This window comes from Pantoea dispersa, from assembly GCF_035783935.1.
GTDB lineage: Bacteria > Pseudomonadota > Gammaproteobacteria > Enterobacterales > Enterobacteriaceae > Pantoea > Pantoea dispersa_C.
On sequence record NZ_JALKOV010000013.1, the window covers coordinates 1 to 115,343 of the forward strand.

At 56.8% G+C, this 115,343-nt stretch carries 103 protein-coding genes, 1 other RNA gene and 1 pseudogene (1 of these 105 running past the window's edge); 42 read left to right on the plus strand and 63 right to left on the minus strand.

Annotation, left to right across the window (positions count from 1 at the left end):
* Positions 1-331 precede the first annotated feature (331 nt).
* On the plus strand, positions 332-679 hold the full coding sequence (gene arsC / locus MXF20_RS20535) for an arsenate reductase (glutaredoxin) (protein WP_325971171.1): 348 nt from the start codon (positions 332-334) through the stop codon (positions 677-679).
* Here the strand turns inward: arsC and hda are convergent.
* From hda to upp, 3 genes are all read right to left on the minus strand, one after another.
* A complete protein-coding gene (gene hda, locus MXF20_RS20540) occupies positions 676-1,377 on the minus strand; it encodes a DnaA inactivator Hda (protein WP_031279417.1) in 702 nt (233 codons plus the stop codon). The two genes, arsC and hda, sit on opposite strands and share 4 nt — an antisense overlap.
* A 92-nt stretch (positions 1,378-1,469) precedes the next feature.
* The gene (gene uraA / locus MXF20_RS20545) at positions 1,470-2,753 is read right to left on the minus strand and encodes a uracil permease (protein WP_058758320.1); all 1,284 of its coding nucleotides are present in this window, start codon (positions 2,751-2,753) and stop codon (positions 1,470-1,472) included.
* Positions 2,754-2,971: 218 nt separating this feature from the next.
* On the minus strand, positions 2,972-3,598 hold the full coding sequence (gene upp / locus MXF20_RS20550; RefSeq protein WP_010617600.1) for a uracil phosphoribosyltransferase: 627 nt from the start codon (positions 3,596-3,598) through the stop codon (positions 2,972-2,974).
* A gap of 240 nt (positions 3,599-3,838) precedes the next feature.
* On the opposite strand from upp, the gene purM reads away from it, so the two are divergent.
* Together purM and purN are read left to right on the plus strand one after the other, a co-directional pair.
* Positions 3,839-4,879, plus strand: coding sequence for a phosphoribosylformylglycinamidine cyclo-ligase (gene purM / locus MXF20_RS20555; RefSeq protein WP_021506588.1), 1,041 nt, complete (start codon positions 3,839-3,841; stop codon positions 4,877-4,879).
* A complete protein-coding gene (purN, locus tag MXF20_RS20560) occupies positions 4,876-5,514 on the plus strand; it encodes a phosphoribosylglycinamide formyltransferase (RefSeq protein ID WP_325971172.1) in 639 nt (212 codons plus the stop codon). The genes purM and purN overlap by 4 nt, the downstream gene beginning before the upstream one ends.
* Positions 5,515-5,649: 135 nt before the next feature.
* Here purN and pstB read toward each other — a convergent pair whose 3' ends face one another.
* From pstB to MXF20_RS20575, 3 genes are read right to left on the minus strand one after another with little or no spacing between them, the layout of a single operon-like run.
* The gene (pstB, locus tag MXF20_RS20565; protein ID WP_021506586.1) at positions 5,650-6,417 is read right to left on the minus strand and encodes a phosphate ABC transporter ATP-binding protein PstB; all 768 of its coding nucleotides are present in this window, start codon (positions 6,415-6,417) and stop codon (positions 5,650-5,652) included.
* 12 nt (positions 6,418-6,429) lie between these two features.
* Positions 6,430-8,028, minus strand: a complete 1,599-nt coding sequence (pstA, locus tag MXF20_RS20570) for a phosphate ABC transporter permease PstA (RefSeq protein ID WP_325971173.1) — start codon at positions 8,026-8,028, stop codon at positions 6,430-6,432.
* Positions 8,025-10,118 carry an ABC transporter permease subunit gene (locus MXF20_RS20575; protein WP_325971174.1) on the minus strand — a complete coding sequence of 698 codons (2,094 nt, stop codon included), beginning with the start codon at positions 10,116-10,118 and terminating at the stop codon, positions 8,025-8,027. Before MXF20_RS20575 ends, pstA begins: the two co-directional genes overlap by 4 nt.
* A 183-nt stretch (positions 10,119-10,301) precedes the next feature.
* On the opposite strand from MXF20_RS20575, the gene ppk1 reads away from it, so the two are divergent.
* The 6 genes from ppk1 (at position 10,302) to MXF20_RS20605 (ending at position 16,913) form a co-directional block, all read left to right on the plus strand.
* Positions 10,302-12,362, plus strand: a complete 2,061-nt coding sequence (gene ppk1, locus MXF20_RS20580; protein WP_275028240.1) for a polyphosphate kinase 1 — start codon at positions 10,302-10,304, stop codon at positions 12,360-12,362.
* A gap of 5 nt (positions 12,363-12,367) precedes the next feature.
* On the plus strand, positions 12,368-13,891 hold the full coding sequence (gene ppx / locus MXF20_RS20585) for an exopolyphosphatase (protein WP_325971176.1): 1,524 nt from the start codon (positions 12,368-12,370) through the stop codon (positions 13,889-13,891).
* A 27-nt stretch (positions 13,892-13,918) separates the two neighbouring features.
* Complete coding sequence (gene tehB / locus MXF20_RS20590; protein ID WP_132464747.1) at positions 13,919-14,518, plus strand: tellurite resistance methyltransferase TehB; 600 nt, start codon at positions 13,919-13,921, stop codon at positions 14,516-14,518.
* Positions 14,519-14,939: 421 nt separating this feature from the next.
* Positions 14,940-15,125, plus strand: coding sequence for a YfgG family protein (locus MXF20_RS20595; RefSeq protein ID WP_022548292.1), 186 nt, complete (start codon positions 14,940-14,942; stop codon positions 15,123-15,125).
* 124 nt (positions 15,126-15,249) lie between these two features.
* On the plus strand, positions 15,250-16,686 hold the full coding sequence (gene mgtE / locus MXF20_RS20600; protein WP_325971178.1) for a magnesium transporter: 1,437 nt from the start codon (positions 15,250-15,252) through the stop codon (positions 16,684-16,686).
* Positions 16,687-16,733: 47 nt separating this feature from the next.
* Complete coding sequence (locus tag MXF20_RS20605) at positions 16,734-16,913, plus strand: DUF2158 domain-containing protein (RefSeq protein WP_325971179.1); 180 nt, start codon at positions 16,734-16,736, stop codon at positions 16,911-16,913.
* Positions 16,914-16,965: 52 nt separating this feature from the next.
* On the opposite strand, the gene MXF20_RS20610 is transcribed toward MXF20_RS20605, so the two are convergent.
* The 4 genes from MXF20_RS20610 to MXF20_RS20625 all read right to left on the minus strand — a co-directional run bounded on the left by MXF20_RS20610 (position 16,966) and on the right by MXF20_RS20625 (position 21,198).
* Entirely contained in the window at positions 16,966-17,742 is a 777-nt protein-coding gene (locus MXF20_RS20610; protein ID WP_021506578.1) for a DUF3750 domain-containing protein, read from the minus strand.
* A 123-nt stretch (positions 17,743-17,865) separates the two neighbouring features.
* Complete coding sequence (locus tag MXF20_RS20615) at positions 17,866-18,630, minus strand: SDR family oxidoreductase (RefSeq protein ID WP_325971180.1); 765 nt, start codon at positions 18,628-18,630, stop codon at positions 17,866-17,868.
* A gap of 10 nt (positions 18,631-18,640) precedes the next feature.
* A complete protein-coding gene (locus MXF20_RS20620) occupies positions 18,641-19,828 on the minus strand; it encodes an arabinose transporter (protein WP_072208956.1) in 1,188 nt (395 codons plus the stop codon).
* A 53-nt stretch (positions 19,829-19,881) separates the two neighbouring features.
* Entirely contained in the window at positions 19,882-21,198 is a 1,317-nt protein-coding gene (locus MXF20_RS20625; RefSeq protein WP_325971181.1) for an amidohydrolase family protein, read from the minus strand.
* A gap of 140 nt (positions 21,199-21,338) precedes the next feature.
* Between MXF20_RS20625 and MXF20_RS20630 the strand changes: the two genes are divergently transcribed.
* Positions 21,339-22,247, plus strand: coding sequence for a LysR family transcriptional regulator (locus MXF20_RS20630; protein ID WP_325971182.1), 909 nt, complete (start codon positions 21,339-21,341; stop codon positions 22,245-22,247).
* A 6-nt stretch (positions 22,248-22,253) separates the two neighbouring features.
* On the opposite strand, the gene MXF20_RS20635 is transcribed toward MXF20_RS20630, so the two are convergent.
* The 3 genes from MXF20_RS20635 to MXF20_RS20645 all read right to left on the minus strand — a co-directional run bounded on the left by MXF20_RS20635 (position 22,254) and on the right by MXF20_RS20645 (position 24,132).
* Positions 22,254-22,622 (minus strand): hypothetical protein, encoded by a 369-nt coding sequence (locus MXF20_RS20635; protein ID WP_325971183.1) that lies wholly within the window; start codon positions 22,620-22,622, stop codon positions 22,254-22,256.
* 125 nt (positions 22,623-22,747) lie between these two features.
* A complete protein-coding gene (locus MXF20_RS20640) occupies positions 22,748-23,668 on the minus strand; it encodes an NADP-dependent oxidoreductase (protein ID WP_325971185.1) in 921 nt (306 codons plus the stop codon).
* A gap of 20 nt (positions 23,669-23,688) precedes the next feature.
* Complete coding sequence (locus MXF20_RS20645; RefSeq protein WP_325971187.1) at positions 23,689-24,132, minus strand: ester cyclase; 444 nt, start codon at positions 24,130-24,132, stop codon at positions 23,689-23,691.
* 95 nt (positions 24,133-24,227) lie between these two features.
* Between MXF20_RS20645 and MXF20_RS20650 the strand changes: the two genes are divergently transcribed.
* Positions 24,228-25,139 carry a LysR family transcriptional regulator gene (locus MXF20_RS20650; RefSeq protein ID WP_325971189.1) on the plus strand — a complete coding sequence of 304 codons (912 nt, stop codon included), beginning with the start codon at positions 24,228-24,230 and terminating at the stop codon, positions 25,137-25,139.
* 113 nt (positions 25,140-25,252) lie between these two features.
* Here MXF20_RS20650 and guaA read toward each other — a convergent pair whose 3' ends face one another.
* Positions 25,253-26,833 (minus strand): glutamine-hydrolyzing GMP synthase, encoded by a 1,581-nt coding sequence (guaA, locus tag MXF20_RS20655; protein ID WP_021506569.1) that lies wholly within the window; start codon positions 26,831-26,833, stop codon positions 25,253-25,255.
* A gap of 73 nt (positions 26,834-26,906) precedes the next feature.
* Entirely contained in the window at positions 26,907-28,373 is a 1,467-nt protein-coding gene (gene guaB / locus MXF20_RS20660; protein WP_021506568.1) for an IMP dehydrogenase, read from the minus strand.
* Positions 28,374-28,541: 168 nt separating this feature from the next.
* Here guaB and xseA point away from each other — a divergent pair, with 168 nt between their 5' ends.
* From xseA to MXF20_RS20680, 4 genes are all read left to right on the plus strand, one after another.
* On the plus strand, positions 28,542-29,909 hold the full coding sequence (xseA, locus tag MXF20_RS20665) for an exodeoxyribonuclease VII large subunit (RefSeq protein WP_325971191.1): 1,368 nt from the start codon (positions 28,542-28,544) through the stop codon (positions 29,907-29,909).
* Positions 29,910-30,034: 125 nt separating this feature from the next.
* Positions 30,035-31,048 (plus strand): M4 family metallopeptidase, encoded by a 1,014-nt coding sequence (locus MXF20_RS20670; protein ID WP_325971192.1) that lies wholly within the window; start codon positions 30,035-30,037, stop codon positions 31,046-31,048.
* Complete coding sequence (locus tag MXF20_RS20675; protein WP_325971194.1) at positions 31,045-31,374, plus strand: protealysin inhibitor emfourin; 330 nt, start codon at positions 31,045-31,047, stop codon at positions 31,372-31,374. Before MXF20_RS20670 ends, MXF20_RS20675 begins: the two co-directional genes overlap by 4 nt.
* Positions 31,375-31,476: 102 nt before the next feature.
* Positions 31,477-31,659 (plus strand): general stress protein, encoded by a 183-nt coding sequence (locus MXF20_RS20680; RefSeq protein WP_071813581.1) that lies wholly within the window; start codon positions 31,477-31,479, stop codon positions 31,657-31,659.
* Positions 31,660-31,745: 86 nt separating this feature from the next.
* Here the strand turns inward: MXF20_RS20680 and MXF20_RS20685 are convergent, their stop codons facing one another.
* The 13 genes from MXF20_RS20685 to MXF20_RS20745 form a co-directional block, all read right to left on the minus strand.
* Positions 31,746-34,184, minus strand: coding sequence for a glucose/quinate/shikimate family membrane-bound PQQ-dependent dehydrogenase (locus tag MXF20_RS20685; RefSeq protein ID WP_325971196.1), 2,439 nt, complete (start codon positions 34,182-34,184; stop codon positions 31,746-31,748).
* 329 nt (positions 34,185-34,513) lie between these two features.
* Positions 34,514-34,741: a zinc ribbon domain-containing protein gene (locus MXF20_RS20690; RefSeq protein WP_325971198.1), complete on the minus strand. Its 228-nt coding sequence runs from the start codon at positions 34,739-34,741 to the stop codon at positions 34,514-34,516.
* Between the two features lie 85 nt (positions 34,742-34,826).
* Positions 34,827-36,317: a ribosome biogenesis GTPase Der gene (gene der / locus MXF20_RS20695; protein ID WP_325971199.1), complete on the minus strand. Its 1,491-nt coding sequence runs from the start codon at positions 36,315-36,317 to the stop codon at positions 34,827-34,829.
* A gap of 176 nt (positions 36,318-36,493) precedes the next feature.
* Positions 36,494-37,675 (minus strand): outer membrane protein assembly factor BamB, encoded by a 1,182-nt coding sequence (bamB, locus tag MXF20_RS20700; RefSeq protein WP_325971201.1) that lies wholly within the window; start codon positions 37,673-37,675, stop codon positions 36,494-36,496.
* Between the two features lie 19 nt (positions 37,676-37,694).
* A complete protein-coding gene (locus MXF20_RS20705; RefSeq protein WP_325971203.1) occupies positions 37,695-38,312 on the minus strand; it encodes a YfgM family protein in 618 nt (205 codons plus the stop codon).
* 39 nt (positions 38,313-38,351) lie between these two features.
* Positions 38,352-39,626 (minus strand): histidine--tRNA ligase, encoded by a 1,275-nt coding sequence (gene hisS / locus MXF20_RS20710; protein ID WP_058770848.1) that lies wholly within the window; start codon positions 39,624-39,626, stop codon positions 38,352-38,354.
* A gap of 106 nt (positions 39,627-39,732) precedes the next feature.
* On the minus strand, positions 39,733-40,854 hold the full coding sequence (gene ispG, locus MXF20_RS20715; RefSeq protein ID WP_021506559.1) for a flavodoxin-dependent (E)-4-hydroxy-3-methylbut-2-enyl-diphosphate synthase: 1,122 nt from the start codon (positions 40,852-40,854) through the stop codon (positions 39,733-39,735).
* 38 nt (positions 40,855-40,892) lie between these two features.
* Entirely contained in the window at positions 40,893-41,912 is a 1,020-nt protein-coding gene (gene rodZ, locus MXF20_RS20720) for a cytoskeleton protein RodZ (RefSeq protein WP_325971204.1), read from the minus strand.
* On the minus strand, positions 41,902-42,636 hold the full coding sequence (pilW, locus tag MXF20_RS20725) for a type IV pilus biogenesis/stability protein PilW (RefSeq protein WP_325971205.1): 735 nt from the start codon (positions 42,634-42,636) through the stop codon (positions 41,902-41,904). Before pilW ends, rodZ begins: the two co-directional genes overlap by 11 nt.
* A 75-nt stretch (positions 42,637-42,711) precedes the next feature.
* Entirely contained in the window at positions 42,712-43,881 is a 1,170-nt protein-coding gene (locus tag MXF20_RS20730; RefSeq protein ID WP_325971206.1) for a bifunctional tRNA (adenosine(37)-C2)-methyltransferase TrmG/ribosomal RNA large subunit methyltransferase RlmN, read from the minus strand.
* Between the two features lie 187 nt (positions 43,882-44,068).
* Entirely contained in the window at positions 44,069-44,500 is a 432-nt protein-coding gene (gene ndk / locus MXF20_RS20735; RefSeq protein ID WP_021506555.1) for a nucleoside-diphosphate kinase, read from the minus strand.
* 169 nt (positions 44,501-44,669) lie between these two features.
* Positions 44,670-46,988 carry a peptidoglycan glycosyltransferase PbpC gene (gene pbpC / locus MXF20_RS20740; protein ID WP_325971207.1) on the minus strand — a complete coding sequence of 773 codons (2,319 nt, stop codon included), beginning with the start codon at positions 46,986-46,988 and terminating at the stop codon, positions 44,670-44,672.
* Positions 46,989-46,994: 6 nt separating this feature from the next.
* The gene (locus MXF20_RS20745; RefSeq protein ID WP_325971208.1) at positions 46,995-51,875 is read right to left on the minus strand and encodes an alpha-2-macroglobulin; all 4,881 of its coding nucleotides are present in this window, start codon (positions 51,873-51,875) and stop codon (positions 46,995-46,997) included.
* Between the two features lie 146 nt (positions 51,876-52,021).
* On the opposite strand from MXF20_RS20745, the gene sseA reads away from it, so the two are divergent.
* A complete protein-coding gene (gene sseA, locus MXF20_RS20750) occupies positions 52,022-52,861 on the plus strand; it encodes a 3-mercaptopyruvate sulfurtransferase (RefSeq protein WP_325971210.1) in 840 nt (279 codons plus the stop codon).
* A 192-nt stretch (positions 52,862-53,053) separates the two neighbouring features.
* On the opposite strand, the gene sseB is transcribed toward sseA, so the two are convergent.
* The 5 genes from sseB to trmJ all read right to left on the minus strand — a co-directional run bounded on the left by sseB (position 53,054) and on the right by trmJ (position 57,854).
* Positions 53,054-53,821 (minus strand): enhanced serine sensitivity protein SseB, encoded by a 768-nt coding sequence (gene sseB / locus MXF20_RS20755; RefSeq protein ID WP_132464720.1) that lies wholly within the window; start codon positions 53,819-53,821, stop codon positions 53,054-53,056.
* A gap of 53 nt (positions 53,822-53,874) precedes the next feature.
* A complete protein-coding gene (gene pepB, locus MXF20_RS20760) occupies positions 53,875-55,161 on the minus strand; it encodes an aminopeptidase PepB (protein WP_325971212.1) in 1,287 nt (428 codons plus the stop codon).
* A gap of 57 nt (positions 55,162-55,218) precedes the next feature.
* A complete protein-coding gene (locus MXF20_RS20765) occupies positions 55,219-56,388 on the minus strand; it encodes an IscS subfamily cysteine desulfurase (protein ID WP_325971214.1) in 1,170 nt (389 codons plus the stop codon).
* A gap of 89 nt (positions 56,389-56,477) precedes the next feature.
* Positions 56,478-56,975, minus strand: coding sequence for a Fe-S cluster assembly transcriptional regulator IscR (iscR, locus tag MXF20_RS20770; protein ID WP_031279392.1), 498 nt, complete (start codon positions 56,973-56,975; stop codon positions 56,478-56,480).
* Between the two features lie 135 nt (positions 56,976-57,110).
* Positions 57,111-57,854: a tRNA (cytosine(32)/uridine(32)-2'-O)-methyltransferase TrmJ gene (gene trmJ / locus MXF20_RS20775; protein WP_325971215.1), complete on the minus strand. Its 744-nt coding sequence runs from the start codon at positions 57,852-57,854 to the stop codon at positions 57,111-57,113.
* A gap of 122 nt (positions 57,855-57,976) precedes the next feature.
* On the opposite strand from trmJ, the gene suhB reads away from it, so the two are divergent.
* A complete protein-coding gene (gene suhB, locus MXF20_RS20780) occupies positions 57,977-58,780 on the plus strand; it encodes an inositol-1-monophosphatase (protein ID WP_325971217.1) in 804 nt (267 codons plus the stop codon).
* Between the two features lie 36 nt (positions 58,781-58,816).
* Here the strand turns inward: suhB and MXF20_RS20785 are convergent, their stop codons facing one another.
* The 3 genes from MXF20_RS20785 to MXF20_RS20795 all read right to left on the minus strand — a co-directional run bounded on the left by MXF20_RS20785 (position 58,817) and on the right by MXF20_RS20795 (position 61,625).
* Positions 58,817-59,830 carry a hypothetical protein gene (locus MXF20_RS20785; protein WP_325971219.1) on the minus strand — a complete coding sequence of 338 codons (1,014 nt, stop codon included), beginning with the start codon at positions 59,828-59,830 and terminating at the stop codon, positions 58,817-58,819.
* Between the two features lie 200 nt (positions 59,831-60,030).
* Positions 60,031-61,008, minus strand: coding sequence for a nickel/cobalt transporter (locus MXF20_RS20790; RefSeq protein WP_325971220.1), 978 nt, complete (start codon positions 61,006-61,008; stop codon positions 60,031-60,033).
* Positions 60,999-61,625, minus strand: a complete 627-nt coding sequence (locus MXF20_RS20795) for a DUF1007 family protein (RefSeq protein ID WP_325971221.1) — start codon at positions 61,623-61,625, stop codon at positions 60,999-61,001. Before MXF20_RS20795 ends, MXF20_RS20790 begins: the two co-directional genes overlap by 10 nt.
* A 158-nt stretch (positions 61,626-61,783) precedes the next feature.
* Here MXF20_RS20795 and csiE point away from each other — a divergent pair, with 158 nt between their 5' ends.
* Positions 61,784-63,052 (plus strand): stationary phase inducible protein CsiE, encoded by a 1,269-nt coding sequence (gene csiE / locus MXF20_RS20800; RefSeq protein WP_325971222.1) that lies wholly within the window; start codon positions 61,784-61,786, stop codon positions 63,050-63,052.
* Here the strand turns inward: csiE and MXF20_RS20805 are convergent.
* A complete protein-coding gene (locus tag MXF20_RS20805) occupies positions 63,049-64,185 on the minus strand; it encodes a 3-phenylpropionate MFS transporter (protein ID WP_325971223.1) in 1,137 nt (378 codons plus the stop codon). The two genes, csiE and MXF20_RS20805, sit on opposite strands and share 4 nt — an antisense overlap.
* Before the next feature lie 124 nt (positions 64,186-64,309).
* Complete coding sequence (gene glyA / locus MXF20_RS20810; RefSeq protein ID WP_021506540.1) at positions 64,310-65,563, minus strand: serine hydroxymethyltransferase; 1,254 nt, start codon at positions 65,561-65,563, stop codon at positions 64,310-64,312.
* 338 nt (positions 65,564-65,901) lie between these two features.
* On the opposite strand from glyA, the gene hmpA reads away from it, so the two are divergent.
* Positions 65,902-67,086: an NO-inducible flavohemoprotein gene (gene hmpA / locus MXF20_RS20815; RefSeq protein WP_325971225.1), complete on the plus strand. Its 1,185-nt coding sequence runs from the start codon at positions 65,902-65,904 to the stop codon at positions 67,084-67,086.
* Between the two features lie 51 nt (positions 67,087-67,137).
* Here the strand turns inward: hmpA and glnB are convergent, their stop codons facing one another.
* The 5 genes from glnB to purL all read right to left on the minus strand — a co-directional run bounded on the left by glnB (position 67,138) and on the right by purL (position 75,518).
* Positions 67,138-67,476 (minus strand): nitrogen regulatory protein P-II, encoded by a 339-nt coding sequence (gene glnB / locus MXF20_RS20820; protein ID WP_007886217.1) that lies wholly within the window; start codon positions 67,474-67,476, stop codon positions 67,138-67,140.
* 77 nt (positions 67,477-67,553) lie between these two features.
* On the minus strand, positions 67,554-68,885 hold the full coding sequence (gene glrR, locus MXF20_RS20825; protein WP_325971226.1) for a two-component system response regulator GlrR: 1,332 nt from the start codon (positions 68,883-68,885) through the stop codon (positions 67,554-67,556).
* Between the two features lie 2 nt (positions 68,886-68,887).
* Positions 68,888-69,559, minus strand: coding sequence for a two-component system QseEF-associated lipoprotein QseG (qseG, locus tag MXF20_RS20830; RefSeq protein WP_325971227.1), 672 nt, complete (start codon positions 69,557-69,559; stop codon positions 68,888-68,890).
* A 3-nt stretch (positions 69,560-69,562) separates the two neighbouring features.
* A complete protein-coding gene (locus tag MXF20_RS20835) occupies positions 69,563-70,990 on the minus strand; it encodes a HAMP domain-containing sensor histidine kinase (protein ID WP_325971228.1) in 1,428 nt (475 codons plus the stop codon).
* A 637-nt stretch (positions 70,991-71,627) separates the two neighbouring features.
* Positions 71,628-75,518, minus strand: coding sequence for a phosphoribosylformylglycinamidine synthase (purL, locus tag MXF20_RS20840; protein WP_325971229.1), 3,891 nt, complete (start codon positions 75,516-75,518; stop codon positions 71,628-71,630).
* 270 nt (positions 75,519-75,788) lie between these two features.
* On the opposite strand from purL, the gene mltF reads away from it, so the two are divergent.
* Positions 75,789-77,246 carry a membrane-bound lytic murein transglycosylase MltF gene (gene mltF / locus MXF20_RS20845; protein WP_325971230.1) on the plus strand — a complete coding sequence of 486 codons (1,458 nt, stop codon included), beginning with the start codon at positions 75,789-75,791 and terminating at the stop codon, positions 77,244-77,246.
* Here the strand turns inward: mltF and tadA are convergent.
* Together tadA and yfhb are read right to left on the minus strand one after the other, a co-directional pair.
* Complete coding sequence (tadA, locus tag MXF20_RS20850) at positions 77,243-77,737, minus strand: tRNA adenosine(34) deaminase TadA (RefSeq protein ID WP_071813580.1); 495 nt, start codon at positions 77,735-77,737, stop codon at positions 77,243-77,245. The two genes, mltF and tadA, sit on opposite strands and share 4 nt — an antisense overlap.
* Positions 77,738-77,794: 57 nt before the next feature.
* Positions 77,795-78,433 (minus strand): phosphatidylglycerophosphatase C, encoded by a 639-nt coding sequence (yfhb, locus tag MXF20_RS20855; protein WP_325971231.1) that lies wholly within the window; start codon positions 78,431-78,433, stop codon positions 77,795-77,797.
* Between the two features lie 216 nt (positions 78,434-78,649).
* On the opposite strand from yfhb, the gene MXF20_RS20860 reads away from it, so the two are divergent.
* From MXF20_RS20860 to MXF20_RS20880, 5 genes are all read left to right on the plus strand, one after another.
* Positions 78,650-79,489, plus strand: a complete 840-nt coding sequence (locus tag MXF20_RS20860) for a MurR/RpiR family transcriptional regulator (RefSeq protein ID WP_021506531.1) — start codon at positions 78,650-78,652, stop codon at positions 79,487-79,489.
* Positions 79,490-79,671: 182 nt separating this feature from the next.
* Positions 79,672-80,034 (plus strand): GtrA family protein, encoded by a 363-nt coding sequence (locus tag MXF20_RS20865; protein WP_325971284.1) that lies wholly within the window; start codon positions 79,672-79,674, stop codon positions 80,032-80,034.
* On the plus strand, positions 80,031-80,942 hold the full coding sequence (locus MXF20_RS20870; protein ID WP_325971232.1) for a glycosyltransferase family 2 protein: 912 nt from the start codon (positions 80,031-80,033) through the stop codon (positions 80,940-80,942). Before MXF20_RS20865 ends, MXF20_RS20870 begins: the two co-directional genes overlap by 4 nt.
* Complete coding sequence (locus MXF20_RS20875; protein ID WP_325971233.1) at positions 80,939-82,360, plus strand: glucosyltransferase domain-containing protein; 1,422 nt, start codon at positions 80,939-80,941, stop codon at positions 82,358-82,360. The genes MXF20_RS20870 and MXF20_RS20875 overlap by 4 nt, the downstream gene beginning before the upstream one ends.
* A gap of 312 nt (positions 82,361-82,672) precedes the next feature.
* A complete protein-coding gene (locus tag MXF20_RS20880; protein WP_325971234.1) occupies positions 82,673-82,921 on the plus strand; it encodes a YfhL family 4Fe-4S dicluster ferredoxin in 249 nt (82 codons plus the stop codon).
* Here MXF20_RS20880 and acpS read toward each other — a convergent pair.
* The 11 genes from acpS to rpoE form a co-directional block, all read right to left on the minus strand.
* Positions 82,918-83,298 carry a holo-ACP synthase gene (acpS, locus tag MXF20_RS20885; RefSeq protein WP_007886180.1) on the minus strand — a complete coding sequence of 127 codons (381 nt, stop codon included), beginning with the start codon at positions 83,296-83,298 and terminating at the stop codon, positions 82,918-82,920. The two genes, MXF20_RS20880 and acpS, sit on opposite strands and share 4 nt — an antisense overlap.
* Complete coding sequence (pdxJ, locus tag MXF20_RS20890) at positions 83,298-84,029, minus strand: pyridoxine 5'-phosphate synthase (RefSeq protein WP_325971237.1); 732 nt, start codon at positions 84,027-84,029, stop codon at positions 83,298-83,300. Before pdxJ ends, acpS begins: the two co-directional genes overlap by 1 nt.
* Before the next feature lie 60 nt (positions 84,030-84,089).
* Positions 84,090-84,827: a DNA repair protein RecO gene (recO, locus tag MXF20_RS20895; RefSeq protein WP_325971238.1), complete on the minus strand. Its 738-nt coding sequence runs from the start codon at positions 84,825-84,827 to the stop codon at positions 84,090-84,092.
* A gap of 3 nt (positions 84,828-84,830) precedes the next feature.
* Positions 84,831-85,733, minus strand: coding sequence for a GTPase Era (gene era, locus MXF20_RS20900; protein WP_058758278.1), 903 nt, complete (start codon positions 85,731-85,733; stop codon positions 84,831-84,833).
* A gap of 48 nt (positions 85,734-85,781) precedes the next feature.
* Complete coding sequence (gene rnc, locus MXF20_RS20905; RefSeq protein ID WP_021506523.1) at positions 85,782-86,462, minus strand: ribonuclease III; 681 nt, start codon at positions 86,460-86,462, stop codon at positions 85,782-85,784.
* 118 nt (positions 86,463-86,580) lie between these two features.
* Complete coding sequence (gene lepB / locus MXF20_RS20910; RefSeq protein ID WP_325971240.1) at positions 86,581-87,552, minus strand: signal peptidase I; 972 nt, start codon at positions 87,550-87,552, stop codon at positions 86,581-86,583.
* A gap of 9 nt (positions 87,553-87,561) precedes the next feature.
* The gene (lepA, locus tag MXF20_RS20915; protein WP_325971241.1) at positions 87,562-89,361 is read right to left on the minus strand and encodes a translation elongation factor 4; all 1,800 of its coding nucleotides are present in this window, start codon (positions 89,359-89,361) and stop codon (positions 87,562-87,564) included.
* A gap of 218 nt (positions 89,362-89,579) precedes the next feature.
* Positions 89,580-90,044, minus strand: coding sequence for a SoxR-reducing system protein RseC (gene rseC / locus MXF20_RS20920; protein WP_264240171.1), 465 nt, complete (start codon positions 90,042-90,044; stop codon positions 89,580-89,582).
* Positions 90,041-90,997, minus strand: coding sequence for a sigma-E factor regulatory protein RseB (rseB, locus tag MXF20_RS20925; protein ID WP_325971242.1), 957 nt, complete (start codon positions 90,995-90,997; stop codon positions 90,041-90,043). Before rseB ends, rseC begins: the two co-directional genes overlap by 4 nt.
* Positions 90,997-91,653: an anti-sigma-E factor RseA gene (rseA, locus tag MXF20_RS20930; RefSeq protein ID WP_325971244.1), complete on the minus strand. Its 657-nt coding sequence runs from the start codon at positions 91,651-91,653 to the stop codon at positions 90,997-90,999. The genes rseB and rseA overlap by 1 nt, the downstream gene beginning before the upstream one ends.
* A 27-nt stretch (positions 91,654-91,680) precedes the next feature.
* Complete coding sequence (gene rpoE / locus MXF20_RS20935) at positions 91,681-92,259, minus strand: RNA polymerase sigma factor RpoE (RefSeq protein ID WP_010617748.1); 579 nt, start codon at positions 92,257-92,259, stop codon at positions 91,681-91,683.
* Between the two features lie 442 nt (positions 92,260-92,701).
* On the opposite strand from rpoE, the gene nadB reads away from it, so the two are divergent.
* The gene (gene nadB, locus MXF20_RS20940) at positions 92,702-94,321 is read left to right on the plus strand and encodes an L-aspartate oxidase (protein WP_325971286.1); all 1,620 of its coding nucleotides are present in this window, start codon (positions 92,702-92,704) and stop codon (positions 94,319-94,321) included.
* Here nadB and trmN read toward each other — a convergent pair.
* Positions 94,306-95,055 carry a tRNA(1)(Val) (adenine(37)-N(6))-methyltransferase TrmN gene (gene trmN, locus MXF20_RS20945; protein ID WP_325971246.1) on the minus strand — a complete coding sequence of 250 codons (750 nt, stop codon included), beginning with the start codon at positions 95,053-95,055 and terminating at the stop codon, positions 94,306-94,308. The genes nadB and trmN overlap by 16 nt on opposite strands.
* Before the next feature lie 137 nt (positions 95,056-95,192).
* On the opposite strand from trmN, the gene srmB reads away from it, so the two are divergent.
* Positions 95,193-96,521 (plus strand): ATP-dependent RNA helicase SrmB, encoded by a 1,329-nt coding sequence (gene srmB / locus MXF20_RS20950; protein ID WP_325971248.1) that lies wholly within the window; start codon positions 95,193-95,195, stop codon positions 96,519-96,521.
* Between the two features lie 185 nt (positions 96,522-96,706).
* On the opposite strand, the gene grcA is transcribed toward srmB, so the two are convergent.
* Positions 96,707-97,090: an autonomous glycyl radical cofactor GrcA gene (grcA, locus tag MXF20_RS20955; RefSeq protein ID WP_238561634.1), complete on the minus strand. Its 384-nt coding sequence runs from the start codon at positions 97,088-97,090 to the stop codon at positions 96,707-96,709.
* A gap of 263 nt (positions 97,091-97,353) precedes the next feature.
* Between grcA and ung the strand changes: the two genes are divergently transcribed.
* Positions 97,354-98,031: a uracil-DNA glycosylase gene (ung, locus tag MXF20_RS20960; RefSeq protein ID WP_238562004.1), complete on the plus strand. Its 678-nt coding sequence runs from the start codon at positions 97,354-97,356 to the stop codon at positions 98,029-98,031.
* Between the two features lie 45 nt (positions 98,032-98,076).
* Here the strand turns inward: ung and grpE are convergent, their stop codons facing one another.
* Entirely contained in the window at positions 98,077-98,655 is a 579-nt protein-coding gene (gene grpE / locus MXF20_RS20965) for a nucleotide exchange factor GrpE (RefSeq protein WP_031279366.1), read from the minus strand.
* 122 nt (positions 98,656-98,777) lie between these two features.
* Here grpE and nadK point away from each other — a divergent pair, with 122 nt between their 5' ends.
* The 3 genes from nadK to bamE all read left to right on the plus strand — a co-directional run bounded on the left by nadK (position 98,778) and on the right by bamE (position 101,935).
* Complete coding sequence (gene nadK, locus MXF20_RS20970) at positions 98,778-99,656, plus strand: NAD(+) kinase (RefSeq protein ID WP_325971251.1); 879 nt, start codon at positions 98,778-98,780, stop codon at positions 99,654-99,656.
* Positions 99,657-99,741: 85 nt separating this feature from the next.
* A complete protein-coding gene (recN, locus tag MXF20_RS20975; RefSeq protein WP_325971253.1) occupies positions 99,742-101,403 on the plus strand; it encodes a DNA repair protein RecN in 1,662 nt (553 codons plus the stop codon).
* A gap of 184 nt (positions 101,404-101,587) precedes the next feature.
* Positions 101,588-101,935 (plus strand): outer membrane protein assembly factor BamE, encoded by a 348-nt coding sequence (bamE, locus tag MXF20_RS20980; protein WP_021506509.1) that lies wholly within the window; start codon positions 101,588-101,590, stop codon positions 101,933-101,935.
* Between the two features lie 52 nt (positions 101,936-101,987).
* On the opposite strand, the gene MXF20_RS20985 is transcribed toward bamE, so the two are convergent.
* Positions 101,988-102,278, minus strand: a complete 291-nt coding sequence (locus MXF20_RS20985) for an RnfH family protein (RefSeq protein WP_021506508.1) — start codon at positions 102,276-102,278, stop codon at positions 101,988-101,990.
* Positions 102,271-102,705, minus strand: a complete 435-nt coding sequence (locus tag MXF20_RS20990) for a type II toxin-antitoxin system RatA family toxin (protein WP_325971254.1) — start codon at positions 102,703-102,705, stop codon at positions 102,271-102,273. Before MXF20_RS20990 ends, MXF20_RS20985 begins: the two co-directional genes overlap by 8 nt.
* A gap of 159 nt (positions 102,706-102,864) precedes the next feature.
* Between MXF20_RS20990 and smpB the strand changes: the two genes are divergently transcribed.
* The 7 genes from smpB to MXF20_RS21025 all read left to right on the plus strand — a co-directional run bounded on the left by smpB (position 102,865) and on the right by MXF20_RS21025 (position 110,955).
* Positions 102,865-103,347 (plus strand): SsrA-binding protein SmpB, encoded by a 483-nt coding sequence (smpB, locus tag MXF20_RS20995; RefSeq protein WP_021506506.1) that lies wholly within the window; start codon positions 102,865-102,867, stop codon positions 103,345-103,347.
* Between the two features lie 44 nt (positions 103,348-103,391).
* Positions 103,392-103,756: a transfer-messenger RNA gene (ssrA, locus tag MXF20_RS21000) on the plus strand.
* Between the two features lie 203 nt (positions 103,757-103,959).
* Positions 103,960-105,201 (plus strand): integrase domain-containing protein, encoded by a 1,242-nt coding sequence (locus tag MXF20_RS21005; protein WP_325971255.1) that lies wholly within the window; start codon positions 103,960-103,962, stop codon positions 105,199-105,201.
* Positions 105,202-105,547: 346 nt separating this feature from the next.
* Positions 105,548-106,723 (plus strand): dsDNA nuclease domain-containing protein, encoded by a 1,176-nt coding sequence (locus tag MXF20_RS21010; RefSeq protein ID WP_220089227.1) that lies wholly within the window; start codon positions 105,548-105,550, stop codon positions 106,721-106,723.
* On the plus strand, positions 106,720-107,196 hold the full coding sequence (locus MXF20_RS21015; protein WP_112900096.1) for a hypothetical protein: 477 nt from the start codon (positions 106,720-106,722) through the stop codon (positions 107,194-107,196). The genes MXF20_RS21010 and MXF20_RS21015 overlap by 4 nt, the downstream gene beginning before the upstream one ends.
* Entirely contained in the window at positions 107,193-108,950 is a 1,758-nt protein-coding gene (locus MXF20_RS21020; protein ID WP_325971256.1) for an AAA family ATPase, read from the plus strand. Before MXF20_RS21015 ends, MXF20_RS21020 begins: the two co-directional genes overlap by 4 nt.
* Positions 108,951-109,020: 70 nt before the next feature.
* Positions 109,021-110,955 carry a hypothetical protein gene (locus MXF20_RS21025; RefSeq protein WP_325971257.1) on the plus strand — a complete coding sequence of 645 codons (1,935 nt, stop codon included), beginning with the start codon at positions 109,021-109,023 and terminating at the stop codon, positions 110,953-110,955.
* A 283-nt stretch (positions 110,956-111,238) separates the two neighbouring features.
* On the opposite strand, the gene MXF20_RS21030 is transcribed toward MXF20_RS21025, so the two are convergent.
* Entirely contained in the window at positions 111,239-111,862 is a 624-nt protein-coding gene (locus MXF20_RS21030) for a hypothetical protein (protein WP_325971258.1), read from the minus strand.
* A pseudogene (locus MXF20_RS21035) lies at positions 111,849-112,960 on the minus strand (IS3 family transposase). The gene MXF20_RS21030 and the pseudogene MXF20_RS21035 overlap by 14 nt, the downstream one beginning before the upstream one ends.
* 358 nt (positions 112,961-113,318) lie before the next feature.
* On the opposite strand from MXF20_RS21035, the gene MXF20_RS21040 reads away from it, so the two are divergent.
* The 4 genes from MXF20_RS21040 to MXF20_RS21055 form a co-directional block, all read left to right on the plus strand.
* Entirely contained in the window at positions 113,319-113,672 is a 354-nt protein-coding gene (locus MXF20_RS21040) for a hypothetical protein (protein ID WP_021506488.1), read from the plus strand.
* 144 nt (positions 113,673-113,816) lie between these two features.
* Entirely contained in the window at positions 113,817-114,296 is a 480-nt protein-coding gene (locus MXF20_RS21045; RefSeq protein ID WP_227746452.1) for a hypothetical protein, read from the plus strand.
* A gap of 191 nt (positions 114,297-114,487) precedes the next feature.
* A complete protein-coding gene (locus MXF20_RS21050; RefSeq protein ID WP_125310779.1) occupies positions 114,488-114,673 on the plus strand; it encodes a YegP family protein in 186 nt (61 codons plus the stop codon).
* A 233-nt stretch (positions 114,674-114,906) separates the two neighbouring features.
* Positions 114,907-115,343, plus strand: partial view of an epoxyqueuosine reductase QueH gene (locus MXF20_RS21055; RefSeq protein WP_325971260.1) — the 5' portion only. 220 nt of this gene lie beyond the right edge of the window; the window shows 437 of its 657 coding nt (coding positions 1-437); it begins with the start codon at positions 114,907-114,909; its stop codon lies off the right edge, out of view.

The window sequence follows — 115,343 nt, forward strand, 5'->3', positions numbered from 1 at the left end:
ATGAATTCAAGGCGTTGCATGGTAACAGTCTCAGTCCAGGGCATAGTGAGTCTCCTCTGCTATGCCGTTTATAACTGTTACCCATGTGCCCGGTCTAAAGTGTTACCCATGTGGCCGGTTTGTACCTCAATGCGCACCCTACGGTCGACAGATAAACCATTTCATCGATTAGCAGGGTGCATATTGATGCGCATTAGCCGTTTTTTGTAGGGTGCGCATTCATGCGCACCAGCAGTTATTCGTAGGGTGCGCATTGATGCGCACCAACAGTTATTCGTAGGGTGCGCATTGATGCGCACCTGGCAATAATGGATTACGCAGGATAAAAAACATGGTCCGTATTTATCACAATCCGCGCTGTAGCAAGAGCCGCGAAACTCTCGCGCTGCTGCAGCAAAAGGGCATTGAACCGCAGGTGGTGCTGTATCTCGATACGCCGCCGGACATCGACACGCTGAAAACGCTGCTGCAACAGCTGGGCATGCACAGCGCGCGCGAGCTAATGCGCCGTGGCGAGGAAATTTATAAAACGCTGGGGTTGGCCGACGGCAATCTCAGCGAGGATCAGCTATTGCAGGCGATGGTGGATCATCCAAAACTGATCGAGCGGCCGATTGTGATTCAGGGCAACCACGCGCGCATCGGACGTCCGCCGGAAGCGGTACTGGAGATTCTCTAAAGCCCCAGCGCCTCTTTCACAAAGGGAATAGTCAGCTTGCGCTGTGCGCTGATCGAGGCGCGATCGAGACGATCAAGTGTGTCAAACAGTGTGCGCATTTCGCGGTCGAGGCGTTTCAGCAGGAAGCGCCCGACGTCTTCCGGCAGCTCAAAGCCGCGCAGGCCAGCACGCAGCTGCATTGCCTGCAGTTTGTCCTCGTCGGACAGCGGCTGTAAGCGGTAAATTTGTCCCCAGTCGAGGCGTGACGCCAGATCCGGCAAGCCCAGATTAAGCTGACGCGGGGGACGATCGCCGGTGATCAGCAGGCGGGTTTTGCCGGTTTCCAGAATGCGGTTGTAGAGATCGAAGATCGCCATCTCCCACTCGGCTTCGCCAGCGATGCACTCGATATTATCGATGCACACCAGCGCCAGATTCTCCATGCCTTCCAGCACTTCCGGCACGAACCAGGTGCGCTTATCGAGCGGCACATAACCTACCGCTTCGCCGCGCGCGGACATTTCGGCGCAGGCGGCGTGCAGCAGATGACTGCGGCCACCGCCTTCACGCGACCAGAAGTAGAGATAGCTGCCGTGCTGTTGTGCCAGCGCGCCCTGCAGCGCCGCCAGCAGTGACGGATTTTCCCCCGGCCAGAAACTGGCAAAGGTTTCATCATCGGGTAGATAGAGTGGCAGTGAAAGCTGTGCCGGCGTGTTCAGAAGTACCTCAACGGATGAGCGGGCAGAAAACCGCGCAAGTTTATCACGATCCTCTGCAGAGATGAACCGGGCTTCCCTGCCCGCAGGATCCTTTAAAGCTCGCGTTTTTCTTCCGCGTCCAGTACCACTTCTTCCGGACGTAACAGACTGATTAAGCGGAAAATCAGCGCCAGGCCAACGCCGACGATGGTGGCCAGCGCCATGCCTTTCAGCTCGGCGGCGCCCACGTGCACTTTCGCGCCGCTGACGCCAATGATCAGGATCACCGAGGTGAGGATCAGGTTCTGCGCTTTGTTGTAGTCGACTTTGGATTCAATCAGCACGCGAATACCGGAAGCGCCGATCACGCCATACAGCAGCAGCGACACACCGCCCATTACCGGTACCGGGATCGCCTGAATCGCAGCCGCCAGTTTACCGACGCAGGAGAGCAGAATAGCGAAGATCGCCGCGCCGCCGATGACCCAGGTGCTGTAAACGCGGGTGATCGCCATGACGCCAATGTTTTCACCGTAGGTGGTATTCGGCGTGGAGCCAAAGAAGCCGGAGATCATGGTCGACAGGCCGTTGGCAAACATCGAGCGGTGCAGGCCCGGATCGCGAATCAGATCCTTTTTCACGATGTTAGCCGTCACCACCAAATGGCCCACGTGCTCGGCAATCACCACCAGCGCCGCAGGCAGAATAGTCAGCATCGCGGCCCACTCAAAGCGCGGCGTGTAGAAGGTTGGCAGCGCAAACCACGGCGCGTTTTCCACCGTACTCCAGTCAACGATACCCATCGCCGACGACAGCGCGTAGCCGACCAGCACGCCAATCAGGATTGGGATAATGGCAAAGAAACCCCGGAACAGCACCGAGCCAAACACCGTCACCGCCAGCGTCACCAGTGAAATGATGATGGTTTTACTGTCCGCCGTGGTGCCGTCAGCGGGCAGCAGCCCGGCCATGTTCGCTGCCACGCCCGCCAGTTCGAGACCGATAACCGCCACGATGGCTCCCATCGCCGCCGGTGGAAACATCACGTCAAGCCAGCCGGTGCCGGCTTTCTTCACAATCAGCGCCACGATGCAGAACAGCGCGCCGCACAGGATAAAGCCGCCGAGCGCCACTTCATAACCGAGCGGCAGCAGCAGCAGCACCGGCGAGATAAAAGCAAAGCTGGAGCCGAGATAGGCCGGAATTTTGCCCTTACAGATAAACAGATACAGCAGCGTGCCAACGCCGTTAAACAGCAGCACGGTGGCCGGGTTGATGTGGAACAGAATCGGCACCAGCACGGTGGCGCCGAACATGGCGAACAGGTGCTGCAGGCTGAGCGGAATGGTTTGAAGAAGCGGTGGGCGTTCGCTAACGCCAATGGCTCTGCGAGTCATCATTTATCCCCTATACGTTTATTTTTATGCTCGTTCGTCAACGCCGCACCTTATCGTAGTGGCGCAATTCATTGCGCCTTGTCCGGATGGGCACCCTAGCTTGCCCGACATCAGCGCGATAAATCGCGCCGCTACAAAATGTGCATCCTGTCGATACGGTGTCTGACTGAACGGTGTTTTTGCCAAAAAAAAGCCGACTCTCTGGCCGGCTGGTTTAGTTATTTGGTTCCGAAAATCTTGTCGCCGGCGTCGCCGAGGCCCGGGATAATGTAGCCCTTCTCGTTCAGGCCCTGATCGATTGACGCGGTGTACAGCTCAACGTCCGGATGCGCTTTCTCCAGCGCGGCAATGCCTTCCGGCGCGGCCACCAGCACCAGCACTTTAATGCTGTTGCAGCCGGCTTTCTTCAGCAGATCGATGGTAGCGATCATCGAGCCGCCGGTCGCCAGCATCGGATCAACCACCAGCGCCATACGCTCTTCGATGTTTGACACCAGCTTCTGGAAGTAAGGCACCGGCTCCAGCGTCTCTTCGTCACGGTAAACGCCCACCACGCTGATGCGCGCGCTCGGTACGTGTTCCAGCACGCCTTCCATCATGCCAAGGCCAGCACGCAGAATCGGGACGACGGTAATTTTTTTGCCTTTGATTTGATCGACGTCGACCGGACCGTTCCAGCCTTCAATGGTCACGCGCTCGGTTTCGAGATCGGCGGTGGCTTCATAGGTCAGTAAGCTGCCCACTTCCGAGGCCAGCTCGCGGAAGCGCTTGGTGCTGATATCATGCTCACGCATCAGGCCCAGTTTATGTTTGACCAGCGGGTGTCTGACTTCCACGATCTTCATGATTATTCTCCCGGAATTGAGTTGAGCTAAAAAAAAATCGCCGGATTATACCGCCTTTTTACCGCCGCGCCACCGGTGATTGGTCAGGTAACGTGCACAAATCGCCTGAGAATAAGGATTAGCGAAAAATCAGCACGCTGCAAAGGTGCCCTGAGATGGGACTCGCAAACGTTTGCCTGCGCTGGTAGAATTGCCGCGCTTAATTTTTGCCACCAACCGCAATCGCGTGGGGATTCCGCAGTGACCGACAAAACCTCTCTCAGCTACAAAGACGCCGGTGTTGATATTGATGCTGGTAACGATCTGGTTGACCGTATTAAAGGCGTAGTAAAGAAAACCCGCCGCCCGGAAGTGATGGGTGGACTGGGTGGCTTTGGCGCGCTGTGTGCGCTGCCGCAGAAATACCGCGAGCCTGTGCTGGTCTCCGGAACTGATGGCGTCGGCACCAAGCTGCGTCTGGCGATGGATCTCAAACGCCACGACAGCATTGGCATCGATCTGGTGGCGATGTGCGTGAACGATCTGGTGGTACAGGGCGCTGAGCCGCTGTTCTTCCTCGACTACTACGCCACCGGCAAGCTGGATGTGGATACCGCTTCAGCGGTGATCACCGGTATCGCCGAAGGCTGTCTGCAGTCGGGCTGTGCGCTGGTCGGCGGTGAAACCGCTGAGATGCCGGGCATGTATCACGGCGAAGATTACGACGTGGCCGGTTTCTGCGTCGGCGTGGTGGAAAAATCCGAGATCATCGACGGCAGCAAAGTGCAGGATGGCGACGTGCTGATCGCGCTGGGCTCCAGCGGTCCGCACTCTAACGGCTACTCGCTGGTGCGTAAAATCCTCGAAGTCAGCCAGACCGATCCCACCACCAAACAGCTGGAAGGCAAACCGCTGGCCGATCACCTGCTGGCCCCGACCCGCATCTACGTGAAAAATATCCTCAGCCTGATTGAGCAGGTGGACGTGCATGCTATCGCCCACCTGACCGGTGGCGGCTTCTGGGAAAACATTCCGCGCGTATTGCCGGATAACACCCAGGCAGTGATTGACGAGAAAAGCTGGCAGTGGCCGGCGGTATTCAGCTGGCTGCAGCAGGCCGGTAACGTCAGCCGTCACGAGATGTACCGCACCTTTAACTGCGGCGTGGGCATGGTGATTGCGCTGAGCCCGGCCGATGCCGACAAAGCGGTCCAGCTGATGACCGCGGCTGGCGAGCAGGCGTGGAAAATTGGCGTGATTAACGCGTCAGATGCCGAAGAGCGTGTGGTTATCAACCCATGAAGAAACTGGTTGTACTGATCTCCGGCAACGGCAGCAATCTTCAGTCCATCCTCGACGCCTGCGAGAGCGGGCGTATCAACGGCAGCGTGGCTGCCGTTTTCAGTAATAAAGCCTCGGCCTATGGTCTGACGCGCGCGCAGCAGGCCAGCGTGCCTGCTCACGCGCTGTCCGCGCAGGATTTCGCCGATCGCGACGCCTTTGACCGCCAGCTGATGCAGCAGATCGACGCTTATGCGCCGGATCTGGTGGTGCTGGCCGGTTATATGCGCATTCTGAGCCCGGCGTTTGTCGCGCACTATCACGATCGTCTGCTGAATATTCATCCGTCGCTGCTGCCGAAATATCCTGGTTTGCATACGCATCGCCAGGCGCTGGCGAACGGTGACGCGGAACACGGTACGTCGGTGCACTTTGTGACTGATGAGCTGGACGGTGGACCGATCATTCTGCAGGCGCGCGTGCCGGTATTTGCCGACGATGACGAAGCTGAGATCAGCGCCCGCGTGCAGCATCAGGAGCACGCGATTTATCCGCTGGTGATCGGCTGGTTTGTCGAAGGACGCTTGCAGATGCGCGCGGGAAAAGCGTGGTTAGATGGCGAACTGCTGCCGCCGGAAGGTTATGCGCACGATTGATTGACCTTAACGCCGTGCGCTTGCAGGAATTGCGCAATAAATTGCGCCGCTACGGTGCTGTGCCGGGTTTTATTACTGCATGATTTCTTTGCACATTTCGTAGCGGCGCGATTCTTCGCGCTAACTTAACAATACTTATCCAAACCGGCCGGTAATGTAATCCTCGGTTCGCCGCGCCTGCGGGGCGGTGAAAATCCGGTCGGTTTCATCAAACTCCACCAGCTGCCCGTTATGCATAAACGCGGTGTAATCGGATACGCGCGCTGCCTGCTGCATGTTGTGCGTCACCAGCACCAACGTGAAATGCTGCTTCAGCGTGGTCATCAACTCTTCAATCACCAGCGTCGAGATCGGATCCAGCGCCGAGGTGGGTTCATCCAGCAGCAGCACTTCCGGCTCGATGGCGATGGCGCGCGCAATCACCAGACGCTGCTGCTGACCGCTCGACAGCGTCAGCGCATTTTGCCCCAGCTGATCTTTCACTTCGCCCCACAGCGCCGCCGCCCGCAGCGCGCGCTCGCAGGCCTCATTCAGCACGCGGCGATCGCGCACGCCCTGCAAACGCAGACCGTAAACCACATTCTCATAGATCGACTTGGGAAACGGATTGGGTCGCTGAAACACCATGCCGATGCGCCGCCGCAGCGCCGGCAAATCCTGGTTCGCCTGCATCACCGCGTGGCTATCGAGCAGAATCTCACCTTCGATGCGGCAGCCATCAATCACGTCGTTCATGCGATTGAAGCAGCGCAGCAGCGTCGATTTGCCGCAGCCGGAAGGGCCAATCAGCGCCGTAATGCGATGCTTCGGGATCTGCAAATCAATGTTATTCAGCGCCTGGCGCTCGCCATACCACAGCGACAGCTGGTTAACGGTGAGCGCAATAGCGTAATCGGGCGTCATGTGTAAACCTTTTTAGTGCGTCATTAACCGGTAGCGCTCGCGCAGCCGATGGCGCAACGCCATCGCCAGCAGATTAAGCGACAGAATGATTGCCACCAGCAGCAGTGCCGTGGCATACACCAGCGGTCGGTCGGCGTCGATGTTCGGGCTCTGGAAAGCCAGATCGTAAATCTGAAAACCGAGGTGCATAAATTTGCGGTCGAGATGCAGGTAAGGAAATACTGCGTCGACCGGCAGTTCAGGCACCATTTTGACCACGCCGACCAGCATCAGCGGCGCGGTTTCACCGGCGGCGCGCGCCACCGCCAGAATCAGGCCGGTAAGCATTGCCGGTACCGCCAGCGGCAGCACCACGCGCCACAGCGTTTCTGCCTGGGTCGCGCCCAGCGCCAGCGAGCCCTGACGCAGATTGTCCGGAATACGCGATAGCCCCTCTTCGGTGGCGACGATCACCACCGGCAGCGTCAGCAGCGCCAGCGTCAGCGCCGCCCACAGCAGGCCAGGCGTGCCGAAGGTTGGATTAGGCAGCGAGCGGGAGAAGAACAGCTGATCGAGCGTGCCGCCAATCAGCCAGACAAAAAAGCCAAGGCCAAACACGCCATACACAATCGACGGCACGCCAGCCAGATTCACTACCGCAATGCGCACCAGCCGGGTGAGCGCGTTGCGTCCGGCGTATTCGTGCAGCCAGACGGCGGCCACCACGCCCAGCGGCATGACGATCACCGACATCAGCAGCACCATTAAAACGGTGCCGAAAATCGCCGGCAGCGCGCCATTTTCACTGCCGCCCGAGGTGGGCGAATCGCTGACAAACTGCCAGATCTGGCTGAGGAAATGCCCGATTTTCTGCCCGAGGCTCAGGCTGTTTGGATACCAGGCGGCCACCACCTGCGCCAGCGGAATCAGATGATCGTCGCCCTGCACGTCGCGCAGCACCAGCGTATCGCGCTGGCTTTCATGCTGCAGATGCGCCAGCTGCTGCGCCAGCGCGCCAAAGCGTTTATGCAGCGCCGCGCTGTTGGCATCCAGTTCTGACTGATCCTGCAGGCTGAAGTGACCGCCGCGCCGCTGCTCGTCGGCCTGCTGTTGCAGACTCTCCAGCTGCGCGTTAAGGCGCGCCATTTCAATACGCCGGATGTTGCTCGCTTGGCGCAGCTGCTCATGCACCTGCTTCAGCCGCTGCTGCAGCAGCGCATCACCGTCGCGCGCAGTCAGCACTTCGTTGTCTTCACGCAGCTCCACCAGCCAGCCGTAGGCATTGCCGCCGCTGCGCCGCTGCAGCACCAGCGCGTCCGCCGGACGCCGGGTTTGCGCTGCGCCCTGACTAACAATGACGCGGAAGTCCGGCGCGGCAAAATCACGGTTACCGGTTTTCACCACGTAGCGCCAGCGATCGCCCTGCTGCTGGCGATCCAGCGTTTCGCCCAGCACCATCAGCGGCGCCCCCTGCGGCGGCTGGAACTGATACTGATCAACCGGCTGCGGCCAGAACGCCCTGACGCCCTGCCAGCCCAGCAGGCCGATTAACAGGGTAAACGCCAGCAGGCAGACGGCGACCGCACCGGCAGTCAGCCAGCGCCAGCGATCGTTTTGACGCAGTGCGCTCATGCCTGGCCCTCATGCTGGCTATAGCGCTGGCGCAGCCGCTGGCGAATCAGCTCCGCCACGGTGTTGATCGCCAGCGTGAACATCAGCAGCAACAATGCGCTGAGAAACAGGATGCGATAATGCGCGCTGCCCGCCGCGGCTTCCGGCATTTCAATGGCGATATTGGCCGACAGTGCGCGCAGGCCGGCAAACAGTCCGCCTTCGCTCACCGGCGTGTTGCCGGTGGCCATCAGCACAATCATGGTTTCCCCCACCGCGCGGCCAAAGCCGATCATCAGCGCAGCAAAAATGCCTGCCGACGCGCCGGGCAGGACCACGCGCGTCAGGGTTTGCCACGGTGTCGCGCCCAGCGCCAGCGAGCCCTGTCCCAGCGCCACCGGTACGCTGAACAGCGCATCTTCCGCCAGGGTAAAGATCAGTGGTACCAGCGCAAAGCCCATCGCCAGCGCCGCCACCAGCAGATTACGCTGTTCATAGTGCGCCAGCTGTTCGCCGATCTGAGGCCACCACAGCGTCGGCAGCCACAGCGTCAGCATCGTCACCAGTAACAGCAGCGGCATCAGCAGCAGCACTTCAAAACCGGGCCGCCGCCAGCGTGCTGGCAAGCGCGGACTGAGCACGCCGCATGCCAGCAACGTGGCGGCCAGCACCAGCGGCAGCAGCATCACGCCGGGCAGCGCGTGGCTGATGTGCGGCGCCAGCCACACGCCGGCGATCAGGCCAATCACCACGCTCGGCAGCGCGCCCATCATTTCAATGCCCGGCTTGACCCAGCGGCGCAGGCCCGGCGACATAAACCATGCGGTATACATCGCCGCCGCCAGCGCCAGCGGCGTGGCAAACAGCAGCGCCAGCGACGCCGCCTTCAGCGTGCCGATCACCAGCGGCATCAGGCTGAATTTGGCCTGATAGCTGTCGCCCGCGGCGGTGGATTGCCACACCCAGTCTGGCTGCGGGTAGTTTTCATACCAGATTTTCTGCCACAGGTTGCGCCAGCTAAAGTCGGGCCACGGGTTATCCAGCGCGAACTGCTGCCACTGTCCGGCGCGCTCGACGATCAGGCTATCGCCGCGCGGTGACAACGCCAGCGCGCTGATGCCCGCGGCCAGCTGACGTGTGACAATCGGGCCCGTCTGCTTGCTGGCAAACAGGCGCACCACGCCCTGCGCGTCAAAGCTGGCAAAAACGCGCCGTTGCGCCTCAGGCACGATGCCGAGCGCGCCGGCGCTGTGGGTAAAGGTGTGAATCTGCTGCAGCCGTGGCCCGTGGTCGCCGGTGATGGCAAACCATTGCTGGATGCCGCGCGCATCCTGAATCAGTAAGCTGCGCCCGCCCGCCAGCAGTTGCAGGCTGCGCGGTTGCTGAGTCAGCGTCTGGGTTTCCCTCAGCTGCGCGCCCTGCGGCGTGATCTGCCATACGCGCAACAGCCGTCCGGCGCTGGCGTACAGCAGCGTGCCGTCCGGCGACAGTAGAAGATGGTCGGCCGGTTCACCGGGCAGCACAATCTGATCGACGGTTTTCTGGCCGGCAAAGGTCAGCAGGCTGATACCGGCTGGCGTTTGCGCGGCGATGCGCCATTGATTGTCGCCCAGCACTGCCAGCGCCATCTGGCTGACCGCGCCCTGCGGCAGATGCAGTGGCCGATCGCCCAGCGGGAAATACCATTCGCCGTGCTGGCCGTGGATCAACGGTTGCATCAGTAACAGCCCGCCCTGCATATTGAGCAAGACGCTGCTGCCGTTGCTGCTGGTCACCGCCGCCTGCGGCTGGCCGTTCAGCGCCAGCGCGTCACTGGCCGGCTGGCCGTCGAGCGGAATGAAGCGCGCCTCGTTGCGGCTGATACGCCAGCCGAGATCGCCTTCGCTGCCCAGTGCCAGCGCCGGGGCTTTGTCCCACAGCTGCTGGCTGAGCGTCGGATGCATGCCCGGCGCGCTGAACAGCGGCGTTACCACCCAGATCAGCCAGAAGAACAGCAGCAGCATCAGCAGTAAAATTCCCACGCCACAGGCCGTGACGATGCGGCGCACGAACTGATCGATGGCGCGTCGACGACGGTCACTAAAGTGAACAGGAATACGATTTATGCTCATGCAGGCCAGAGTTACCCTTGAAGTTAAGCCGCTATGTTGCCCGTAGCTGATTGATAAGACAACTGTTGAGGTTGGACAAGCTTGCCATACTCTCGCCATAATGGTGGAGGACACTGAGCGGAACCGCAATTTTGCGTTTATTCCGCCGGACATTCCGTCCAGCAACAGCATCACGGAGTCAGAATGGGTCAGGAAAAGCTGTATATAGAAAAAGAACTAAGCTGGTTAACCTTTAACGAACGCGTGCTGCAGGAAGCCGCTGATAAAAGCAATCCGCTCATTGAGCGCATGCGTTTTCTCGGCATCTATTCCAATAACCTGGAAGAGTTCTACAAAGTGCGCTTTGCCGATCTCAAGCGCCGCATCCTGATTGGCGAAGAACAGGGCACGCCCACCACCCTGCGCCACCTGCTGAAAAAGATTCAGCTGCGGGTACAGAAATCGGATCAGGAGTTCGATGCGCTGTACAACGACCTGCTGCTGGAGATGGCGCGCAACCAGATTTTCCTGATCAACGAGCGCCAGCTGTCACCCAATCAGCAGGAGTGGCTGCGCTACTACTTCAAGCATCAGCTGCGCCAGCACGTCACGCCAATTCTGATCAACCACGACACCGACCTGATTGAGTTCCTGAAAGACGACTACACCTATCTGGCGGTGGAGATTATCCGCGGCGAAGAAATCCGTTACGCCCTGCTGGAGATCCCGTCCGACAAAGTGCCGCGCTTTGTGAATCTGCCGGCAGAATCGCCGCGCCGTCGCAAACCGATGATCCTGCTGGATAACATTCTGCGCTACTGCCTTGATGAGATTTTTAAAGGCTTCTTTGATTATGACGCGCTGAATGCCTACTCGATGAAAATGACGCGCGACGCCGAGTACGATCTGGTTACGGAGATGGAATCCAGCCTGCTGGAGCTGATGTCCTCCAGCCTGAAGCAGCGCCTGACCGCCGAGCCGGTGCGCTTTGTCTATCAGCGCGACATGCCCGATGCGATGGTGGAAATGCTGCGCCACAAGCTGTCGATCTCCAGCTACGACTCGATTGTGCCGGGCGGCCGCTATCATAACTTTAAAGATTTCATCGGCTTCCCGAATGTGGGCAAGGCCAATCTGGAAAACCGTCCGCTGCCGCAGATTCGTCATATCGGCTTTGATGGCTTCCGCAACGGTTTTGACGCCATTCGCAACCGCGACGTGCTGCTCTACTATCCGTATCACACCTTTGAGCACGTGCTGGAGCTGCTGCGTCAGGCGTCGTTCGACCCGAACGTGCTGGCCATTAAGATCAACATTTATCGCGTGGCCAAGAATTCGCGCATTATGGATGCGATGATCCACGCCGCCTACAACGGTAAAAAAGTCACGGTGGTGGTCGAGCTGCAGGCGCGCTTTGATGAAGAGGCCAACATTCGCTGGGCGAAGCGGCTGACCGAAGCTGGCGTGCACGTGATCTTCTCGGCGCCCGGCCTGAAGATTCACGCCAAGCTGTTCCTGATTTCGCGCCGCGAGGGCGACGAAGTGGTGCGTTACGCCCACATCGGTACCGGCAACTTTAACGAAAAAACCGCGCGTATCTACACCGACTATTCGCTGCTGACCGCCGATGCGCGCATCACCAACGAAGTGCGGCGCGTGTTTAACTTTATTGAAAACCCGTATCGCCCGGTAACGTTCGAGCACCTGATGGTGTCGCCGCAAAACTCGCGCGCCATGCTGTATCAGCTGATTGATAACGAGATTGCCAATGCGCAGCAGGGCAATCCGTCCGGCATTACCTTAAAAATTAATAATCTGGTGGACAATGGTCTGGTGGATCGGCTGTATGCCGCCTCCTCGGCCGGCGTGAAAATCAACCTGCTGGTGCGCGGCATGTGCTCGCTGATCCCCGATTTGCCGGGCATCAGTGAAAATATTCGCATCACCAGCATCGTTGATCGCTATCTTGAGCATGACCGTGTCTATATATTTGAAAGCGGCGGCGACAAAAAAGTCTTTCTGTCGTCGGCGGACTGGATGACGCGTAACATCGATTATCGTATCGAAGTGGCGGTGTCGGTGCTCGATCCGCGCCTGAAACAGCGCATACTGGATATCATTGCCATTCTGTTAAGTGATACGGTCAAAGCCCGCATCGTAGACAAAGAATTGAGTAACCGTTATGTTCCGCGCGGCAATCGCAAGAAGGTGCGCTCGCAGCTGGCGATTTACGATTACATCAAGAAACTGGAACAACCTGAATAACGCCTATGCCAATCTCCCATAAAAGTACGCCGAAACCGCAGGAATTTGCCGCCATCGATCTCGGCTCGAACAGCTTCCACATGGTGATTGCCCGTGTGGTGGATGGCGCCATGCAGGTACTGGGACGCCTGAAACAGCGCGTGCACCTCGCCGACGGGCTGGACGCGCAAAACCGGCTGAGCGAAGAGGCGATGGAGCGCGGGCTGAGCTGCCTGGCGCTGTTTGCCGAGCGCCTGCAGGGTTTCAGCGCCGCTAACGTGACCATCGTCGGTACGCACACGCTGCGCATCGCGTCCAACGCGGAAGAGTTTCTGCAGCGCGCCGCAGAGGTGATTCCGTATCCGATTGAGGTGATTTCCGGTAATGAAGAGGCGCGCCTGATCTTTATGGGCGTTGAGCACACGCAGCCGGAGAAAGGCCGCAAGCTGGTGATTGATATCGGCGGCGGCTCGACCGAGCTGGTGATTGGCGAAGATTTTGAGCCGCAGCTGGTGGAGAGTCGCCGCATGGGCTGCGTCAGCTTCGCCAATCTCTACTTTCCGAAAGGCGAAATCAGCCAGGACAATTTCCGCCGCGCCCGGCTGGCCGCCGCGCAAAAGCTGGAGACGCTGGCGTGGCAGTATCGCCTGCAGGGCTGGCAATATGCGCTGGGCGCGTCCGGCAGCATCAAAGCGGCCTGTGAAGTGCTGCTGGCAATGGGCGAGAAAGAGAAGCGCGTGACGCCGGAAAACCTCGACATGCTGGTGAGCGAAGTGCTGAAGCACAAATCCTTTGCCGCCCTGAGCCTGCCGGGTCTGTCGGATGAGCGCAAAGCGGTGTTTGTGCCGGGGCTGGCGATTCTGTGCGGCGTGTTCGACGCACTGGCTATTCGCGAGCTGCGCCTGTCGGACGGCGCGCTGCGTGAAGGCGTGCTGTATGAGATGGAAGGTCGCTTCCGCCATCAGGATATTCGCAGCCGCACCGCACAGAGCCTGGCGAATCATTACGCCATCGACAGCGACCAGGCGCGTCGCGTGCTGGAAACCACCGAGCTGCTGTACAGCCAGTGGCTGGAGCAGAACCCGAAGCTGGCCAATCCGCAGCTGACGGCGCTGGTGAAGTGGGCTGCGTTGCTGCATGAAGTCGGGCTGACCATCAATCACAGCGGCATGCAGCGCCATTCGGCTTACATCCTGCAGAACTCCAACATGCCGGGCTTTAATCAGGATCAACAGATGCTGCTGGCCACGCTGGTACGCTTCCACCGTAAAGCGGTGAAGCAGGATGAGATGCCGCGTTTCACCTTGTTTAAAAAGAAACAGTTCCTGCCGATGATCTTCCTGCTGCGGCTCGGCACCCTGCTGAACAATCAGCGTCAGGCCACCACGCGCCCTGACGCACTGAAGCTGACCACCGACGATGGCCACTGGACGCTGACCTTCCCGGCCGGTTTCCTCAGCCAGAACACGCTGGTTCAGCTGGATCTGGAGCGGGAGCAGGCGTACTGGAATGACGTCACTGGCTGGAAACTGATGCTGGAAGAGGAGTAACGCGGGCTTATGGCCCGCAGTAGCACTATGACAACACGCCCCGATAACTATTTTGCGGAGAAATACGGCCTGACGCCGCCCCACTCCGAGGTGCTGGCCGCGCTGCCAAAGCTGGAAGTGGGTAACGCGCTGGACCTCGGCTGCGGCCAGGGCCGTAACAGCCTGCTGCTTAATCAGCACGGTTTTACGGTGACCGCGTGGGACAATAACCCGCAGAGCCTGGAACGCCTTAACAGCATCATCGCGGAAGAGCAGCTGCAACAGATACACACCGAGCAGTGCGACCTGAATCAGGTGCGCTTCAACGGTGATTATCAGTTTGTGTTTTCCACCGTGGTGATGATGTTTCTGCAGCCGGCGACCATTCCGCAGCTGATCGCCGACATGCAGGCCAGCACGCGCAAATACGGTTACAACCTGATTGTGGCGGCGATGAGCACAGACGATTATCCCAATACGCAAAACTTCCCGTTTACCTTTAAATCGGGCGAGCTGAGCCATTATTACCGTAACTGGCACATCGTGAAGTACAACGAAGAGGTTGGTGAACTGCATCGCCGCGATGAACACGGCCAGCGCATCAAGTATCGCTTCGCTACGCTGCTGGCGCAGAAAGCCAGCTACTGATGTCAGGCATTATGCTGGTTCGGTCGCCATGAATGGCGACCCTACAACGGATTAGTGCGGTTGGTGAAAGTATGCGAGTTTCGGTCGCCATCAATGGCGTAATGCCGTTCGGTGAGGAAAACGCAAGCCGCACCCTATCGTAGCGGCGCGATTCATCGCGCAATAAATTGCGCCGCTACGAAAAGTGCCTCTTTTTTGAATAAATTCAAAGGTTAACTGGCAAGCGTTAGATCATGCGGGTTTTAGTCGTGATGAATGGCGCCCCTGCAGAGCCGATGATGCACGCTTCGCCCGGCGGCTGATATCGATCAAAACAGGCTTGACCTTTTCTGCTCATTTTTCACGCAGCGGTTGACCTCCCGGTCGGGTTGTGACTAAATGTTGCCACCGCCCAGCCGGGCTTTGACAGGAACCACCCCGCGTGAATAGCGCCATCTCTGCACGAAGACGTCCCAAAACCGGTACCATGACCCGCATCGTTTTGCTGATCAGTTTCTTTATTTTGGTTGGCCGTCTGATTTTCATCATTCCCGGTGCCATCGAGCATCATCAGCAAAAGAAAGCCGCACCTGAACCGGTCACACTGAGCACCAGCGAGACGCGCTAAGGAATTTGCGGGTCATCGTCGCTCTGCCATCACATTGTCCGCCGCGGCAATGCTGCTTGTTACGCCCACTTTACCCGCAACGCGCTACACTTTGACCTGACTTTACAGACACAAAGGACGCGTTATGTCTGCTTCGCACGCACAACAACTATCAGAAACCCGCCAGCGAATTCTGCACCTTCTGCTCAGCGAGCACGATTTAGTCGATGTGCTGCTGGATAAATCCGTCGACCTCAACGCCGCCGAACTGCGCGAAATCACCGGCTGGCGTCAGCAGCTGGAGCATGAACTGCCGCAGCTGCACGCCGCCGACCTCGCGGACATTCTCGAAGCGCTGCCGGAAGAGGAACGTCTGGCGCTGTGGCGGCTGGTGCCCTACGAGCAGCGCGGTCGCGTGCTGGTCGAGGCCTCCGAAACCGTGTGGGCCAGCCTGACGGAAGAGATGACCGACCGCGAAATCCTGCGCGCTATCGAGCCGCTGGATATTGACGATCAGGTCTATCTGGCGCGTTACCTGCCGCGCGATCTCACCGGTCGCCTGCTCACCACGCTCGATCCCAGCCTGCGCGCCCGACTGCTGGACGTGATTGAGCTGGATCGCGATCGCGTCGGCCAGGTGATGGACTTCAATATCCTCACCGTGCGCTCAGACGTGACGCTGGCGACGGTGCAGCGCTTTCTGCGCAAGCGCAAAAGCATGCCGGACGGCACCGATAAAATCTTCATCACCGACGAACACAACCAGCTGCTGGGTGAACTGGCGCTGACTGATATCCTGCTCAACAAGCCTAAAACGCTGGTGGCTGAGGTGATGAACGCGCGCCCGACCACTTTCCAGCTGGATGACAAAGCGGAAGAAGCCGCCAGCGCCTTCGAACGCTATAACCTGATTTCTGCGGCAGTGACCGATGCCAAAGGCAAGCTGATTGGCCGTATCACCGTGGAAGATGTCATTGACCTGGTGAACGAAGAGAACGAAAGCAACATCCGTAAGATGGGCGGTATCAGCCAGGGTGAAGACGTGTTTGCACCGGTGCGCAAAGCGGTAAGAAAGCGCTGGACCTGGCTGGCCGTCAACCTGTGTACGGCGTTTATCGCCTCGCGCGTCATTGGTCTGTTTGAGGACACCATTTCGCAGCTGGTGGCGCTGGCCACGCTGATGCCGATTGTCGCCGGCATTGGCGGTAACACCGGCAATCAGACCATCACCATGATCGTGCGCGCGCTGGCGCTGCATCAGGTTGAGCCTGGCAACTTTTCGTTTCTGATTGCGCGCGAACTCGGCGTGGCGCTGCTCAACGGGCTGTTCTGGGGCGGCATCATGGGCGGCGTGACCTGGCTGATGTACGACAATCTGCAACTGGGCGGCGTGATGATGCTGGCGATGGTGCTGAATCTGCTGCTGGCGGCGCTGATGGGCGTGCTGATCCCGCTCATCATGACCAAACTCAAACGCGACCCGGCGGTCGGTTCCAGCGTGCTGATCACCGCCATCACCGATACCGGCGGCTTCTTTATCTTCCTCGGTCTGGCCACGCTGTTTCTGCTGCACGGTCATTAAAGCGCAGCTACAATCAGCGATGATCCCTAATCAGCTGGAGAGCAGTGATGTTTAACGTGGATGATTTTGTACAGGCGAAAACCGGTGGCCCGAAAATGCAGGTGCTGCGCGTCGCGGGCGATACGCTGTGGTGCGCCCGCATTGACGATCCGGTCAAAAAAGAGATCGAGGTGAAGGCCGAAAGCGTCAATCTTTATCATGAAGACGGGGATTTCGGCGTCTGTTAATGGCTGCATGCCCGTGCCGCCCGCGAGCAGAGGCTGTCGCGGCGCGGCGCGCTCAGGGCTTATCCTTCTGTAAATTATCCTGCCCCACTCCGCCGATAAACGGCAGCCGCAGACGCAGCGGGGTGAAATCCAGCCCCAGATTCAGTCCCAGCAGATTCACCTCCACGCCCTCTTCCGCACCCAGCGTGACGCCCAGCACGCCGAGCAGCGACAGCTGCACGCCGCGCCCGGATGGCGGCAGGCCAAGCGGATGCAGCAGCGAACGGAAATCCTTACCGATGGCATTGGCGGGCAAATCGAGCTTCAGCGCCGGCACTTCACGGCCAATGTGAGCGAGGAAGGTATTGCTGTTGGGGCCCGGCCACGCATGATAGGTGTTGGGCCACGGATAGGATTGAATCGCCGCTTCAATCTGCGGGATCATCGCCTGCGCAGCCGCACCGCGATGTGACACCAGCAAACGCGGACGCGCACCGTACCAGTAGCCGTCCGGCAGATTGCTGTTGCGCCGCACTTTATCGCCGCTGCCCCAGCTGATCACCTCATAACGGTTATAGCGGGTTTCTCCGGCGCGCTTAAAGATAATCCACGGATGCACGGCCACCGCGCCTTTCCAGCCGTAGGTTGGCGCGGCATACACCTGCACAATCGCCTCACTGGCGAAGCGCTGCGGATCCGGTGCCAGCCCGGCCGAATCACGCCGCGCCGTCGCCCAGCCACCGCGTTCGGTGGTGAACTCACCGCTGCGCGTCGCCTGCGCCAGGCTGGCCGCCAGCGACAGTAACACCACACAGAGAAAAGAGAGTAAAACAGCTTTAACAGGCAACATGCATGGACATCCCGGTGATGAAAAAACGCTCCCGCCATCATGCGACGAAACGGCAGCGTCTGTATTCACCAACTATGCGGTGGACAAAAAATGCGTTGCGCTACCCGGTCAGCTGATTTTTCCTTAGTCAGGCAGCGTAATACCGCTGATATCGGCGCATATCGCCAGCAACTGCTGCTGCAGCCGTGGATTGCGCGCCTGCGGATTAGCCGCCAGCGCCTGACGGTGATAAAAATACTCCCCGCTGACCCGCGCCTCATCGGCGGTGGCTAACCACACCTGGGTACGATGCGCCTGATCAAGATCGTCGGGTGCCCCGGCACCGCCCATTTTGGTCGGCACCCAGCCTGGCTCCAGCGCGTTGCTGTATACCTGCGGCCAGCGCCGGGCGATGGCAAACGCCAGTATGGCATCATGCAGTTTACTCTCAGCATAGGCCTGCGAAGCGTGCCAGCGCCGCCGCTGCCACAAAATATCATCCAGGTTAGCTTCGGCATGATGATGCATGCCGGAGCTGAGGTAAATCAGCCGCTGCGGCCGTTCAATCAGCGCCGTAAGAATATAAGGTGCCAGCGTGTTGATGGCGAACAGATGCGGCAGGCCATCTGCGGTTAACTGATAAGGCTCGCGATAGCCAACCGCCACGTTGTGGATCACCGCATCAAATCTGCCGAGCGCATTAACCTGCTGCGCCACACTGCGGGCGCCGGCGATGGTTATCACGTCGCCGCTGACCACGGCTTCAGCCTGCGGTAGCGCCTCCTGCGCAGCGCGGGCACGCGCGGCGTTGCGTCCGTGCAGCACCACCTGATGGCCCTGCTCAACCAGCAGTTCAGCCGCCATCAGCCCGAGGCCGGTGGATGAACCGGAAATAAAAATACGTGACATGGAAAACTCCTTAAGCGTGAAGTGAAGCGGCGCGCGATGTCAGCGCCAGCAGCGCACCGAGCAGCGCACAGGCCGCACCAAACAGATAGACGGCGGCATAGCTGAAGTGGCTGGCGATGGCTCCGGCAATCGGTCCGGAAATACCATAAGCGATGTCGAGAAAAGCAACGAACGCGCCCATGGCGCTGCCGCGACTGGCCGGCGGCACGCGCTTCAGCGCTTCCACGCCGAGGGCGGGAAAGATCAGCGCACAGCCAAGACCGGTAATCAGCGCGCCGGTGAGCGCCAGCGTTTCGTCAGGCGCAAACCACAGCAGCATCTGCCCCAGCGCCTCCACCAGCAGTGAATAAGCCGCCACGCGGTAGCCACCAATGCGATCCGGCAGATGTCCCAGCACCAGGCGCACGGCGATAAAACCAACGCCAAACGCGGTCATCACCCAGCCGGCGAGCTGCCAGTGGCGCGCGGCGAAGTAGAGCGAGGCGAAGGCCGTCAGGCCGGCCAGTCCGACGCCCTGCAGCATCAGGCCACAGCCTTCCCGCCAGATGCGGCCAATCACCCGATAGAACGGCAAACGTGTTCCCCCGACCACGCGATAACCGCTGGCAGCCGTGGCGATGAGCGCCGCCAGCAGCGGAGCCGCGATGCAGGCCAGCATCGCCGCCGCTAAGCCGACGTGCTGATACAGCATCATACCGGCAGGGGCACCGAGCGACAGCGCGGCAAACATGGCGATGCCGGTCCAGGACATCGACAGGCCGGCACGCTGTGGCCCGACCGAGGCGATTGACCAGGCCACGCAGCCGGTGACGAACTGGCTTTCGCCCATGCCCGCCGCCAGCCGTCCGGCAATCACCAGCGCCAGACTGACCGCCGGTGAAAAGCCCGGCAGTGCGGCCAGCCAGTACAGCACGCCAGCCAGCGCGCACACCGCCGCGCCCTGCAGCGCCGAGCGCTTACCGCCAACGCGATCGGTCAGTTGACCGGCGTAACCGCGCGTCAGCACGGTGGCGACAAACTGTATCCCGATCACCAGCCCGACCCACAGGTTGCTGAAACCGAGATGCTGATGGATAAACAGCGGGATTACCGGCAGCGGCAAGCCGACCGCCAGATAACCGCAAAACAGCGCGGCAATCACGCCGGTCGCCGGTCGCGACAAATGCGCAGCTTCAGCCTGCGCGCTTAATGCAGACATAACAGCCTCCATAAATGAACAGACAGCGCGGCAGGCCGCCGCGCTGCGGAAAATCAGGCAAACAAAGGATGGTGATAGCCGCTGGCATTCAGCAGATAGTCGCGCGAAGCGGTGATTTCCGCGTTCAGCTGTGCCACATCGACGTTGAGCAACTGACCATGACGTTTACGCAGTTCACCCGCCACCATCACGGTATCAACATCGGCGCGTTGCACCGCCTGCACCACCGTTGCCGTCACGCTGGTCAGCGGGAAAACGCCGATACCATCGGTGCGCAGCATAATAACGTCGGCCTGTTTACCTGGCGTGAGCGTGCCCGTTTGCTGCTCCAGCCCGGCCGCACGCGCGCCGTTAATCGTTGCCGACTGCAGTACGGCTTCCACGCTAATCGGTGCCGGTACGTCGCTATCGCCCCGGAAGCGGCGATAGCGCATCGCTGAGCGCTGCTGGTTAAACAGCGCCTGCATTTCACCGAACAGATCGCTGCCGAAGGCGGTATCGAGATCGATACCGAGCGCCGGCGTCATTCCGCGATCGACCGCCTGCTGCCAGGCAAAGCTGTCGTCGTCGAAACCAAACAGCGCATCCGAACGCGGATTCACGGTAATGTTGACGCCCGCGTCCGCCAGCTGCTGCCAGGTGTGCGCCGGTACGCGCGTACAGTGGTTGAAAATGTTGTGCGGACCCAGCAAGCCGGCTTCGGCAAACTCCGCCGGCAGCTGCGTTAGGTCACCAATAAACTCAGTGAGAATGCGCATATCCAGCTCGCGCGCCACGCGCCACCACGCCAGATTGAGCTGGCCAAACAGGCCAACCTGCACACGGCTGCCGGCGTGATTCCAGCGGCTGGCGAGACGGGCCAGATCGCCCGGCAGATGATCGCTGGAAGCCTGCTTATCCATTGCTGCGCCAACCATGTGCAGCGCACGAATCCCGCTCTCCTGCAGCGCGTCGAGCGCCGCATCGGTATGCGCCGGACTGCGTGAACTGTGGCAGGCATCAATCACCGTGGTGATGCCGGCATCCAGGCAAGCCAGCGCCGTCAGCCGGGTGCTGAGGTACATATCCAGCGGACGGTAGTGCGCGCCGAGCGTTTCTGCCACCACATCGATATAGACAAACAGGTCGTCAACGTTGGGCATCAGGCGGCGCATCGCGCCCAGCCACATATGGTGATGCGCATCCACCAGGCCCGGCATCACGATATGGCCGCGGGCATCAATCACCTGCGCATCATCGGCGGAAAGGTTTTCCCCCACGGCGGCAATACGATCGTCCTCAATCAGCACATCGCCACAGACGAGGTCGGGCACGCTGGCGTCCAGCGTCAGGATAGTGCCGCCTTTAAAAAGGGTGCGCCGTACAGTCATAACATTCTCCTCAAAAAGGATCAGGAATCCGGCGGTCAGTGCCGGTCGCGTTTCGGGGCACACAATAAATTGCAGCGCATTTTTGATAAAGGTAGGCTCAGGCAAATGATCTTTGCTAAAAATCAAAGATGGAGAACAGGATGAGTTTTGATGGCCGACTATTATCCGGCATGAGCGTGCTGGCAGCCGTGGTTGAAGCCGGCAGCTTCAGCCGCGCCGGTGAGGTGCTGGGGTTGTCCGCCTCGGGCGTCAGCCGGGCGATTTCACGACTGGAACAGCGTCTCGGCGTGCGCCTGCTGGATCGCACCACCCGCACCCTGCATCTCACCAGCGAAGGTGCCAGCCTGTATGAACGGGCGGCGCCGCATCTGGAAGGGATTGAAGAAGCAGCAAACTACGTCTCCGGCGCCGCCGTGACGGTGCGCGGTACGCTGCGCGTGAGCCTCAATCCGCTGTTTTCCCGCTATGTGCTGGCGGCAAAGCTGCCGCTGCTGCGTGCCCGTTATCCGCATCTGGAACTGACGATTTTGCAGCAGCCCGATGTGGGCGATTTGGTGGCAGAAGGTATTGATGTGGCGGTGCGTTTCGGGCCACAGCCGCCGTCCACCATGACCTCACGCCTGCTGTTACAAACGCGCGTCCTGACGGTGGCCGCGCCGGACTATCTGGTACGCTGTGGTCGCCCGACGCAGCCGCAGCAGCTGACTGAGCACAATTGTCTGCAATACATCGATCCGCGCAGCAATAAGCCCTTTAGCTGGGAGTTTCATCGTGGCACGCAGCGGCTGACGGTCGCCACCCACGGCCATCTGACCACCACCGATCCGGATTTAATGGTACAGGCGTGCGTCGGCGGTGCCGGCGTAGCCCAGGTGCTGGCACTGAGCGTGCAACATCTGATCGCCAGCGGTGAACTGGTCGAACTTTTTCCCGACTGGCCTGACGAAACCTATCCGCTGTTTATCACCCGGCCTTCGCGCCGTCTGGCCCCGGCGGCGGTGGAGGCATTTCTCGAGTTTTGTCTGGAGATTTGTGCGGAACAGCGCTGACGCGAATTATTGATTACCCTCAGCGCGTGTTTGCCGGTAATACCCCACCAGTTGAATGATGAAGGTGAGCGTCGCGAGTAAAAACAGTATCCCACCCAGGGGAATGGTGCCGAGCAGGAACCAGCCCATGACGCCTAACTCATACAGCAACTGGCCGCGATCTTCTCCCAGGATGTAACAGGGATGCACGTTGCCTTCGTCCAGTTGGCAGCCCGCCAGACTGGCGACATATCCCGCGCCCATCGCGCAGATCAGCGGCAGAAACGCGAGAAAAGCCGTACCACACAGCATCACAAGATAGAGCATGATGATGGATGTCAGCGAGCGTTTGCCAGGTGTCGCGCGCTTGCCCGCGGCTCTGAAATTAAACAGCACGTTTCCTCCTGAAGCCTCTGCCGTTAACGCCAGATTATTAACACATCCCTCTCCCCTGCGACAAACCGGTAAACAAACGCCCGCGGGGTAGCGGGCGCGTTTTTACTGCGACATGACGCCGGGCGTTAAGGGTTGGCGCGGATAATCACTTTGCCGCGCGCATGGCCGGTCGCCACCTTTTCCAGCGCGGAGCGCGCATCATCCAGCGAAAAGATAGCGTCGGTGATGACCTGTAACTGCCCGGCCTGGAACAGGCTGCTCGCCCGGGCAAGATACGGCGTCGCGCTGGCGAAGAACACAAACTCGCCGTGATGGCCGCTGCCGGGCGTAATGCCAAACTCCACCAGCGTGGCAATGCGCCCGCCGGCGCGCAGCACGGACCAGGAGCGGCTCAGCGTTTCGCCGCCGACGCTATCAATTACCAGATCGATATCGCGCGTGGCCGTGAAGTCCTGCGTGCGATAATCAATCACCTCATCGGCGCCCAGACTGGTCACCAGCGCGTGGTTTTTAGCCGACGCCGTGGCGATGACATAAGCGCCCGCCTGATGCGCCAACTGAACCGCCATGCTGCCGACGCCACCCGCTGCGGCGTGAATCAGCACGCGCTCGCCGCGCTGCAGCTGACCCACATCGAACAATGCCTGCTGCGCGGAGCCAAACGCGGTAGGCAGCGCCGCGGCCTGTTCGGCACTCATCGCCGCCGGGACAAGGCATACGTCATCGGCGGCAATCACCAGGCTTTGGGCAAAAGCCCCGCCTGCGCCCGGTGGCGTGCGTCCGAATACGCGATCGCCCGCGTTTAAATGGCTCACGCGCTCGCCCACCGCCGTGATCACGCCGCAGAAATCCATGCCCGGTACGTAAGGCAGTTCAACCGGGAAGACCTGCTGCATGTGCCCTGAGATGATCTTCAGATCTAACGGGTTGACGCTCGCCGCCTCAACCTGCACCGTCACCTCATCCGGACTGGCGGCGCGGAGTTGACGTTTACCAATCGTCAGCACATCGGCGGTGCCAAACGTATCAATCAATGCTGCTTTCATTATTCACTCTCCGGTCGGGTTCAGGCTTGCGCCGGGAACTGGCCAAGCTGGAGGAACAGGCCAAACCAATCCTCCATGTGCCAGGTGGTGATCAGACGTCCTTCCTCCAGCAGATGGAACTCATGCAGACGGAAGCTCACTTTCTTACCAGTCGGCGCGATACCGAAAATTTCGCCGAGATGGGTGCCAGTGATTTCTGCCCGCGCCGCGATGCGGCCCGGCTCCTGAATCATGTCATGCACCACAATCTGCACATCCGGAAAAGCCTGCGCCAGCATACGAATGATTGGCTTGATGCCTTCCGGCCCGGCAACCTGCCCTGGCGCCAGCGGAATGTCTTGCCATGACGGTGCCAGCACGCTATCGACCAGATCCGGGTTGTTGTCGCTGAAGGCCTGATAGAGCGTCTCTACCGCCTGTCGTTCAATTTTCAGCCGTTGTACATATTCTGCTGCTGGATTCATCGTTATTCACTTTCAGGTGGGGGTTGGTTGTGGAATTTTGCGCAGCGCCCTACAATTCGTCCAACAAATATCCAATATGAATGATTATTTGCCGTATGGATTTTCATGGTATCGATCTCAATCTGTTAGTGGCTTTCGACGCGCTGATGAACGAGCGCAACGTCACGCGGGCGGCGACTCAGGTGGGCGTCAGTCAGCCGGCGATGAGTGCCGCTTTATCGCGCTTACGCACCCTGTTCGGTGACCCGCTGTTCATGCGCAGCGCGGAGGGTTTACTGCCGACCGCGCGTGCCCGCGACTTGTCCGGCCCCATCGCCCAGGCGCTGCGCCAGCTCGAAGCGACGCTGGTGGCAAAGCCCGTATTTGCAGCGGAAAAAGCGCAAATAAACTTCAAACTGGGCGTGTCGGAGTATCCATCATTCGTGTTGCTGCCTTCGCTACTTGAGGGGCTACAGGACGCCGCACCCGGCGTGTCATTGAATGTGCAGGCGTTTACTAACCGCGATCACGCGGTCGATTTGTTAGATGCCGGCGCGATTGATGTCGCCATCGGCGTCATGCCCACCCACAGCGATAGCCGCATCATCTCCCGGCCGATATTGCGCGACGACTTCGTCACCATCGTCGCCAGCAACCATCCGGCGGCCAGACGCGGCATGGATATGGAGAGTTACCTGGCGCTGCCGCATATTCTGGTCTCGCCGGAAGGTGAACTGTACGGCCTGGTTGATCAGGTACTGGCGCAGCAGGGTAAAAAGCGCCGGCTGGGACTGACGGTCCAGCAGATGTTTACGGTGCCGTCTATCGTGGCGCAAACCCACATGACGGCGACCGTGATGAAACGCGTGGCGCTGCATGCGCAGGCCAGTCGCCAGCTGGTGCTGTTTCCTCCACCAGTATCGTTGCCCGAAATGGTGTTCAACCTGATCTGGCACCGGCGCAGCGAGGCGCATCCCGCCCAGCAGTGGTTCAGGGAATTTATTGAACAACAGGCGGCGCGGCTGTAGGCGCTGTGTGTGGGTTCTGCGCGGATAGGACGATGCGCAAGATGGCAGGATAAAAAAGCCCGCTGTTACGCGGGCTTTGAGGCTTAAGGTGCTGGCGGTTGGCTGAGTGAGTGTTACTCCCACTCAATCGTCGCAGGCGGTTTACCTGAAATATCATAAACCACGCGTGAAATGCCGTTCACTTCGTTGATGATGCGGTTGGAGACGCGGCCGAGGAAGTCGTACGGCAGGTGCGCCCAGTGGGCCGTCATGAAGTCGATGGTTTCGACAGCACGCAGGGAAACCACCCAGTCGTATTTACGGCCATCGCCCATCACGCCGACGGAGCGCACTGGCAGGAACACGGTAAAGGCCTGGCTGACTTTGTTGTACAGATCGGCTTTGCGCAACTCTTCGATAAAGATGGCATCGGCACGGCGCAGCAGGTCGCAGTACTCTTTCTTCACTTCACCCAGTACGCGCACGCCCAGACCCGGGCCCGGGAATGGATGACGGTACAGCATGTCGTAAGGCAGGCCGAGTTCCAGACCGATTTTACGCACTTCATCTTTGAACAGCTCTTTCAGCGGCTCAACCAGGCCCATCTTCATCTCTTTCGGCAGACCGCCCACGTTGTGGTGCGATTTGATCACGTGCGCTTTACCGGTGGCCGAAGCCGCCGACTCAATCACGTCCGGATAGATGGTGCCCTGCGCCAGCCATTTCACGTCGGTCAGCTTCAGTGCTTCTTCGTCGAACACTTCCACGAACACGCGGCCGATGATCTTACGTTTGGCTTCCGGATCGTTCTCGCCCGCCAGCGCGTCGAGGAAGCGCCCTTCTGCCGCAACATGCACGATGTTCAGACCAAAGTGGTCACCGAACATGTCCATCACCTGCTCAGCTTCATTCAGACGCAGCAGTCCGTTATCGACGAACACACAGGTCAGGCGCTCGCCAATCGCGCGGTGCAGCAGCATCGCGGTCACGGACGAGTCCACGCCGCCGGACAGGCCGAGAATCACGCGGTCTTCACCCACCTGCTCACGGATGCGCTCTACCGCATCTTCGATGATTTTGGCTGGGGTCCACAGCGCTTCACAGCCGCAGATGTCGCGCACAAAACGCTCCAGCATGCGCAGGCCCTGACGGGTGTGCGTCACTTCCGGGTGGAACTGCACGCCGTAGAAACGCTTCTCTTCGTTGGCCATGATGGCAAACGGGCAGCTTTCGGTGCTGGCAACCGTCACGAAGTCTGCCGGGATCGCCGTGACTTTGTCACCGTGGCTCATCCACACGTCGAGCAGCGGTTTGCCCGCCGCGCTGATGGCATCTTCGATATCACGTACCAGCGCGCTCGGGGTTGTCACTTCAACCTGCGCATAACCAAATTCACGTTCGTTCGAGCCTTCAACCTTACCGCCCAGCTGCATCGCCATGGTCTGCATGCCGTAGCACACGCCCAGCACCGGCACACCGGCGTTGAACACATATTCCGGCGCACGCGGGCTGTTGTGCTCGGTGGTGCTTTCCGGGCCACCGGACAGGATGATGCCGTTCGGGTTGAACTGGCGGATTTGCTCTTCGGTGACATCCCACGCCCAGAGTTCGCAGTAGACGCCCAGCTCACGTACGCGGCGCGCGACCAGCTGCGTATACTGAGAACCAAAATCGAGGATCAAAATACGATGTTTATGAATATTTTCAGTCGTCATTGAGGCGTTTCCATTGGGGATGGACTTAATAATAAAAGCGCCCGGCTGGAGCCGGGCGGGAAATCTTACGGGATTATGAACCCATGCGGTAGTTCGGTGACTCTTTGGTGATGGTCACATCGTGCACGTGGCTTTCGTTGATGCCGGCGCCGCTGATGCGCACGAACTCGGCTTTGGTGCGCAGATCGTCGATGGTCGGGCAACCGGTCAGGCCCATGCAGGAGCGCAGGCCGCCCATCTGCTGGTGCACGATCTCTTTCAGGCGGCCTTTATAGGCAACGCGCCCTTCGATACCTTCCGGCACCAGTTTGTCGGCGGCGTTATCGCTCTGGAAGTAACGGTCAGACGAGCCTTTGGACATCGCGCCCAGTGAACCCATGCCGCGGTAGGATTTGAACGCACGACCTTGGTACAGTTCGATTTCGCCCGGGGATTCTTCGGTACCGGCCAGCATGGAGCCGACCATTACCGCCGACGCGCCGGCGGCGATGGCTTTGGCGATGTCGCCAGAGAAGCGAATACCGCCGTCAGCGATAACCGGAATACCGGTACCTTCCAGCGCTTCAACCGCGTCGGACACAGCAGTGATTTGCGGTACGCCAACGCCGGTCACGATACGGGTAGTACAGATAGAGCCCGGGCCAATGCCCACTTTCACCGCGCTCACGCCCGCGTTAGCCAGCGCCAGTGCGCCTGCACCGGTCGCCACGTTGCCGCCGATGATTTCGAGGTCCGGATATTTTGCGCGGGTTTCACGGATACGCTGCAGCACGCCTTCGGAGTGGCCGTGCGAGGAGTCGATCAGCAGCACGTCAACGCCCGCAGCGACCAGCGCATCAACGCGCTCTTCGTTGCCGGCACCGGCACCCACCGCGGCACCGACGCGCAGACGACCCTGCGCATCTTTACAGGCGTTAGGTTTACGCTCGGCTTTCTGGAAATCTTTAACGGTAATCATGCCCAGCAGGTGGAAGCTGTCGTCAACAACCAGCGCTTTCTCGACGCGTTTTTCGTGCATTTTCTGCAGCACGACTTCACGCGCTTCACCCTCTTTCACCGTCACCAGGCGCTCTTTCGGCGTCATGACCGCGGTCACCGGCAGCGTCATATCGGTCACGAAGCGCACGTCACGACCGGTAATAATGCCCACCAGTTCGTTGTCGGCGTTGACCACCGGATAACCGGCGAAGCCGTTACGTTCGGTCAGCTCTTTCACCTCGGCCAGCGTGGTGGTTGGCAGCACGGTCTGTGGCTCTGTTACGACGCCGCTTTCGTGTTTTTTCACCTTGCGAACTTCATCCGCCTGGCGCTCAATCGACATGTTTTTGTGAATAAAGCCCAGACCGCCTTCCTGCGCCAGCGCAATCGCCAGACCCGCTTCGGTGACGGTGTCCATCGCTGCAGACAGCATAGGAATGTTGAGACGGATGTTTTTGGTCAGCTGGGTGCTGAGATCGGCCGTGTTGGGTAAAACAGTGGAGTGAGCGGGAACGAGCAGGACGTCGTCAAATGTGAGGGCTTCTTTCGCGATTCTTAACATTGCAATATCTCCACCTGGGGCGTTTAAAACAGATAAAATATTGCCGCGGCATTATACAGGGCGAAATCGATTGCCTCCAGTGTTTTTTCGGAAAAAGTCTTGATCCTCCGGGGCAGCCATGTAGTATCGGTTAATTAACCCTCTGATTTGAAATTTGATCCTCATCACATGTCGCTACCGCCAACCGCCAATATTTTTACCGTTAGCCGCCTGAACACCACGGTGCGTCAACTGCTGGAAAATGAGATGGGCCTGGTGTGGCTCAGCGCCGAAATTTCCAATTTCACCCAGCCTGCTTCCGGTCACTGGTACTTCACCCTGAAGGACGATGGCGCCCAGGTGCGCTGTGCCATGTTCCGCAACAGCAACCGCCGCGTCAGCTTTCGTCCACAGCACGGTCAGCAGGTGCTGGTGCGCGCCAGCATCACGCTGTATGAGCCGCGCGGCGATTATCAGCTGATTATTGAGAGCATGCATCCGGCCGGTGAAGGACTGTTGCAGCAGCAGTTTGAGCAGCTGAAAGCCCGGCTGGCGGCGGAGGGGCTGTTCGACCAGCAGTTTAAACAGCCGCTGCCGGAGCCGGCACGCCAGGTGGGCGTGATCACCTCTGCCACCGGCGCGGCCTTGCACGACGTGCTGCGCGTGCTGCATCGCCGCGATCCCTCGCTGCCGGTGGTGATCTATCCGACTGCAGTGCAAGGCGTTGATGCGCCCGCCGCCATCGTGCGCGCCATCGAGCTGGCCAACCAGCGTGACGAGTGCGACGTGCTGATTGTCGGTCGCGGCGGCGGTTCACTGGAAGATCTGTGGAGCTTCAACGACGAGCGCGTGGCGCGGGCCATTTTTGCCAGCCGCCTGCCGATCGTCAGCGCCGTTGGGCATGAAACCGATGTCACCATCGCCGACTTCGTAGCCGACCTGCGCGCGCCGACGCCTTCTGCCGCTGCCGAACTGGTGAGCCGCAACCAGATCGAGCTGCTGCGCCGTTTGCAGTCTCAGCAGCAGCGCATGGAGATGGCGATGGATTATTACGTGGCGCAGCAGCAGCGCCGCTTCACCCGGCTGCAGCATCGTCTGCAACAGCAGCATCCGCAGCTGCGCCTGGCGCGGCAGCAAACCACGCTGATCCAGCTGCAGCGTCGTCTGCAGGAAGCGGCCGATCAGCGGCTGCGTCTGGCCAGCCGCCAGCAGGATCGCCTGCTGCAACGCCTGCAATCCCAGCAGCCGCAGGGACGTATTCTGCGCGCTCAGCAGCAGTTGCAGCAGTGGCACTACCGGCTGCAGCAGGGCATGGAAAAGCAGCTCAATCACAGCCGGCAGGGTTTTGGTGCGCTGGCGGCACAGCTGGAAGGCGTGAGCCCGCTGGCAACGCTGGCGCGTGGTTTTAGCGTCACCACTGATGCTCAGGGCCAGGTGGTGAAAAAGACCCGTCAGCTGCATACCGGTGATCTGCTGCGCACCCGGCTGGATGACGGCTGGGTGGAGAGTCAGGTGACGACGTTACAGCCGCAAAAAACGCGCAGCCGTAAGGCGTGATAACCTTTTCAGCCGCATAAATGGTTGATAAAAGCCCGTAAATCGCGCGCACCGCAGACGCAGCGGCGCGCGATTGATAAGCGGGTCTATACTTTCTGACATATCCATCCGTCAGGGAGTCCGACATGCCTTACAGCGTTATTCCTCCGTACATTCTGCGAAACATTATCGATAACTGTTCCGGCGCACAGCAGGATTACGCGCGGCGCACCCTCACCCACGTGCAACAGCTGATGGCGGAACATCCGCATACCACCAGCGCCGCCAGCACCGCGCAGCCCGGCAGCGTACTGCGCGCCATTTACGATGCGGAGAACACACAAAATCTGCCCGGCACCTTAATCCGTGAAGAAGGCCAGCCCGGTAACGGTGACGTCGCCGCCGACGAAGCGTGGAACTATCTCGGCATCACCTATGATTTCTACTGGCAGATCTACCAGCGCAACTCGCTGGACAACAAAGGCCTGAAACTGGATGGCACCGTGCATTACGGCAAGGAGTATCAGAACGCCTTCTGGAATGGCCAGCAAATGGTGTTTGGCGACGGCGACGGGGAGATCTTCAATCGCTTTACCATTGCCATTGATGTGGTCGCGCACGAGCTGACGCACGGCGTGACTGAAACCGAAGCCGGGCTGATTTACTTCCAGCAGGCGGGGGCGCTCAACGAATCAATGTCCGATGTGTTCGGCTCGCTGGTGAAGCAGTACCACCTCAAACAAAGCGCCGATCAGGCTGACTGGATCATCGGCGAAGGGCTGCTGGCGGCGGGCATCAAGGGCAGCGGCCTGCGCTCGATGTCTGCGCCCGGCACCGCCTATGACGATCCGCTGCTGGGCAAAGATCCGCAGCCTGCCGATATGGACCATTATATCGACACGCGCGAAGACAACGGCGGCGTGCATCTTAACTCTGGCATTCCCAATCGTGCCTTTTATCTGGCGGCGACTGCGCTGGGCGGCTTTGCCTGGGAACGGGCCGGTCAGGCATGGTACGACACGCTGTGTGATAAGGAACTGCCGCAGGATGCTGACTTCAGCACCTTTGCGCGCTTTACCGTGCAGCATGCCGCAAAACGTTTTGATAACACGGTGGCACAGGCGATTCAGTCCGCGTGGCACGAGGTAGGTGTAAGGTGAATATTCAGCTGACCGATGACGCCATCATTGAGCTGGCGCGTGAAGGCGGCATTGCGTTTATCCCCGGGCTGCGCAGCGAGCGGCGGTTTGCACTGGCGCAGCTGCCGGAACCGCAGAAGCAGCGCGTGTGCAATGTGCTGGAGCAGGCGCTGCCGCTCGGCGAACCGGAGGAACAGGCTGCCAGCATCGGGCGCGGCGACCAGCGCTATTTTCGCATCCAGATTAGCTATGCGACACATCGCGAAGCCGGTTCGATTGTGATTCTGATTCCGGAAACGGTGGCGCCGCCGGAACTGCAGGCGCTGTGGCGTGACGGCGAAAAATAACTTAGACAGTTCCCACAGCATCGCCCTAACTTACTGACTATACTGGATAACGTGGCTAGCTAGTCCACATCAAAGAAAACACCCTTAGATGAGGTCTCTGCTATGACACAAACCAAGCAACGAGGCGGTGCCGGGAACTTTGCAGAGGACCCGGAGCGCGCCAGGGAAGCAGGCAGCGCGGGCGGCAAAGTCAGTGGGGGCAATTTCAGGAACGATCCTGAGAGAGCCAGGGAAGCTGGAAGAAAAGGAGGTCAAAAAAGCCGTCGCCCCTCAAAGCAGAAGTAAGTAAGGATCCTTACAGGAGGCAGTGCGCCACGGATGGTTAATAAAAAAGGCCGACATCATGATGTCGGCCTTTCTTTTACTGTGGCTTATTTGCTGTCGGGCAGCGCGTAAGCAATCACGTAATCACCGCGATCCGGTGACTGACGCGCACCGCCTGCGGAGATCAGGATGTACTGTTTGCCGGTTTTCGGCGAAACGTAGCTGATCGGTCCGCCCTGGCTGCCCACCGGCAGACGTGCTTTCCACACTTCTTTACCGGTTGAGCTGTCAAAGGCGCGCAGGTAGTAATCCTGGGTGCCAGCGATAAACACCAGACCGCCCTGCGTTGCCAGCGTACCGCCCAACGTCGGCATACCGACCGGCATCTGCGCATGCATTTTGATACCAAACGGACCGGTATCCTGCACCGTGCCAACCGGCACCTGCCATACGATCTGACGGGTCTTCATGTCGATGGCCGACAGCGTACCAAACGGCGGCGCCTGGCATGGAATGCCCAGCGGCGACATGAAGCGGTTTTTGTTTACTGCATATGGCGTGCCTTTCAGCGGTACCGCACCCATGCCGGTGTTGATGGCCTCACCGCCATTGCTGGCAGCTGATTTGGTGGTGTCCTGCGGAATCATCTGCACCCACAGGCCGAGACGCATATCGTTGACGAACATGTACTGGTTGTTCGGATCGAACGAGATGCTGCCCCAGTTCATGCCGCCGAGCGAGCCCGGGAAGCTGAGGGAAACGTCGGTGTCCGGCACCGTGAACAGGCCGTCATAACGCATGCCTTTAAAGGCGATACGGCAAGCCAGCTGATCAAACGGCGTCGCGCCCCACATGTCCGACTCGGTCAGTTTCTGATTGCCAATGTTCGGCATCTCAACGGAGTGCGGCTGGGTTTTGGTGTACTGCTCGTTCGGGATATGGCCCTGCGGCATTGGCAGCTCTTCAACTTTGGTCAAAGGCTTGCCGGTCTGGCGATCCAGCACCCAGATCATGCCGGTTTTCCCGCCGATCACCACCGCAGGTTTGGTGGTGCCATCCTTCATCGGGAAATCCACCAGGCTCGGCTGCATTGGCAGGTCGAAGTCCCACAGGTCATTGTGGACCGTCTGATACACCCACTTCTCTTTACCGGTGGTCGCATCCAGCGCCAGTACGGACGCGCCATATTTGTGATCCAGCGCAGTACGGTTGGCACCCCACAGGTCCACCGATGAGCTGCCCATCGGCAGGAACACGGTGTTCATCGCCGGATCGTAAGAGATTGGTGCCCACGAGTTTGGCGTGCTGCGGGTGTAATCTTTACCCGGCATCAGTACGGCATTCGGATCTTCATTGCCCGGGTCAAACGCCCAGCGCATCTGGCCGGTGATAACGTCAAAGCCACGCAGAACGCCGCCAGGCATATCAGTCTGGACGTTATCCGCGACGCGACCGCCCACCACAACCGTGGTGCCCGCTACCTGCGGCGGCGAGGTCAGCTGATACTGCGGATCCGGCGCGCTGCCGAGACCTTGCTTCAGATCGACCACGCCGTGGTTGCCGAAGTTTTCACACAGCTCACCGTTGTCGGCGTTGATGGCAATCAGACGCGCATCGATGGTGTTCATCAGGATGCGACGCTGGCAGCTATCGCCTGCCGCCAGCGTGACGGCTGGCACCGGCGTGGAGCCTGGCTGCGTTGGCTGCTGTACCGGCTTGGTCGCATCAAAGTACGCCAGACCACGGCAGCGGTTCCACACCTGCGCCTGCGCATTGATTTCGCGCTTCCAGATCTGCTTGCCGCTGTCGGCTTCCACCGCAATCACGTTGTTGTGCGGCGTACACAGATACAGGGTATTACCGACCTGCAGTGGCGTTTCCTGATCTTCTGCGCCGTTACCGGTCGGGCTGATCGGCGTGTCGCCGGTGTGGAAGGTCCAGGCAACTTGCAAGTCTTTCACGTTGTCGCGGGTAATCTGGTCGATGGCGGCAAAACGGTCGCCCTGCGGCGTGCGGCCGTAGCTGCTCCAGTCCTGCTGCGGTTTGGTTTTATCGACCGGGATCAGCGGCAGCTGTTTACCGGTGAAAGCCACGGTCGGATGCGGCTGGAACATCTGGACAAACGTCACCACCATGCCAACGGCAATCACCGCCGACAGCGCATACGAAAGCTTCGCCAGCGAGGCCTTGCCTTCACACTTGCGCAGCGCCGGCCAGGTGATAAACGCCAGCACCATCAGGCCGGCCGGTACCATCAGGCGCGACACCAGCGGCCAGAACTGCCAGCCAGCATCATACAGCGCCCAGATTAGCGAGCCGGCGAAGACCAGAATGAACAGCGTGACCGCTGAGGATTTGCGGCGAAAGAACTGAATCGCCGACAGCAACATGACGATACCGGCAATCAGGAAGTACCAGCTGCCGCCCAGGGCCACCAGTTTACCGCCGCCGATCGCGAAGAACAGGCCGATCGCCAGCAGGACCAGTCCGAACAACACGGACCAGATACTCAACCCTTTGCCGGGACGAGCGGAATTTTCTGCCATAACACAAACTCTCCTGAAAAAATAACGCGCGAGGCCCGGAATGCGGGAGCAGCCGGTCAATGTCTTCCTGGCTAAGCAGGGACAGGAAGTGATCCGTTACGCTTTATTTTATATCTGTTGGTACGGGAACGACGCCCGTTATGCAGCGCTTGTGAGCGAGGCCGCAGGGACAACTGCCCCTGAGGTTCGCCACAAGGCGGGCAGGATTGTACCACCCGGTACAATTAAAAGTGAATATCCATAACGCGGTAGTTACTGAGCAATAGCATTTTTGCTACAAACGCAGCGCGAAGCGAGCAGCCAGCGCCACTTCGCGCTATCGCAAACTCTCATTCCATGACATCTTCCGGGCGATAATGCACGCGCCTGCTGGAGATCAGGCCGTGACCGTGGGTACAGAAATAATCAGTCGCGCCGCACGCCTTCAGCACCTGTAACGGCTGCTGGCAGTCGGGACAGCAGGCCAGCGCGCGGAAATGATGCAGGCAGTGTGGACAGTCGAAGCCTTGTTGGCTGTAAGTGAGCGGTTGCTGACAGTGAGGGCATGGCGTGAGCATGATGACTCCGGAATCGTGGCTGATGACTGTAACCAGACCGGATCGTACGGCAAAAAAAGAGGGCCCGTCCGGGCCCTCGTCAAATTTAGCGCTTGTTCTTCTTCAGATGCGATATCAGACGCTTACGCTTACGCTGCTGGGTTGGCGTCAGCAGGTTGCGTTTACCCGCATACGGGTTATCGCCCTCTTTAAACTGGATGCGAATCGGCGTTCCCATCACGTTCAGCGAACGGCGGAAGTAGTTCATCAGGTAGCGCTTGTAGGAATCCGGCAGATCCTTCACCTGGTTACCGTGAATCACCACAATCGGCGGGTTATAACCGCCGGCATGCGCGTATTTGAGCTTCACGCGGCGGCCACGCACCAGCGGCGGCTGATGGTCATCAGCGGCCATGTTCATGATGCGCGTCAGCATCGAGGTATTTACGCGCTTGGTAGAACAGTCATAGGCTTCGGTCACCGATTCAAACAGGTTGCCCACGCCGCTGCCGTGCAGAGCTGAGATAAAGTGCACGCGCGCGAAGTCGATAAAGCCGAGACGGAAGTCAAGCGTCTCTTTGACTTCGTCTTTAATCTCCTGCGACAGGCCATCCCACTTGTTGACCACAATCACCAGTGAGCGCCCACTGTTCAGGATAAAGCCGAGCAGCGACAGATCCTGATCGGAAATCCCGGCGCGTGCGTCAATCACCAGCATCACTACGTTGGCATCTTCAATCGCCTGCAGCGTTTTGATGACGGAGAATTTCTCCACCGTATCGGTGATTTTGCCGCGCTTACGCACGCCCGCGGTATCAATCAGGATGTACTCGCGGTCATCACGCTCCATCGGAATGTAAATACTGTCGCGCGTGGTGCCCGGCATGTCGTACACCACCACACGGTCTTCACCGAGGATACGGTTGGTGAGCGTTGACTTACCTACGTTAGGACGCCCCACAATCGCCAGTTTGATCGGCAGGCCGGTCGGATCGAAGGCTTCTTCCTCTTCTTCCTCCAGCGCTTCACCGTTCTCTTCCGCGGCTAACGCGGCCCAGTAGGCTTCGTTTTCGTCTTCTTCGCTGACTTCCTGCGGCGCGATGTCATCCATCCACGGCAGCAGCGCGGTTTCCAGCAGGCTGGTGACGCCACGGCCGTGCGAGGCGGCAATCGGGTGAATCTCACCCAGACCGAGCGCGTAGAAGTCCAGCACTGCCGCTTCCGGATCGAGACCGTCAGTTTTGTTGGCAACGAGGAACGTCGCTTTATCGCGCGAGCGCAGATGATTGGCGATCTGCTGATCCGCCGGCATGACGCCAGCGCGCGCATCGACTAAAAACAGCACCACATCGGCTTCTTCAATCGCCAGCAGCGACTGCTCCGCCATACGGTTTTCCACGCCTTCCTCGGTGCCATCAATACCGCCGGTATCGATAACAATAAATTCGCGCCCTTCCACTTCGGCGCGACCATATTTGCGATCGCGAGTCAGTCCAGGGAAATCGGCCACTAACGCATCACGTGTGCGCGTTAAGCGGTTAAACAGCGTGGATTTCCCCACATTGGGACGCCCAACCAGCGCGACCACAGGTACCATAACACTTGCCTCAGTTTTAAAAATAAATCGCCCGAATGGCGTGATTATAACGGCATTTGCCGTCAGGTTCAGGCCGCAGGCGCCAAGAATATCATGCCTGACTAAAAACAGAACGGCCCCTGACGAATCAGGAGCCGTAACAATGCGTGCAAAACGCTGCCCGCCGGGCCATCGCCTTAACGGGTGATGGCGTAAACCTCACCGCCTTTCGCCTGGATCAGCAGCTTATCACCGGCCACAACCGGCTCGGTCTGGAAGCCATCGCTGTCCAGCTTCTGCTGCGCCACGAAGCGGCCATCAAGGGTGTTGATCCAGTGCAGGTAGCCTTCGCTATCGCCAACCACCAGGTAGCCGTTGAACAGTACCGGAGAGGTCAGGTTGCGGTGCAGCAGATCGCTCTGACGCCAGATTGCCACGCCGCCATCGGCGTTCAGCGCAATCACGCGGTCATCCTGATCGACCAGATAGATGCGACCAGCATCGACAATCAGATCTTTCACGCCGCCGATTTCACGCTTCCACAGAATCTGACCAGAACGCAGATCCAGCGCCGTCAGGTTACCGTTGTAGGCCAGCGCATAAACCACGCCGTTCACGACCACTGGCGTGGTGTCGACGTCGTTAAGACGATCGATTTCGGTCGCGCCGCTCGGCTGAGAGATGCGCTGCTGCCAGATCAGCTGGCCCTGGTTCATGATCACCGCGCTGACGCGACCGTTGTCACCGCCGACAATCGCACCGCCGAACGCCACCGCCGGTGCGGATTCACCGCGCAGCGACAGCGCTGGCATGTCCAGGTTCACACTCCATTTCACCGCGCCGCTGCTCTGATCGAGCCCCTGCAGCATACCGTTACTGGTGTGAATCAGTACCAGACCATCGCTGACCACCGGACGCGACAGCGCTTCGCCGGCCACTTTGCTCTGCCAGGCAATGCTGCCGTCACTGCTGTTCAGGGCAAATACCTGACCCCGCTCGCTACCGATGTAGAGGCGGTCGCCGTTCGCAGTGACACCGCCAGACAGCAGTGCCGAGATGTTTTTCGAGAAGAAGCCGGTCTTCTCAGAGAGGTTCACTTTCCACTTCTCTTTGCCGTTGCTGGCGTCGAGCGCTTTCACGATGCCAAAGCGGTCGGCGGCATACACGGTGCCGTCCTGCCAGGCGGGGTGCAGATTGGAATAGAAATCACCTACGCCGTCACCGACCGAGGTGCTCCACGCGGTTTCCGGCGTGAACTGGTTTTCAACCTTCGGCAGCGGGGCCATTTTCACTACATCTTCTTCGCCGCTGAACAGCGAGCAACCGCTGAGCAGAGTGACTGACATCAGCCCTGGCAGCAGGTATTTACGTAATTCCATGTGCGCTCTCTTGACTGGCTTAACTTAAATTATTCATCTTCATCTGCAGCATCTGCTTCAGCGCAGGAGAAGCCTGCGATTCCGCACCTTTGCTCCAGGCATCACGGGCACCCTGCTTATCGCCTTTGCTCAGCAGGGCTTCGCCGCGAATGTCCGCCACAATGGCTGTCCAGCCATCACCCTGCACATTGTTCAGGGTAGTAAGCGCGGCATCGGCCTGGTTTTGCTGCAGTTGAATGCGTGCCAGACGCAGGTTAATCACCGCCTGCAGATTGGCATCTTTGGTGTCTTTCAGCCCGCTTTGTAACAGCGTGATGGCTTTATCTAACTGATTGGCGGCAACGTACTGTTTAGCCAGATCCAGCGCGGCCAGCGCACCGTAGGTGTTGTTGTTCTCGCTGGCAAAACTGGCGACCGCTTCCAGCGTCTGCGGCTTGTCCGCCTGCATGGCGCTGGTCAGCTGCTGATACTGCGCCGACGCGGCTTTGTCCGCCCCTTCCTGATGGCTGCTCCAGAAACGCCAGCCGCCCAGTGCGGCAATACCAACGATGACCCCGACCGCCAGTGCTTTGCCGTTGTTGGCAAAGAAGCGACGCAGCGCATCAATCTGTTCGTTTTCGTTGCTGTAAACTTCCACGCAATCCCTCTCCTTAAAATGCCTGTTGCAGTGCTGCGCTTACTGCAGCAGCGTGTGCAGCGTCGCGGCGGCGTCGCTCTGCGCCAGCGTTTGCTGATCGCCGGTGCGCAGGTCTTTAATCACCACCTGGCCCGCTTTCACTTCGTCTTCGCCCAGCACCAGCGCAATGCGTGCGCCCCACTTGTCTGCACGGGCAAACTGCTTCTTGAAGTTACCGCCGCCGAAGTTGGTCATCAGCTTCAGCGCCGGGTCGGCATCACGCAGTTTTTCCGCCAGTTGCATCGCGGCGGACTGCACGCCCTGCCCCGAAGCGATAACATAGACATCAACAATGCGCGTCGGTTCAAATTCCGGATTCACCGCCTGCACCAGCAGCACCAGACGCTCGAGGCCCATGGCAAAACCGACTGCCGGCGTCGCGCGGCCGCCCAGTTGCTCAACCAGACCATCATAGCGACCGCCACCGCACACGGTGCCCTGCGAGCCGAGGCTGCTGGTCACCCATTCGAACACGGTGCGGTTGTAGTAGTCGAGACCGCGCACCAGGCGCTGATTGATGCGGTATTTAATGCCGGCATCGTCGAGCAGCGCGCACAGGCCGCTGAAGTGTTCACGTGATTCCTCATCAAGGAATTCACCCAGCGTCGGTGCGTCGTTGAGCAGCGTCTGAATGTCAGGATTTTTGCTGTCCAGCACGCGCAGCGGATTGGTATACATGCGGCGTTTGCAGTCTTCGTCCAGCACCTCTTTATGCTGTTCGAGGAAAGCCACCAGTGCGCTGCGGTAGTTAGCGCGCGCCTCCAGTGAACCGATAGAGTTCAGCTCCAGCTCAACGTGGTCAGCAATCCCCAGCGCTTTCCACCAGCGATGGGTCAGCATGATCAGCTCGGCGTCCACGTCCGGCCCCTGCAGGCCAAACACTTCCACACCCATCTGGTGGAACTGGCGATAGCGCCCCTTCTGCGGACGCTCGTAGCGGAACATCGGACCGATGTACCACAGGCGCTGCTCCTGATTGTACAGCAGACCGTGTTCAATACCGGCGCGCACGCACCCTGCGGTGCCTTCCGGGCGCAGCGTCAGGCTCTCGCCGTTGCGGTCTTCAAAGGTGTACATCTCTTTTTCAACCACGTCGGTGACTTCACCGATCGCGCGGCTGAACAGTGGAGTTTGCTCGACGATTGGCAGACGGATTTCACTGTAGCCGTAGCTGGCCAGCACCTGCTTCAGGGTGCCCTCAATACGCTGCCAGATGGCGGTATCCGCCGGCAGGTAATCGTTCATCCCGCGAATCGCTTGAATATTCTTCGCCACGTTAGAATCTCTTAATACAAAAAAACCTGTCCGGCATCATACCTTATGAGGATGAAACCGCACAGGTTCAATCACAAACTTGCATGCGCCAGGCGCACACCGTCCTTTATTTTTCCAGCTGCTGCACGTTGATGCGGCGGCTCTCGTCCAGCATGGTGGCTTTCGCACGGATGCGCGCTTCCAGCTGATCGATCATGTCATTGTTGTCGAGGCGATCGCGCTGGCGTACGCCATCTTCGTAGAAACCGCTCTTCTTGTTGCCACCGGTCACGCCGAGCGTCGACACCGTGGCTTCGCCAGGACCGTTCACCACGCAGCCAATGATCGAGACGTCCATCGGCGTAATGATGTCTTCCAGCCGCTCTTCCAGTGCGTTCACCGTGCCAATCACGTCAAACTCCTGACGCGAACAGGTCGGGCAGGCGATGAAGTTGATGCCGCGTGAGCGGATGCGCAGTGATTTCAGGATGTCGTAACCGACTTTCACTTCTTCGACCGGGTCGGCGGCCAGCGAAATACGCAGCGTATCGCCGATCCCTTCCGCCAGCAGCAGGCCAAGGCCAATCGCCGACTTCACGGCACCCGCACGCGCGCCACCGGCTTCGGTGATGCCAAGGTGCAGCGGCTGATCGATGGCTTTTGCCAGCAGACGGTAGGATTCAACGGCCAGGAACACATCGGAAGCTTTGACGCTCACTTTGAACTGATCAAAGTTGAGGCGATCGAGGTGATCGACATGGCGCATGGCGGATTCGAGCAGCGCCTGCGGCGTCGGCTCACCGTACTTTTCCTGCAGATCTTTTTCCAGCGAACCGGCGTTAACGCCGATACGGATCGGAATATTGTGGTCGCGGGCGCAATCCACCACCTGGCGAATACGCTCGTTGTTACCAATGTTGCCCGGGTTAATGCGCAGGCAATCGACGCCGTACTCGGCCACTTTCAGGGCGATGCGGTAGTCAAAGTGAATGTCCGCTACCAGCGGCACGTTGACCTGCTGCTTAATCAGTTTGAAGGCTTCCGCCGCATCCATGGTGGGCACGGACACACGCACGATATCCACGCCGACGCGCTCCAGCTGACGGATCTGATTCACCGTCGCTTCAACGTCTGTGGTGCGGGTGTTGGTCATTGACTGAACGGCGATAGGCGCGCCATCGCCAACCGGCACCTTGCCGACGTAAATACGTGTAGATTTGCGACGGATAATGGGTGCTTCGTTATGCATATTCTCTCTCCACAATTACCCGGAAAGCGCGCTGCGCGTTATTGCGCACCCAGCGTCAGACGGGCAACCTGGTTATTACGGATAAAACGACTTAAATCAACGGGCTGATTCTGATATTGCACGTCAACCGCACCCGGTGCGCCAATTTTCAGACGATACGGAGCGGTGCCGGACAGGCTGAGTTTACCGCCGCTACGTTGCAATCCGCTGAACAGCTTCTTGCCGGTGGCATCGGTGACTTCCAGCCAGCAGTCGGCTTTGAAGTTCATCACCACCGCGTTGGGATCGCCCGCAGGCTGGCTGACGGCAGCGCTGCCGGTTGGCATTGAGCCTGCCGGTACGCTGTTGGCCGGCGCCGGTGAGGTGGCCGCTGGCGGTGCGTTATCAATTGGCGCCTGGCTCGGAGAGACCACCGCATTGTCGCTGCTGGTGGCCGCGCTGTTGTTTGCTGCTGGCGCAGAGTTAGTGCTGCCAGCGTTGTCTGGCGTGCTGGCCGCACCGGCACCGGTATCAATCGGCGTGCCCGCGGCGTTGGTGTCGCTGTCGGCGGCGCTGTCCGTGCTGTTGTCACCCAGCGGAATCGACTGGCTGTTGTCGCTGCTGCTGCCGTTCTGGTCAGCCATCGACACCAGATCCGCCTGCGAGGCTTTATGGTTCTGCCACCACCAGGCGCCGGTCAGGCCGATCACCACGAAGATCACCAGCCAGGTGAAGATCATCAACCAGCCGTCACGCTTTTTACGACGCTTACCCAGTGAGAAGCTCTGCATCGGCTCGATTTTCGCCGCACGCACCGGAGCCTGCTTTGCCATCATCGGCAGCAGATCATCTTCTGGCACATGCACCAGACGCGCGTAAGAACGGATGTAGCCGCGCAGGAAGGTCGAGGCCAAATCCGCCGGGGATTTATCCTCTTCTATGTCACGCACGGTAGAAAGTTTCAGGCACAGGCGTTCAGCGACGTTTTGCTGGGTCAGCCCCATCTGCTCACGGGCCAGACGCAGGCGTTCACCTGTGGAATGTACTGCAGAATTCTCTTGAGTGGCTTCAGTATTCATTAGCTAAATAACGCTGGTACTGTATCGATTGTGGAAAACTTCGCGCCAACCGGTCGCCATAACGTGTAACGTCAGCAGCGTTTCCCTGTTGCGCGGCGAAACGTATCTGTAACCCCAGACTCTCCGCCGTTGCCGGCAAATGCTGATGGTAAACTTCTAAAAGCAGCGGTACGGAGGCCCACTGCTGCTGTTCAAGCCGTCTTTCCACTTCCGTTAGCAGCGAACTGCCCTGCTCCGGTGCGGCATTCAGCACGAGATCAAACTGCTGGCGCGCGGCGCGAACCTCTCCCGCCTGCAGGTAACAATAGCCCGAAAACAGCAGGGCATCCTGCGCGGCGTCGCTCTGCTGCGCGTCTGTTGCCAGCTTAAACTGTTGATGCGCTTCGTCATACTGCCTCAAACCGCAGAGAAACGCACCGTAATTGTTAGCCACATAACCATTCAGCGGCGCTAACTGCTGCGCGTGCTGGTAGTAACGGCGCGTCTGCGCGCTATTCTGCTGTGCCTGCGCGACACGCGCAAGCGCCAGCGGCACCCGGTAATCACGCGGCGCGGCCTGCTGCGCACGCAGCAAATTGCGCTGCGCCGCGGCATAATCCTTCACCGCCAGATAGTGCAATCCCAACTGCAGCCGGATATCAGCCGCGCCGTGCCGCGACGGTGCTTCGACACACCCGGTTACAACAAAGCCGGCCAGCAGCGCGGCGGGTAATCCTTTACGCATTTCAGTCTCTCCCTGTCAGTTCAGCGCAGAGACTGCCATGCCTGACGCCCGATGCGTAGCAGCGGGCGCGATCTTTCAGAGCGCCTTCACAGAGATGGCTTCACCGGCCATTTTTTTACGCAGCGTACGCTTGGTGCGGTCAATCACATCGCCCGCCAGCTGGCCGCAGGCAGCATCAATGTCGTCGCCGCGCGTTTTACGCACGATGGTGGTGAAACCGTACTCCATCAGCACTTTGGAGAAGCGGTCAATACGGCTGTTCGAGCTGCGGCCATACGGCGCGCCCGGGAACGGGTTCCACGGAATCAGGTTGATCTTGCACGGCGTCTCTTTCAGCAGCGCCGCCAGTTCGTGCGCATGCTCGGTGCTGTCGTTGACGTGATCCAGCATCACGTACTCAATCGTCACGCGGCCCTGATTGGCGTTGGATTTGCCAATGTAGCGCTTCACCGCCGCGAGGAAGGACTCGATGTTGTACTTTTTGTTGATTGGCACGATGTCGTCACGAATGGTGTCATTCGGTGCGTGCAGCGAAATCGCCAGCGCCACGTCGATCATATCGCCGAGCTTGTCCAGCGCCGGCACCACGCCCGAGGTCGACAGCGTCACGCGACGTTTGGAGAGACCAAAACCGAAGTCATCCAGCATGATCTCCATCGCCGGCACCACGTTGGTGAGGTTAAGCAGCGGCTCGCCCATGCCCATCATCACCACGTTGGTGATCGGACGCTGGCCGGTCACTTTGGCGGCACCGATAATTTTCGCCGCACGCCACACCTGACCAATAATTTCAGACACGCGCAGGTTGCGGTTAAAGCCCTGCTGCGCGGTCGAACAGAATTTACACTCCAGCGCACAACCTACCTGCGAGGAGACGCACAGCGTGGCGCGGTCGGCTTCCGGGATATACACGGTTTCCACCAGCTGATCGCCGACGCGAATCGCCCACTTAATGGTGCCATCGCTGGAGCGCATCTCTTCCGCCACTTCCGGCGCACGAATTTCAGCGCGCTGCATCAGCTTGCCGCGCAGCACTTTGTTGATGTCAGTCATCTGCTCGAAATCATCGCAGCAGTAGTGGTACATCCACTTCATGACCTGATCGGCACGGAACGGTTTTTCGCCCATATCGACAAAGAATTCGCGCATCTGCTGACGGTTAAGATCCAGCAGGTTAATTTTTTCGTTTTTTGGGGAAACAACCACGGGGGAAGCGGACGACGGCGTCACAATCTGTTCGGACATAATGTTCTCTGGCCTCGTTGTTACACGTTACGGCTCTGGTTAAGAATAGGAAAAAAACAGCGCCCTCGCTGAGCGAGGCTCAACAAGGGCGCATAATTGTACTACATCTGCTGCGTGATGCCAGGGGAACGTCTCAGCCACCGGTTACAAGGTGTAAAGACGCCTGTCCGCATCCGCTACCGCGCACTTAGCGGGTACGTGGGCAGACTTCGTTTTCTGCGAAGAAGTAAGCGATTTCGCGTGCCGCAGATTCTGCAGAGTCAGAACCGTGGGTGGCGTTTTCGGTGAAGCTGTCAGCGTAGTCAGCACGCAGCGTACCGGCCAGCGCGTTGTCCGGGTTAGTTGCACCCATCAGATCGCGGTGACGCTGGATAGCGTTTTCGCCTTCCAGAACAGATACCACTACCGGGCCAGAAGTCATGAACTCAACCAGACCATCAAAGAATGGACGGCCTTTGTGCTCCGCATAGAAGCCTTCAGCCTGCTCTTTGGTCAGGTGCAGCATTTTCGCACCAACGATTTTGAAGCCAGCGCTTTCGAAACGGTTGTAGATAGCACCAATCACGTTCTTAGCGACGGCGTTTGGTTTGATGATGGAGAAAGTGCGTTCGATTGCCATGATTACCTCTGATTAGCATCCTGAAGAAACCGGGAACCCGCTCCCGGTAAGAAAACGCGCCGATTATAGGGAGATCGTCGCGCCTTGCCTATGAGTGAAGGGAGGAATTATTGAAAATAATTGATTTCTGTCGGGGCAGACACGCAAAAAATATGCCATAGCGCTGCGTTTAGCCGCGCGTGAAGGACACGGAAGCCAGCTGCCCGGCCTCATCCATCACCACCAGTTGATAACGACCGGGCTCGCGCAGCACCAGCGAGGCGCTGCTTTTTCCTGCCGCCGGCTCCACCGGCTGCCCGTTTAAAAACCACCAGCGCTGCACCCCCTGTCCGCCCTGCACCGCCACCGGCAGCAGCAATACTTCCTTACCGGGCAGCGGCTGCACGCGCTGGCCATTGATCACGCCGGTCACCAGCAGCGGCGCGCTGTCCCCCTGATTCAGCGGCGGGCAGGTCGCATCCACCGGCGGCAGGCGCTGCGCCCGCCGTTCGCCCGGCGGCAGCCACGGCTCCAGCGGCAGCGGCCACATCACGCGTTCCCGGCTTTGCGCATCCGGACAATCCGCCGCCACGCGCCGCCCCTGGCTGTTTTGCCAGAAGCGCTGGCGTAAGCCATTAACGCCCTCCTGCCCCGGCGCCAGCAGCGTTGGCGGCACGGTCTGATTCAGCACCCAGCTGTAACGCCGCTGCCGGCAGTTCTCGTCGCCGGCGGGCAACGGCTGGCCGCCGGGCCAGCAGATGCTGACGGCGCTGACCGTCGCCGGGCGCGCATCGCCGGGCACGCCGCGCGCCGGCAGGTGGCCCGCCAGCAGGTGATTAACCTGCTGCATCACCGGCACCGCCGACGCATAACCGAACTGGCCGGCAACCGGCGTGGCATCCGGCCGGCCCACCCAGACGCCAATCAGATAACGCGGCGTAATACCGACGCTCCAGGCGTCGCGATAGCCGTAGCTGGTACCGGTTTTCCACGCCAGCGGCACGATATCGGCGACCGCCCCGCTGGCGGCAGGCTGCGCCTCACCGGCGAGGATGCGGCGTACAATCCATGCCGCGCCGGGCGACAGTAACGGGCGCTGCAGCAGCGGCTGCTGCGGCAGCCAGCGCAGCTGCGCAGCATTACCGTGGCGGGCAAAGGCGCTGTAGGCGGCGACAATGTCGTCGAGCCGCGCGCCGGTGCCGCCCAGCACCAGCGACAGATTCGGTTCGCCGCCCGCCGGAAAGCGCAGATTCAGGCCGACGTTGCGCAGCCGCGCGGCGACGTTTTTCGCTCCAAGCGCCTCCAGCAGCTGCACCGCCGGCAGGTTGAGTGAGCGCTGCAGCGCTTCGCTGGCGCTGACCGGGCCGTGAAAGCCGCTATCGAAATTACCGGGACGATAATCGCCAAAGCGCCGCGGCACATCCTGCAGCAGCGATTCGCCATGAATCAGGCCATCATCCAGCGCCATGCCGTAGACAAACGGCTTGAGCAGCGAACCCGGCGAACGCACGCTGGCAATCATGTCCACATGGCCGAAGCGGCTGTCGTCATTAAAAGACACCGAGCCAACGTAGCCGCGCACCTTCATGTTGCTATGGTCGACCACCAGCAGTGCCAGGGAGGTACGCGGCGGCAGTCGGGTTTGCAGCGACGCGGCGAGGTTCTCCAGTTCGCGCTGTAGCGACACGTCCAGCGTGGAGGTAATTTTGCTGTCGGGCGACTGCGACAGCAGCCGGCGCGCCAGCAGCGGTGCCAGCTGCGGCAGCTGGCGCGGCGGCAGCCACACCGGCTCCTGTTTGATTTCGGCGACGGTCTGCGCTGGCCACACCTGATACTGCGCCAGGCGATCCAGCACTTTATTGCGGGCGACTTCAGCGCGTTGCGGCCAGCGGTCCGGGCGCAACCGGCTGGGTGCCTGCGGCAGCACTGCCAGCAGCGCCGCCTCGCCGCGGGTAAGCTGCGACGCCGGTTTCCCCAGCCACATCCAGCTGGCGGCGCCGACGCCCTCAACCGTGCCGCCAAACGGGGCGCGGTTGAGATACAGCGTGAGGATCTCGCGCTTCGACAGATGCCACTCCAGCTGCAGCGCACGCCACGCCTGCACCACTTTGCCACGCAGGGTACGCGGCTGCGGATCAATCAGCCGCGCCACCTGCATGGTCAGCGTGCTGCCGCCGGAGACAATGCCGTGCTGCAACAGGTTTTGCCCGAAGGCGCGCACTATCGCCAGCGGGTTAATGCCGGGATGGTGCCAGAACCAGCGGTCTTCGTAGGTCAGCAGCGCCTCGATATAGGCCGGTGACACCTCGTCCAGCGTCACCGGATAGCGCCAAACGCCCTGTCGATCGGCAAAGCGCCACAGCGGCGTGCCGTCTTCCGCTACCACCACCCGCGCGGGCTGTAACTGGCGCAGCGGCAGCGGATCGAGCCGGTCCAGCAGCCATACTGCGCCCACCAGCAGCAGTAACAGCAGCGCCAGCCCGCACAGGCGTCGGTGGCGCTGCGTCACGGGCGCTTAACGCACATGAAGTTTTTCCGGCGTGGTGCCGATGGCGCGCCACGCGGGCACATACATCGACTCCACCTGCGGTGGCGGCAGGCGATAATTGCCCGGCGTCACCGCGCGCGCCAGATACAGCAGCGTGCCGGGCGTGTAGCCATCGAGCGCCAGCGCGGCGACAAAGCGGTCGTCGCGGAACTCAAGATGTTTGATGTTGGCCTGCTGCATGTCCATCATGCTCTCTTTCAGCGCATCGGCACTGTCGCCCAGGCTGGCGCTGCTGTCGCTCAGGTTCTGATTCTCCAGTTCCAGCCCGGCTGGCAGCAGATCCACCACCAGCGCATCGCTGACGCGCTGACTGGCGCCCACCTTCAGCCGGACCACCAGCAGCTCACCGCTCTTAAGGTTATTGAGATCGGCCGGTTTGCCATCGAGCGTAAAGTATTCGCGACTGATGCTCAGCACGTTGCTGACCGGCGACGGTGCGGTGCGCGGATAGCCAACCACATTGAGCGTGCCGTACAGCGGCGACGGCGTGTCGCTGGTCACCGTCAGCCCCTGCTGCAACTGCCGGGCGCTCAGCCCGATACTCAGCGGCCGATCGCTGCGCAGCGGCTGGTCCTGCAGCGTAGCCTGCCAGGCTTCACCCTGATGCTGCTGCAGCGTCCGCGCGGCAAGGAACAGCGCATTGTTCTCCTGGGTGGAGAACCAGCGCTGCCCGTGCAGCGTTTGCGCCAGTTCAATCAGCAATGGCCCCTGCTGCGCCGGCAGCAGCTGATTTTCCGTCAGCAGCGCCAGCGTCAGCGCGCGATCACGCAGCGGACTGCCGTAATCGCCCAGCCACATGTCAGGCTGGCGTTGCAGCGCGATGCCCTGCATCAGCGCCAGTTGCGCGCGCTGCGTATCGCCCATCTGCTGCAGCGCCACGCCAAGCTGCACCAGCGCCAGTCCGGACTTCGCCTCGGCGCGTTGGTCATACAGCGCCCGCAGCGCGCCGAGCGGTGCCTGCTGCTGACGCGCCAGCACCAGCCCCGCATAGGCCTGCACGCTAAAGCGCAGCGCATCGGCATCGCTGCTCCAGCTGGTTTCGATTTGTGCCGGGTCCTGCAAATAACGCAGCAGGCGCTGGTCGGCGCGATTGATCACGCCCTCCGGCACGCTGTAGCCCGCTTCGCTGGCGCGCAGCAGGAAGTCGGTAACGTAAGCGGTGAGCCAGAACTCCTCACTGCTCTCTTTGCTCCACAGACCAAAGCTGCCGTTGCCGCGCTGCATGCCGGCGAGGCGCGCAATGCCGGTGTCTATTGCCGCGCGCCGCGCCGCATCGCTGCTGGTTTTGATGCCCATCGCGCTGAGCTGCGCGTGACTGGTGAAGAGTGAAGGCCAGATGCCGCTGGCGGTCTGCTCCAGACAGCCATAGGGATAAGCGTAAAGCTGGCTGATGTAGCTGGCGATATTTAGCGGCGGCTGAGAACTCAGCGACAGCTGGCCACTCAGCGTGCCAGCCTGCAGGCCGTTGAAAGCGCTCGCCATCACCTGCCAGCGCTGCCCGCTATTCATCACATTATCGAAACTCAGGGTTTGCGCCGGATAAGCCGGACGCACGCCAATCTTCCAGCGGCGCACGCTCGGTGCCAGCGTCTCGTTCGGCAGGCTCAGTCCCGAAACGGTTACCTGCACGTCGCCCTCACCAAAACCGTCCTGCGCTTTGACCGGGATAGACAGCGTGGTCCGCGCTCCTTTCGCCAGCTGCACCCTGGCCGGGATTTGGCCGTTGAGTGCAATCAAGCCGCTGGCGTTAACCGCGACGTTCAACGTTTGTGGTTGATCGGTCAGGTTGGTCAAATCCAGCGCCAGTGTTGATTGATCGCCGCTGGCCAGAAAGCGCGGCGTCGCCAGTTCGCTCACCAGCGGTGCGGCGACCACCAGCTTGCGGTCGGCCGCGCCGAAACTGTCTTCGCTCCACACCTGCGCCATCAGCCGTAGCTCGCCGTTGAAGGCCGGTACCGGCAGTTCCAGCGTGCCCTCGCCGCTGGCATCCAGCGTTACCGGCTGCAGTTGCTGCGCCACAATCTGCGCCTCGGTGACCGGCTTTTTACCGCCGCGCGATAGCGCATCGGCATCGTCCCCGTCACCGCCAAAACGCAGCGCCGCCAGTTTGCCGCCGCCCTCAATTAACTGTCCGAACACGTCATACTGATCGGCGTTGTAGCGCTTGGGGCCAAAGAACCAGTTCCACGGATCGGGGGTGGCATAGTCGGTAATGCTCAGCACACCGCTGTCCACCGCCGACAGCAACACCTGCACCTGCTGCGGCAGCGCACCGCCCTCGCGGCGGGCTTTCACCTTCACTTGCACGGTTTGTTCCGGCCGAATCTTATCCGGTGCATCAAGCGCCAGCGTGAGGCGGCGCGCGGCGGTCGCCATCGGCAGATGCAACAAGCCGACCGCGCGTTTCGGCGTGCTGCCGTTCGCTTTGTCGCCGTCGCGCACCACAATCGCGCTGAGATACAGATCGTGACGTTTCCACTCCGCACTGACTGGCACATTAATGGTAGCGCCGCCCGCTGGCACATCCAGCGGTTGCCACCACAAGGTGCCGCTGCTCGATTCCACCAGCAAATAGCCTTTGCCGGCCGCCGGGGATTCCACCGTGACACGCGCGGTGTCGCCGGGTTGATAGGCGGCTTTGTCGATCTTCAGTTTGACCTGATCCGGCCGCAGCGCGCCGGTGCCGTTGGTGTTATCCTGCCACCAGTAACCTGCCTGGAAACGCACGCTGCTGACGATGTTGTCACCGGCATGCACTTCCAGACGATAGGTGCCCCACTCCACCGGGAAGCTGACTTTCTGGCTGCCGCCCGCCGCAATGCTGATGCGCTGCTGCTCTTCCTGCAGATCTTTTTCATCGTAACGTGACTGCCAGCCTTCGCTGTCGGAGAAGCTCCAGAAGTAGTCGCGACGTTCGTGGATCAAACGCACCTCGAGATCCTGCGCCGCCAGCTTGTCGCCCTGCGCATTGGCGTACACCACGTCAAATTCGGCGAGGCTGTTTTCCGGCACGGTTGGCTCATCGTTATAACGATCGGTGCGATAGTCGTACACCGACTCGCTGTTAAACAACGGACGAATGCCCGGCAGCGCGACCGCAGGCCAGATCGCTTGCGTGGCGCGGCGCGTTACCGGACGACCGCCGGTCTCCAGCAGGCTGGCCTGCAAAATCAGGTTGAGCGGAGAGTGGCTCTCCGCCCAGCTGCTTTCGACCCTGAGCTGCAGCCTGCCGCTGTCGTCCAGCTTTTCATCCACATCATCAAGGCTACGTTTCAGTTCCTCAGTGATGTCGCCAAACTGATAACCTGGCAACGCAGCGACCGCTTCACGCGCCGGGCGCAGGAACAGCTGACCTTGCAGCTCGTTGCCTGCCGCTGGCGCGCCATACAAATAGCGACCTTCGACAGCAAAGGTGACGTCGGCATCTGGCGACAGGGGCTGAGTGTTGCTTTTAAGTGACAGCGCCATCCGTTCTGGCAGGAAATCTTCTACATTGAACGGCCAGCTGCGCGGCTGGTTGTCGCCGCTGTTAATACGCAGCGTCCATTTACCGGTCATCGCCGAGGCCGGTAAGGCAAAACGTTGTTGATAAACGCCGTGCTCTGGTTGCCAGACGAAGGTTTGTGCCACTTCACCATTCGGCTGCACCACTTCAGCTTTCACCGGCTGCGGCGGCAGTGGTTTGCCATCGGCATCGCGCAGCAGCGCATTAACGATGACCGTTTCGCCAGGACGATAGAGATCGCGCGGGCCAAAAATGAAGAACTGTTTGTCGTAGCCTTGCGGACCATCAATCGGGAATTCGGCCAGATCCAGCGCCGGGCGATTAAGGTCGATGAGCGAAGTCTGGCCTTTACTGGTCGCCAGCAGCAGCTTGCCTTTGGCGTTAGCCGCTAAACGCAGATGACCCTCGCTGTCGCTGCTGCCGCTCGCCAGCTGCTGGCCTTTCTCATCCAGTAGCTGCACGCTGACATCCGCCAGCGGATCGCCACTGGCGAGGCTTTGTGTAAACAGTTCCAGCTGGGTGGGAAAACGGTGCAGCGACAGCCCAATGTCGCTCAGGGTAAACAGCGTGGCCGGCTGCGTGTAATTGTAGGTGCCGGCCTGTTTCATCACCGCCAGGTAGACGCCCGGCTGCTTCAGCGCCGCGACGTCGCCGAGCGGCAGCTGCATTTTTTCCCGCGTATTACGTGCCGGGTTGAGATCGAAGCGGCCGCTGTAAACCAGATCGGCGTTTTTCAGCAGATCGCGCGATTCCCAGTACGACAAATTGTTGCCGTAATTCCACTGGGCGAGAAAATCCGCCAGCGTGGCATTTTTCACCCGGAAGAAATCAACATCGATCTGGTTAACGTTGAGCGCCAGCACCGGCAGTCCCTGCGCCAGGCGCAGCGGCAGCAGCGAGCCACGGCTGGCAAAACCGACCATCGGCTGGATGTCGCGCGTGGTGAGCGTCTGGCTGAAGGGGCTGGCTAAGACACTGCCATCGGCGGCCTTCAGGCCGGCATTGACGGTAACGGTAAACTTGCGCGCCGGCTGTGGATGGCGGAAGCGCAGCACTTTGCCGTTCTGCGCCAGCTCCCAGCCCCCGTCGACCTTGCCGCTGCTGTCGTCGGTGAGGCTGATCCAGCGATTGAAATCCTGCTGACCGTCGAGCGCGCGGTTAAAGGTCAGTACCAGCGCCGCCGCGCCGTCCAGCTGCAGTTCGGACAGGTCGATCACCGCGAGAGCGCTTGTCGCGGCCTGCGGCGCAGGCGTATCAGCCGCCTGCAGCGACGGCTGCGCACCGCCCAGTAATGCGCCGCCGATCAGCACGCTGAACAGCAGTCGTTTTACACATCTTGCCATGGTAATTCCCTCACCAGCCCCAAAAGGTTAAACGTGTTGTGCTGCGCAATTTCACATCAAGCCGCCAACTTTAGCAATGTTACCCTTGAGATAGCCTTCACATTCCCGGACACTGAGTCTTTGCCGCTGATGGAGAAGAGGTTGCTATGACAGCCATGTTTGTGTCCGCTGATTGGTTGAATGAACATTACCACGAAGCGCGTTTGCAGGTGCTGGATGCCCGCATGCTGCCGCCAGGTCAGGACGCGGTGCGCGATATCACGGCGGAGTATCTGGCCGGGCATCTGCCGGAGGCGCCTTTTTTCAACATCGAAGCGCTGTCCGATCACACCAGCCCGTATCCGCACATGATGCCGCGCGCAGAGACCTTTGCCGTGGCGATGCGCGAGCTGGGCATCAGCCAGGATAAGCATCTGGTGGTGTACGACGAAGGCAATCTGTTCTCCGCGCCGCGCGCCTGGTGGATGCTGCGTGCCTTTGGCTGTGAACAGGTGTCGATTCTGGCGGGCGGCCTGCAGGGCTGGAAAGCCGCTGGCTTCAGCCTGGCTACCGGTCCGGTGGATTTGCCTGAGGGCGAGTTCGACGCGCAGTACGACAGCAGCCAGGTGAAGCGCCTGACCGATGTGCTGCTGATCAGCCACGAAGGCGGTGCGCAGATTGTCGATGCGCGCGCGGCCAACCGTTTCAATGCCGAAGTGGATGAGCCGCGTCCCGGCCTGCTGCGCGGTCATATCCCACACAGCCTGAATATGCCGTGGAACGATCTGGTGGCTAATGGCGAGCTGAAACCGGCCGCCGAGCTGCGCGATCTGTTTGCAAAGGCAGGGATTAAGCTGGATCAGCCGATTGTCGCCAGCTGTGGCTCCGGTGTGACGGCGGTGGTGGTGATTCTGGCGCTGACCGCGCTCGGCGTGCGTGACGTGACGCTGTACGACGGTTCGTGGGGAGAATGGGGCAGCCGCGACGATTTACCGATCGAGAAATAAGTGTATCCGGTCGCCGTAAGGTGCGCGTTGTCGGATGTTGTGCACATTTATCCGGTCGCCGTAAACGGCGACCCTACACGTAGGGTGCGCATTTATGCGCACCTGGGTGAAACCGGTGCAATTTTTATGACGCATTCATGCGCACCAGGAAGATATCGGTGCGATTTACCGGCGCACTGATGCGCACCGGCGTTAAATAATGCGCTGGCTGCCTTTGAAATCGCGCAGGAAACTGCCCCAGCGGCGCTCATAAAACGGCGTGATGTGCGCGGTGAAGAAATGGCTGACACCCTGCTCGTTGCTGACCACTTCACAGATATCAATCGGCGCGTCATCGGGCAGCGTATCGGTCGCCACGCTGCCGGCCGCCTGAATAATCGCGTCAATGTCGCTGTCGGCTTCAATTCCAATCAGCAGATTCGCCTGTTCATCGGCACGCTCACGGATGCTGGCAACGTAGGCGCGGCGCACCTGTTTGTATTTCGCAAACAGCTGGGTCAGCGAATCGATCATCTGCGCCGGCGGTTCGGCCACTTCGGACAGCAGCAGCGCGTGACCGCCCTCCAGCACCGTTTGCTGGCTCAGCGCACTGCCCTCTTCGCCCAGCAGATGCGCGATCTCGCCGGGTGAAAACTCTTTGCCGGCCGGCAATTTCGGGTTGAGGAACAGCGCTTCACCCAGCGTCATTTCAAACAGCGTGCGCGTCGGTAAACGCAGGTACGGCTGCTCACCCTGGATGGCTTCGCTCATCGCTGCTTCTGAGGTAAAGAAAGGGATCACGCTGCCGCCGCCCTCTTTTTCCCAGTGCTGTAATTCTACCGGCGAGGTGGCATCAAACTGCTCAGCGGGACTTTCGCCCGGCACCCAGACATCGGCCTCCAGCAGGAGCTGAAAAAATTCCGGACGGTGCGCAGGCTCGGTGGCCGCCAGCTTCAGCACCTCTTCAAGACGGTTACTCATAAGGGATAGGCTTCCAAAAAAAGACGGCAGGTTGCGGCCTGCCGTCGTCGGGATTATTTCAGTAACAGATTGGCAAGGGTACGCACGCCGAGGCCTGTCGCACCGGCGGACCACTGATCGACCGCGCTTTTGCGATAGGTCGCGGAGCAGTCAATGTGCAGCCAGCCCTGCTGATAGTTGCTGACAAACCATGAGAGGAACGCCGCCGCGCTGCTGGCGCCCGCTGCATGTGCCGCGCTGGCGATGTTATTCAGATCGGCAAAGTTGGACGGCAGATGGTTGCGGTGGAATTCGGCCAGCGGCAGACGCCAGAAAGCTTCGTTCTCACCGGTAGCGCTGCCCAGCAGCGATTCCGCCAGCACGTCGTCAAAGGTAAACAGCGCATGGTAATCGTTGCCCAGCGCGGTTTTCGCCGCACCGGTCAGTGTCGCCGCGTCGATCAGCAGCTGCGGACGCTGTTCGCTGGCGTCGATCAGCCCATCGGCCAGCACCAGACGCCCTTCGGCGTCGGTGTTCATCACTTCCACCGATTTCCCGTTGCGATAGCGGATGATGTCGCCGAGGCGGAACGCGTTGCCGCTCACCATGTTATCGGCGCAGCACAGGAACAGCTTCACGCGCTTATTCAGGCCGCGCGCAATCGCCAGCGCCAGCGCACCAGTCAACGTTGCTGCGCCGCCCATGTCGGATTTCATCGAATCCATGAACGCGCTCTGCTTCAGGCTGTAGCCACCGGTATCAAAGGTGATGCCTTTGCCCACCAGGCAAGCGTACACCGGCGTGCTGTCGTCGCCGCCGGGATTAAAGTCCAGCGTCAGCAGCACTGGCGGACGCGTCGAGCCGCGGCCTACGGTGTGAATTCCGGCATAGCCCTGCTCACGCAGATCCTCACCTTTGATGATGCGATAGCTCACCGCGTCACCGCCTACTTCGCTGATCAGATCGATGGCGCTGTGCGCCAGCTGCTCCGGGCTCAGATCTTCCGCGGGCAGGTTGATGGTGTCGCGCACCCAGTCAACGATCTTCAGGCGACGATCAAATTCGGTCTGGTCGGCCTCACTCAGCGCCGGCCATTCGACCTGACGCTGACCTTTCGGGCTGCGGAAACCCTGCCAGAACGCCCAGCATTTCTCCAGATCCCAGTCGTCGCCGCTCAGTGCGACGTGGCGGATGCCCTGGCCGTCCAGCTTGCGTCCGGCACGTTGAATGCTCATCAGCGCATCGGCACCGGTCAGGTGAATGGTCATGCCACTTTCATTGCTGCTCAGCAAGGCTTTCTCGCCCCAGCGCGCGTCGGCGGCCTGGGAGCTGAGCGTAATCGTCATGGGTTGTGTTGTCATCGCGTGGCTCCGTTTGCGTTTGTTATCCCTGCGCGCTCACCGGCGCAGGGCGAAAATTTAGCGGGAAGTGGCCGGCGTCAGCGCCCGTAAGCGCGTTACCGCCTTATGTACCACCCCGATGGCATAATCGATCTCTTCCTGCGTGGTAAAGCGACCCAGCGAAAAGCGCAGCGAGCTGTAAGCCAGCTGCTGATCCACGCCCATGGCGCGCAGAACGTAGGAGGGTTCAAGGCTGGCAGAAGTACAGGCGGATCCCGACGACAGCGCCAGATCTTTCAGCGCCATGATCAGCGATTCGCCATCGACGTGGGCAAAACTGATATTGAGGATATTCGGCGCGCCCTGTTCGAGTGAACCGTTGAGCTGTACGTCGCTTAGCGTGCTGATGCCCTGCCACAGACGATGGCGCAGCGTAGCCAGGCGCGCGCTCTCGTCCGCCATCTCTTCACGTGCGATGCGATAGGCTTCGCCCATACCGACAATCTGGTGCACCGGCAAGGTCCCCGAACGCATGCCGCGCTCGTGACCGCCGCCGTGCATCTGCGCGTCGATCTGCAGCTTGGGCTTGCGCCGCACCCACAGCGCGCCGATGCCTTTCGGCCCGTACAGCTTGTGCGCCGAGAACGACATCAAATCTACCGGCAGCGTGCTGACGTCGAGCGGCAGTTTGCCCACGCTTTGCGTGGCGTCCACGTGGAACAGGATGCCGCGCGCGTGACACAGTGCGCCCAGCGCGGCGATGTCCTGAATCACACCGGTTTCATTATTGACGTGCATCAGTGACACCAGCACGGTGTCGTCGCGCAGCGCCGCTTCCAGCATGGCTGGCGTGACGATACCGTCCGCGCCCGGCTGCAAAAAGGTGACGTCAAAGCCTTCGCGCGCCAGCTGAGCACAGCTGTCGAGCACCGCTTTGTGTTCGGTCTGACTGGTGATGATGTGTTTACCGCGCGCCTGATGCTGCTGCGCCGCGCCTTTGAGCGCCAGATTGTCGGCTTCAGTGGCACCGGAGGTAAACACGATTTCGCGCGGATCGGCATTGATCAGTTCGGCAACCTGGTTGCGCGCCACGTCAACGGCCTCTTCAGCCTGCCAGCCAAAACGGTGGGAACGGGAAGCGGGGTTACCGAAGGTGCCATCCAAAGTGAGGAACTGCATCATTTTGCTGGCGACACGCGGATCCGCAGGCGTTGTCGCTGCGTAATCCAGGTAGATCGGTAATTTCATTGCGCTAAAACTCCGTATAAAAAATCATACGTCTTTATAGCACGATTCAGCCTCATCCGGGTTAACAGAGGAGGCTGAACGAGAGAGGATCAGGCACGCAGATTGACGTTGATGGTTTCCTGCACGCGATGCTGCTGGAAGCGACGGTTATCAACGCTGTTCTGACGATCGGCCACGTCGAGGATCTCCTGGTTATTCACCAGTTCCGCCAGCGTGATGTTGTTGAGGAAATCGCTGATGCGCTCGCTCAGGTCGCGCCACAAAACGTGGGTCAGGCAGCGCTCGCCGCCCTGGCAACCCTCTTTACCCTGGCATTTGGTGGCGTCGACGGATTCGTCCACCGCGGTAATCACCGCGCCAACCGCAATCGCCCCGGCGTCTTTGCCTAACAGATAACCACCGCCCGGCCCCCGCACGCTGGCCACCAGACCGTGCTTACGCAGACGCGAGAATAACTGCTCCAGATAGGAGAGCGAAATGCCCTGACGCTCAGAAATATCAGCCAGCGGCACCGGGCCCTCGTGCGAGTGCAGGGCAACGTCCAGCATAGCGGTTACGGCATAACGTCCTTTGGATGTCAGTCTCATAGCATACAACCTCGTAAGCGTCCGCCAGCGAGTTGGCGGGTTATCTGAAGAATGGAGGCCAGTCTGACATTCCCGAGTATTTTGGTCAACTATTTAACCGAGTATTTCGCTCAACTATTTAACCTGGTAATTTACTCAACTATTACCCTTATCGCTTTTAGGTTTTTCAAACGACGACAGCATGCCGCGCAGAATGTTGAGTTCGTCGCGCTCCGGACGCGCACGGGTATAGAGACGACGCAGTTTGCTCATCACCTGGCTCGGTGTCCCCTGGCGGATAAAGCCACTATTCAGCATCATCTGCTCGATGTGCTGATAGAAGCGCTCCAGATCGTCGACCAGCGGATACGGTGACGCTTCGTACTGCGGCTGCGGACTGGCTTTCTCCTGCGCGTCCAGCCACGCCATGCGCACTTCATAGGCGATGATCTGCACGGCCATCGCCAGGTTAAGCGAGCTGTACTCCGGGTTGGCCTGAATGGCGACATGGTAGTGGCACTTCTGCAGCTCTTCATTGGTCAGGCCCACGCGCTCGCGGCCAAACACCAGCGCCACCGGCGCCTGCTGGCCCTCTTCCACGCTTTTGATGCCGCATTCACGCGAGTCGAGCATCGGCCACGGCAGCGAGCGCGAACGTGCGCTGGTGCCGACCACCAGGCTGCAGCCAGCAATCGCTTCATCCAGCGTATCGACAATCTTCGCCTCGCCAATCACATCACTGGCGCCGGCCGCCAGCGAAATCGCCTGCGAGTCCGGCTTCACCAGCGGATTGACCAGATACAGGTTGCTTAAGCCCATGGTTTTCATGGCGCGGGCCACTGAACCCATGTTGCCGGTGTGCGAGGTTTCTACCAGTACGATTCGGATATTTTGCAGCATAATAGATAGCGGTAAGGAAATGATGGCGAGCATCCTAACATAAAAGCAGGACATTTGCTGAACACCCTGATATACTCCGCGCCGTTTTCACCCCGTTCTTTAACATCCAGTGAGAGATACCGATGCATCCGATGCTCAACATCGCCGTGCGCGCAGCGCGCAAGGCCGGAAATTTAATTGCCAAGAATTATGAAACCCCGGACGCCGTCGAAGCCAGCCAGAAAGGCAGCAACGACTTCGTTACCAATGTTGACCGCGACGCAGAACGTCTGATTGTCGAAGTGATTCGCAAATCCTACCCGCAACACACCATCATCACCGAAGAAAGCGGTGAACTGGCGGGCGACGATCAGGATGTACAATGGGTAATCGATCCGCTGGATGGCACTACCAACTTCATCAAACGTCTGCCCCACTTTGCGGTTTCTATCGCTGTGCGCATCAAAGGCCGCACCGAAGTGGCGGTGGTTTACGATCCTATGCGTAACGAACTGTTCACCGCTGTACGTGGTCAGGGCGCTCAGCTCAACGGTTACCGCCTGCGCGGCAGCACCGCTCGCGACCTTGACGGCACCATTCTGGCCACCGGCTTCCCGTTCAAACTGAAGCAGCACGCCACGCCGTACATCAACATCGTGGGCAAACTGTTTACTCAGTGCGCTGATTTCCGTCGTACCGGTTCTGCCGCGCTGGATCTGGCTTATGTGGCCGCTGGTCGCGTTGACGGTTTCTTTGAGATTGGCCTGAAGCCATGGGATTTCGCTGCCGGTGAACTGCTGGTGCGTGAAGCCGGTGGTCTGGTTACCGATTTCACCGGTAACCACGGCTACATGCTGTCTGGCAACCTGGTAGCCGGTAACCCGCGTGTGGTGAAGGCGATGCTGGCCAGCATGCGCGAAGAACTGAGCGAAGCGCTGAAGCGCTAAGCGAAAAAAAGGCGGCTGAATCAGCCGCCTTTTTTATTACCGACGCTCGTGGGTTAACACGGCGCGCGGCTGAGTGCGCCGTCCGATGCCGCCCAGCACCGCAGCCAGCACCGCTTCAATCAGCATCATGAAGAAGGCAAACCAGCTGGCTTTCGCCGTTGCCGCTGCCGCTTTCTCTGCTGCCTCACGCGCTTTCTGCTCTGCTTCCTGCTTCAGCTGTTGGAATTTCTGCATCGCCTGTTGATAGCTCTGCTCAGTCTGATTAACGATCTGCTCCGCTTCCTGATCGCTTTTTCCGGTCCGCGCTTTAATGATGTTTTTCAGCGCATCGCGGTCTGCAGCCTGCAGCGTATCTGCATGACGACTCAATACACCACGAATCCAGTTGGCAATATCATTGTCCGCATTCTGCGGATTTTGCGCCGTCTGTTTTGCCTGGTTTTCGGCATTATTCGCCTCGCTGTTTACATCCTGCTGTAAGTTTTCCGGCTGCAATTCCGGTTTGCCCGTCTGGCGCAGCGTGGTTTGCAATTCATTTTGCAGATCATCAAGGTTGATATTATTTTCCTGCAGCTTCTCTTTCGCCATATTGGTTACCGAAGGTGCTACCGCAGAAATACCGTTACCCAGGGCGTTAAAACCGGAGCCTAAAATATTAAAGGCGCCACCGATAATACCGCTGGCAAGTGAGATCGCCAGCCACAGCGTGATCAATGTGCTGACGCCAAACATCAGCAGGCCGTGCAGCGCACCTTCGCGCTGTGCCAGCCGCCCGGCAACGTAGCTACCGACCGCCAGCGCAATCAGCATGCTGACGCCGGTCCAGATCAGCGCGCCAGTGCCAAGGTGCTCCAGCGGATTTTGTTCCTGCTGCGGATCGATAGTCGTGGCCCCGATCGCGGTCCCCAGCAGCCCCAGCAGAATATGAATGATTAAGGCCGCAATCACCCCTGCAAATACGGCACTCCAGGAAATGCGTTTTAACGGAACACCGCCATGCGTTTCCACTACCGTTTCCGTGCTGCCATTATTAGTCCAGGTTTCAGGCATATTTATTTCCTCGCAAACATTGACGATAAAGAGTAACGCATATAAGAGCACACCCTGTCTTTTTGATATTATCTAGCGTAGACAGAGAAAACTCTTTTCACCAGATCGCCAGGCAACAGAAATTTAACTATGCGTAACGGGCAGAAAAAAACGCAGCATATTCAGGGAACATGCTGCGCTTATTTTTTAATGCGTATTAATTAAAATGGACGCAGACCGCCACCAAAGCCGGGCGACGCACTGTGCCATAAAATAAAGCCGGCCAGTAATAACAGCAGGCTGCCTGTCAGCATCGCCACAGGCATTAACAGTTTTGCCACCCCGTTGCCGCTCACGTTGCCCAGTCGCACCGCCAGCGTGCGCGAGCGCTGTACTAACAGCCCGAGCAGCGACACGGTGAGCGCGGTGCCCAGCGCCATCGCCAGCGCCGACGCCACGCCCCAGCTATACACGCCGATCACTTTGGCGAACAACAGCATCATGATGGCACCGGAACAGGGCCGCAGCCCCATCGACAGGACCACCAGCGCCTGGGTTTTTCCGCTCACCGCCGCGGCCAGCTGTTGCGCATCCGGCAGGTGAGCATGGCCACAACCGCAGTGCGCAGAGTGCTGATGCTGCGGATGCACCGCGCGAATCTGCAGCCTGGCTGCCGGACGGAGCGCGTGGCGCAGGGCCTGTAACGCGCGCCAGCCCATCCACACGCCCAGCGCCATGACCAGCAGGTAGCTGCCCTTTTCCAGCCAGTAACTGGTGAGATGCAGCTGGCGCGACGAGGTTTGCAGCACCACCAGCATCAGCGTGACCAGCCCAATCGCCACCGAGCCCTGCAGCAGCGACGCCAGCAGCGTCAGCTTCATGCTGGTTTTCAGCTGCGCCGGATGGGTGGCGAGAAAGGTGCTGATCACCACCTTGCCGTGGCCCGGTCCCAGCGCATGCAGCACGCCGTAGGCGAGACTAAACAGCATCAGCGTGACACCGGCCTGCTGCGGCTGTTGCGCCACCTGCTGCAGTAGCTGCGTCATCTCGCGGTGCAACACTTTCTGCCACAGCACGCTTTGCAGCAAAATCTGCGGCCAGTGCAGCCACAGCAGTGCGCCGGCGATCATCAGCAGTGCCGCCAGCAGCCACAGCGGCCACCAGCGACGCGACGCGCCAGGCAGTGACATCAATGACATGTTAAGGTCACCGTCTGGGCAAACTGCTGGCCGAGATCCATATCCTCCGGCGGTGCGTCGGCTTTATCCAGCGACAACGCATACTGCTTTAGCAAGTCATTGGGTTTGGGCGTATGTAAGTCAAACTGGCAATGGGCTTTCACGGTCTCATCCATGGTGATGGCTTGCGGATTGTCGTAATACATATCAACAAAGTAACTGGGATCGAACGTCTGGATGCGGTACTGCCTGGCACTCAGCGACTGCGGTTCACCGAACGGCACAATGAATTCCAGCACCGCTTTGTTGCCCTTGCGCGACAGCTGATACTCCTGCGGCAGGTTGAGAAATTTCACCCGGTTTTTATCCTGCCACACTTCGGTAAAGTAGTGCTGGCCAAGCACATTGGCCATCACCTGCGCCGCCAGCTTTTTCCACACCACCTCGCCCGGTTTGGCGTTGCCGGCGTCGTACAGCAGATCGGCGGAGGTGATTTCATCCATGGTCCATACCATCTTCATCGCACTGAGATGATTGTCCTTCCCGAGCAGTTCGGTCTGCATGTCAATAAAGCTGTGCGGATGCGACCACACGGCACTGCTGAACAACAGCGTAAAGCTAACGAGCGCAATTTTCATATGTTATAAAGTAACAAATTTTAAAGTCAGAAGGATACCGGGCCAGAAAAAACTGTGACCCGCCCTGAAGCTCTGAGCAAAAGTCATGACAAAGGCCAGGGTCAGCGCGTGGAGTTAGCTATTCTTAGCTGAAAAATGACCTGCGGATATCACGATTGATGAGTTCAGCGCATTCAACTGCTCCCCTCTTCAGCCGCGCCCAGCGTCGTTGCCATCTGCTGTTGCTGCTGTTTCTGCCTGCTCCCGCGCTGACGCTTGAAAAGCTTTGCCAGTTAAATGGCGTGGACCCTGTTGTCGCCCGACAGGATATCGCGGATGTCGGTGATGAGATACAGCGCTTTCACCAGCTGGAATTACACCAGATGGTGGATGGCAGCTTTCGCATTCATGGCACGGAACTGGACCGGCGGCTGTGCCTGTTGCACTGGCTGCGCCGCGCATTGCGCCTGTCGCAGGATTTCGTCTGTACCCATTTTGCCCCGGCGCTGCGCCAGCGGCTCAAAGTGCTGAAAATCGAGAAAGCGCTGTGGGACGAAACCAATCTGCAGGCGCTGATTCAGCACTGCAGCCTGCGGCTGGCGCGCGATTTCACGCCGCGCGACCGGCTGTTTCTGCAAATCTTCATGAAATATGCGCTGTGTCAGCGCCAGACGGCGCTGTTCAGCGAGCGGCAGCGCGCGTGGCTGGCGGTAAAGATCGAACGCGGCGCGGCCGATGATGTGATTCACCACTGGCAGAAGCGCTGTCATCTGGCTCCGGATGTCAGCGAGACCGATTTCTGGACGCTGCTGTTCAGCCTGATTCATGCACCCGACGGCAGCCAGCTGGCAGATAGTCAGGCACACAAGCTGATGGCCGCGGTGGAAGCCCTGATCGCCCGCTTTGAGCAACTGGCGCAGACGCGTATCAAAAACCAGCAGCAGCTGAAGCTGCAGCTCTATACCCATCTGGCGCAGGCGCTGGATCGCAGCCATTTTGCCATTGGCATTGATAACAGCGTGGCGCTGGACGTGGCGCGACTCTATCCGCGCCTGCTGCGCACCACGGCACGCGCGCTGCAGCACTTCAGCAGCGATTTCGGCACGCAGTTTAGCGCTGAAGAGGTGAGCCTGGTGGCGGTGCTGTTTGGTGGCTGGCTGATGCAGGAGAGCGCGCTGCAGGAGAAACAGGTGCTGTTACTGACCGGCGCTGACGCCGCGCTGGAACAGCTGCTGGAGCAGCAGCTGCGCGAAATGACGCTGCTGCCGATCAATATTACCTATCAGGATATGCTGCACTTTCAGCGGGAGGGCGCGCCGCGCGATGTGGCGCTGGTGATTACGCCTTATGCCACCTCGCTGCCGCTCTACTCGCCGCCGCTGATTCACGCTGAGCTGCCGCTGAGCGATCACCAGCAGCAGCGCATTCGTCAGCTGCTGGAGTCTTAAGCCGCGCGTGGTCGCAGGAACAGCGCTGGCAGCGCCACCAGCGACATCACCCAGAACAGGTGACCGTGCAGGTGAGCAAACAGCACGCCGCAGATCATCGTCATCACCGCGATGCCGCCGCCCATCGCCAGCGCCGAATAGAGTGACTGCAGACGAATCACTTCTGCGCCTTTGCGCGCGGCAATAAAGCGCATCGCCGCCAGATGGCAGACGGTAAAGCTGCCGCAGTGCAGGATCTGCGCCACAATCAGCAATGGAAGCGCGGTGCTGGCGCCCAGCAGCGTCCAGCGCACCAGCGCGCATATGCCTGACAGCAGCAGCAGATCGCGCGCGCTCCAGCGGCGAAACAGCCGGTTGCTGAGCGCAAAAATCACGATTTCGGCCACCACGCCCAGCGACCACAGATAACCGACCACCGAGGCCGAATACCCGGCTTCCTGCCACCAGATGGCACTGAAGCTGTAATACGCGGCGTGCGCGCCCTGCATCAGCGTTACGCACAACATGAAGCGCCAGACGCTGTTTTCGCGCAGCATATCGCGCCACGCCGCCCAGCCACCGCTCGCGCCCTGGCGCATCTCACCCTGCGGTCGGGTTTGTGGCGGCAGCAGCATGCCAGACAGCATCGCCAGCGCACCGATACTCAACAGCAGCAGAATCACCTGCGATGACCAGGCGCTGACCAGCATACCAGTAAGCGCCGAGCTGATGACAAACGCCAGCGAGCCCCACAGCCGTACCGGCCCATAGGCCAGCCCGATTTGCTGCGTCCAGGTGGCCGCCAGCGCATCACTGAGCGGCACCAGCGGCGAGAAGAACAGGTTAAAACCAATCATCACCAGCAGCAGCCATAGCCACTGACTGCCCAGCCAGAAGCCGAGCGCGAACAGACAGGTCACCAGCGCCAGCAGGCGCAGCGCAAAAATCAGCTGGGTCGGATTTTTCACCTGCGAAGCAATCAGCAGGCTGCCGGCAAAGCGCGCCACCATGCCACAGCCCAGCAGCAGGCCAATTTTTTCCGCATCCAGCCCGTTGCCTTTCAGCCATACGCTCCAGAACGGCAGATAGATGCCATAGCAGAAAAAGTAGGTAAAGTAGCTCAGTCCCAGCCACCTGGCCGATCCGATGGTCATGTTTCCTCCTGTTGACGCTCCGCCGTGCGCGGAATGGCCGTTACTTTCTCAAAGCCGGCTGCGAAAGGGAATAAAAAAAGGATGGCTTGCGCCATCCTTCTTCACACCGCGGGTTTAGCGCTTATCAGGCATAAACCGGCAGACGGGCACAGATATCCAGCACTTTCTGCTTAGTGCGCTCGATAGTGGCTTCGTCGTTGATGTTGTCGAGTACGTCAGCGATCCAGCCCGCCAGTTCGCGCACTTCCGCTTCTTTGAAGCCGCGACGGGTCACTGCTGGGGTACCGATACGCACACCGGAGGTCACAAACGGGCTCTTCGGATCGTTAGGCACGCTGTTTTTGTTCACGGTGATGTTGGCGCGGCCCAGAGCGGCATCCGCCTCTTTACCGGTCAGACCTTTGCTCACCAGGTCGATCAGGAACAGGTGGTTGTAAGTACCGCCTGAAACGATGTTGTAACCGCGCTCCAGCAGCACTTCCACCATCGCTTTGGCGTTTTTCGCAACCTGCTGCTGATAAGCCTTGAACTCCGGCTCCATCGCTTCTTTGAACGCCACGGCTTTACCGGCGATAACGTGCATCAGCGGGCCGCCCTGACCACCCGGGAACACCGCGGAGTTCAGTTTCTTGTACAGCTCTTCGTCGCCGTTTTTCGCCAGGATCAGGCCACCGCGCGGACCGGCCAGCGTTTTATGCGTGGTCGAGGTCACGATGTGCGCGTGCGGCACCGGGTTCGGGTAGACATCAGCAGCGATCAGACCAGCAACGTGGGCCATATCAACAAACAGCCAGGCGCCGATGCTGTCGGCGATTTCACGCATTTTTGCCCAGTCGCACACGCCAGAGTATGCAGAGAAGCCGCCCACGATCATTTTTGGCTTGTGGGTCTGCGCCAGCTCAGCCAGCTCTTCGTAATTGATTTTGCCGGTTTCGTCGATGCCGTAAGGAATAACGTTGTACAGCTTGCCAGACAGGTTGACCGGCGAACCGTGGGTCAGATGACCACCGTGTGCCAGGTTCATGCCCAGAATGGTGTCGCCCGGCTGCAGCAGCGCAGTGTACACCGCGAAGTTAGCCTGAGAACCAGAGTGCGGCTGCACGTTAGCGTAATCCGCGCCGAACAGCGCTTTAGCGCGATCGATCGCCAGCTGCTCAACGATATCCACATATTCACATCCGCCGTAGTAGCGTTTGCCCGGATAGCCTTCGGCATATTTGTTGGTGAGCTGTGAACCTTGCGCCTGCATAACGCGTGGGCTGGTGTAGTTTTCAGAAGCAATCAGTTCAATGTGCTCTTCCTGACGCACCTTCTCCTGCTCCATAGCCTGCCACAACTCGGCATCATAATCGGCAATGTTCATATCACGCTTTAACATCCGCATCTCCTGACTCAGCAACTTTTTTAACGGCAGTTTAAGCCCCGGCTAAGGGGCGAAGGCCAACAGTGTAAACGGTTTTGCCAGGGGACGGTAGCGCCAATCCCCTCTTTTTACGCAAACGATTGGCAAGGCGCTGGCACGGGATTTTTACGCTTTTTAGCCGGCTAACCAAAGCGGATAATTGTTCATCCACATCAGGAAAATTTTTCAGCTTTGCGCGCCCGCTTCCGGTTTACCGGTCGCTGCCCAAAACACACGAGGGATTTACAGCCTGCGGCAACAGGCATAACATGCATTTAAAATACATGTTTAAAATTACCCCCGAGGAGTTCCCGATGCTCGACGCGCAAACCATCGCCACTGTGAAATCCACCCTGCCCGCCATTGCCCGGCTTGGCCCGCAGCTGACCGGCCACTTTTATCAGCGGATGCTGACGCGGCATCCGGAACTGAAAGATGTGTTTAACATGAACAACCAGCGCAGCGGCAATCAGCGTGAAGCGCTGTTTAACGCGATCTACGCGTACGGCAGCAATCTGGAAAACCTCGCGGTGCTACTGCCGGCAGTGGAGAAAATTGCGCAGAAGCACGCCAGCCTGAATATTCAGCCGGCGCAGTACGCGATTGTCGGGGAAAATCTGCTGGCGACGATTAAAGAGCTGCTCAATCCAGGCGATGAAGTACTGGCGGCGTGGGGCAAAGCCTATGGCGTGCTGGCTGAGGTATTTATTCAGCGTGAAGAAGCGATTTACCGTGCGTCGGAAGAGAAAGTCGGCGGCTGGCGCGGCGCGCGGGATTTCCGCATCCGTGCGATCACCGCGCAGAGCTCGGTGATCAAAAGCATTGAGCTGGTGCCGAATGACGGCCAGCCGGTGGCCGATTTCCTGCCGGGTCAGTATCTGGCCATCAGCCTGCGTCCGGCGGGCAGCGAACATATTCAGCACCGCCAGTATTCGCTCACGCATCTGCCGAATGGCAACGCCTATCGCATTGCGGTGAAACACGAAGCGCAGGGCAGCGTCTCCGGCTGGCTGCATCAGCATGCGAAGGTTGGCGATATCGTGCAGTGCGCCGCGCCAGCCGGGGATTTCTTCCTGCAGGCCGCAGCACAGACGCCGGTGACGCTGATCTCAGCAGGCGTCGGGCAAACGCCATTGTTAGCCATGCTGGCCAGCCTGGCAGAGCAGCAGCATCCGGCGGCGGTGAGCTGGCTGCACGCCGCTGAAAACGGCGCACAGCACGCGTTTGCTGATGAGGTCGCGACGCTGGGTGCGCGTCTGCCGCACTTTAGCCGCCACGTCTGGTATCGCCAGCCGCACGCTGATGACGCGGGGCGTTACGATGCGCAGGGTCTGATGGATTTAGCCACCGTGTCGGCCGAACTGATCCAGCCCGATCGCCAGTTCTGGATTTGTGGCCCGCTGGCATTTATGCAGTTTGTCGCGCGCCAGCTGACCGACGCCGGCATACCCGCCGATCGCATCCACTACGAAGTATTCGGTCCGCACAAAGTGCTGTAAATGAAAAAGCCTGCACGCGGCAGGCTTGATGTCTTGCAGAGGACGAAGGGCTCAGATGGCCTCTTCGTCTTCCTCGCCGGTACGAATACGCACCACGCGCGCCACGTCAAAGACAAAGATTTTGCCGTCGCCGATTTTACCGGTCTGCGCGGTTTTCATAATGGTTTCTACGCAGGTGTCGACGATATCATCGCCCACCACCATCTCGATTTTCACTTTTGGCAGAAAATCGACCATGTATTCGGCACCGCGATACAGTTCGGTGTGGCCTTTCTGACGTCCGAAGCCTTTCACTTCGCTGACCGTCATCCCGGTTATGCCCACTTCCGCTAAGGCTTCACGCACATCATCGAGTTTGAATGGTTTGATAATTGCATCGATCTTTTTCATGACAGATCCTTTTTTCGCTCCCTCCATGATGGACGGGTAACTATGAGTATAAGTGTTCCTGACGCTGCCGCAGCAAGCTACTCTTTAAATTCGCTGGCGTCCAGTTCGTGGCGCGACAGCAGCTTATAAAACTCGGTGCGGTTGCGTCCAGCCAGACGTGCCGCGTGCGTCACATTGCCTTTGGTCATCTGCAGCAGTTTACGCAGATAATTAAGTTCAAACTGGTTGCGCGCTTCGACAAAGGTCGGCAGCGCCGTGTTCTCTCCGGCCAGCGCCTGTTCTACCAGCACGTCACCGATCACCGGGGATGTGGTGAGCGCCACGCACTGCTCAATGACGTTGACCAGCTGGCGCACATTCCCCGGCCAACTCGCCCCCACCAGGCGCTTCATGGCATCGACCGAGAAGCTGCGCACAAAGGGTTTATGGCGATCGGCCGACTGGCGCAGCAGATGGTTGGCCAGCAGCGGAATGTCTTCGGCGCGTTTGTGCAGCGCCGGAATTTTCAGATTCACCACGTTGAGGCGATAGTAGAGATCTTCACGGAAGCTTTTCTTCTCCATCGCTTTTGGCAGATCGCGGTGCGTGGCGGAGATGATACGCACGTTGATATCGAGATCGCGATTGCTGCCCAGCGGACGTACTTTGCGCTCCTGCAGCACGCGCAGCAGTTTCACCTGCAGCGCCTGCGGCATGTCGCCGATTTCATCAAGAAACAGCGTGCCGCCTTCCGCCGCCTGAAACAGCCCTTCGCGCGCGCTCACCGCCCCGGTAAACGCGCCTTTGGCGTGGCCAAACAGCTCCGACTCCAGCAGCTGCTCCGGCAGCGCACCGCAGTTAATAGCAATGAAAGGTTTGCTGGCGCGCGGGCTGGCGGCATGAATCGCCTGCGCCAGCACCTCTTTGCCGGTACCGCTCTGGCCGTTAATTAAAATGCTGACGTCGGATTGCGCCACCATGTGCGCCTGCTCCAGCAGCCGCAGCATCAGCGGATTGCGCGTAACGATCGCTTCGCGCCAGCCGTCATCGCTGACCGGCGCACGCTGCGCCAGCGCATCGTCGATCGCTTTGTACAGCGCGTCGCGATCGACCGGCTTGGTCAGGAAGCTGAATACACCCTGCTGCGTTGCCGCCACCGCTTCCGGGATCGAGCCGTGCGCAGTCAGGATAATGACCGGTAATCCGGTGTGGCGCTTCTGGATTTCAGCAAACAGCGCCAGCCCATCCATTTCATCCATGCGCAAGTCGCTGATCACCAAATCGACCTTCTCTTTCTGCAGATGACGCAGGGCTTCCGGCCCGCTGGCCGCGGTCGCTACCTGATAACCTTCACTGCTGAGACGCATACCGAGCAGCTTGAGTAAGCCCGGATCGTCATCCACCAGCAGTAAGCGTGCGGCCTGTTTCATGATTAGTGCTCCTCGCTTTGGGCATCGCTGGCGCCGTGCGTGCTGTCGCCGCTGTCCGGCGCTTTGCGCGATGACAGCTGGCGTTCGATGTCGGTCAGGCGCTGCAGTTTACGCTGGGTATCGTCCAGCGTTTGCCGCAGTTGCGTTTGCTGCTGACGCAGGCGATCCAGTTCGGCGTCATTGCTTTGCTGCAGTGCGGCGTAGCGGCCGCGCGCCTCGCTCAGCTCCAGCTGCGCGGCCTGGTTACTGCGCCACAGCTGCAGCAGCGGACGCACCGCCGCCGGATAATCCGCGCTATAGCTGTCGAGCGTATCAACGTACTGACGGCGCTCTACCGGCGTGACGTTACCATTGGCCAGCAGAATGCCCTGCTTGAAGGCGCGCGCCCAGCCCTGTACCGGCCAGCGCCGTGCTTCCGCCCGCGCTTCCGCAGCCGACAGTCGTTCACCGCAGTCGATGGCACGTTGCCAGTAAAGCGGGTTGCTCATCGCTGCCGCCGCTTCAATCTGCCAGACATTCTGGCAATCGGTGGCGAGATAATCCGCCAGGCGAACCTCGGGTTCCGGCAGGTTAACCGCACCGCGCGGTGCACTGCCGGTGGACGGCGCCTGACAGGCGCTCAGGCCGATCGCCATCAGCGCACCGATAAAGAATCGGCTAAATGTGAGTTTCATTAATCAGGCATTCCCGGCGCTGGTAGTCAAAATGATACGAAAACAGACGTCAGCGTCCTTGCGTGTAACCAACTGCAAATCACCCTGCATCCTGCGTAGGCAATCTTTGGCGATGCTTAACCCCAGCCCGCTGCCTTTCACCGGCCCTTTACGCTGCTGGCTGCCCTGATAGAAGGGTTCAAAGATCATCGCTTGTTCTTCAGCCGGAATCGGCGTGCCGGTGTTCGCCACCTCAATCCACACCTGATTGCCCTTCTGCTGGCTCTGCAGCCAGATGTTACCGGATTCGCTACCGTAGTTCACGGCGTTCGAGTAGAGGTTATCAATCACCCGCTGCAGCAGCGTGGCTTCCGCCAGACAATAGCGGGCCTGCAGATCGATGTGCGTGTGCATCTGGCGCGCGCTGGCCGGCAGTGAATGCACCCTGACGACGCTGTCAACGATAGCGTCAATCGCGACCGGTTCCAGCCGCAGCGGGCTGTCCGCCAGCCGGCGATTGTAGTCGAGCAGCTGTTCAATCAGCCGCTGCAGATGACGGCTGCTGGTGTCAAGAATCGCCACCACCTCCTGCTGTTCGGCGTTGAGCGGGCCAGCCACCTGGTCGGCCAGCAGTTCTGTGCCTTCGCGCAGGCTGGCCAGCGGCGTTTTGAGCTCATGCGACAGGTGGCGCAGAAACTCATGCCGCTGCGCTTCCAGCCAACTGAGGCGCTCGCTGAGCCAGACAATGCGCTGTCCCAGCGAGCGGATCTCCCGTGGCCCACGAAAGCTGACGCTGTTCCCCAGCGTTTTGCCCTCGCCCAGCCGGTTAATCATCCGCTCGACGCGTTTGACCGGCCCGATAATCATGCCGGTAAACAGCAGCACCAGCGCCAGACTGATCAAAAACAGGATTAGCGCCTGCCAGCCAAAAAACTGGCCGCGATCGGCGATTTCGCGCTGCAGCTGCAGACCGCGTGAAAACACCACTTCACGCGTGGCCTGCACCATGCGGGTATTGGCGGTGGAGAATGCCTCCAGCGCGCTCGCCGCCAGCGCCTGCGGATTGCCATTGTCACACTGCAGCTTTTCCAGCTGCGGCAGCGCGTTCTGCAATATTTTGAACGCTGGCAAATCGGGCAGGCTGGCGGCATGACTGCTGAGCATCTGGCCGTAGCGCGTCCACTGGGTTTGATACAGGCGTGCCAGGCTGGCATCGCCCAGCACGCAATACTGACGATAGCTGCGCTCCAGCTCCAGCGCCGTGCGCGCCATGGCTTCGCTGCGGCGCACATCGGTAAAGGTATTGCGGTTGGTGTCTGCCGCCTGATCGCTCAGCGCTGACAGGCTTTCCCACGCCTGCCACGCCAGCACCAGCAGCGGCAGCAGCACCAGCAGAAAGGCCATTAATACCAGCTGCCGCAGGGATCGGGGAAACAGACGCCATCTCTTCACAACCGCGCTTCCTTTGAGGTGAGTTGCAGGCATGCTAGCGAAGTCTGACAAGGTTAGAAAGGCTGAAAACGAAAACGGCAGGCCTTTTGGCCTGCCGTGAGAGCGACGCCGCAGCATCGCCTGCAAAATAGGTGGAGCCTAACTCAACGTTGCGTCCGGTGTCTGATAACGTTGCAAAGCAAGCGATTATCGGTTGGGTGGACGACAGGCTCCGTTTGGTGCGTCATTCCATATTTTATGAGCTCAGCCGCAGTGCGGGGCAATCATAGACAGGAGAATGAGCAACGTTGTAAGTATAGCAACTATCGTGCCAGAAAATAAATAGCCTTGTTAATCAGCATGCTGCCAGCAAAAAATGTGGATTAGCGACAGTTTCGGACCGGCCGGTCTGAAAAAAGTGTCGCCAATTAGCAACGGCTTTAACGTGACAGTTTCCTCACCTTATTAATCAAAGACTTAAATGTCACCTTTTAGCGACAGTGCAATTATGGGATTGTCGTCATTTTCCGACATGTGAAAGATGTGGGGGTAATCACACCCAATCGACAGCGGTGGCCACGCAACCTAAGAAATAAAAAAGGCCGCGTTGAGCGGCCTTTGAACGGTGCCCGTTAATGGGCACCGGTAAGATGCAGGATTAACCCAGCTGCTTACGCGCGTTGCGGAAAATGCGCATCCACGGGCTGTCTTCGCCCCACTCCGCCGGATGCCACGAATTGCTGACGGTGCGGAACACGCGCTCCGGATGCGGCATCATGATCGTGACGCGACCGCTTTCGTTGGTCACGGCGGTGATGCCGTTCGGTGAGCCGTTCGGGTTCGCCGGATAGGTCTCGGTGACTTTACCGAAGTTATCGACGAAGCGCAGCGCCACCAGCCCTTTCGCTTCCAGCTCTGCCAGATGCGCGCCGTCACGCACTTCAACAAAACCTTCGCCGTGCGAGACGGCAATTGGCATGCGTGAACCGACCATGCCGTCCAGCAGCAGTGACGGGCTGGCAGCCACTTCCACCAGACTGAAACGTGCTTCAAAGCGCTCGGACTGGTTACGCACAAAGCGCGGCCACAGCTCACTGCCCGGAATCAGCTCACGCAGATTCGACATCATCTGGCAGCCATTACACACGCCCAGCGCCAGCGTCTGAGGACGGTGGAAGAAGTTTTCAAACTCGTCACGCACGCGGCTGTTGAACAGAATCGATTTCGCCCAGCCTTCGCCCGCACCCAGCACGTCGCCGTAGGAGAAGCCGCCACAGGCGACCAGCGCGTGGAACTCCTCCAGACCACGACGGCCCGCCAGCAGATCGCTCATGTGCACGTCAACCGCGGTGAAGCCTGCGCGGTGGAAGGCAGCGGCCATCTCAACGTGCGAGTTCACGCCCTGCTCGCGCAGCACGGCAACGCGCGGACGCGCGCCAGTGGCGATCATCGGTGCCGCCACATCCTCTTCCGGACGGAAGGTCAGCTGCACGTTCAGGCCAGGATCGTTATCGTCTTTCTTCGCTTCATGTTCCTGATCGGCACAGGCCGGGTTATCGCGCAGGCGCTGCATCTGCCAGGTAGTTTCAGCCCACCAGGTACGCAGGGTGGTACGGCTTTCGCTGTACACCGCGCTGTCGCCGGAGCTGATAACAAAACGGTCGCCCGGCAGCGCTTTACCGATGACGTGAACATTGCTGCTCAGACCGTGATCGGCAAACACTTTTTCCACGGCCGCGCGGTCGGCAGCATTAATCTGCAGTACGGCGCCCAGCTCTTCCGTAAACAGTGCTGCCAGCGCATCGCTGCCCAGCGCGGCGATATCCGCCTCAACACCGCAGTGGCCGGTGAAGGCCATTTCCGCCAGCGTGACCAGCAGCCCGCCATCCGAGCGGTCGTGGTAGGCCAGCAGTTTCTGCTCGCTGACCAGCGTCTGAATGGCATTGAAGAAGCCGGCCAGCTGCGCCGCATCGCGCACGTCGGCTGGCTTATCGCCCAGTTGGCGATACACCTGCGACAGCGCCGTGGCACCGAGGGTATTGGCGCCGTTACCGAGATCCACCAGCAGCAGCAGGTTGTCGCCTTCCGGCTGCAGCTGTGGCGTTACGGTGCGACGCACATCTTCTACGCGCGCAAAGGCAGTAATCACCAGCGACAGCGGCGAGGTCATTTCGCGCTGCTCGGTGCCCTGCTGCCAGCGGGTTTTCATCGACATGGAGTCTTTACCCACCGGAATGGTGATACCCAGCGCCGGGCACAGCTCTTCACCCACCGCTTTCACCGCGGCGTACAGGCCCGCGTCTTCACCCGGGTGACCGGCTGCGGCCATCCAGTTTGCCGACAGCTTCACGCGCTTCAGCGAACCGATCGCGGTCGCTGCCAGGTTGGTCAGCGCTTCGCCCACCGCCAGACGACCGGACGCGGCGAAATCCAGCAGCGCGACCGGGGCACGTTCGCCCAGGGCAAACGCTTCGCCGTGGTAGCTGTCAAGGCTGGCAGTGGTCACGGCGCAGTTCGCCACCGGGATCTGCCACGGCCCGACCATCTGATCGCGCGCCACCATGCCGGTTACGCTGCGGTCACCGATGGTCACCAGGAAGGTTTTCTCCGCCACGGTTGGCAGGTGCAGCACACGGTTTACCGCATCGGCAATGGTAATGCCGTCCCGCACCAGCGCGTCACCTTTAGCCTGCTGGCTGGCCACGTCGCGCGTCATTTTTGGCGTTTTACCCAGCAGCACGTCGAGCGGCATGTCGATCGGTTTGTTATCGAAGTGGCTGTCGGCAAGGTTGAGGTGCTGCTCTTCGGTCGCTTCACCAATCACCGCGTACGGCGCACGTTCGCGCTGGCACAGCTCATCGAACAGCGCCAGTTTGTCCGGCGCAACCGCCAGCACATAACGCTCCTGCGACTCGTTACACCACACTTCCAGCGGGCTCATGCCTGGCTCATCGCTGAGGATGTCGCGCAGGTTGAAGTTGCCGCCGCGGCCGCCGTCGCTCACCAGCTCCGGCATGGCGTTAGACAGGCCACCAGCACCGACGTCGTGAATAAACAGAATCGGGTTGGCTTCGCCCAGCTGCCAGCAGCGGTCGATCACTTCCTGACAGCGACGCTCCATCTCCGGGTTGTCGCGCTGCACCGAGGCAAAGTCGAGATCGGCATCCGACTGGCCGGACGCCATGGAAGACGCCGCACCGCCGCCGAGGCCGATATTCATCGCCGGACCACCCAGCACGATCAGCTTCGCGCCAACGATGATCTCACCCTTCTGCACGTGATCGGCACGGATGTTACCGATGCCGCCGGCCAGCATGATCGGCTTGTGATAGCCGCGCAGCTCAACGCCGTTGTGGCTGTTGACCTGCTCTTCATAAGTACGGAAATAGCCGTTCAGCGCCGGGCGACCAAATTCGTTGTTAAACGCGGCGCCGCCTAACGGCCCTTCGGTCATGATATCCAGCGCGGTAACAATGCGGTCCGGCTTGCCGAAATCCTCTTCCCATGGCTGTTCAAAGCCGGGAATACGCAGGTTGGAAACCGAGAAACCGACCAGACCGGCTTTTGGCTTCGCGCCGCGCCCGGTGGCGCCTTCATCACGGATTTCCCCGCCGGAACCGGTGGCGGCGCCCGGCCACGGCGAAATGGCTGTCGGGTGGTTGTGGGTTTCCACCTTCATCAGGATGTGTGCGGCTTCCTGATGGAAATCGTATTCGCCCTGCTGCGCATCGGCGTAGAAACGCCCGACCTCGGAGCCTTCCATCACCGCCGCGTTGTCTTTATAAGCCGACAGGACGTGTTCCGGATGCTGCTCAAAGGTATTTTTAATCATTTTAAACAGCGACTTCGGCTGTTTTTCGCCGTCGATGATCCAGTCGGCGTTAAAAATCTTGTGACGACAGTGCTCAGAGTTCGCCTGGGCAAACATATAGAGCTCGATGTCGTTCGGATTGCGGCCCAGGGTAGTGAAGGCATCGAGCAGATAATCAATTTCGTCATCGGCCAGCGCCAGGCCGAGCGTACGGTTAGCCTGCTCCAGTGCCTCGCGCCCTCCGCCCAGCACGTCTACGCTTTTCAGCGGCTGCGGTTCATGATGTGCAAACAGCTGTTCTGCCGCGCTGAGCTCGGTGAACACGGTTTCCATCATGCGGTCGTGCAGCAGGCTGGCCAGCTGCTGCCACTGCGCCTCGGTCAGCTGCGGTGCCTGTACATAGAAGGCCAGACCGCGCTCCAGGCGCAATACCTGTGGCAGGTCGCAGTTGTGGGCGATATCGGTGGCTTTCGATGACCAGGGAGAAATGGTGCCAGGACGCGGCGTCACCAGCAACAGACGCCCTTGTGGCGCATGTTCGGCGAGAGAAGGACCGTATTTCAGCAGACGCTGCAGGCGGGCTTGTTGTTCCGCGCTGAGCGGTGCGCTGACATCGGCGAAATGGACGTACTCGGCGTAAATATCACTCACCGGCAGATGAGCGTCCTGAAAGCGGGTCAGCAGTTTGTTTACACGAAATGCCGACAGAGCGGGCGAACCACGCAGAATTTCCATCATTAAAGATCTCTCGTCTTCGAAGCGCCGGGCGACGCTTCATGGGGCGCAACAGGGAAAACGGGCGGTATTATAGAGAAACAGCACGGGTTACGAAACCGTTTGCGCAGAAAAACTGAGCCTCAGGATTTGCCTGAATTTTGCGCAAATCTTGCTATATAAGTTGCCCTGTTGCGCTTTGTTGCGCAAAATGCCCCTCGCTCTGGGAGTGCAAAACAACATAAATACTGCCTTTAAAAGACAGAGGCCTGTGAGCCATTACGAGACAACTATTTGAAACGCCTGAAATTAAATTATCTGTTTATCGGTCTGATCACCGTGCTGCTTGCGCTGGCGCTGTGGCCGTCCATCCCCTGGTACGGGGGCGGAAAAGACGCGTTATCACAGATCAAATCGCGGGGAGTGTTGCGCATCAGTACCGTCAACTCGCCGCTGACTTACTACACCATCAATAATGCCCCAGCCGGTATGGACTACGAGCTGGCGAAACGCTTCGCCGATTATCTTGGCGTGAAGCTGGAAGTCACGGTGCGGCCTAACCTCGGTGACCTGTTTGACGATCTCGACGATGGCAAAGCCGACCTGCTGGCCGCCGGGCTGATCTATAACAGCGAGCGCCTCAGCCGCTATCAGAGTGGCCCAAGCTACTATTCGGTGTCGCAGCAGCTGGTGTATCGCATCGACAGGCCGCGGCCCAAAAATCTCGGTGATCTGAAAGGCCGGCTGATTGTGCAGTCCGGTTCGGCCTATCTGTCAACATTACGTTCCGCCAAAGCGGACAGCTATCCCGATCTCGACTGGGCCATTTCCACCGATATGGGCCAGAAAGCGCTGCTGGAAGCGGTTGCCGACGGCAAGCTCGACTATACCGTGGGAGATTCGGTGACCATCGGCCTGCTGCAGCGCATCCATCCGCAGCTGGCGGTGGCGTTTGATATTACCGATGAAGAGCCGGTGACCTGGTATCTGCCGCGTAACGATGACGACAGCCTGAACGCTGCCATGCTCGACTTTTACAGTCAGATGGGGGAAGAAGGCACCATGGCGCGGCTGGAAGAGAAGTATCTCGGCCACGTCGGCACTTTTGATTATGTCGATACCCGCACCTTCCTGCGCGCGATTGACAACACGCTGCCGGATATCAAGCCACTGTTTGAGAAGTACGCGTCCAGTATCGACTGGCGCCTGCTGGCGGCGATCTCGTATCAGGAGTCGCACTGGAATCCGCAGGCGACCTCGCCCACCGGCGTGCGCGGCATGATGATGCTGACGCGCAATACCGCTGACAGCCTCGACGTGAACGATCGTCTCGATCCGGAGCAGAGCATTCGCGGCGGCAGCGAATACCTGCGGCGCATGATGGAAAAAGTGCCGGACACCATTCCGGAAGATGAACGCATCTGGTTTGCACTGGCGGCCTACAACATGGGCTATGCGCACATGCTGGACGCGCGCCGGCTGACGCTCAAACAGGGCGGCAATCCGGACAGCTGGGCCGACGTTAAGCTGCGTCTGCCGATGCTGAGCCAGAAACGCTATTACGCGCAGACCACTTACGGCTATGCGCGCGGCCATGAAGCCTATAACTACGTTGAGAACATCCGTAAGTATCAGATCAGCCTGGTAGGCTATCTGCAGGAGCAGGAGAAGCGGCTGGCGCAGCAGTCGGCGCTGGAAGCGGAACTGGGAGCCGGATACCCGGCGGTCGAACCGAAGATAGCGATGAACTAATCGGCGCGCAGCGCCTGCCGCTGTGCGCGCTTCTGTTCCCGGCGCATACGGAAGAAGTCGCTCAGCAGCGTGGCACACTCTTCTGCCAGCACGCCATGCGCAATCTCGATCTGATGATTCATCCCCGGATGGCCAATCACATCCAGCAGCGAACCGGCGGCACCGGTTTTCTCATCCTTTGCGCCATACACTAAGCGGGTGATACGGCTGTGCACCATGGCACCGGCGCACATCACGCACGGCTCCAGCGTCACGTATAAGGTGGTATCGAGCAGCCGGTAGTTATCAATCACTTTTCCGCCCTGACGCAGCGCCATGATTTCGGCGTGCGCGGTGGGATCGCACTGGCTAATCGGCCGGTTCCAGCCCTCGCCGATCACTCTGTCGCCCTGCACCAGCACCGCACCGACCGGCACTTCGCCCTGCTCCCACGCACGCCGCGCCAGTTCGAGCGCGTGGCGCATCCAGTATTCGTCAGTTTGTGGGTTCAACGGGCAACTCCTGCGGATTAACAAGGCGGCGCATTATAGACGGAATCCTGCTGTGATTCACTCCAGCTGTTGCAGTTCACCGCGCGGCGTAACGCGCCAGCGATGCTGGCAGAAAAACAGCAGCGGGTTATCCTGCTTGCTGTCGCTGTAGCCGCTATACAACTGCAGCGGCGTACCGATTTTCTCCTCGAGCTGCGCCACTTTTTCATGGCCGAGGCAGCGCATGGCCAATACCCGTCCGCCATGGCCTGGCTTCATCTGGCTGGCGATCAGCTTCACGCGCGGCAGAAACGCGGAGTCAAAATAGACCTGTTCCACCAGCGACTGCGGCGAGCCGGTGATCAGCCAGACATCCGCGTCTTCACTGCTGAGGTAATCAGTCAGCCGCTGCTGCACCACCGGAAACGCGGTGACGCGCTCGCGGAACCAGCGGGCAAATTCGGCCTCACGCTGGCGCAGCGTGGCCTCGCGATGACCAAAGGTGATGGCCCACAGCAGCAGGCTCATCGGCCAGCGCGCGGCGCGGCCTTTAATCAGCATCCCCATGCCGATGACCGGCAGCAGCGGCACCACCAGCAATAAATTGATCGGCTGACGACGCAGCAGATAGCGCATAAACGTGCCAAACATGTCCTGCTGATGCAGCGTGCCGTCGAGGTCAAAAAATACCACGCGGCGATGCGAACCCTTAGTCAAACCCTGCTCCTTTTTCTAAACGCGGCGATACCTGCTCTACAGTGTAGCCAGCAACACGCATCGGGGCGAAAGCTGTCATTTTTAATTCCAGTGGCTACAATGCCATTTGAATAGTTTATTCTCTGCGTCGGCGCGATGTCATCTGACATTCCTGGCCAGACATTTCCTTCCGCGAGCGGCTAAGCTGGGTGCGGGACTATGGATTGAGGATCGAACATGAGTTCATTGCTGCGAATTCGCCAGCTCTACCCACGCCTGGCGCTGAATGAGCGTCGGCTGGCGGATTTTTTGCTGTCGCAGCCTGATCGGGCACGGCATCTGAGTTCACAAAAGCTGGCGGAAGAGTCGGGCGTCAGCCAGTCGAGCGTGGTGAAGTTTGCGCAGAAACTGGGTTACAAAGGCTTTCCGGCGCTCAAGCTGGCGCTGAGCGAGTCGCTGGCCGACCGCGATGCCATCACCGTGCATAACCACATCCTCAGCGACGATCCGCTGAAAGTGGTCGGTGAGAAGCTGCTGACGGAAAAAATTTCGGCGATTCGCGCCACGCTGGATATCAACAGCGAAGAGAAACTCACCGAAACGCTGCAGCTGCTGAAAAACGCCAACCGCATTCTGCTGGTCGGCATTGGCGCTTCCGGACTGGTGGCGAAAGATTTTTCATGGAAGCTGATGAAGATTGGCATTAACGCGGTCGCCGAACAGGATATGCATGCGCTGCTGGCCAGCGTGCAGGCGATGGCACCCGGTGATGTGCTGCTGGCGATCTCCTACACCGGCGAACGGCGTGAGATCAACCTCGCGGCGCAGGAAGCGGCGGCGATTGGCGCCGATGTGCTGGCATTTACCGGCTTTACCCCGAATTCGTTGCAGCAGTGCGCGACGGTCTGCCTGTACACCGTCGCCGAGGAGCAGAGCACGCGCAGCGCGGCCATCTCCTCCACCAGCGCCCAGCTGGCGCTGACCGACCTGCTGTTTATGGCGCTGGTGCAGAACGATCCGGAACGCGCCTCGAGCCATATTCGTCACAGCGAGGAGCTGGTGAAAAAGCTGGTCTGATTCCCCCATGATCAGGATATTCCCCACCCTGCCTTAGCCCGAAATTGACCATCGGGCGGGGCAATGGTTTTGTTGTCTGTTACTATCCTTGTTTCGGCCCGATTAAACGCATTTTCAGCATCGGGCTTGCAGGATAATTTCCGATGTATATGATCAGGGAAAAATTACTCATCTCTCCGGTCATGCTTAAATTAATTTCCCGTTATGCTGGTATTGGCATTATCAACACGGCGATACACTGGACGGTGTTTGCCCTTATTCTTACGTTATTCGATTTGAGTCAGGCGGTGGCCAACCTCGGCGCATTCTGCGTTGCGGTAACATTTTCCTTTTTTGCTAATGCCCGCTGGACCTTCTCTTCTGCAGCCACGCCTTTGCGTTACCTGCTTTACGTCGGCTTTATGGGCGCCATGGCGGCGCTGGTTGGCTGGATGGCAGACGCCTGCACGCTTTCCCCGGTGGTTACCCTGATACTCTTTTCCTTTATTAGCCTGGGTTGCGGCTTCATCTACTCTAATTACATCGTTTTCAGGGAAGTAAAATGAAATTGTCTCTCGTCGTGCCCGTGTTTAACGAAGAGGAAACCATTCCCCTCTTTTATCAGGCGGTTCGTCATGAATTAGCCGGTTATCAGGTTGAAATTGTTTTTATCAACGACGGCAGTAGCGATGGCAGTGAAAACATCATCAATGCCCTGGCCGTTTCGGATCCGCTGGTCATTGCGCTGTCATTCACGCGCAATTTCGGCAAAGAGCCGGCGTTGTTTGCCGGACTTGAGCATGCCACCGGCGACGCGGTTATCCCGATTGATGTTGATCTGCAGGATCCCATCGCCGTTATCCATCAACTGATTGAACGCTGGCAGGCAGGTGCCGATGTGGTTCTGGCTAAACGGAAGGATCGCAGCGCCGATGGGCATGTCAAACGTAAAACAGCCGAGTGGTTTTATCACTTTCACAACCAAATCAGCTCGCCGAAAATAGAGGAAAACGTTGGCGATTTTCGTCTGCTGTCGCGCGAGACGGTAGAACAGATAAAAAGCCTGCCGGAAAGGAACCTGTTCATGAAGGGCATTTTATCCTGGGTTGGCGGTAAAACAGCGATTGTGGAATATGATCGGGCTGAACGCGTCACGGGAGTGTCGAAGTTTAATGGCTGGAAATTATGGAACCTGGCATTAGAAGGATTAACCAGCTTTTCAACTTTCCCTTTGCGCATCTGGAGTTACATCGGCGGTAGCGTCGCGTTACTCTCCTTTCTTTATGGATTCTGGATGATCATCGATAAACTGCTCTGGGGCAATCCGGTGGCGGGTTACCCTTCGTTGCTGGTTTCCATTCTGTTTTTGGGTGGAGTGCAACTTATCGGCATCGGTGTTCTGGGCGAATATATTGGCCGAATCTACATTGAGTCCAAACAAAGACCACGCTACGTGATTAAGAGCAGGAAATGAAAAAAACAGTTTTTGAGCGCCATCCCTCCGCCATGTATCTGATACTGGCCGTCGCTTTACTCATCGGTTATAGCCCGGTTTATTTATCAACATACGGATTTTCCGACGACTGGTTCTATTTATACGCATCCACTACCGATGCATTCAGTATTTTCAAATGGGATATCTTATCGGGCCGACCTTTTTATGGTGCCATCCGCTACTTCTTCGCTTTCCTGATCGATGACGTGCAGGATTTGACCTGGCTCCGTGTACTCTCATTATTAAGCCTGATTTTACTGGGCGGGTACATCATCCGTTTCCTTGAGCGTCGCAGCATTTTCGCCAGCGCGGTCCAGCGTCTGACGTTTGCCACGTTGATTTGTTTGCTGCCTTCATTTCAGGTTTTTGTCGGCTGGACAGTCTGCTTTCCTTATGTCCTGTCCGTGCTGCTGGCGGGCATCAGTTACTCAACGCTGGCGGAAAACAAAGGCCTGGGCCGGGTGCTACTGTCGGCTATTTGCCTGACGCTTTCCTTTGCGATTTACCAACCCGCAGCCATGAGCTTTTTATTCTTTGCCCTGCTCGATCTGGGCATGACCCGGAATAATTATCAGCGCAGCGCGGTGATCAAGCTGATGTTGATGCTGGGATTTGGCATGGTGATGGCACTGGTACTGGCGAAAGTTCTGCCGCTCGTGCTGTTCAATGAAGTACTGGCCAGAACCAATATCACCTTAGCGCCGCTGAAAAAAATCACCTGGTTTATCGCTGAGCCGCTCAGAAATGCGCTGTGCAACTTTGATACCGGGCGCTCGATTGTCAGTATTATCATCTCCTGCTCACTGAGCATCGTGGGCATTGTGAAGGCACCCGATTTCAAACCGCGTAAAGCTTTTCTGTTCCTGTTTTTCCTGCTGGCGGCGGGCATTCCTAATCTTTTGGTGAGTGAGGACTGGGCAGCCTATCGCACGGTTATCGCGCTGTCGTTAATCACTACCTCAGCCTTCATTGCTGGCTTATTCGTGATCTTTAATAAGCTGAAGATAACCACGTCTGCCAGTATCGTTTGCCTCGTTATTGCGGTGCTCTCATGCATGCTGAATATTCAGAAAGGCTTCTCTACGCCTCAGCAGCGCGAGTATCAGTTGTTAAGCAACGCAATCATAGAGAACGTGCCTGCAGAATATTCTGGCCAGCTTTATTATCGTATCGATAGTGACAACTTACCTGCTGTCGCAAAATCCAAAAAATACGATGAGTTCGGTTCGCTTTCGCTGGGTATGCCATGGTCCTTTGCCGGTATGGCCGACGCGATTAAAAAAGAGCACGCGATGAAGTTTTCCTTGCCAAAGGCGCCCGTTATCTACGGCAGCGATCAATGTCCAGGTGACTGTCTGACGCTGGATGCCACCCACGTGCTGGCACCGGTAAAATAAAGGCCAGCGCCGCCACTATTTCGCTTACCACGCAACGGCTCTGCTTACCGTTGCGTGGTTTACTGGCTATGGCGCGACATCAGATCGGCTGGTCGCAGCCACGTCGCCACGTTCTGCTGGCGGCCGAATACTACGCTAAGTCATTTTTTGAACGCCACACGTCGTGATAATATGCGTGCCGCTCAGGGGATCGCCCCGCGGGTTTACGCCTGCATCGATTGAAAAATCACACTGCAAAGCGATATTTCAGCAGGCGTCTTGCGCCGGGGAGCGGAATTAACTATGAAAACAAGCAACTGATGAGCTTATGCAATGGCACTGATAATTACTGAGCGCTGCATTAACTGCGACATGTGCGAGCCTGAATGCCCGAACCAGGCGATCAGCATGGGTGAATCGATCTACCAAATCGACGTTGACCGCTGCACTGAGTGCGTGGGTCATTATGATGAGCCGACCTGCCAGAGCGTCTGCCCGATTGATAACACCATTATTTCTGACCCACAGCACGTGGAGAGTCGCGACGCGCTGTGGGAGAAATTTGTGCTGCTGTACGCTTAATTTTCGATGATCACCGTGGCACAGGCGTAATGGCGCTCGTCGGCCAGCGTGACGTGCACATGCTGCACGCCCAGCTGGCTGGCAATCACTTTGGCCTGCTCAAAGAAACGCAGGCCAGGCTTACCCAGCGCATCGTTGTACACTTCAAACTGATTGAACGCTAAGCCGCCGCGAATGCCGGTGCCGAACGCTTTCGCCGCCGCCTCTTTCACCGCAAAACGTTTGGCGAGGAAGCGCACCGGCTGCTGATGCGCCTGATACTGCTGCCACTCAGCTTCGCTCAGCACGCGGCGCGCCAGACGATCGCCGGAGCGCTCAATCACCCCGGCGATACGCTCGATCTCGACGATATCGCTGCCAAGCCCCAGAATGGCCATTAGCGACGCGCTTCCCGCATCAGCACTTTCATGTCGCTGACCGCCGCCGCGAGGCCGCTAAACAGCGCACGACCAATAATCGCGTGGCCAATATTCAGCTCGTGCATTTCCGGCAGCGCAGCAATCGGCTGGACGTTGTGATACGTCAGACCGTGGCCGGCGTTGACCTTCAGGCCACGGCTGGCGGCAAAGGTCGCGGCGCTGGCAATTCGCGCCAGTTCGGCATCGCGCGCCAGCCCTTCCGCTGCTTCAGCATAGGCGCCGGTGTGGATTTCAATGTAAGGCGCACCGCTGGCCACCGCCGCTTCAATCTGGCGCTGATCGGCATCGATAAACAGCGACACCAGAATGCCCGCCTCGCTCAGCTGTTTGACTGCCGCGTTGACTTTATCCTGCTGACCGGCCACATCAAGGCCGCCTTCGGTGGTCACTTCCTGACGCTTTTCCGGCACCAGGCAGACAAAATGCGGTTTGATGTCGCAGGCGATGCCCACCATTTCGTCGGTGACCGCCATCTCAAGGTTCATGCGGGTATGAATAGTGTCGCGCAGAATCCGCACGTCGCGATCGGTGATGTGACGGCGATCTTCACGCAGGTGCACGGTAATGCCGTCCGCGCCCGCCTGCTCTGCGACAAACGCGGCCTGCACCGGATCAGGATAGTTTGTGCCACGCGCGTTACGTACGGTAGCGATGTGATCGATGTTGACCCCTAACAGCAACTCAGCCATGACAATCCTTAAATGTGTTCAGTGTATTTGCAGTGTAACGCGCGGAGCCTGTCAGGTGCATCACCCGCGCTCGTCGTTTGCCACGTCCGGCCGCTTTTTCGGCACGAACTGACGAAACAGCTCCTGGCTCTTCAGCGGCTTGCCGCCGAGATAAGGTTTCAGCGCGATACGCGTGAAGCGCTTGGCGGCGCGCAGCGTGTCGGCATCGGGAAATTCGCGTTCCCACAGCGCGCGCAGCTGGCGGCCGGTGAAGCTGCGCTGATTGACCACCAGACTGGCGATAAACCCTTTCTCTTCGCGATAGCTGTAGGTCATGCCGTCGTCGACCGCCTCGCCGCTGCCGGCGCAGTGCAGAAAATCGACGCCGTAACCGAGATGGCCCAGCAGCGCCAGTTCAAAACGGCGCAGCGCCGGCTCGGGCGAACCGTTGGCCGCCGCCAGCGTCTGGATGCAGGAGAGATAATCGAAGAACAGTTCGGAGAAGGGAATTTCCTGCTCCAGCACACGCGACAGCAGCTCGTTAACGTACAGGCCGCAGTAGAGCGTGATGCCGCTGAGCGGCAGCGCCAGCGACACCGCTTCGGCGTTACGCAGGGTTTTGACTTCGCCACGCCCGCCCCAGCGCACCAGTAACGGTGTGAAGGGTTGCAGGGCGCCTTTAAGCTGGGAGCGGCGCGAGCGTGCGCCTTTGGCAAGGACGCGGACGCGTCCCTGACTTTCGCTGAACAGGTCGAGCAGCAGGCTGGTTTCGCTGTAAGGGCGACTATGCAGCACAAAGGCGCGTTGCCAGCCTTCCATCGGTTAGTCGTCTGTATAACCCAGGCTGCGCAACGCACGTTCGTCGTCCGCCCAGCCCGATTTCACTTTGACCCACAGTTCAAGGTGGACTTTCGCCTCGAACATCTCTTCCATGTCTTTACGCGCTTCGATACCGATGGTTTTGATCTTGGCACCTTTGTTGCCAATCACCATCTTCTTCTGCCCTTCGCGCTCGACCAGAATCAAACCGTTGATGTCATAGCCACCGCGCTCGTTTGAGACGAACTGCTCAATCTCCACGGTAACCGAATACGGCAACTCGGCGCCGAGGAAGCGCATCAGTTTTTCACGGATGATTTCTGAAGCCATGAAACGCTGCGAGCGATCGGTGATGTAGTCTTCCGGGAAGTGGTGATCCGACAGCGGCAGGCGCTTGCGGGCAATCTCCGCAATCGCATCGACATTTTTACCGGTTTCGGCGGAGATCGGCACGATCTCAAGGAAATTCATCTGCTGGCTGAGGAACTGCAGGTGCGGCAGCAGGATGCTTTTATCCTGGATGTTGTCGACTTTGTTCACCGCCAGCACCACCGGTACTTTGCCGTCACGCAGCTTGTTGAGCACCATCTCATCGTCGGGCGTCCAGCGCGTGCCTTCCACGACAAAAATCACCAGCTCAACGTCGCCGATGGAGCTGCTGGCAGCACGGTTCATCAGGCGGTTGATCGCCCGCTTCTCTTCCATGTGCAGCCCGGGTGTATCCACGTAGATCGCCTGGTAAGCGCCTTCGGTATGAATACCCATGATGCGGTGGCGCGTGGTTTGCGGTTTGCGCGAGGTGATCGACACCTTCTGCCCCAGCAGCTGGTTCAGTAAGGTGGATTTGCCGACGTTAGGCCGGCCGACAATCGCGATAAAGCCGCTGTATGTTTCGAGTTCGCTCATTCGGGTCCTGATTGGGCAGCCTCACTGCTGAAGCTGCGAAATGACAATTTATTCGAGGCCAAGTTTGATCAATGCCTGTTCGGCAGCGGCCTGCTCTGCTTTACGGCGGCTGGAGCCCACGCCCACCACCGGTTCAGCCATCCCACTCACCTGACAGTGAATGGTGAATTCCTGATCGTGCGCTTCGCCACGCACCTGCACCACCAGATAAGACGGCAGCGGCAGATGACGGCCCTGCAGATACTCCTGCAGGCGCGTTTTCGGATCTTTTTGCTTATCGCCCGGGCTGATCTGCTCAAGGCGATTCTGATACCAGTCGAGAATCAGCTTCTCGACCGTCTGAATATTGCTGTCGAGGAAGATGCCGCCGATCAGCGCTTCCACGGTATCCGCGAGAATAGATTCCCGGCGGAACCCGCCGCTTTTCAGCTCGCCCGGTCCCAGACGCAGACATTCGCCCAGCTCAAACTCGCGCGCCATTTCGGCCAGCGTGTTGCCGCGTACCAGCGTGGCACGCATGCGGCTCATGTCGCCTTCGTCCACGCGCGGGAAGCGGTGATACAGCGCGTTGGCAATCACATAGCTGAGGATAGAATCGCCAAGAAATTCAAGACGCTCGTTATGTTTGCTGCTGGCGCTGCGGTGAGTCAGAGCCTGCTGCAGTAATTCCGGATGAGTAAAAGTGTAGCCCAGTTTGCGCTGCAGCTTGTTAATGAGGATGGGGTTCATGCGATTCCAGTTGTTCTGTGCGTCTGTAACTCTGCATACCAAACAGGGCTGAAGTTCCAGCACGTTCTGTTTGGTGTGCAGTGGCTCCCTGACTCGCAGGAAGCCAACCGTTTTTAAATCAGTGAATACCGCCAATGCGACTCAGTCGCACGCCGGTCGGCCACTGTCCTTCCTGTTTCTCAAAGCTCATCCAGATAGCAACCGCTTTGCCGACCAGATTCTTCTCGGGCACAAAGCCCCAGTAGCGGCTGTCGGCGCTGTTATCACGGTTATCGCCCATCATGAAGTATTGCCCCTGCGGCACAATCCACGTGGCCTGAGGCTGACCCGGCTGCTGATAATACATGCTCGCCTGGCTCTGCGCCTCGTTCACCAGCAGGATATCGTGCGTGACATTGCCCAGCGTCTCTTTGCGCGTGCCAAGACGCAGGCCGCCACGCAGCGTTTCGCCCTGCGGCACCTGGTAGAAACCGTTGCCGGTTTCGTTACCATCAAAGCCGCTGAAGGTCTGGATGAAATCGCTTGGCTCAACATTGGTATAGGTCACCGGCAGCGCCGTGTCACACTTGCCCGTGCCGCAGCCTGGGTTGATGGTCAGCGTTTTGCTGTAAGGATCAAACACCACTTTGTCGCCCGGCAAGCCGATCACGCGCTTGATGTAATCCACGCTTGGATCTTTCGGGTATTTAAACACCGCGACGTCACCGCGCTGCGGATGGCCGGTCGGGATCAGCGTGGTTTGCGTGATCGGATCTTTGATGCCGTAAGCAAATTTCTCAACCAGGATGAAGTCGCCAATCAGCAGCGTTGGCATCATCGAGCCAGAAGGAATCTGAAACGGTTCGAAGATAAACGAACGCACGATCAGTACCACCGCCAGCACCGGGAACACCGATGCCGCAGTTTCTACCCAGCCCGGCTGCGCGGCCACTTTGGCCAGCGTTTTGCTGTCGAGCGAATCACCTGCCTGAGCCTGTGCCGCCGCCTGTTTTGCCCGGCGCGCCGGGGCCCACTTAAAGCGATCGATACACCAGATGATGCCGGTTAACAGAGTGGCAATCACCAGAATCAGGGCGAACATGTTAGCCATTAAAGTTCCTTATTTGCTGTCTTTACCGACATGCAGAATGGCAAGGAATGCTTCCTGCGGCAGCTCAACGTTGCCGACCTGCTTCATTCGCTTCTTACCTTCTTTCTGCTTCTGCAACAGCTTTTTCTTACGGCTGACGTCACCGCCATAGCATTTCGCCAGGACGTTTTTACGCAGCTGCTTCACTGTTGAGCGAGCGATAATGTGGTTGCCGATTGCTGCCTGAATCGCAATATCGAACTGCTGGCGCGGGATCAGATCTTTCATCTTCTCCACTAGCTCGCGGCCACGATACTGTGAGTTATCACGGTGAGTAATCAGCGCCAGCGCATCAACACGTTCTGAGTTAATCAGGACGTCAACGCGCACCATGTCAGAGGCCTGGAAACGTTTGAAGTTATAGTCCAGCGACGCATAGCCACGCGACGTTGATTTCAGACGGTCGAAGAAGTCGAGTACCACTTCGGCCATCGGAATCTCATAGGTCAGCGCAACCTGGTTGCCGTGGTAAACCATGTTGGTCTGTACACCGCGTTTTTCGATACACAGCGTGATGACGTTGCCGAGGAACTCCTGCGGCAGCAGCATATGACACTCAGCGATCGGTTCGCGCAGTTCAGCAATATTATTCAGCGGCGGCAGCTTCGATGGGCTGTCGACGTAAACCACTTCTCCGTCAGTGGTTTCCACTTCGTACACAACCGTTGGCGCGGTGGTGATCAGGTCGAGATCGTACTCACGCTCCAGACGCTCCTGGATGATCTCCATGTGCAGCAGGCCGAGGAAGCCACAGCGGAAGCCAAAGCCCAGCGCGGTAGAGCTCTCTGGCTCATAGAACAGTGAGGCGTCGTTCAGGCTCAGCTTGCCCAATGCATCACGGAAAGCTTCGTAGTCGTCAGAGCTTACCGGGAACAGACCGGCATACACCTGTGGCTTCACTTTTTTAAAGCCCGGCAGCGCTTTGTCCGCTGGATTGCGCTGCAGCGTCAGGGTATCGCCCACCGGCGCGCCGAGGATGTCTTTGATGGCACACACCAGCCAGCCTACCTCGCCACACTTCAGCTCGGTACGGTCAATTTGTTTTGGCGTGAAAATGCCGAGGCGGTCAGCGTTGTACACCTGGCCGGTACTCATCACTTTGACTTTGTCACCTTTGCGCAGCGTGCCGTTTTTAATACGGATCAGCGAGACCACACCGAGGTAGTTATCAAACCATGAGTCGATGATCAGCGCCTGCAGCGGGCCTTCCGGATCGCCTTCCGGCGGCGGAATGTCGCGCACCAGACGTTCCAGCACATCCGGCACGCCGACGCCGGTTTTCGCCGAGCAGCGCACCGCATCCGCGGCGTCAATGCCGACGATATCTTCAATCTCTTCCGCCACGCGCTCCGGGTCAGCCGCAGGCAGGTCGATCTTGTTCAGTACCGGTACCACTTCCAGATCCATTTCCATGGCGGTATAGCAGTTCGCCAGGGTCTGCGCTTCAACGCCCTGACCTGCATCAACCACCAGCAATGCCCCTTCACAGGCCGCCAGCGAGCGGGAAACTTCATAAGAGAAGTCAACGTGGCCTGGGGTGTCGATAAAATTGAGCTGGTAAGTTTCACCGTTTGGCGCGTGGTAATCGAGCGTAACGCTCTGCGCTTTAATGGTGATGCCGCGCTCGCGCTCCAGATCCATCGAATCCAGAACCTGCGCCGCCATCTCACGATCGCTCAGGCCACCGCAAATCTGAATCAAACGGTCAGAGAGCGTTGATTTGCCATGGTCAATGTGAGCGATAATGGAGAAATTTCGTATGTGCTTCATTTATATGAATATCTTCACGTAGAAAATCAGTTAAAAACGTGAGCACAGACACATTCAGGCAAGTGAGCTTTACCCGGAACCCTGTCGGCCTCATTAATGACGACGCATATTACACTGTTAACGCCGCGCGTTAAAGAATGGAACTGCGGGGAATCGCAACAGAATTCAGCGATTAAGACGAAATGAAAAGGCCGCGCAATACGCGGCCCGAACGGGGATCAACTCTGGTTTTCCACCCGTAGCGCATCAGGCGGGAGCGCAACGCTAAGAATTACCGGCTGGAACGCTTCACGATCGCCAAACCGGCTGGAAACGCCTTTGGCAACAATAAAGCCGCCGACGCCGCCCAGCAGCGCACCGCAGGCGGCCGCGAGGTCGCTGTGGAACAGCATCTGGAACAGGCCCGCGACCAGAAACAGACCAAACAGCGGTGTCATATACACCAGCAGCGCAGAACCGAGCAGGCTGCTTTCGCGAATGCCCAGCTCAATGCGCTGGCCCGGCTGCAGCGGCTCCGGACTGGCGATGGTCATGACATGGGCGTTTTTCGGTCCCAGCTGGTTGAGCGCATGGCTGCCGCAGCCTTTGCGCGCTGAACAACTGTTGCAGGAGGTTTTAGCTTCCGAATGCAGGGTTGCAACACCCTTTTCCCACGCCACCACGGTGGCCCATTCTCTCATCATTTTGTGGCACCTGAATCTATGCTGTCCGCGATACGTTTGGCGGTGTTCGGCGGCAATTCGCCCACCACGGTAATTTCACGATTATCGCGCACTTCGGTCTGCACCGTACGACGCCCAGTGCGCAATGACTGTGGCGAACTGCTTTTATCGGCAGGCGTAATGTTAATAGCGAAACTGAACAAGCCATCGCTGTACAGACGGGATTCTACGGTTTTGTTCATCGCCGGAATGTCACGCCGGCTTTGCGAAATCAGCTTCATGCCGGCCGGTAACCAGCCTGGCTGCCAGCTGAGCTGCACTTTGTCGCCTGCCGGTAACGACAGCGACGGCGGCAGGTTGGCTTTTTCCAGCCCCTGCATCAGATTGCGTACGCCTTCGTCGACGGCAAAACTGATCACGCGGAACTGCTCCAGCGTCTCACCATCGCGATCCAGCAAATCAATCCGCAGCGGCAGTTTGGTATCGACGTCCAGCCACACCACGTAGCTGTAGCGAGTGCCGTCACGCGACACGATGCGCACCACTTCGCACATCTGGTCGGCCATGCGTGAGCGCCCTACCGGAATAAAATCGTAGGCATCGCCAAGGCGCGGGAAGTCAGCGAACATCAGCGCCGGCAGCGCATCAATAATGTGGTTGCCCGGCAGCGAGAACGGGTCGAGACCCGGTTCGAAATAGCTGATGTCGTTGCCGCGCTGGATCACCTCACGGCGCGGACCGTCCATCTGCAATAGCTGAGCGAACACGCGATTGTCGATGACCGCATGGCGGTAACGCAGGGATTCAATGCCCAGACGCGAGACATTGATATAGGCGAATTCGTAATTCAGATTCTGGCTGGCCTGCTCCATCTGCTGTAACAACGCCCCGGACGCAGATGTCTGCGCCGGGGCGGTAGATGACCAAAGCAGGCTGCCTGCCAACAGGCTAACGGCACACCAAAGCTGCTTCATTACTGCTGTTGAGTTCCTAACGACTGAGTTCCGGGAACGTTAGCCTGCGCCTGTTGCGGCGCATTGCTTTCAAACTGCACCTGATCGGCATGCAGACGGCGTTGCAGTTCGTAATCCTGCAGCATGGCATTCACGCGACGACGCTGCTCCTGCACCTGCTGATTCGAGCTGTTGGTGTCAAAAGCATCAGACGGCACGCCCAGGCTGACCGGGGACGCTTTGCCCATCATCGGTAAAGTGTTGAACGCTGGCGCATCGGAGGTTTCCGTAGCGCTGCCCGCAGACGAGCTGTTGTAGTGCTGCACACCGACGATCACCGCCAGCGACACACAGGCGGCAACCCCAACCTGCGTAACCTGGGCAACCCAGCTGCCACCGCGACGCCAGAACGGCATTTTCTGCCAGCGCGACGGCTCCGGCTGCGCTTCCGGGATCAGCGAAGTCACTTTGCGCACCGGCTCGTTTTCGATCGCGGCAGCAACGCGTGCGGAGATATCAAAATGCAGCACTTCACCCACATCGCCCCGCAGGGTGTCGCGGATCAGATGGTAGCTCTCCCAGCTTTTTTGTAGATCTGCATCCTTTGATAACGACGCCAGCAGCTCGTTATCTAAAGTTTCACCATCCATTAAAGCGGAAAGTTTTTCTTTCTGCATGCTTTGGTACCCTTCCAGTAGCCGTTATCACTGACGTTGGATAAGCGGTTGAACTTTATTATCAATGGCTTCCCGGGCCCGGAAGATACGTGAACGTACGGTACCTACCGGACAATCCATGATGGCGGCGATCTCTTCGTAACTCAGACCATCCAGCTCCCGCAGGGTGATGGCCATACGCAGATCTTCAGGCAACGCCTCAATCGTCCGAAAAACAATTTGTTTCAGTTCGTCTGACAACATTAAGTTCTCAGGGTTCGAAATTTCTTTTAGCGCACCCGCACTTTCGAAATTTTCTGCGTCAATCGCGTCCACATCGCTGGACGGCGGACGACGCCCCTGAGCCACCAGATAATTCTTCGCGGTGTTGACCGCAATGCGGTACAGCCACGTGTAAAAGGCGCTATCACCCCGGAACGACTCCAGTGCGCGATACGCTTTGATGAAAGATTCCTGAACCACATCAGGCACATCGCCTGACGGGACATAACGTGAAACCAGGCTCGCCACTTTATGCTGGTATCGGATCACCAGTAAATTAAATGACTTTTGATCTCCTTTCTGAACCCGCTCAACGAGAACCTGATCCGTTAACTGCTCGCTCATCCGAGGTAATGTCTCCCCAAATCTCTTTTATGCGTAAGTGAACTGCCAGCACATCTCATTTATTGTGAGCAAGCATGCGCTTAGAGTCCCGTTCTGGCCTGAAGTTCACCACGACCTGATATTTTCTGTACCGGCGCCCTGACATCGTTGTTGTTGATGGTCTTTCAGTGTAGCGACTAACCGCACTGGTGGTGTCGTTGGCGGCACCGATAATCGCTGGCAGAGTACCTTATGACGCCGCATTTTTCACCTTTATTCCCTGAATTTTCAGCGTGTTTGGTATAAAAAACACTAATCGCTTATTTTCAGACATAACTTACTGAAATCGCATTACAATCTGGTTATTGCGCGTCATTTTTCTGCGTTTTTTGTTCAAAATACTTCACACCAGCCGCAGACAGGCCTATGCTCAGGGCATCTTTTGTTTAGTAAATTAAACACCATGAATCCGATACCCGATTACAGCTGTGATGTACTGATTGTCGGCAGCGGCGCGGCTGGCTTGTCACTGGCGCTGCGTCTGGCACCGCACTATCAGGTGACCGTGCTGAGTAAAGCGCAGATTAGCGAAGGCTCCACGCTGTATGCGCAGGGCGGGATTGCCGCGGTGTTTGATGAGAACGACAGCATTGAATCGCACGTTGAAGACACGCTGATTGCCGGCGCTGGCCTGTGCGATCGCCAGACGGTGAATTTTATCGCCAGCAACGCGCGCCCGTGCGTGCAGTGGCTGATCGATAACGGCGTGGCGTTTGATCGCGAGCCACAGGATAACGGCAATGCGCGCTACCACCTGACGCGCGAAGGCGGTCACAGCCACCGCCGTATTTTACACAGTGCCGACGCCACCGGGCGCGCGGTGGAAACCACGCTGGTCAGCCAGGCGCTGAGCCATCCGAACATTCGCGTCATTGAGCGCACCAACGCGGTGGATTTAATTCTTTCCGATAAGATTGGCCTGCCCGGCGCGCGGCGCGTGGTGGGCGCGTGGATCTGGAACCGCAATCGTGAACAGGTTGAAACCTGCCGCGCCCGCTGCGTGGTGCTGGCCACCGGCGGTGCGGCGAAGGTGTATCAGTACACCACCAATCCGGACGTCGCGTCCGGCGACGGCATCGCCATGGCATGGCGTGCCGGCTGTCGCGTGGCCAATCTTGAATTTAACCAGTTTCATCCCACCTGCCTGTTTCATCCGCAGGCGCAAAACTTTTTACTGACCGAAGCGCTGCGCGGCGAAGGTGCCTGGCTGCTGCGCCCGGACGGTTCACGCTTTATGCCGGATTTCGATGCGCGCGCCGAGCTGGCACCGCGCGATATCGTGGCGCGCGCGATCGATCACGAAATGAAGCGGCTGGGCGTCGACTGCATGTATCTCGATATCAGCCATCAGCCAGCCAGCTTTGTGCGCACCCACTTTCCGATGATCTATGACAAGCTGCTGACGTTTGGCCTCGATCTGACGCAGCAGCCGATTCCGATTGTGCCCGCCGCCCATTACACCTGCGGCGGCGTGATGGTCGATCAGCACGGGCGCACCGACGTCGACGGGCTGTATGCGATTGGCGAAGTGAGCTACACCGGCCTGCACGGAGCTAACCGCATGGCATCGAATTCGCTGCTTGAATGTCTGGTGTATGGCTGGTCGGCGGCCGAAGACATTGTGCGCCGTCTGCCGCAAATGCGTGCCGTCGATCATCTGCCGGCATGGGATGAAAGCCGCGTCGACGATGCCGACGAACGCGTGGTGATCCAGCACAACTGGCATGAGCTGCGGCTGTTAATGTGGGATTACATGGGCATCGTGCGCACCACCAAGCGGCTGGAGCGCGCGCTGCGCCGCATTACGCTGCTGCAGCAGGAGATTGATGAATACTATGCGCATTTCCGCCTCTCCAATAATCTGCTGGAACTGCGCAATCTGGTGCAGGTGGCGGAGCTGATGGTGCGCTGCGCGCTGGCGCGCAAAGAGAGCCGCGGGCTGCACTTCACCCGCGACTATCCGCAGATGCTGCCCGAAGCGCTGCCTACGGTGCTGCAGCCGGACGTTCAGCGGAACAGGTAGAAGTCAGTCACCAGGCTCAGCCAGTCCGCCGAATAACTTTTATCTTCATCACGAATGGCGAGACGCTCCTGCACGAGTTCGCCTGCGGCAGGTGAAAAGCCCAGTACCAGTCGGTTCGGCGGTCGCTGCGCGTAAGGTGCCACATCGTAGCGATAACGCAGATGCCAGCCTTCGGCGCGCGCCAGTGCGATCAGATTTTCGCCGGCATCCGCGGGCAGCACCACGCAAAACAGCCCCTCTTCTTCAATCAGCTGGGCGGCGCAGCGCAGCAAAGTGGCATGATCGAGCGTCGCCGTGCTGCGCGCGGTGTCGCGCTCGACGCTGGCCGAGGCCATGCCCGGCGCAAAGAACGGCGGGTTGCTGACGATCAGGGAATAGCGCTTCTCTGCCTGCTCGCTCCAGCTGACAATATCCTGCGCATGCACCGCAATGCGATGCGCCCACGGCGAATCAGCCACGTTTTGCTGCGCCTGCGCGGCGGCGCTGCGCTCGAGTTCGACGGCATCAATGCTGACGTCATCCGGCGTGCGCTGCGCCAGCATCAGCGCAATCAGACCGCTGCCGCAGCCGATATCCAGAATGCGCCGCACGCCTGCCACCGGCGCCCAGGCCCCGAGCAGCACCCCGTCGGTGCCGACCTTCATGGCACAGCGATCGTGCGCGACAAAAAATTGCTTAAACGTGAATCCATCTTTTCTTAACATCGCCCGCGCTGGCGGTTGCGGCTGAGACATACTAAACGACCATTGAATTTGCTCCTGCCGGAAGTGTAACGTGGTCGCGAAGTGAATTCACCTTCACCTGTGCAACACAAACAGATGAAGATTGTGGCTGAACTGTCTATAATCAGCGCCCCAAACTGAGGTAGACCATGACCGTAACCACATTCTCCGAACTCGAACTCGACGAAAGCCTGCTGGAAGCCCTGCAGGATAAAGGCTTCACGCGCCCGACTGCCATTCAGGCTGAGGCCATTCCTGCCGCGCTGGAAGGCCGTGACGTTCTGGGTTCGGCACCAACCGGAACGGGGAAAACCGCAGCCTACCTGCTGCCCGCTTTACAGCACCTGCTCGATTTCCCGCGTAAAAAATCAGGGCCGCCGCGCATTCTGATCCTCACGCCGACGCGCGAACTGGCGATGCAGGTTGCCGACCAGGCGCGCGAGCTGGCCAAACATACCCATCTCGATATCGCCACCATCACCGGCGGCGTGGCCTATATGAACCACGCGGAAGTGTTCAGTGAAAATCAGGACATCGTGGTCGCGACCACCGGCCGTCTGCTGCAGTACATCAAAGAAGAGAACTTTGACTGCCGTGCGGTAGAAACGCTGATTCTGGACGAAGCCGACCGCATGCTGGACATGGGCTTTGCGCAGGATATCGAGACCATTGCCGGTGAAACGCGCTGGCGCAAACAGACGCTGCTGTTCTCGGCCACGCTGGAAGGCGATAACATCAAAGATTTCGCCGAGCGCCTGCTGAACGATCCGGTAGCGATTGAAGCCGATCCAAGCAAAAGCGAGCGCAAAAAGATTCAGCAGTGGTATTACCGCGCCGACAACCTTGAGCACAAAACCAAACTGCTGGTGCATCTGCTAAAGCAGCCGGAAGTGAAGCGTGCCATCGTGTTCGTACGCAAACGTGAGCGCCTGCATGAGCTGGTGACCTGGATGCACGAAGCCGGCCTGCGCAGCAGCTACCTCGAAGGCGAAATGGTACAGGCTAACCGTAACGAAGCGATAAAACGCCTGAATGACGGTCGCGTTAACGTGCTGGTCGCGACCGATGTCGCCGCGCGCGGTATCGACATTGATAACGTCACCCACGTCATCAACTATGACTTACCGCGCACCGCCGATGTCTATCTGCACCGCATTGGCCGTACCGGCCGCGCCGGACGCAAAGGTACCGCAATCTCGCTGGTAGAAGCACATGACCATCCGCTGCTGGGTAAAATCAGCCGCTACGTCAACGAGCCACTGAAATCGCGCGTAATCGATGAGCTGCGTCCGGAAACGCGTGCACCGAGTGCTAAAGTCACCGGTAAACCGTCGAAAAAAGCGCTTGAGAAGCGTAAAGAGAAGAAAGCGAAAGAAGACGAGAAACCACGCGTGAAGAAACGTCACCGCGATACCAAAAATATCGGTAAACGCCGCAAGCCAAGCGGCAGCAGCACGCCGGAGAACGGTGCGGAATAAAACAGCATCGGTGCAATTAAATCGCCTCACTGAGGCGATTTTTTGCTTTCTGGCCTGCTGAAATCACGCTTTCGCTGCGTAAAATCCTTCAGCCTGCCCTCTTCCCTCTTCAGGAAATAAAAAAGCCGCGCCAGTGAGCACCGGCGCGGCCTGTGTTGCTGTGTGCGTTTTCGTCAGCCGATCACTTACAGGCTTTCGGTAAAGGTACGGGCGATAACGTCACGCTGCTGTTCTGGCGTCAGCGCGTTGAAGCGCACTGCGTAGCCTGACACGCGAATGGTCAGCTGCGGATATCTTTCCGGATGCTTCACCGCATCTTCCAGCGTTTCACGGCGCAGCACGTTAACGTTAAGGTGCTGACCACCTTCAACGCGCACCTGCGGTTTCTGCTCCAGTGGAATTTCACGGTAAGCAATTTCGCCCAGGTCGCTGACTGCAACAACCTGATCTTCCGTGAAATCACCTTTTGCGCACAGGCAGCGGGCTTCGGCTTTCTCATTGTCCAGCAGCCAGAACGAGTTCAGCAGCTGCGGATTTTGCGCCTGAGTAATTTGAATACCGGTAATCATAAAGGCCTCCAGGGCTTAATGCTGCGGCAGGAGCGCAGCGCGGTTCTTCGGGTTATGTAATGCTCTGGTATATCACCGCGCTGAACGGCTCGTTTTGACCTGTATCAATTTCGTCCGGCCCGGATTTTTGCCTTTAATCTAATAAATTGATTTATAACAACATTTATCATTAACTTTTTCTGCAATTGTTCAACTTATTTTTACCCTTCTGCTGCCGGTTGTGACAGGCTAAGCTAAGGGCATCAATATGCAGGGAGTCAACGATGGCTGAGAAGCTGACCTGGCACGATGTGCTGGCTGAAGAGAAAGAAAAACCTTACTTCGTGGAAACGCTGAAAGCGGTAGCCGATGAGCGTGCGGCGGGCGTGACGGTTTATCCGCCACAGAAGGACGTGTTCAACGCATTCCGTCTCACCGAACTGGGCGATATCAAAGTGGTGATCCTTGGCCAGGATCCCTACCACGGACCAAATCAGGCACATGGCCTGGCGTTCTCGGTACTGCCGGGCGTGGCCATTCCGCCGTCGCTGCTGAACATGTACAAAGAGCTGGAACAGGACATTCCTGGCTTTCAGCGTCCGCAACACGGCTTTCTGGAAAGCTGGGCGAAACAGGGTGTGCTGCTGCTCAATACTGTGTTAACCGTGGAAGCCGGCAAAGCGCATTCACACGCGCGCTTCGGCTGGGAAACCTTTACCGATAACGTGATCAGCGCCATCAATACTCATCGCGAAGGGGTGATTTTCCTGCTGTGGGGATCGCACGCGCAGAAGAAAGGCAGCATCATTGATGCGCAGCGTCATCACGTATTGAAAGCGCCACATCCTTCGCCGCTTTCGGCGCATCGTGGCTTTTTTGGCTGTCAGCATTTTTCCAAAGCCAATGCGCTGCTGAGCCAGGCTGGCCAGACGCCCATTGACTGGACGCCGGTGCTGCCCTGAAAACACAAACGGCCGCATCAGCGGCCGTTGTTGCACGGGAGCGGCTTAGCCTTTAGCTTTCGATACCGCAACCATCGCCGGACGCAGCAGGCGACCGTTGAGGGTGTAACCGCGCTGCATTACCATCAGCACGTGGTTTGGCGCCACTTCTTCAGACTCCATCATCGACATCGCCTGATGCACATCCGGGTTGAACGGCACATTAGTTTCGCCCACCACTTCCACGCCGAACTTGCGCACCGCACCCAGCAGTGATTTCAGCGTCAGCTCGATGCCTTCAATCATCGAAGCCAGCTCGGTATTCTCTTTATCCGCCACTTCCAGCGCGCGCTCCAGGCTATCAATCACCGGCAGCAGCTCGTTGGCAAACTTTTCCAGCGCAAACTTGTGCGCTTTTTCCACGTCCATTTCGGCGCGGCGACGGATATTTTCAATCTCAGCCTGCGCGCGCAGCTGGGCGTCACGCACGCCACCCTGCGCCTGCGCTAATTCCGCTTCCAGCTGGGCGATACGCTCATCACGCGGATCCACCTCAGTTGCTGTCTCCGCTTCCGGCTGCTGTTGTTCCTGTTGAATTTCGTCTGAGACTTGCTCGTTTGGGGTGTTCTGTTCTTTACTACTCATGAATTTCTCCGCGTTTTGCACATTCATCTCGCTGGTTGGCTTATTATGGGGATCAGTTTGACGGTTTCAAGTGAACCCATCACATTGCCTGGCCGTTTTGGCTTATGAGGAACACCCGCTAAATGAACAAACACTTTAACTGCATTGGGATCGTCGGTCATCCGCGCCATCCCACTGCGTTAACCACCCATGAAATGCTCTGGCGCTGGCTGACTGACAAAGGCTATGAAGTGATCGTGGAACAGCAAATCGCCCGCGAGCTTAATCTGCAGGATGTGCGTACCGGCAGCCTGGCGGACATCGGCCAGTATGCCGATCTGGCGGTGGTGGTCGGCGGCGATGGCAACATGCTGGGCGCCGCGCGCGTGCTGGCTCGTTACGACATCAAGGTGATTGGCATCAACCGCGGCAATCTCGGCTTCCTCACGGACCTCGATCCGGATAACGCGCAGCAGCAGCTGGATGACGTGCTGCAGGGCGATTATTTCGTGGAAAGCCGCTTTTTGCTGGAAGCGCAGGTATGCAAAGAAGAGTGTTCGCCGCGCATCGGCAGCGCCATCAATGAAGTGGTGCTGCATCCGGGCAAAGTGGCGCACATGATTGAATTTGAAGTCTATATCGACGAAGTGTTCGCCTTTTCCCAGCGCTCGGACGGGCTGATTATTTCCACGCCAACCGGTTCAACTGCCTATTCGCTGTCGGCGGGCGGGCCGATATTAACGCCGTCACTCGATGCGATTGCGCTGGTGCCGATGTTCCCGCACACGCTGTCGGCGCGTCCGCTGGTGATCAACAGTAGCAGCACCATTCGCCTGCGTTTTTCCTCACTGCGCAGCGACCTGGAGATCAGCTGTGACAGCCAGATCGCCCTGCCGATTCAGGAAGGGGAAGATGTGCTGATTCGCCGCAGCGCCAATCACCTCAATTTAATTCATCCAAAAAATTATAATTATTTTAATACTTTAAGCTCAAAACTCGGATGGTCAAAAAAATTATTCTGAAAAGGCCTGCCGGCTACTTTACTGGATAAAAAACCAGTTTATACTGTATGAAAAACCATATCTGTTTTTACATACAGGTGATTGTATGCTGGCACAACTGACCATCAGTAATTTTGCAATCGTTCGTGAACTGGAGATCGACTTTCATCGTGGCATGACAGCGATCACCGGCGAAACCGGCGCAGGGAAATCCATCGCGATTGATGCGCTGGGCCTGTGCCTTGGCGGCCGTGCTGAAGCAGACATGGTGCGTCAGGGGGCCAGCCGCGCGGATATCTGCGCACGCTTCCAGCTGAAAGCGTCACCCTCTGCCCAGCGCTGGCTGGTGGAGAACCAGCTCGACGACGGCAACGAATGTCTGTTGCGCCGCGTGATCAGTGCCGATGGCCGTTCACGTGGCTTTATCAACGGCACGTCCGTACCGCTGTCGCAGCTGCGCGAACTCGGCCAGTTACTGATCCAAATCCACGGTCAGCATGCACATCAGCTGCTGCTTAAAACCGATCACCAGAAACACCTGCTGGATGCCTACGCCGCGCACGACGATCGGCTGGCGGAGATGCGTCAGCACTATCAGCGCTGGCACCACAGCTGCCGCGCGCTGGCACAGCATCAGCAGCTGTCGCAGGAGCGTGAAGCCCGCCGCGAACTGCTGCAGTATCAGCTGAAAGAACTCAACGAGTTTGCGCCGCAGCCAGGCGAGTTTGAGCAGATTGATGAAGAGTACAAGCGCCTGGCGAACAGCGGTCAGCTGCTGTCCACCAGCCAGCAGGCGCTGCAAATTCTTGCCGACAGTGATGACACCAACCTGCAAAGCCTGCTCTACAGCGCGCGTAATATGCTGAGTGAGCTGGTCTCGCTGGACGATAAAGTTAGCGGCGTATTTAACCTGCTGGAAGAAGCCGCGATTCAGTTAAGTGAAGCCAGCGATGAGCTGCGCCACTACTGTGAACGGCTCGACCTCGATCCTAATCGCCTGTACGAGCTGGAGCAGCGTTTGTCGCGGCAGATTGCGCTGGCGCGTAAGCACCATGTTTCACCGGAAGCGCTGCCGGTGCTGTATCAGCAGCTGCTGGATGAAGCGGAACAGCTGTCGCAGCAGGAGAGCGATCAGGAAAGCCTGCAGAGCGACGTCGTGGCTCATCATCAGGCCGCGCTGGCCTGTGCCGAAGCCCTGCATCAGCAACGCGTTGCCTCGGCGCAGGAGCTGAGCCAGCTGATTACGCACAGCATGCGCACCCTTGCCATGCCGCACGGTGAGTTTGCCATCATGCTGGAATTCAATGCCGATCAGCTGACGGCCGAAGGTGCCAGCCGTATTGATTTCCGTGTCACCACCAACCCGGGCCAGCCGCTGCAGCCGCTGGGTAAAGTGGCCTCAGGAGGTGAGCTGTCACGTATTGCGCTGGCGATTCAGGTGATCACCGCACAGAAAATGGAAACTCCGGCGATGATTTTCGATGAGGTTGACGTCGGTATCAGTGGTCCGACGGCCGCTGTCGTTGGCCAGATGCTGCGCCAGTTGGGCGAATCGACTCAGGTGATGTGCGTAACTCACCTGCCGCAGGTGGCGGGCTGTGGCCATCAGCACTTCTTCGTCAGCAAAGAGACCGACGGTGCGATGACCGAAACCCACATGCAGCCGCTGGATAAGCGTGCGCGTCTGCAGGAACTGGCGCGCCTGCTTGGCGGCAGCGAAGTCACACGCAACACGCTGGCGAACGCAAAAGAACTTTTAGCAGCCTGACACCGCACTTTTTTCCGGCCTGGCGGTCATATGCTTGCTCTGTAGAGGTTTCCAATAGCTCAAAGGTTTATTATCATCGGCAGTCATATCGCCATAATAAAGCCTGCCGTATGCAGAGTTCAGAATTTGATGGCAACAAAACTGCCTGATGAAAGGCGTTTGGCCCCAGAAAAGGAATGTATAGATGCGCTGTAAAACGCTGACTGCCGCGGCAGTGGTAATGTTGATGATGACCGCCGGATGTTCCACCCTTGAGCGCGTTGTGTATCGTCCGGATATCAATCAGGGGAATTACCTGGTCGCCAACGACGTTTCGAAGATTCACACCGGCATGACGCAGCAGCAGGTTGCCTACACGCTCGGTACGCCGATGATGCACGACCCGTTTGGCAGCAACGTCTGGTATTACGTGTTCCGTCAGGAGCCAGGCCATGAGAGCGTGAAGCAGCAGACGCTGACGCTGACCTTCGACAGCAACGGTACGCTGACTAACATCGACAACAAACCGCGCCTCACCGGCACTGAAGACTGAGTGAGCCGCAACAAAAAAGGCGCCTGAGCGCCTTTTTTTAATGCCTGTACACTTACTTTTTCGTTGCCGCGCGCTCTGCCCGCTGCCGGCGCATCTCTTTTGGATCGGCAATCAGCGGGCGATAAATCTCTACCCGATCGCCATCCTGCAGCGTATCGCTCAGTTTGACCGGCCGGCTGAAAATGCCGACCTTGTTGCTGCTCAGGTCAATATCTTTGCGCAGCGTCAGCAGTCCGGATGCCTGAATCGCCTGCTCAACCGTCGCGCCCTCTTCCAGGCTAACTTCACGCAGATACTGTTTATCCGGTAGCGCGTACACTACTTCAACGCTGATGTCAGCCACGGTAAACCTCTTTGGCGCGCTGGGTAAACGCCTGCACCATGCTGTTGGCCAGCTCTTTGAAGATGCGTCCAAATGCCATCTCGACCAGCATGTTGGTGAATTCAAAGTCGAGGCTGAGCTCAACCTTGCAGGTATCGTCGCCGAGCGAGATAAATTTCCAGCCACCGGTCAGCTTGCGGAACGGCCCATCGACCAGCTGCATATGAATGCTCTGGTTATCGGTCAGGGTGTTACGCGTGGTAAAGGTTTTACTGATGCCGGCTTTTGACACATCCACCGCGGCGGTCATCTGGTTACCGCTGTTATCCAGCACGCGGCTGCCGGTACAGCCCGGAAGAAACTCAGGATAAGCATCCACATCATTCACGAGCCGGTACATCTGCTCAGCGCTATACGGGACCAGCGCTGAACGGCTAATCTGGGCCATAATGGTTCCTGTTGGTCACAAAACCGTTGAATTATACCATTTTAAGCTACTAAACAAAAATTCACGCCTTTGCCAGCTGTGCTAAAATAATGTGTTTTTTACCGCCCCGCAGGACAGGGGATGCGCCCACAGACTGAGTGATGTAGACTACGCCGCACTATGACAAAGAAAAAAGCTCACAAACCCGGTTCAGCCACTATTGCCCTCAACAAACGCGCTCGCCATGAATACTTCATTGAAGAAGAGTTCGAGGCCGGCATGGCGTTGCAAGGATGGGAAGTCAAATCACTGCGCGCCGGTAAAGCCAACATCAGCGACAGCTATATTTTGCTGCGCGATGGCGAAGCCTATCTGTTCGGTTCCACTTTTCAGCCGCTGGCGGTGGCCTCAAGCCACGTGGTGTGCGATCCCACGCGCAACCGCAAGCTGCTGTTGAACCAGCGTGAACTGGATTCCCTGTACGGCCGCGTTAACCGCGAAGGTTACACCGTGGTCGCGCTGTCGCTGTACTGGAAAAACGCCTGGGCCAAACTGAAGATTGGGGTGGCACGCGGTAAGAAAGAACACGACAAGCGCGCGGACATTAAAGATCGCGAGTGGAAGATGGACAAAGCACGAATTATGAAGAATGCCAGCCGTTAAGCACTGGAATCTTTTATAATTTTTTGCTAGAGTAAGAAGTTCTTGGGGCTGATTCTGGATTCGACGGGATTCGCGAAACCCAAGGTGCATGCCGAGGTGCGGTAGGCCTCGCTAAAAAACCGCAAAAAAATAGTCGCAAACGACGAAAACTACGCTTTAGCAGCTTAATAACCTGCTTAGAGCCCTCTCTCCCTAGCCTCCGCTCTTAGGACGGGGATCAAGAGAGGTCAAACCTAAAAGAGATCGCGTGGATGCCCTGCCTGGGGTTGAAGCGTTAAAACTAATCAGGCTAGTTTGTTAGTGGCGTGTCTGTCCGCAGCTGGCAAGCGAATGTAAAGACCAGACTAAGCATGTAGTACCGAGGATGTAGGAATTTCGGACGCGGGTTCAACTCCCGCCAGCTCCACCAAAATTCTTCAAAGATGGTTCCAGAGCCATCCGTAGAAGTCCTGAAAGCCCGCACGGCGCAAGCCCTGCGGGCTTTTTTGTGCCTTCAATTTGTCCCGCTAAGTCCGAAGAGAACTGATTAAATCCGAACCTTTTAAGCACCTTGTTAGGCACCTCATAAAGCTTTATTGTTTTTGAGGTGCCTAAAACTATGGAAACCCGGCAATGGCAAGACAAACCAAACCTCTATCCGTTAAGGAAATCGAATTAGCTAAACCCAAAGAAGCGGACTACGTTCTCTATGATGGCGATGGCCTTGAGCTTCTCATCAAATCCAGCGGGAGTAAAATCTGGCAGTTTCGCTACATTCGTCCTGTCACCAAGAAACGTGCTAAGAAGAGTATTGGCCCCTACCCGTCAGTCACACTTGCCGATGCTCGAAGCTACCGGGCAGAGGCTCGCGTTCTACTCGCAAAACAAATCGATCCTCAGGAGCATCAGCAAGAACAACTCCGCAGTTCACTTGAAGCCAAAACCAACACTTTCCAACTCGTAGCTGAACGTTGGTGGAATGTGAAGAAAGCTAGTGTGACCGAGGACTACGCTGAGGATATCTGGCGCTCGCTGGAGAGAGATGTTTTACCAGCTATTGGCGATATCAGTGTTACAGATATTAAAGCTCATACACTGGTTCAGGCCGTTCAACCGGTTCAGGTCCGAGGAGCCTTGGAAACTGTCCGTCGTCTTTGCCAACGTATCAATGAGGTCATGGTTTATGCTCAAAACACAGGTCTGATTGATGCAGTCCCCAGTGTCAATATTGGCAAGGCATTCGAGAAGCCTCAGAAAAAGAACATGCCGAGCATCCGTCCAGACCAGCTACCGCAACTCATGCAGACCATGCGTACCGCCAACATTATCCTGCCAACACGATGCCTATTCATGTGGCAACTTCTTACTATCACCCGCCCTGCCGAAGCGGCTGAAGCTCGCTGGGAAGAAATAGACATAGAAGCGCGAAAGTGGAAGATTCCTGCAGCACGCATGAAAATGAACCGCGACCATACTGTTCCATTGTCAGATGAGGCATTAGCTGTTCTGGAAATGATGAAGCCGTTAAGCGGCAACCGAGAATTTATATTCCCTAGCCGTATCAAGCCCAACCAGCCCATGAATAGCCAAACCGTTAACGCATCACTAAAACGTGCAGGTTTTGGTGGAGTGCTAGTTTCACACGGGCTACGATCTATTGCCAGTACGGCCCTCAACGAGCAGGGCTTTCCGCCTGATGTTATTGAGGCAGCTTTGGCCCATGTGGATAAGAATGAGGTCCGTCGTGCCTATAACCGCAGTGATTACCTGGAGCAGCGACGTCCAATGATGCAGTGGTGGGCTGATTTTATAAGGACAGCTGATAATGGTCTAACGTGGAAGAGCGAAATTAAAAGGCTCCAGCTAGTCAATTGATATGAACTAACGTAAACCTGCTTAGAGATTACTCTGAATGAAACCCCGCTTGACGAGCAGGTATACATCTAAAGATAAGGCAATGATTTAATAGATTTTTTTGCAAATGTTTGTAACTATAAATCTCATTGATCAGTATTTTTACTTATAACCACACCACATTAAATCCTCTTTAATTCAACACAATACAATCATTAAATGAGATTATTCCTTTTATGCTTTTCATGTTTAAAGTTAAAGGATAAGATGAAAATTATTCATTTTTTTCATTAAATCATTTTTTTCAACAAGTTAAGATCCACTTTACGCTTTTTAGAGGTAACTTTTAGAATTTGAAGCTGGAGGCTTGCAAAAAGACATGGTTTTACATACAGTAGTCCCCAGAGAACAAGACGGACGAGACTCATTTGGGCGTTATCGTGTTCAAGTCAGATCAGCCGCAGTAGCGTGTCTCCAAATTCTCTCGGGCAAAGCCATAGATCGTGTTTATTGTGACTTGCACGATGATATCGTTGTAAGGAAAAAAAACGTAAATGGTAACACCTACGTTTTTTACCAAGTAAAAACACGAGCCAAGCTCAATAAAAACTGGAGCTTATTAGAGGTTTTTGGAATTTACTCTTCCCGTAAAAAACCTGATGAATCCCTTATTCGGGACAGTTTTATTGGCAAAATGCTACTTCATACGATAAATTTCGACAAAAATTGTGAGTTCGTAGTATTTCAAACTAACATTCATAATGACGACAATATCGATGATGTTTTAGCTGATATTAAATCAGGAAAATTTAGCAATAAATACACAAAAATTCTTGTTGAAAAATTTAAGATCATTTCTGATATCTGCTCCACTTTTAAAGAGGATGAAATAAAATCACGATTATCAAAAATAAGATTCGAAAATGACGTACCATTTTTAAAAACTGATACTTCATTATTTTTGCCCATAGTTCGAGAAAAACTATATGAATATAGCGAGATTGATTTAACTCACATTGAGTTAGATGATATTACAATTAAATTACTTGATCTTATTTCATCGAAATCAGAAGGTGTAATTAAACCGTTTACTGAAGAAAATATAGAAAAATCGGCCAGTGTATCAATTGATGATCTGCTCCCTCTTCTAAGTATTTCTGAAGATGCATATAAAGAAATAGTAAGAGGTGAAGATCCTAAAGCCGTAAAATCCGCATCTATAATACAAAGAACATTAATAAATGCAGGTGGAAATTTAGATGATGTAACGTACTGTTCAAAGTGTAAAACTGATTGGGATCTTTGGTATAGAAATAATCGTCATTCTATATCCGAATTAGATTTAAGAGCTATTGTATCAAAAACTAGAAAAGTTCTAATTTCTGCTAAGATGAAAAACCCACACGGAATAACATTGGGTTCACTTCATCAGCCAATAAAAGAACTGTATAGTGAATTAGAAACAGAGAAAATAATTTACAACCTAACTCATGATATATTATTTGGAGCTATTTTCTCAGAAATAGTTAAGGATGGTGTATGAACTTCGATACGTTCTTGCAAGAGGGCAATGGAAAAGGCCTGATAATTCCTTTTAAAAATAGTGAATCTAGAGATAGCTCACTGGACAACGAAGCATTATTCCAATTACCTTTAATTAGTATCATTATATTAGTTCTAGCAAAAGACAGAAGTAAACCTAATGTTTCTGAATTAGGTCAGTTAGTTGGTGAGTGTATTGAAAAATGCTTTATTGGATTCAAAGCTTCTGATCAGCATATTGGTTGGTCAGCAAACCTAAGAATACGAACAGTCAAAGCAATTAGTTTCTTAGAGAAAGCGAATCTAATAATAATTAATAACAGAAAAGAAAAAGTTACTATCACTGATCTTGGTAAAAAAGTAGTGGATAGAGCTTTTAAGTGGGATCATAATCTAGAATATAATTTAAAATTAATTGCGAGATCCTATAGGAATATTCGTGTTTCACGACAACTAGATCTGGAGTTAATGTGAAATTTAAGAGCATAAAGATTTATTCTAAAGGTAACAATGGCCTTTCTTCTAATGATTATATGTTAGGTGAGCATGTTACTTTGTTATATGGACCTAATGGAAGTGGTAAGACTCCACTAATTAAATCCATAACTTATTGTCTTGGTTATCCTGAATTATTTAGGAATGATATTTATGAAAGATGTAGTCACTCAATTCTAAAAGTCGAGATAAATAACCTTGAATATCAATTCAAACGTTACTACGATCATAGTCAATTTCATTTAGAAATCACTGAACCACTAGGCAGTACTCAAACATTCTATGATGAACGTACTCATAGTGAATATATGTTTGAGCTATTAGGCCTTCCACATCTAAATTTAGTAACAAATAATAAGGAATTAACACAACCATATATATCCACTTTTCTCCCATTATTTTACCTTGGGCAAGATGATGGATATAATAAGATATACAGTGCTAAAAATAATTTTATTAAAGATCAATATGTTGAAATGGTCAGGTATGCGCTAGGTGTACCGCCCAAAAACTCCCCCTATCAGCAAAAAACGTTAAAGATAGAGAAACAAAAGCTCTCCAGCCTTGATGAGTTAATAAATAACACAACTAGCATTTACAAAGAAATCAAAACTGAATCCACAGAAATAACAACAAAATCACGAAAAGAACTTGAGCATGAACTCAAATTTCTCACAACAGAATTTGAAAGAATTAAAACAAGCAAGGATAATGTTAGCCAAGCTGATTTCGTTTATAGAAACGTAAAAAGAAACATACAAAATGATATATTTGATATTGATCAACAAATTTTAGAAATAGTAAAAAGACACAGTGCATTTGAAAAAATAATTTCAGATATTAATGTTGAGATTGAAACATTATCATTAAATGAGAGCGCCAAAAGAATATTTTTATCTTTTGACGAAATTTGTGGATCTGGAAATTGCAGATTATTCTCGTCGAGCTCTGAACATTATGCAAAGAACTTACTCTATCTTAAAGATCAAATAAAGGATTTAGAGAGGAATAAAACTCTTGATGAGTCACGCTTAACGCAGTTAAATCTTAATAGAGCTAGATTAGACAATTCTTTGCAAGAACTTATAAAGGTCAATGCTAACAATGATGAAAAAAATGATGTAAATTCTCTTATAGAGTCAATATCCATAATAAAAGATAAAGTATTTGAAATTCAATCAAAAATAAAAGATCTAGACAAACTATCACAACTGGAAAGCAAAATAATTTCATTGCAAAGTGATAGGGATGTAGTTATCGAAACAATAGCAAGCTTGAAGAGCGCTAACAATATTCCTTTAGAAATACTTAGATCAAGAATTGAGTTAAAAGATTTGTTTATAGAATGGCTAGACTGTTTGAATACATTGAACATAAACAAAGATATAAAATTTTCTGATGATTTTATTCCAGAACTAGGGAACGAAAAAATTACTCAATTAAGCGGGAGCACTCGGATTAGGGCTGTTTTAGCATATCATGCAGCACTTATTGAGCTTTTGCTGAGAAGAAATAGTTGTCGATTAAAATTACTGGTCTTAGATACTCCTAAACAACACGATATAGATAACCATGATCTTAATAGCTTCATGCTAAAATTAAAGTCATTATCTATTAAGTATGAACTCCAGATTATTTTTTCTACGACAGGTTATCATTATACAGGAGATAGTTCAGATAAAGAGTGGAATCCTACTCATCCTGGACCTAAACAGCTAATGTATCTTTACTAATTAATTAGAGGCACTTTTTAAGTGCCTTATTTAAAAATAATTGCTAAGTGAATACTACAGAGATCCTCATATGATACTTCGACAATATCAAATCAACGCTGATTTAGTTTTAAACTTATCCAAAAATTGTTTAGACCATGTACTTAATGGTGATATTACAGACAAGGTCTTTCAAATAAACGATAAAAGAATTGCGGAGAAAGTTATAACAGGTGGGTTACATTCTTATACGGGATGGCGCAATTTCTTATTGCGAAGACCTGGATTGAAAAAGGTCTCATTTTTTGATTTCAATAAAGATAGCGAATGGTATTATGAACGGGAACTCCAAAATGGAACAATACTTTTAAAATTACCTGAATCGGTCTTTACTTCCAAAGCAGCGAAGATGACCTTGTATCCAGAAAATAATTATAAGTCAGGTTATTTATGGAAAACTATCTTCCCTAAACACATAGATGAAAATAGTATTATAGATATACTTGATGAAGCATTGTCTAATATTAGTCAACTTGAATGTCGTGATGGTGAACTAATATGCTATTATAAGGTAGAAGTGCCTCTGGAATGTATGAGGATTTCAGTTTTATATCGCAACGGAGAGATCAATTCATTTTACCCAACATGGTCTCAACCGAATACAGGTAATAATGGGAAACCTTTTTCTTTTTTTGATAATATTGGTCATGTTGTTTCCGAGTCATCATTAATAGACACTACTGAACAACTTAACTTAGCGACTATTGGTTTATTTTCCTCACTGTCCCGTTTTTTAGACTTGCCAACACGCACTCCCAATGTTTTTTTAGATAGAAACAATTCTAATTTAACTTCAAGAAGTTGGGAATCCAAAAGAATCCAGATACTAAAAGATTATGTTGATAATTGTACTACCAACGATATAGAAGAAATTTATAAGTATGTTAATGATGAAGCAATATGTAAGTACCATGATAAGATAACCCAGCATGCTTATGAGCACTATTACCCAAATATTCAATCATCGGTTGTCTTTTATAATTCAATATGCTTAAACCAGAATATTTTTGAAAGTATTTATATTTTGTTTTTTTTCGATCAAAAACACAGTACAAATTTTTATTCTGAAACTGCATCTACTTTAGTATCTAATATGTTCACATCTCCATTGATTGATATGTGGGTAAAAAAAAGAATACATCACATTCTAATTAGCCTTACTTTAGACTATCATGATCTTAGTTTCCCAGCAAAATACTTAGATATGCTTGCAACCTCACCTACTCGCAGAGAACTTTTTTCTGAGTATTTTTATGGAAGCCATGAAAAGAAAAATAATTATCGAAGCGCCACTAATTTAGAAGATATTGGGAACTTATTTGGAATTATAAGCCTTTCTCATCAAAACCTACCAGTCTTATATTCTAACTTCCTTCATTATTTCTCGGAAAATTTAGGTGAATCGTATTCACTTCATTTTAATGATGACGAAAGGAAAAAATTTTTATGTGAATCATATCCTAACGAGCATTACATTTATTATGTAAAAGACACATTAAAATACTTTTCAACTGATATTTTCACTTCCTTTACATTTTATTTAAAACGCTACTTTAAACATTTCCACACCAATCAAAATCCTAAACCAGTGACACTCAGCCGAATAACTTATGAATATTTTAAATTACAAGTAGCCCAGCGGTATAGAATTAATTTAAATTACGCAAAGTATCATGGCGGTGCTATTATTGTAACATTCCCACCTAGATATGATGATGTATGCTCTGTTATTCTCAAGCATGAAAGAATATCTAACCGTCAGCTGACCGATGAATTAATGGCAACTACGAAAGAATATTTACATCATGTTAAAGATATTCAACTTGAGAAAACATTAAGAGACATTGAATCAAAAGACAGAAAAGAAATCCCCAGATTTCCAATTCCTTATGATTTAATCATCGATATGGTAAAAAAACCAGATGAACTGGACAAGGAGAGATTAAAGTTCTTGAAACTAATTTAAATATCAAAGAAGATAATTTAAAAACATATCTTGATGAGCTATAGTCAAAGTATATTTTTTTAATATTACACTTAAAAAAATATAGACAAATTATGGAATGCAAACTTATGGCCTTTGGACTAAGCAAACTATCTAAAGGTCCTAAAACAGAAACTGACTTTACCTAATTGTTCTGTATGATGGCAATATTAACAGTTTAATTAGAGAATAAATACTGAACTAACTAGACACATGATCATTGAATGAATGAGGAATAAACCGCAGCATTATATAAACTATTTCATTAATGTTCATTTTTATTAATTTTCGTACTATCGAAACTCAGAGCCATATTGTAATAGTTATTATTATCAAGATACCACGGAGTAATGAACTTTTGATTCAACAAAAGAAAGCAATAATATTTAATTTGAGAGTAACGTTCTTTTTTTATAGATTTATATCGGAGATAAATGCTCCGAGCTGATACACTAAAACCATACCCAAAATACTTCAATCTTATTTTTTCTGAAATAGTCCGACTATTATTTTCCTCATAATAAATGGCCATCTCAGGTTCCTCATCATGTTCGCATGCAATATCAAATGCCCCCAGAGTTCCCAGCCAACTTCCTTGGGTTCCGCTAAACATACGTTTATGAAGATAATATTTATTCATATTCTCAAGAAAAACCTCCACATCCCTAATATTAATATCGCCTTTGCATTGAAAACTCACAAAAGATCGCCTCCCCTCCCCCATAAACCAATCATCAACAAACCTTTTATAGTAATCAGAAATATGTTTTTGCTCTAAGGCAGACATTCTTGGGTCAGGAGATGGTAACGTAATCGTATTGTTGTTTTTTAGCGATAATATTACCGCTACCGCTCGTTGTGTAAGTACACCCGTTTTAGTTCCACGCACTTTTTGAGATTTCCGGGTTTTCAGTTATCAGCCGGTATTCTTCCGGCGTCAGGTTATTCGGGGATTCATGAGGGCGCTCGCTGTTATATTCAGCCAGCCAGCGCTCTGTAATTTCCCGTGCTTCATTCAGCGTTCTGAACAGATAAAAATCCAGTATTTCTGTCCTGTACGTACGGTTGAACCGTTAGATAAAGGCATTCTGCGTGGGCTTGCCGGGCCTGATAAATTCCAGCATCACACCATGTTCTTCTGCCCATTGTGCCAGCGTCAGCGAGATCAGCTCCGGACCGTTATCCATCCGCATTTTCAGCGGATATCCGCGGTTTGCCACGATCCTGTCCAGCACTCTCACGACCCGCTGCGCCGGGATATTCAGGTCAATCTCGATCGCCAGTGCTTCTCGGTTAAAATCATCCACCACGTTGAAGGTCCTGAAGCGCCTGCCGCACACCAGCGCATCGTGCATAAAATCGATGGACCAGCTCTGGTTCATCGCCTCCGGCGTCGCCAGCGGAGCCGGATTACGCACCGGCAGGCGCTGTTTTCCCTTACGGCGAAAATTCAGTTTCAGCAGGCAGTAAATACGGTGAACCCTTTTATGGTTCCAAGTATTGCCCTGCCTGCGCAGCACCTGAAAAAGTTTTTTAAATCCGTATCGTGGATAGCGTTCAGCCGCCACGGTCAGCGCCATAATCACCGGCTCATCACGTCGCGTATCTGGCTGATAACGAAATACCGTCCTGCTCAGCGACAATGTCCTGCATGCCTGACGTAAGCTCATGGCAAACTGCGCGGTCAGATAGCTGACCAGCTCACGCTTTATCGCTGGTTTTAAAGCTTTTTTTCAATGACGTCTTTCAGGGCGCGGCACTCGAGACTCAGGTCCGCAAACATCTGTTTCAGCCGGCGGTTTTCATCTTCCAGGTCTTTCATCTTTTTGATATCAGAGGCTTCCATGCCGCCGAACTTCGCTTTCCAGTTGTAGAACGAGGCTTCAGAGATCCCGGCCTCGCGGCAGACATCCTTAACGGTGCGTCCGGCTTCGACGGACTTCAGAACGGCGATGATCTGGTGTTCGGTGAATCGTGCTTTGCGCATGGCGATCTCCTCCGGGGACATAATCAGTATGCCGGAAGATCTCTAAATGTGAATGGTCCGGTTAACCGGGGTACTTACACCTGCACAAAAAATCGCACGAAGTTTTAGGGTTGCGCTGCTGCCCCACCTTTTTCTCTAGCCGACTAGTGCACTTAGCACACCTCGTTTCTTTATCCTCTGCGCTGTGCCAGTATTACACTTGGCTGGCCCCTACGGCACACCGCTGCGCACTTATGCCAGAAACCTTCACAGAAACGGTACAATTCACTTACAGTTTATTCCTAATGCCCTGCGTTGCACTCTGTGCCACTCTTAACTACGCTCATAACACTTATGATGCTTAATGAGGGAATATATTATGAAAAAGACGATTATTGCGTTATCCGCCATTCTTCTGACTTCTACGGCGTTTGCCGCCACACACGCAACCGATGAAACCGTCGCTGACGCCAAAGCGGGCGCCAATACGGCGAAAGAGAAACTGCATCAGGCGCAGCATCAGGGTGAAGAGCAGCAGCTCAAAGCTAAACATGCTGCCGAAGGTAAAAGCGATAGCCTGACCAGCAAAGCGAGCGAGAACTCGCAGAAAGCCTGGAACAGCACCAAAGAAGGCACTGAAAAAGGTTGGGACGCCACCAAAGAAGGCGCGCAGAAAGGCTGGAACAAAACCAAAGAAGGTGCCAGCGATCTGAAGAAGAAAGTCTCTGAGTAATTTCTTCTAAAGTAGACAGCGATTGCTCTGCATTCATTTGAGTCAAAAACGCCTGGTGCACTGCATCAGGCGTTTTTACATCATAAGGATATTAATCCGCAGCGAACTTAGTTAAATTTCATTCGCAGGAGCTGCTCTCGCGGCATGGCAAATGGGATGGATTTGGCGCTGATGCAAATAGTTAATGATGTATCTTTGGTTGAGGTGCAACACGCAACGGACCGCGAACAGGCGAAATCAGAGGTATTACTCAGCGGTAGTTCTACCGGCATAATCATCCCCGGAAAAATCCTTGAGGCAGCAGTCAAAGTTACTGATAACCGCTATGTGCTGTTTGTCACGGATGATGTGCTCTACGAGGAATCACTGACTATTGTGCTAATTGATTCCTCTCAGGGCATTCAGGAAATTGTCACTATTGGCAATGAGTATAACTCCGGCACATTTGAGCAATTGCATATCAGTGACCATTCACTTCAGTTTCGTTTTATCGGTGATTATATCTGGGGCCTGACACTGGAAGATTCACCGAAATTCCAGTTGCCATTTTTCAGCGATCCGAAAGGTGTCTCCCGCAGTAAAGCATTTACCCGATTCATGAACATCTCGGCTTTACCCGCGTGATAAACACGAACTCATTCCCCCAAAAGGCCGCGATGCGGCCTTTTTTGTGCCTGCCAGCAACCGGATTGATACAAAACGCTGCGATCCCGCTCCTGGATTCGGGCAAATTCCTAATCAGTGATTGATTAATAAGCAGGCTGCGCGAATAGTAAGCGAACCGGCCATCGGGTGCCGGCACAAGGAGAAAGCACATGGGATATTACGTACTGAGAAAAAGTGATACAGCATTGTCGCAGAAATACTGGTTTGTGCTTAAAGCCAGCAACGGCGAAACCATCGCCACCAGCGAGATGTACAGTTCTAAACAGGCGGCGGAAAACGGCATCCGCTCGGTGCAGCAGAACGGTGCGTCGACCACCGTTCACGATGAGACCTGACTTCGCGCAGCCTGCGCAGTGATGAAAGAAGGGTTGTCACTGACCGTACAATAAGCCCGGAACCTAAAATAGCGGCGCAATGTATTACGCAATGAATCGCGCCGCTAAGCATCTCCGGCGAGCGGGTACCACGCAGTACCACAGGCCCCCACCCTCAATCGCCACCGACGCTTTGCATCGGCCGGCCTTTGCCCCTACACTTGCCGCATCGCCCTTAACCATTAATTAACTTTATGTCCGATACATTTCAACGCCAGCCGCTGCCCTTGCCGAATGGCCACAATAAAGTGCTGCTGCACTCCTGCTGCGCTCCCTGCTCGGGCGAAGTGATGGAAGCGATGCTGGCCTCCGGCATTGATTACACCATCTTCTTCTATAACCCGAACATCCATCCGCTGAAAGAGTACGAGCTGCGCAAAGAGGAGAACATCCGCTTTGCCGAGCAGTTTGGCGTGCCTTTTGTTGATGCGGATTATGACAAAGAAAACTGGTTCGAGCGCGCGCGTGGCATGGAGTGGGAGCCAGAGCGCGGCGTGCGCTGCACCATGTGTTTCGATATGCGCTTCGAGCGCACCGCGCTGTACGCGCATGAGCACGGTTTCCCGGTGATCACCAGTTCACTCGGCATTTCGCGCTGGAAGAATATGCAGCAAATCAATGACTGCGGCGT

Bases quoted from the DNA above. Each gene is read 5' to 3' on its own strand.
- arsC (WP_325971171.1), top strand. From the start codon at position 332: ATGGTCCGTATTTATCACAATCCGCGCTGTAGCAAGAGCCGCGAAACT.
- uraA (WP_058758320.1), bottom strand. From the start codon at position 2,753: ATGACTCGCAGAGCCATTGGCGTTAGCGAACGCCCACCGCTTCTTCAA.
- upp (WP_010617600.1), bottom strand. From the start codon at position 3,598: ATGAAGATCGTGGAAGTCAGACACCCGCTGGTCAAACATAAACTGGGC.
- purN (WP_325971172.1), top strand. From the start codon at position 4,876: ATGAAGAAACTGGTTGTACTGATCTCCGGCAACGGCAGCAATCTTCAG.
- pstB (WP_021506586.1), bottom strand. From the start codon at position 6,417: ATGACGCCCGATTACGCTATTGCGCTCACCGTTAACCAGCTGTCGCTG.
- pstA (WP_325971173.1), bottom strand. From the start codon at position 8,028: ATGAGCGCACTGCGTCAAAACGATCGCTGGCGCTGGCTGACTGCCGGT.
- MXF20_RS20575 (WP_325971174.1), bottom strand. From the start codon at position 10,118: ATGAGCATAAATCGTATTCCTGTTCACTTTAGTGACCGTCGTCGACGC.
- ppk1 (WP_275028240.1), top strand. From the start codon at position 10,302: ATGGGTCAGGAAAAGCTGTATATAGAAAAAGAACTAAGCTGGTTAACC.
- ppx (WP_325971176.1), top strand. From the start codon at position 12,368: ATGCCAATCTCCCATAAAAGTACGCCGAAACCGCAGGAATTTGCCGCC.
- tehB (WP_132464747.1), top strand. From the start codon at position 13,919: ATGACAACACGCCCCGATAACTATTTTGCGGAGAAATACGGCCTGACG.
- mgtE (WP_325971178.1), top strand. From the start codon at position 15,250: ATGTCTGCTTCGCACGCACAACAACTATCAGAAACCCGCCAGCGAATT.
- MXF20_RS20605 (WP_325971179.1), top strand. From the start codon at position 16,734: ATGTTTAACGTGGATGATTTTGTACAGGCGAAAACCGGTGGCCCGAAA.
- MXF20_RS20610 (WP_021506578.1), bottom strand. From the start codon at position 17,742: ATGTTGCCTGTTAAAGCTGTTTTACTCTCTTTTCTCTGTGTGGTGTTA.
- MXF20_RS20615 (WP_325971180.1), bottom strand. From the start codon at position 18,630: ATGTCACGTATTTTTATTTCCGGTTCATCCACCGGCCTCGGGCTGATG.
- MXF20_RS20620 (WP_072208956.1), bottom strand. From the start codon at position 19,828: ATGTCTGCATTAAGCGCGCAGGCTGAAGCTGCGCATTTGTCGCGACCG.
- MXF20_RS20625 (WP_325971181.1), bottom strand. From the start codon at position 21,198: ATGACTGTACGGCGCACCCTTTTTAAAGGCGGCACTATCCTGACGCTG.
- MXF20_RS20630 (WP_325971182.1), top strand. From the start codon at position 21,339: ATGAGTTTTGATGGCCGACTATTATCCGGCATGAGCGTGCTGGCAGCC.
- MXF20_RS20640 (WP_325971185.1), bottom strand. From the start codon at position 23,668: ATGAAAGCAGCATTGATTGATACGTTTGGCACCGCCGATGTGCTGACG.
- MXF20_RS20645 (WP_325971187.1), bottom strand. From the start codon at position 24,132: ATGAATCCAGCAGCAGAATATGTACAACGGCTGAAAATTGAACGACAG.
- MXF20_RS20650 (WP_325971189.1), top strand. From the start codon at position 24,228: ATGGATTTTCATGGTATCGATCTCAATCTGTTAGTGGCTTTCGACGCG.
- guaA (WP_021506569.1), bottom strand. From the start codon at position 26,833: ATGACGACTGAAAATATTCATAAACATCGTATTTTGATCCTCGATTTT.
- guaB (WP_021506568.1), bottom strand. From the start codon at position 28,373: ATGTTAAGAATCGCGAAAGAAGCCCTCACATTTGACGACGTCCTGCTC.
- xseA (WP_325971191.1), top strand. From the start codon at position 28,542: ATGTCGCTACCGCCAACCGCCAATATTTTTACCGTTAGCCGCCTGAAC.
- MXF20_RS20670 (WP_325971192.1), top strand. From the start codon at position 30,035: ATGCCTTACAGCGTTATTCCTCCGTACATTCTGCGAAACATTATCGAT.
- MXF20_RS20680 (WP_071813581.1), top strand. From the start codon at position 31,477: ATGACACAAACCAAGCAACGAGGCGGTGCCGGGAACTTTGCAGAGGAC.
- MXF20_RS20685 (WP_325971196.1), bottom strand. From the start codon at position 34,184: ATGGCAGAAAATTCCGCTCGTCCCGGCAAAGGGTTGAGTATCTGGTCC.
- MXF20_RS20690 (WP_325971198.1), bottom strand. From the start codon at position 34,741: ATGCTCACGCCATGCCCTCACTGTCAGCAACCGCTCACTTACAGCCAA.
- der (WP_325971199.1), bottom strand. From the start codon at position 36,317: ATGGTACCTGTGGTCGCGCTGGTTGGGCGTCCCAATGTGGGGAAATCC.
- bamB (WP_325971201.1), bottom strand. From the start codon at position 37,675: ATGGAATTACGTAAATACCTGCTGCCAGGGCTGATGTCAGTCACTCTG.
- ispG (WP_021506559.1), bottom strand. From the start codon at position 40,854: ATGCATAACGAAGCACCCATTATCCGTCGCAAATCTACACGTATTTAC.
- rodZ (WP_325971204.1), bottom strand. From the start codon at position 41,912: ATGAATACTGAAGCCACTCAAGAGAATTCTGCAGTACATTCCACAGGT.
- pilW (WP_325971205.1), bottom strand. From the start codon at position 42,636: ATGCGTAAAGGATTACCCGCCGCGCTGCTGGCCGGCTTTGTTGTAACC.
- MXF20_RS20730 (WP_325971206.1), bottom strand. From the start codon at position 43,881: ATGTCCGAACAGATTGTGACGCCGTCGTCCGCTTCCCCCGTGGTTGTT.
- ndk (WP_021506555.1), bottom strand. From the start codon at position 44,500: ATGGCAATCGAACGCACTTTCTCCATCATCAAACCAAACGCCGTCGCT.
- MXF20_RS20745 (WP_325971208.1), bottom strand. From the start codon at position 51,875: ATGGCAAGATGTGTAAAACGACTGCTGTTCAGCGTGCTGATCGGCGGC.
- sseA (WP_325971210.1), top strand. From the start codon at position 52,022: ATGACAGCCATGTTTGTGTCCGCTGATTGGTTGAATGAACATTACCAC.
- sseB (WP_132464720.1), bottom strand. From the start codon at position 53,821: ATGAGTAACCGTCTTGAAGAGGTGCTGAAGCTGGCGGCCACCGAGCCT.
- pepB (WP_325971212.1), bottom strand. From the start codon at position 55,161: ATGACAACACAACCCATGACGATTACGCTCAGCTCCCAGGCCGCCGAC.
- MXF20_RS20765 (WP_325971214.1), bottom strand. From the start codon at position 56,388: ATGAAATTACCGATCTACCTGGATTACGCAGCGACAACGCCTGCGGAT.
- iscR (WP_031279392.1), bottom strand. From the start codon at position 56,975: ATGAGACTGACATCCAAAGGACGTTATGCCGTAACCGCTATGCTGGAC.
- trmJ (WP_325971215.1), bottom strand. From the start codon at position 57,854: ATGCTGCAAAATATCCGAATCGTACTGGTAGAAACCTCGCACACCGGC.
- suhB (WP_325971217.1), top strand. From the start codon at position 57,977: ATGCATCCGATGCTCAACATCGCCGTGCGCGCAGCGCGCAAGGCCGGA.
- MXF20_RS20785 (WP_325971219.1), bottom strand. From the start codon at position 59,830: ATGCCTGAAACCTGGACTAATAATGGCAGCACGGAAACGGTAGTGGAA.
- MXF20_RS20790 (WP_325971220.1), bottom strand. From the start codon at position 61,008: ATGTCATTGATGTCACTGCCTGGCGCGTCGCGTCGCTGGTGGCCGCTG.
- MXF20_RS20795 (WP_325971221.1), bottom strand. From the start codon at position 61,625: ATGAAAATTGCGCTCGTTAGCTTTACGCTGTTGTTCAGCAGTGCCGTG.
- csiE (WP_325971222.1), top strand. From the start codon at position 61,784: ATGAGTTCAGCGCATTCAACTGCTCCCCTCTTCAGCCGCGCCCAGCGT.
- MXF20_RS20805 (WP_325971223.1), bottom strand. From the start codon at position 64,185: ATGACCATCGGATCGGCCAGGTGGCTGGGACTGAGCTACTTTACCTAC.
- glyA (WP_021506540.1), bottom strand. From the start codon at position 65,563: ATGTTAAAGCGTGATATGAACATTGCCGATTATGATGCCGAGTTGTGG.
- hmpA (WP_325971225.1), top strand. From the start codon at position 65,902: ATGCTCGACGCGCAAACCATCGCCACTGTGAAATCCACCCTGCCCGCC.
- glnB (WP_007886217.1), bottom strand. From the start codon at position 67,476: ATGAAAAAGATCGATGCAATTATCAAACCATTCAAACTCGATGATGTG.
- glrR (WP_325971226.1), bottom strand. From the start codon at position 68,885: ATGAAACAGGCCGCACGCTTACTGCTGGTGGATGACGATCCGGGCTTA.
- qseG (WP_325971227.1), bottom strand. From the start codon at position 69,559: ATGAAACTCACATTTAGCCGATTCTTTATCGGTGCGCTGATGGCGATC.
- purL (WP_325971229.1), bottom strand. From the start codon at position 75,518: ATGATGGAAATTCTGCGTGGTTCGCCCGCTCTGTCGGCATTTCGTGTA.
- MXF20_RS20860 (WP_021506531.1), top strand. From the start codon at position 78,650: ATGAGTTCATTGCTGCGAATTCGCCAGCTCTACCCACGCCTGGCGCTG.
- MXF20_RS20865 (WP_325971284.1), top strand. From the start codon at position 79,672: ATGCTTAAATTAATTTCCCGTTATGCTGGTATTGGCATTATCAACACG.
- MXF20_RS20870 (WP_325971232.1), top strand. From the start codon at position 80,031: ATGAAATTGTCTCTCGTCGTGCCCGTGTTTAACGAAGAGGAAACCATT.
- MXF20_RS20875 (WP_325971233.1), top strand. From the start codon at position 80,939: ATGAAAAAAACAGTTTTTGAGCGCCATCCCTCCGCCATGTATCTGATA.
- MXF20_RS20880 (WP_325971234.1), top strand. From the start codon at position 82,673: ATGGCACTGATAATTACTGAGCGCTGCATTAACTGCGACATGTGCGAG.
- acpS (WP_007886180.1), bottom strand. From the start codon at position 83,298: ATGGCCATTCTGGGGCTTGGCAGCGATATCGTCGAGATCGAGCGTATC.
- pdxJ (WP_325971237.1), bottom strand. From the start codon at position 84,029: ATGGCTGAGTTGCTGTTAGGGGTCAACATCGATCACATCGCTACCGTA.
- recO (WP_325971238.1), bottom strand. From the start codon at position 84,827: ATGGAAGGCTGGCAACGCGCCTTTGTGCTGCATAGTCGCCCTTACAGC.
- era (WP_058758278.1), bottom strand. From the start codon at position 85,733: ATGAGCGAACTCGAAACATACAGCGGCTTTATCGCGATTGTCGGCCGG.
- rnc (WP_021506523.1), bottom strand. From the start codon at position 86,462: ATGAACCCCATCCTCATTAACAAGCTGCAGCGCAAACTGGGCTACACT.
- lepB (WP_325971240.1), bottom strand. From the start codon at position 87,552: ATGGCTAACATGTTCGCCCTGATTCTGGTGATTGCCACTCTGTTAACC.
- lepA (WP_325971241.1), bottom strand. From the start codon at position 89,361: ATGAAGCACATACGAAATTTCTCCATTATCGCTCACATTGACCATGGC.
- rseC (WP_264240171.1), bottom strand. From the start codon at position 90,044: ATGATGAGAGAATGGGCCACCGTGGTGGCGTGGGAAAAGGGTGTTGCA.
- rseB (WP_325971242.1), bottom strand. From the start codon at position 90,997: ATGAAGCAGCTTTGGTGTGCCGTTAGCCTGTTGGCAGGCAGCCTGCTT.
- rseA (WP_325971244.1), bottom strand. From the start codon at position 91,653: ATGCAGAAAGAAAAACTTTCCGCTTTAATGGATGGTGAAACTTTAGAT.
- rpoE (WP_010617748.1), bottom strand. From the start codon at position 92,259: ATGAGCGAGCAGTTAACGGATCAGGTTCTCGTTGAGCGGGTTCAGAAA.
- nadB (WP_325971286.1), top strand. From the start codon at position 92,702: ATGAATCCGATACCCGATTACAGCTGTGATGTACTGATTGTCGGCAGC.
- trmN (WP_325971246.1), bottom strand. From the start codon at position 95,055: ATGTCTCAGCCGCAACCGCCAGCGCGGGCGATGTTAAGAAAAGATGGA.
- srmB (WP_325971248.1), top strand. From the start codon at position 95,193: ATGACCGTAACCACATTCTCCGAACTCGAACTCGACGAAAGCCTGCTG.
- grcA (WP_238561634.1), bottom strand. From the start codon at position 97,090: ATGATTACCGGTATTCAAATTACTCAGGCGCAAAATCCGCAGCTGCTG.
- ung (WP_238562004.1), top strand. From the start codon at position 97,354: ATGGCTGAGAAGCTGACCTGGCACGATGTGCTGGCTGAAGAGAAAGAA.
- grpE (WP_031279366.1), bottom strand. From the start codon at position 98,655: ATGAGTAGTAAAGAACAGAACACCCCAAACGAGCAAGTCTCAGACGAA.
- nadK (WP_325971251.1), top strand. From the start codon at position 98,778: ATGAACAAACACTTTAACTGCATTGGGATCGTCGGTCATCCGCGCCAT.
- recN (WP_325971253.1), top strand. From the start codon at position 99,742: ATGCTGGCACAACTGACCATCAGTAATTTTGCAATCGTTCGTGAACTG.
- bamE (WP_021506509.1), top strand. From the start codon at position 101,588: ATGCGCTGTAAAACGCTGACTGCCGCGGCAGTGGTAATGTTGATGATG.
- MXF20_RS20990 (WP_325971254.1), bottom strand. From the start codon at position 102,705: ATGGCCCAGATTAGCCGTTCAGCGCTGGTCCCGTATAGCGCTGAGCAG.
- smpB (WP_021506506.1), top strand. From the start codon at position 102,865: ATGACAAAGAAAAAAGCTCACAAACCCGGTTCAGCCACTATTGCCCTC.
- MXF20_RS21005 (WP_325971255.1), top strand. From the start codon at position 103,960: ATGGCAAGACAAACCAAACCTCTATCCGTTAAGGAAATCGAATTAGCT.
- MXF20_RS21015 (WP_112900096.1), top strand. From the start codon at position 106,720: ATGAACTTCGATACGTTCTTGCAAGAGGGCAATGGAAAAGGCCTGATA.
- MXF20_RS21025 (WP_325971257.1), top strand. From the start codon at position 109,021: ATGATACTTCGACAATATCAAATCAACGCTGATTTAGTTTTAAACTTA.
- MXF20_RS21040 (WP_021506488.1), top strand. From the start codon at position 113,319: ATGAAAAAGACGATTATTGCGTTATCCGCCATTCTTCTGACTTCTACG.
- MXF20_RS21045 (WP_227746452.1), top strand. From the start codon at position 113,817: ATGGCAAATGGGATGGATTTGGCGCTGATGCAAATAGTTAATGATGTA.
- MXF20_RS21050 (WP_125310779.1), top strand. From the start codon at position 114,488: ATGGGATATTACGTACTGAGAAAAAGTGATACAGCATTGTCGCAGAAA.